Annotated in this window: 101 protein-coding genes, 10 tRNA genes and 2 riboswitches; of the genes, 31 read left to right on the top strand and 80 right to left on the bottom strand. The window is 39.7% G+C overall.

Going from position 1 to position 115,343, the window contains the following annotated elements:
• Window positions 1-44: 44 nt before the first annotated feature.
• The 3 genes from madL to ACQKN3_RS12350 all read left to right on the top strand — a co-directional run bounded on the left by madL (window position 45) and on the right by ACQKN3_RS12350 (window position 2,411).
• The gene (gene madL, locus ACQKN3_RS12360; protein WP_427711829.1) at window positions 45-452 is read left to right on the top strand and encodes a malonate transporter subunit MadL; all 408 of its coding nucleotides are present in this window, start codon (window positions 45-47) and stop codon (window positions 450-452) included.
• Between the two features lies 1 nt (window position 453).
• Window positions 454-1,215 (top strand): malonate transporter subunit MadM, encoded by a 762-nt coding sequence (gene madM / locus ACQKN3_RS12355; RefSeq protein WP_251690545.1) that lies wholly within the window; start codon window positions 454-456, stop codon window positions 1,213-1,215.
• A gap of 257 nt (window positions 1,216-1,472) precedes the next feature.
• Window positions 1,473-2,411, top strand: coding sequence for a carbohydrate kinase family protein (locus ACQKN3_RS12350; protein WP_427711827.1), 939 nt, complete (start codon window positions 1,473-1,475; stop codon window positions 2,409-2,411).
• A gap of 52 nt (window positions 2,412-2,463) precedes the next feature.
• Here the strand turns inward: ACQKN3_RS12350 and ACQKN3_RS12345 are convergent, their stop codons facing one another.
• From ACQKN3_RS12345 to ACQKN3_RS12265, 17 genes are all read right to left on the bottom strand, one after another.
• Window positions 2,464-3,837, bottom strand: coding sequence for a sensor histidine kinase (locus tag ACQKN3_RS12345; RefSeq protein WP_251690543.1), 1,374 nt, complete (start codon window positions 3,835-3,837; stop codon window positions 2,464-2,466).
• Complete coding sequence (locus ACQKN3_RS12340) at window positions 3,834-4,502, bottom strand: response regulator transcription factor (protein WP_251690542.1); 669 nt, start codon at window positions 4,500-4,502, stop codon at window positions 3,834-3,836. The genes ACQKN3_RS12345 and ACQKN3_RS12340 overlap by 4 nt, the downstream gene beginning before the upstream one ends.
• A gap of 104 nt (window positions 4,503-4,606) precedes the next feature.
• Complete coding sequence (locus ACQKN3_RS12335; RefSeq protein WP_251690541.1) at window positions 4,607-6,709, bottom strand: MMPL family transporter; 2,103 nt, start codon at window positions 6,707-6,709, stop codon at window positions 4,607-4,609.
• 145 nt (window positions 6,710-6,854) lie between these two features.
• Window positions 6,855-8,333 carry a class I adenylate-forming enzyme family protein gene (locus ACQKN3_RS12330; RefSeq protein WP_427711824.1) on the bottom strand — a complete coding sequence of 493 codons (1,479 nt, stop codon included), beginning with the start codon at window positions 8,331-8,333 and terminating at the stop codon, window positions 6,855-6,857.
• 15 nt (window positions 8,334-8,348) lie between these two features.
• Entirely contained in the window at window positions 8,349-9,080 is a 732-nt protein-coding gene (gene fabG / locus ACQKN3_RS12325; RefSeq protein WP_427711822.1) for a 3-oxoacyl-ACP reductase FabG, read from the bottom strand.
• A 16-nt stretch (window positions 9,081-9,096) separates the two neighbouring features.
• Window positions 9,097-9,996, bottom strand: a complete 900-nt coding sequence (locus ACQKN3_RS12320) for an alpha/beta fold hydrolase (protein ID WP_427711820.1) — start codon at window positions 9,994-9,996, stop codon at window positions 9,097-9,099.
• 1 nt (window position 9,997) lies between these two features.
• Complete coding sequence (locus tag ACQKN3_RS12315) at window positions 9,998-11,002, bottom strand: 3-oxoacyl-ACP synthase (protein WP_427711818.1); 1,005 nt, start codon at window positions 11,000-11,002, stop codon at window positions 9,998-10,000.
• Window positions 10,999-12,024 (bottom strand): branched-chain amino acid ABC transporter permease, encoded by a 1,026-nt coding sequence (locus ACQKN3_RS12310; protein ID WP_427711816.1) that lies wholly within the window; start codon window positions 12,022-12,024, stop codon window positions 10,999-11,001. Before ACQKN3_RS12310 ends, ACQKN3_RS12315 begins: the two co-directional genes overlap by 4 nt.
• A 4-nt stretch (window positions 12,025-12,028) precedes the next feature.
• Complete coding sequence (locus ACQKN3_RS12305) at window positions 12,029-12,892, bottom strand: branched-chain amino acid ABC transporter permease (RefSeq protein ID WP_191701282.1); 864 nt, start codon at window positions 12,890-12,892, stop codon at window positions 12,029-12,031.
• Between the two features lie 13 nt (window positions 12,893-12,905).
• A complete protein-coding gene (locus tag ACQKN3_RS12300; protein ID WP_427711814.1) occupies window positions 12,906-13,613 on the bottom strand; it encodes an ABC transporter ATP-binding protein in 708 nt (235 codons plus the stop codon).
• Window positions 13,606-14,364, bottom strand: a complete 759-nt coding sequence (locus ACQKN3_RS12295; protein ID WP_251690534.1) for an ABC transporter ATP-binding protein — start codon at window positions 14,362-14,364, stop codon at window positions 13,606-13,608. Before ACQKN3_RS12295 ends, ACQKN3_RS12300 begins: the two co-directional genes overlap by 8 nt.
• Before the next feature lie 94 nt (window positions 14,365-14,458).
• Window positions 14,459-15,712, bottom strand: a complete 1,254-nt coding sequence (locus tag ACQKN3_RS12290; protein ID WP_251690533.1) for a substrate-binding domain-containing protein — start codon at window positions 15,710-15,712, stop codon at window positions 14,459-14,461.
• A 352-nt stretch (window positions 15,713-16,064) separates the two neighbouring features.
• Window positions 16,065-19,196, bottom strand: a complete 3,132-nt coding sequence (locus ACQKN3_RS12285; RefSeq protein ID WP_427711811.1) for a BTAD domain-containing putative transcriptional regulator — start codon at window positions 19,194-19,196, stop codon at window positions 16,065-16,067.
• Between the two features lie 165 nt (window positions 19,197-19,361).
• Window positions 19,362-19,544 carry an amino acid transporter gene (locus tag ACQKN3_RS12280; RefSeq protein WP_427711809.1) on the bottom strand — a complete coding sequence of 61 codons (183 nt, stop codon included), beginning with the start codon at window positions 19,542-19,544 and terminating at the stop codon, window positions 19,362-19,364.
• A gap of 464 nt (window positions 19,545-20,008) precedes the next feature.
• A complete protein-coding gene (locus ACQKN3_RS12275; protein WP_427711807.1) occupies window positions 20,009-20,686 on the bottom strand; it encodes a GNAT family N-acetyltransferase in 678 nt (225 codons plus the stop codon).
• Window positions 20,687-21,796, bottom strand: coding sequence for a mandelate racemase/muconate lactonizing enzyme family protein (locus ACQKN3_RS12270; protein WP_427711805.1), 1,110 nt, complete (start codon window positions 21,794-21,796; stop codon window positions 20,687-20,689).
• A 20-nt stretch (window positions 21,797-21,816) separates the two neighbouring features.
• Window positions 21,817-22,428: a flavin reductase family protein gene (locus tag ACQKN3_RS12265; RefSeq protein WP_427711803.1), complete on the bottom strand. Its 612-nt coding sequence runs from the start codon at window positions 22,426-22,428 to the stop codon at window positions 21,817-21,819.
• 808 nt (window positions 22,429-23,236) lie between these two features.
• Here ACQKN3_RS12265 and ACQKN3_RS12260 point away from each other — a divergent pair.
• The 9 genes from ACQKN3_RS12260 (at window position 23,237) to ACQKN3_RS12220 (ending at window position 32,467) form a co-directional block, all read left to right on the top strand.
• A complete protein-coding gene (locus tag ACQKN3_RS12260; RefSeq protein ID WP_251690527.1) occupies window positions 23,237-24,511 on the top strand; it encodes an L-lactate MFS transporter in 1,275 nt (424 codons plus the stop codon).
• A 149-nt stretch (window positions 24,512-24,660) separates the two neighbouring features.
• Window positions 24,661-25,845: a YbfB/YjiJ family MFS transporter gene (locus tag ACQKN3_RS12255; RefSeq protein ID WP_427711801.1), complete on the top strand. Its 1,185-nt coding sequence runs from the start codon at window positions 24,661-24,663 to the stop codon at window positions 25,843-25,845.
• A gap of 119 nt (window positions 25,846-25,964) precedes the next feature.
• Window positions 25,965-26,798: a MerR family transcriptional regulator gene (locus ACQKN3_RS12250; RefSeq protein ID WP_251690525.1), complete on the top strand. Its 834-nt coding sequence runs from the start codon at window positions 25,965-25,967 to the stop codon at window positions 26,796-26,798.
• A gap of 112 nt (window positions 26,799-26,910) precedes the next feature.
• Window positions 26,911-28,074, top strand: a complete 1,164-nt coding sequence (gene norA, locus ACQKN3_RS12245) for a multidrug efflux MFS transporter NorA (protein ID WP_251690524.1) — start codon at window positions 26,911-26,913, stop codon at window positions 28,072-28,074.
• Window positions 28,075-28,140: 66 nt separating this feature from the next.
• The gene (locus tag ACQKN3_RS12240) at window positions 28,141-29,343 is read left to right on the top strand and encodes an ornithine--oxo-acid transaminase (protein WP_427711798.1); all 1,203 of its coding nucleotides are present in this window, start codon (window positions 28,141-28,143) and stop codon (window positions 29,341-29,343) included.
• A gap of 71 nt (window positions 29,344-29,414) precedes the next feature.
• Window positions 29,415-29,975 carry an SLOG family protein gene (locus ACQKN3_RS12235; protein ID WP_427711796.1) on the top strand — a complete coding sequence of 187 codons (561 nt, stop codon included), beginning with the start codon at window positions 29,415-29,417 and terminating at the stop codon, window positions 29,973-29,975.
• 106 nt (window positions 29,976-30,081) lie between these two features.
• Window positions 30,082-30,393, top strand: coding sequence for a hypothetical protein (locus ACQKN3_RS12230; RefSeq protein ID WP_079523896.1), 312 nt, complete (start codon window positions 30,082-30,084; stop codon window positions 30,391-30,393).
• 371 nt (window positions 30,394-30,764) lie between these two features.
• Complete coding sequence (gene fumC / locus ACQKN3_RS12225; protein ID WP_427711793.1) at window positions 30,765-32,156, top strand: class II fumarate hydratase; 1,392 nt, start codon at window positions 30,765-30,767, stop codon at window positions 32,154-32,156.
• A gap of 86 nt (window positions 32,157-32,242) precedes the next feature.
• On the top strand, window positions 32,243-32,467 hold the full coding sequence (locus ACQKN3_RS12220; protein ID WP_251690519.1) for a hypothetical protein: 225 nt from the start codon (window positions 32,243-32,245) through the stop codon (window positions 32,465-32,467).
• A gap of 54 nt (window positions 32,468-32,521) precedes the next feature.
• On the opposite strand, the gene ACQKN3_RS12215 is transcribed toward ACQKN3_RS12220, so the two are convergent.
• The 9 genes from ACQKN3_RS12215 to ACQKN3_RS12175 form a co-directional block, all read right to left on the bottom strand.
• Window positions 32,522-33,274, bottom strand: coding sequence for a prepilin peptidase (locus ACQKN3_RS12215; protein WP_427711791.1), 753 nt, complete (start codon window positions 33,272-33,274; stop codon window positions 32,522-32,524).
• 314 nt (window positions 33,275-33,588) lie between these two features.
• Window positions 33,589-34,299: a potassium transporter gene (locus tag ACQKN3_RS12210; protein WP_427711789.1), complete on the bottom strand. Its 711-nt coding sequence runs from the start codon at window positions 34,297-34,299 to the stop codon at window positions 33,589-33,591.
• Window positions 34,299-34,889, bottom strand: coding sequence for a PilN domain-containing protein (locus ACQKN3_RS12205; protein WP_427711787.1), 591 nt, complete (start codon window positions 34,887-34,889; stop codon window positions 34,299-34,301). Before ACQKN3_RS12205 ends, ACQKN3_RS12210 begins: the two co-directional genes overlap by 1 nt.
• Window positions 34,886-35,863 (bottom strand): type IV pilus biogenesis protein PilM, encoded by a 978-nt coding sequence (gene pilM, locus ACQKN3_RS12200; RefSeq protein ID WP_427711785.1) that lies wholly within the window; start codon window positions 35,861-35,863, stop codon window positions 34,886-34,888. Before pilM ends, ACQKN3_RS12205 begins: the two co-directional genes overlap by 4 nt.
• 123 nt (window positions 35,864-35,986) lie before the next feature.
• Complete coding sequence (locus tag ACQKN3_RS12195; protein ID WP_427711783.1) at window positions 35,987-36,439, bottom strand: prepilin-type N-terminal cleavage/methylation domain-containing protein; 453 nt, start codon at window positions 36,437-36,439, stop codon at window positions 35,987-35,989.
• A gap of 95 nt (window positions 36,440-36,534) precedes the next feature.
• Window positions 36,535-37,743: a type II secretion system F family protein gene (locus ACQKN3_RS12190; RefSeq protein WP_427711781.1), complete on the bottom strand. Its 1,209-nt coding sequence runs from the start codon at window positions 37,741-37,743 to the stop codon at window positions 36,535-36,537.
• The gene (locus ACQKN3_RS12185) at window positions 37,740-38,783 is read right to left on the bottom strand and encodes a type IV pilus twitching motility protein PilT (protein WP_427711779.1); all 1,044 of its coding nucleotides are present in this window, start codon (window positions 38,781-38,783) and stop codon (window positions 37,740-37,742) included. The genes ACQKN3_RS12190 and ACQKN3_RS12185 overlap by 4 nt, the downstream gene beginning before the upstream one ends.
• A 12-nt stretch (window positions 38,784-38,795) precedes the next feature.
• Window positions 38,796-40,460, bottom strand: a complete 1,665-nt coding sequence (locus tag ACQKN3_RS12180) for a GspE/PulE family protein (RefSeq protein ID WP_427711777.1) — start codon at window positions 40,458-40,460, stop codon at window positions 38,796-38,798.
• Window positions 40,461-40,474: 14 nt separating this feature from the next.
• Window positions 40,475-41,824: a VanW family protein gene (locus ACQKN3_RS12175; RefSeq protein ID WP_427711775.1), complete on the bottom strand. Its 1,350-nt coding sequence runs from the start codon at window positions 41,822-41,824 to the stop codon at window positions 40,475-40,477.
• 404 nt (window positions 41,825-42,228) lie between these two features.
• Between ACQKN3_RS12175 and ACQKN3_RS12170 the strand changes: the two genes are divergently transcribed.
• The 7 genes from ACQKN3_RS12170 to ACQKN3_RS12140 all read left to right on the top strand — a co-directional run bounded on the left by ACQKN3_RS12170 (window position 42,229) and on the right by ACQKN3_RS12140 (window position 48,896).
• On the top strand, window positions 42,229-42,702 hold the full coding sequence (locus tag ACQKN3_RS12170; protein WP_427711773.1) for a type IV pilus modification PilV family protein: 474 nt from the start codon (window positions 42,229-42,231) through the stop codon (window positions 42,700-42,702).
• Window positions 42,699-43,178, top strand: a complete 480-nt coding sequence (locus ACQKN3_RS12165; protein WP_427711771.1) for a hypothetical protein — start codon at window positions 42,699-42,701, stop codon at window positions 43,176-43,178. The genes ACQKN3_RS12170 and ACQKN3_RS12165 overlap by 4 nt, the downstream gene beginning before the upstream one ends.
• Window position 43,179: 1 nt before the next feature.
• Window positions 43,180-44,544, top strand: a complete 1,365-nt coding sequence (locus ACQKN3_RS12160) for a hypothetical protein (protein ID WP_427711769.1) — start codon at window positions 43,180-43,182, stop codon at window positions 44,542-44,544.
• A 388-nt stretch (window positions 44,545-44,932) separates the two neighbouring features.
• The gene (locus ACQKN3_RS12155; RefSeq protein WP_427711767.1) at window positions 44,933-45,370 is read left to right on the top strand and encodes a type IV pilus modification PilV family protein; all 438 of its coding nucleotides are present in this window, start codon (window positions 44,933-44,935) and stop codon (window positions 45,368-45,370) included.
• Entirely contained in the window at window positions 45,367-45,792 is a 426-nt protein-coding gene (locus ACQKN3_RS12150; RefSeq protein ID WP_427711765.1) for a PilW family protein, read from the top strand. The genes ACQKN3_RS12155 and ACQKN3_RS12150 overlap by 4 nt, the downstream gene beginning before the upstream one ends.
• A gap of 15 nt (window positions 45,793-45,807) precedes the next feature.
• Window positions 45,808-47,259, top strand: a complete 1,452-nt coding sequence (locus ACQKN3_RS12145) for a type IV pilus modification PilV family protein (RefSeq protein ID WP_427711763.1) — start codon at window positions 45,808-45,810, stop codon at window positions 47,257-47,259.
• Between the two features lie 392 nt (window positions 47,260-47,651).
• Window positions 47,652-48,896 carry an O-antigen ligase family protein gene (locus ACQKN3_RS12140; RefSeq protein ID WP_427711762.1) on the top strand — a complete coding sequence of 415 codons (1,245 nt, stop codon included), beginning with the start codon at window positions 47,652-47,654 and terminating at the stop codon, window positions 48,894-48,896.
• A gap of 128 nt (window positions 48,897-49,024) precedes the next feature.
• On the opposite strand, the gene ACQKN3_RS12135 is transcribed toward ACQKN3_RS12140, so the two are convergent.
• From ACQKN3_RS12135 to ACQKN3_RS12120, 4 genes are all read right to left on the bottom strand, one after another.
• Window positions 49,025-50,314 carry a nucleobase:cation symporter-2 family protein gene (locus ACQKN3_RS12135; protein WP_251690507.1) on the bottom strand — a complete coding sequence of 430 codons (1,290 nt, stop codon included), beginning with the start codon at window positions 50,312-50,314 and terminating at the stop codon, window positions 49,025-49,027.
• A 90-nt stretch (window positions 50,315-50,404) separates the two neighbouring features.
• The gene (locus ACQKN3_RS12130; protein ID WP_427711759.1) at window positions 50,405-50,977 is read right to left on the bottom strand and encodes a xanthine phosphoribosyltransferase; all 573 of its coding nucleotides are present in this window, start codon (window positions 50,975-50,977) and stop codon (window positions 50,405-50,407) included.
• Window positions 50,978-51,124: 147 nt separating this feature from the next.
• A riboswitch (purine riboswitch) is annotated at window positions 51,125-51,226 on the bottom strand.
• A gap of 125 nt (window positions 51,227-51,351) precedes the next feature.
• On the bottom strand, window positions 51,352-52,047 hold the full coding sequence (locus tag ACQKN3_RS12125) for an RNA 2'-phosphotransferase (protein ID WP_427711757.1): 696 nt from the start codon (window positions 52,045-52,047) through the stop codon (window positions 51,352-51,354).
• A 215-nt stretch (window positions 52,048-52,262) separates the two neighbouring features.
• On the bottom strand, window positions 52,263-53,717 hold the full coding sequence (locus ACQKN3_RS12120) for an amino acid permease (RefSeq protein ID WP_427711755.1): 1,455 nt from the start codon (window positions 53,715-53,717) through the stop codon (window positions 52,263-52,265).
• 92 nt (window positions 53,718-53,809) lie between these two features.
• A riboswitch (Lysine riboswitch) is annotated at window positions 53,810-53,990 on the bottom strand.
• Between the two features lie 142 nt (window positions 53,991-54,132).
• Here ACQKN3_RS12120 and ACQKN3_RS12115 point away from each other — a divergent pair.
• Together ACQKN3_RS12115 and ACQKN3_RS12110 are read left to right on the top strand one after the other, a co-directional pair.
• On the top strand, window positions 54,133-55,332 hold the full coding sequence (locus ACQKN3_RS12115) for a CynX/NimT family MFS transporter (protein ID WP_427711753.1): 1,200 nt from the start codon (window positions 54,133-54,135) through the stop codon (window positions 55,330-55,332).
• A gap of 61 nt (window positions 55,333-55,393) precedes the next feature.
• Window positions 55,394-55,948 carry a restriction endonuclease gene (locus tag ACQKN3_RS12110; RefSeq protein ID WP_427711751.1) on the top strand — a complete coding sequence of 185 codons (555 nt, stop codon included), beginning with the start codon at window positions 55,394-55,396 and terminating at the stop codon, window positions 55,946-55,948.
• A gap of 92 nt (window positions 55,949-56,040) precedes the next feature.
• On the opposite strand, the gene ACQKN3_RS12105 is transcribed toward ACQKN3_RS12110, so the two are convergent.
• The 14 genes from ACQKN3_RS12105 to ACQKN3_RS12040 all read right to left on the bottom strand — a co-directional run bounded on the left by ACQKN3_RS12105 (window position 56,041) and on the right by ACQKN3_RS12040 (window position 70,840).
• A complete protein-coding gene (locus ACQKN3_RS12105; RefSeq protein WP_427711749.1) occupies window positions 56,041-57,132 on the bottom strand; it encodes a nitric oxide synthase oxygenase in 1,092 nt (363 codons plus the stop codon).
• 120 nt (window positions 57,133-57,252) lie between these two features.
• Window positions 57,253-58,230 (bottom strand): quinone oxidoreductase family protein, encoded by a 978-nt coding sequence (locus ACQKN3_RS12100; RefSeq protein ID WP_427711747.1) that lies wholly within the window; start codon window positions 58,228-58,230, stop codon window positions 57,253-57,255.
• 89 nt (window positions 58,231-58,319) lie between these two features.
• A complete protein-coding gene (locus ACQKN3_RS12095) occupies window positions 58,320-59,846 on the bottom strand; it encodes a tripartite tricarboxylate transporter permease (RefSeq protein WP_427711745.1) in 1,527 nt (508 codons plus the stop codon).
• 19 nt (window positions 59,847-59,865) lie between these two features.
• Entirely contained in the window at window positions 59,866-60,330 is a 465-nt protein-coding gene (locus tag ACQKN3_RS12090; RefSeq protein WP_350478225.1) for a tripartite tricarboxylate transporter TctB family protein, read from the bottom strand.
• 58 nt (window positions 60,331-60,388) lie between these two features.
• The gene (locus ACQKN3_RS12085; RefSeq protein ID WP_427711743.1) at window positions 60,389-61,408 is read right to left on the bottom strand and encodes a tripartite tricarboxylate transporter substrate binding protein; all 1,020 of its coding nucleotides are present in this window, start codon (window positions 61,406-61,408) and stop codon (window positions 60,389-60,391) included.
• A 175-nt stretch (window positions 61,409-61,583) separates the two neighbouring features.
• Window positions 61,584-62,273 carry a response regulator gene (locus ACQKN3_RS12080; RefSeq protein ID WP_427711741.1) on the bottom strand — a complete coding sequence of 230 codons (690 nt, stop codon included), beginning with the start codon at window positions 62,271-62,273 and terminating at the stop codon, window positions 61,584-61,586.
• 5 nt (window positions 62,274-62,278) lie between these two features.
• Window positions 62,279-63,862: an ATP-binding protein gene (locus tag ACQKN3_RS12075; protein ID WP_427711739.1), complete on the bottom strand. Its 1,584-nt coding sequence runs from the start codon at window positions 63,860-63,862 to the stop codon at window positions 62,279-62,281.
• 436 nt (window positions 63,863-64,298) lie between these two features.
• Window positions 64,299-64,571 carry a hypothetical protein gene (locus tag ACQKN3_RS12070; protein WP_427711737.1) on the bottom strand — a complete coding sequence of 91 codons (273 nt, stop codon included), beginning with the start codon at window positions 64,569-64,571 and terminating at the stop codon, window positions 64,299-64,301.
• Window positions 64,572-64,903: 332 nt separating this feature from the next.
• On the bottom strand, window positions 64,904-65,230 hold the full coding sequence (locus ACQKN3_RS12065) for a spore coat protein (protein ID WP_427711735.1): 327 nt from the start codon (window positions 65,228-65,230) through the stop codon (window positions 64,904-64,906).
• A gap of 13 nt (window positions 65,231-65,243) precedes the next feature.
• Window positions 65,244-65,450, bottom strand: a complete 207-nt coding sequence (locus ACQKN3_RS12060) for a spore coat protein (RefSeq protein ID WP_427711733.1) — start codon at window positions 65,448-65,450, stop codon at window positions 65,244-65,246.
• Between the two features lie 128 nt (window positions 65,451-65,578).
• Window positions 65,579-66,547, bottom strand: a complete 969-nt coding sequence (locus tag ACQKN3_RS12055) for an agmatinase family protein (RefSeq protein ID WP_427711731.1) — start codon at window positions 66,545-66,547, stop codon at window positions 65,579-65,581.
• Window positions 66,544-67,773 carry an imidazolonepropionase gene (gene hutI, locus ACQKN3_RS12050; RefSeq protein WP_427712018.1) on the bottom strand — a complete coding sequence of 410 codons (1,230 nt, stop codon included), beginning with the start codon at window positions 67,771-67,773 and terminating at the stop codon, window positions 66,544-66,546. The genes ACQKN3_RS12055 and hutI overlap by 4 nt, the downstream gene beginning before the upstream one ends.
• Before the next feature lie 45 nt (window positions 67,774-67,818).
• The gene (hutU, locus tag ACQKN3_RS12045; protein ID WP_427711729.1) at window positions 67,819-69,480 is read right to left on the bottom strand and encodes a urocanate hydratase; all 1,662 of its coding nucleotides are present in this window, start codon (window positions 69,478-69,480) and stop codon (window positions 67,819-67,821) included.
• Between the two features lie 25 nt (window positions 69,481-69,505).
• Window positions 69,506-70,840, bottom strand: coding sequence for a YjiH family protein (locus ACQKN3_RS12040; protein ID WP_427711727.1), 1,335 nt, complete (start codon window positions 70,838-70,840; stop codon window positions 69,506-69,508).
• 156 nt (window positions 70,841-70,996) lie between these two features.
• Here ACQKN3_RS12040 and ACQKN3_RS12035 point away from each other — a divergent pair, with 156 nt between their 5' ends.
• On the top strand, window positions 70,997-72,466 hold the full coding sequence (locus tag ACQKN3_RS12035) for a helix-turn-helix domain-containing protein (RefSeq protein ID WP_427711725.1): 1,470 nt from the start codon (window positions 70,997-70,999) through the stop codon (window positions 72,464-72,466).
• A 51-nt stretch (window positions 72,467-72,517) separates the two neighbouring features.
• Here ACQKN3_RS12035 and ACQKN3_RS12030 read toward each other — a convergent pair whose 3' ends face one another.
• The 20 genes from ACQKN3_RS12030 to ACQKN3_RS11935 all read right to left on the bottom strand — a co-directional run bounded on the left by ACQKN3_RS12030 (window position 72,518) and on the right by ACQKN3_RS11935 (window position 92,315).
• Window positions 72,518-73,363, bottom strand: coding sequence for an aspartate/glutamate racemase family protein (locus ACQKN3_RS12030; protein ID WP_427711723.1), 846 nt, complete (start codon window positions 73,361-73,363; stop codon window positions 72,518-72,520).
• Window positions 73,360-74,739: an FAD-dependent oxidoreductase gene (locus ACQKN3_RS12025; protein ID WP_427711721.1), complete on the bottom strand. Its 1,380-nt coding sequence runs from the start codon at window positions 74,737-74,739 to the stop codon at window positions 73,360-73,362. Before ACQKN3_RS12025 ends, ACQKN3_RS12030 begins: the two co-directional genes overlap by 4 nt.
• Before the next feature lie 5 nt (window positions 74,740-74,744).
• Complete coding sequence (locus tag ACQKN3_RS12020) at window positions 74,745-75,191, bottom strand: GlcG/HbpS family heme-binding protein (RefSeq protein ID WP_251690492.1); 447 nt, start codon at window positions 75,189-75,191, stop codon at window positions 74,745-74,747.
• Window positions 75,192-75,212: 21 nt separating this feature from the next.
• On the bottom strand, window positions 75,213-75,947 hold the full coding sequence (locus ACQKN3_RS12015; protein WP_427711719.1) for an SDR family NAD(P)-dependent oxidoreductase: 735 nt from the start codon (window positions 75,945-75,947) through the stop codon (window positions 75,213-75,215).
• A gap of 9 nt (window positions 75,948-75,956) precedes the next feature.
• Window positions 75,957-77,375 carry an FAD-dependent oxidoreductase gene (locus ACQKN3_RS12010; protein ID WP_427711717.1) on the bottom strand — a complete coding sequence of 473 codons (1,419 nt, stop codon included), beginning with the start codon at window positions 77,373-77,375 and terminating at the stop codon, window positions 75,957-75,959.
• A gap of 22 nt (window positions 77,376-77,397) precedes the next feature.
• Window positions 77,398-78,261: an isocitrate lyase/PEP mutase family protein gene (locus ACQKN3_RS12005; RefSeq protein ID WP_251690489.1), complete on the bottom strand. Its 864-nt coding sequence runs from the start codon at window positions 78,259-78,261 to the stop codon at window positions 77,398-77,400.
• A gap of 14 nt (window positions 78,262-78,275) precedes the next feature.
• Window positions 78,276-79,061, bottom strand: coding sequence for an FAD synthetase family protein (locus tag ACQKN3_RS12000; RefSeq protein ID WP_427711715.1), 786 nt, complete (start codon window positions 79,059-79,061; stop codon window positions 78,276-78,278).
• A gap of 52 nt (window positions 79,062-79,113) precedes the next feature.
• Window positions 79,114-80,064, bottom strand: a complete 951-nt coding sequence (locus tag ACQKN3_RS11995; protein WP_427711713.1) for a VOC family protein — start codon at window positions 80,062-80,064, stop codon at window positions 79,114-79,116.
• Window positions 80,065-80,203: 139 nt separating this feature from the next.
• Window positions 80,204-81,157: an SMP-30/gluconolactonase/LRE family protein gene (locus ACQKN3_RS11990; RefSeq protein ID WP_427711711.1), complete on the bottom strand. Its 954-nt coding sequence runs from the start codon at window positions 81,155-81,157 to the stop codon at window positions 80,204-80,206.
• 135 nt (window positions 81,158-81,292) lie between these two features.
• On the bottom strand, window positions 81,293-82,288 hold the full coding sequence (gene dmpG / locus ACQKN3_RS11985; RefSeq protein ID WP_427711709.1) for a 4-hydroxy-2-oxovalerate aldolase: 996 nt from the start codon (window positions 82,286-82,288) through the stop codon (window positions 81,293-81,295).
• On the bottom strand, window positions 82,285-83,172 hold the full coding sequence (locus ACQKN3_RS11980) for an acetaldehyde dehydrogenase (acetylating) (protein ID WP_427711707.1): 888 nt from the start codon (window positions 83,170-83,172) through the stop codon (window positions 82,285-82,287). Before ACQKN3_RS11980 ends, dmpG begins: the two co-directional genes overlap by 4 nt.
• 17 nt (window positions 83,173-83,189) lie before the next feature.
• A complete protein-coding gene (locus ACQKN3_RS11975; protein WP_251690480.1) occupies window positions 83,190-83,960 on the bottom strand; it encodes a 2-keto-4-pentenoate hydratase in 771 nt (256 codons plus the stop codon).
• Between the two features lie 14 nt (window positions 83,961-83,974).
• Window positions 83,975-84,451 carry a flavin reductase family protein gene (locus tag ACQKN3_RS11970; protein WP_179946262.1) on the bottom strand — a complete coding sequence of 159 codons (477 nt, stop codon included), beginning with the start codon at window positions 84,449-84,451 and terminating at the stop codon, window positions 83,975-83,977.
• Window positions 84,452-84,521: 70 nt separating this feature from the next.
• Window positions 84,522-85,475 (bottom strand): VOC family protein, encoded by a 954-nt coding sequence (locus tag ACQKN3_RS11965; RefSeq protein ID WP_251690479.1) that lies wholly within the window; start codon window positions 85,473-85,475, stop codon window positions 84,522-84,524.
• A gap of 27 nt (window positions 85,476-85,502) precedes the next feature.
• Window positions 85,503-86,711: an acyl-CoA dehydrogenase family protein gene (locus ACQKN3_RS11960; protein ID WP_251690478.1), complete on the bottom strand. Its 1,209-nt coding sequence runs from the start codon at window positions 86,709-86,711 to the stop codon at window positions 85,503-85,505.
• Window positions 86,712-86,731: 20 nt separating this feature from the next.
• Window positions 86,732-87,589, bottom strand: a complete 858-nt coding sequence (locus ACQKN3_RS11955) for an alpha/beta fold hydrolase (RefSeq protein ID WP_427711704.1) — start codon at window positions 87,587-87,589, stop codon at window positions 86,732-86,734.
• Window positions 87,590-87,602: 13 nt separating this feature from the next.
• Window positions 87,603-89,087 carry an FAD-dependent tricarballylate dehydrogenase TcuA gene (gene tcuA / locus ACQKN3_RS11950; RefSeq protein ID WP_427711702.1) on the bottom strand — a complete coding sequence of 495 codons (1,485 nt, stop codon included), beginning with the start codon at window positions 89,085-89,087 and terminating at the stop codon, window positions 87,603-87,605.
• A 68-nt stretch (window positions 89,088-89,155) separates the two neighbouring features.
• On the bottom strand, window positions 89,156-90,010 hold the full coding sequence (locus ACQKN3_RS11945; protein ID WP_427711700.1) for an alpha/beta fold hydrolase: 855 nt from the start codon (window positions 90,008-90,010) through the stop codon (window positions 89,156-89,158).
• 11 nt (window positions 90,011-90,021) lie between these two features.
• Window positions 90,022-91,014 carry a VOC family protein gene (locus ACQKN3_RS11940; protein ID WP_427711698.1) on the bottom strand — a complete coding sequence of 331 codons (993 nt, stop codon included), beginning with the start codon at window positions 91,012-91,014 and terminating at the stop codon, window positions 90,022-90,024.
• Between the two features lie 101 nt (window positions 91,015-91,115).
• On the bottom strand, window positions 91,116-92,315 hold the full coding sequence (locus tag ACQKN3_RS11935; protein ID WP_427711696.1) for an acyl-CoA dehydrogenase family protein: 1,200 nt from the start codon (window positions 92,313-92,315) through the stop codon (window positions 91,116-91,118).
• A 450-nt stretch (window positions 92,316-92,765) separates the two neighbouring features.
• On the opposite strand from ACQKN3_RS11935, the gene ACQKN3_RS11930 reads away from it, so the two are divergent.
• The 3 genes from ACQKN3_RS11930 (at window position 92,766) to ACQKN3_RS11920 (ending at window position 97,204) form a co-directional block, all read left to right on the top strand.
• Window positions 92,766-94,592: a V4R domain-containing protein gene (locus ACQKN3_RS11930; RefSeq protein WP_427711694.1), complete on the top strand. Its 1,827-nt coding sequence runs from the start codon at window positions 92,766-92,768 to the stop codon at window positions 94,590-94,592.
• A 275-nt stretch (window positions 94,593-94,867) separates the two neighbouring features.
• Window positions 94,868-96,076, top strand: coding sequence for an MFS transporter (locus ACQKN3_RS11925; protein ID WP_251690471.1), 1,209 nt, complete (start codon window positions 94,868-94,870; stop codon window positions 96,074-96,076).
• 165 nt (window positions 96,077-96,241) lie between these two features.
• Complete coding sequence (locus tag ACQKN3_RS11920) at window positions 96,242-97,204, top strand: fumarylacetoacetate hydrolase family protein (RefSeq protein WP_427711691.1); 963 nt, start codon at window positions 96,242-96,244, stop codon at window positions 97,202-97,204.
• A 63-nt stretch (window positions 97,205-97,267) separates the two neighbouring features.
• Here ACQKN3_RS11920 and ACQKN3_RS11915 read toward each other — a convergent pair whose 3' ends face one another.
• Complete coding sequence (locus ACQKN3_RS11915; protein WP_427711689.1) at window positions 97,268-99,115, bottom strand: SLC13 family permease; 1,848 nt, start codon at window positions 99,113-99,115, stop codon at window positions 97,268-97,270.
• Window positions 99,116-99,431: 316 nt separating this feature from the next.
• Between ACQKN3_RS11915 and ACQKN3_RS11910 the strand changes: the two genes are divergently transcribed.
• The gene (locus ACQKN3_RS11910) at window positions 99,432-100,922 is read left to right on the top strand and encodes a catalase (protein WP_251690468.1); all 1,491 of its coding nucleotides are present in this window, start codon (window positions 99,432-99,434) and stop codon (window positions 100,920-100,922) included.
• A 407-nt stretch (window positions 100,923-101,329) separates the two neighbouring features.
• Here the strand turns inward: ACQKN3_RS11910 and ACQKN3_RS11905 are convergent, their stop codons facing one another.
• A complete protein-coding gene (locus tag ACQKN3_RS11905; RefSeq protein ID WP_427711687.1) occupies window positions 101,330-102,259 on the bottom strand; it encodes an AEC family transporter in 930 nt (309 codons plus the stop codon).
• A 159-nt stretch (window positions 102,260-102,418) separates the two neighbouring features.
• Complete coding sequence (locus ACQKN3_RS11900) at window positions 102,419-104,371, bottom strand: S-layer homology domain-containing protein (protein WP_427711685.1); 1,953 nt, start codon at window positions 104,369-104,371, stop codon at window positions 102,419-102,421.
• A 139-nt stretch (window positions 104,372-104,510) separates the two neighbouring features.
• Here ACQKN3_RS11900 and ACQKN3_RS11895 point away from each other — a divergent pair, with 139 nt between their 5' ends.
• Both ACQKN3_RS11895 and ACQKN3_RS11890 read left to right on the top strand, forming a co-directional pair.
• Window positions 104,511-105,572 (top strand): S-layer homology domain-containing protein, encoded by a 1,062-nt coding sequence (locus ACQKN3_RS11895; protein WP_427711683.1) that lies wholly within the window; start codon window positions 104,511-104,513, stop codon window positions 105,570-105,572.
• A gap of 140 nt (window positions 105,573-105,712) precedes the next feature.
• Window positions 105,713-107,866: a leucine-rich repeat protein gene (locus tag ACQKN3_RS11890; protein ID WP_427711681.1), complete on the top strand. Its 2,154-nt coding sequence runs from the start codon at window positions 105,713-105,715 to the stop codon at window positions 107,864-107,866.
• A gap of 42 nt (window positions 107,867-107,908) precedes the next feature.
• Here ACQKN3_RS11890 and ACQKN3_RS11885 read toward each other — a convergent pair whose 3' ends face one another.
• Both ACQKN3_RS11885 and ACQKN3_RS11880 read right to left on the bottom strand, forming a co-directional pair.
• Window positions 107,909-108,904 (bottom strand): MBL fold metallo-hydrolase, encoded by a 996-nt coding sequence (locus tag ACQKN3_RS11885; protein ID WP_427711679.1) that lies wholly within the window; start codon window positions 108,902-108,904, stop codon window positions 107,909-107,911.
• Between the two features lie 127 nt (window positions 108,905-109,031).
• Window positions 109,032-109,541 (bottom strand): DinB family protein, encoded by a 510-nt coding sequence (locus ACQKN3_RS11880; protein ID WP_427711677.1) that lies wholly within the window; start codon window positions 109,539-109,541, stop codon window positions 109,032-109,034.
• Window positions 109,542-109,593: 52 nt separating this feature from the next.
• Between ACQKN3_RS11880 and ACQKN3_RS11875 the strand changes: the two genes are divergently transcribed.
• Entirely contained in the window at window positions 109,594-110,355 is a 762-nt protein-coding gene (locus ACQKN3_RS11875; RefSeq protein WP_014824986.1) for an IclR family transcriptional regulator, read from the top strand.
• Between the two features lie 29 nt (window positions 110,356-110,384).
• Here the strand turns inward: ACQKN3_RS11875 and ACQKN3_RS11870 are convergent, their stop codons facing one another.
• Window positions 110,385-111,599: an FAD-dependent monooxygenase gene (locus ACQKN3_RS11870; RefSeq protein ID WP_251690461.1), complete on the bottom strand. Its 1,215-nt coding sequence runs from the start codon at window positions 111,597-111,599 to the stop codon at window positions 110,385-110,387.
• Window positions 111,600-111,838: 239 nt separating this feature from the next.
• Between ACQKN3_RS11870 and ACQKN3_RS11865 the strand changes: the two genes are divergently transcribed.
• Entirely contained in the window at window positions 111,839-112,789 is a 951-nt protein-coding gene (locus ACQKN3_RS11865; protein ID WP_427711674.1) for a fumarylacetoacetate hydrolase family protein, read from the top strand.
• Window positions 112,790-112,851: 62 nt separating this feature from the next.
• Window positions 112,852-113,976, top strand: coding sequence for a cupin domain-containing protein (locus tag ACQKN3_RS11860; RefSeq protein ID WP_008407936.1), 1,125 nt, complete (start codon window positions 112,852-112,854; stop codon window positions 113,974-113,976).
• A gap of 443 nt (window positions 113,977-114,419) precedes the next feature.
• Here the strand turns inward: ACQKN3_RS11860 and ACQKN3_RS11855 are convergent.
• The 10 genes from ACQKN3_RS11855 to ACQKN3_RS11810 all read right to left on the bottom strand — a co-directional run bounded on the left by ACQKN3_RS11855 (window position 114,420) and on the right by ACQKN3_RS11810 (window position 115,341).
• Window positions 114,420-114,491: transfer RNA gene (locus ACQKN3_RS11855), tRNA-Glu, on the bottom strand.
• Window positions 114,492-114,496: 5 nt separating this feature from the next.
• Window positions 114,497-114,572, bottom strand: a tRNA-Asn gene (locus tag ACQKN3_RS11850).
• 9 nt (window positions 114,573-114,581) lie between these two features.
• Window positions 114,582-114,658 (bottom strand) — tRNA-Ile (locus ACQKN3_RS11845).
• Window positions 114,659-114,664: 6 nt separating this feature from the next.
• Window positions 114,665-114,740: transfer RNA gene (locus tag ACQKN3_RS11840), tRNA-Phe, on the bottom strand.
• Window positions 114,741-114,750: 10 nt separating this feature from the next.
• Window positions 114,751-114,826, bottom strand: a tRNA-Asp gene (locus ACQKN3_RS11835).
• 26 nt (window positions 114,827-114,852) lie between these two features.
• Window positions 114,853-114,945, bottom strand: a tRNA-Ser gene (locus ACQKN3_RS11830).
• A gap of 19 nt (window positions 114,946-114,964) precedes the next feature.
• Window positions 114,965-115,040, bottom strand: a tRNA-Ala gene (locus ACQKN3_RS11825).
• 8 nt (window positions 115,041-115,048) lie between these two features.
• A tRNA-Pro gene (locus ACQKN3_RS11820) sits at window positions 115,049-115,125 on the bottom strand.
• Window positions 115,126-115,148: 23 nt separating this feature from the next.
• A tRNA-Arg gene (locus tag ACQKN3_RS11815) sits at window positions 115,149-115,225 on the bottom strand.
• A gap of 27 nt (window positions 115,226-115,252) precedes the next feature.
• Window positions 115,253-115,341 (bottom strand) — tRNA-Leu (locus ACQKN3_RS11810).
• Window positions 115,342-115,343: the final 2 nt, after the last annotated feature.

Genomic DNA, 115,343 nt, shown 5'->3' with positions numbered 1-115,343 from the left:
TCAGAATACAGTCGACTGTTCTAAACAATCAAAGGGGTGTAGTTATGGTTATATATGGTGTTGCCATTTTAGCTGGATGTTTCTTATTCGGGATGTTCTGTGGTGAATTAATCGGAACTTTAATGGGGATTGATTCAAATGTGGGTGGCGTAGGTATTGCGATGTTACTATTAATCGTAGTCGTTGATAAATTACAGAAGAATGGGAAAATCAGTCTGCCTGCTCAAAGTGGCTTAGCTTTCTGGAATGCAATGTATATCCCGATCGTTATCGCAATGGCAGCGAGTCAAAATGTATTAGGTGCATTAACTGGAGGTCCTCTAGCGATCATTGCAGGAATTGCAGTTGTTCTTATTAGTTGGTTAGTTGTTCCATTGTTAAGTGGGAAAAAGGCGAAAGAATCTGCCATTGAGTTCAATAAAAATCACCCAGCAACAGGGGAGGTAAACTAATATGTGGGAAGCTCTAAAAACTGCACTAGAATCTAATGGTTTAATTACCGGATTCGTTATTGTCGGAATTACTATGTATGTCGCTTACTTGATTTCAAATAAATTAACGAAGGGGCTTATTCATGGCTCGGCTATTGCGATTGTTCTCGGATTAGTATTAGCTTACTTCGGAGGAGTTTATAGTGACGGTACAAAAGGTTTAGCTGATATTTCAATTTTTGCTGGAATCGGTCTTTTAGGTGGCAGTATGCTTCGTGACTTCGCTATTGTAGCTACATCATTCGGAGCAAACTTTGACGAAATTAAAAAAGCAGGTATACGCGGGATTTCATCACTGTTTATCGGTGTAGGATTATCGTTTGTAGTTGGTATTATTTTTGCACTTATTTTTGGTTATACAGATGCTGTAAGTCTTGCTACAATCGGTGCAGGAACAGTTACTTATATTGTTGGTCCAGTAACGGGAGCTGCATTAGGTGCAAGTTCAGAAGTTATTGCAATCAGTATTGCAGCAGGGTTAGTAAAATCGGTATTAGTAATGGTAGGTACACCGTTTATTGCACGATTCATTGGTTTAAACAATCCATTAACAGCAATGGTTTACGGTGGTTTAATGGGTACTACTTCCGGTGTTACGGGAGGATTAGCTGCAACGGATGTACGATTGGTCCCGTATGGCGCCGTTACAGCTACTTTCTACACAGGATTAGGCTGCTTACTTTGCCCTACCCTGTTATTCATCTTAACAGATATGATTTGGTAAGTTAATCATTCATTCTCGATATATAAGGTGCAATTTCATATTTTCAAAAAGGTGTCACATTTTCCTCTATAACATTCCCCCAGAATTTTATAAGATAAATCCACCTTCTGAAAGTTGAAATTACAATTAGTAGATAAAGCGTGAGTAATGTACTCACGTTTTTTATTGTACTTTTTATTAACTCATAGGGTAAATATTTTTAATTCTAGTAATTTTATGCCAATATTTAGTGAAACACATATATTTGGAGGACGGCTATGAAAAAAATTCTTTGCATTGGCGAATTGCTCATCGATTTTTTTACAACTCATACGGAAGTATCCATTATAGAAGCGAAAATGTTTGAAAAACAGGCAGGCGGTGCTCCGGCAAATGTAGCAGCAACTATTGCGATGCTTGGAGGACAGGCTCATTTTTGCGGAAAAGTGGGCGAAGATGCATTTGGTCACTTTTTAAAACAAACGTTGGAGCAAGCAGGTGTTCATACAGATCACTTGATAATGGATCCGTCTGCACCCACTACTTTGGCCTTTGTTTCAAGACAGAAAGATGGTGAGCGGGATTTTATCTTTAATCGTGGTGCCGACAAGTTGCTCAGTGTTGAAGATTTGGATCTGCAACAACTCATGACAATGAATTTGATTCATTTCGGCTCTGCTACTGCCCTTTTAAGCGAACCTTTCAGTAAAACTTACGAACAGTTAATGCAAACTTTGCACCTGCAAAACCATTTTATTTCATTTGATCCAAACTACCGGGCAGACTTATGGAAGGGTGATTCTGATTTATTCATTCATAAATGCGAACCTTTCGTTGAAGCAGCAAATTTCATTAAGATGAGTGATGAGGAACTGTTACTATTCGCAAGGACAGAAAACTTCGAACAGGCAATCGAATGGCTTACAAAGTTTAATGAAAAGACAATCGCCATTACACAAGGCGCTTCCGGTACAATGCTTATTCAAAACGGGCAAATTACAACCGTTCCTGCATTTCCCGTAAACTCCATCGATACAACCGGTGCAGGTGATGCTTTTGTCGGTGCCGTTTTGTATCAGTTAAGTAAATTTAAAGACACAAATCTCTCGTTTAATGAATGGGTAACCGTTATCGAATTTGCCAACCGTGCTGCATCAAAAGTATGCGAAAAAGTCGGTGCAATTGAAGCCCTATCTGCATTAAAAGAACTTCAATAATAAAACGAGCGCGTTAAAAGTTTCATTCCACTTTTAACGCGCCCTTCTTCTATTAATGCACATTTAAAACAACAGTCACTTTAGTTCCCTTTCCAAGCTCACTATCAATAGTAAACTGGCCCGCATGCCGGTTAACGATTTCTGTTACAATCGCCAAACCTAACCCGCTGCTTTGACTCGAGCGTGAAGGGTCAACCCGGTAAAATCGTTCTTTCACCTTTTCAAGTGATTGTTCAGGAATACCGATCCCGTTATCTTTTATCGTTACAAAAATCTGATTGTCTTTTTTACTGCATGTTACTATAATTTTCCCTTTATCCTCACTGTAGCGAATGGCATTTGACAGCAAATTATCCCAAACTTGCTCCATTAACTGTTCATCAGCAAAAACTTCAACCTGTTCCAGCTCGTATACAAGCTCCATCTGCTTATCGTCCAGTTTCCATCGCTTTGAAAACAGCCGTTCTTTCAACTGTTTATCTAACGAATAAGTCTTTTTTTCAACCGGTAAATTCTTCTGGTCAAGCGAGCTTAGTAAAAGCAGTTGCTTTGTCAATGCCGAAAGACGCTTCGTTTCCAGCTCAATAATCTCCAAATATTGCACACGTTCTTCTTCCGTATTGTCAGCGTCCTTAAGTACATTTGCGTAGCCTTGAATGTTGAGCAACGGCGATTGAAAGTCGTGCGATACATTATTGATGAAGTCTTTCTTAATCTGATCATTTTCTGCAAGGCGATTGGCCATCTTTTGAAACTGTGTTGCAAGCTGACCTAGCTCATCATTACGGTCAATCGTTAATTGGATATCATAATTTTCAAGAGCGATTTGCTTTGTCGCCTGCTGCAATTGTTTTAATGGCCTTACAAGCTGACGGGCAAGCAAAATCATCGTCAATAATATAACTAAAGCAGTAATAATAATGAAACTAACGATCAACAAATGCATTTCAGAAAACAGTGTGGCATTTTCCTGACGAATAAAAAATGCATAGCTTTCATCATTAAGTTGAAACGACACACCGATTGTATTTCGAATATCATTCGCGAAATGATTCATAAAGTAGGAAGATCCGTTATAATCCCGAATGCCGTGATACACTTCATCCGTACCGACGATGCCTACCATCTCAGGCGTGAGCTTTGTTTTTTTAAACTCACTTCCATATGAAATTAAATTACCATCAGGATAAATAACCCCTATTTGGTAGCCAAGCTTTGCAATGGACTCAAAGTAGGCATCTGCACTTTCTTTAGGCATTGATTTTAAAATTTGCTGTACTTCCTGGGCTACCCCATAATTTTTGGCATCTGTATCAGGTCGTATTTGCGATTTATATATTTGTCCGATTAACAACATCGACATCGTAATACTTATAATAATTACAGCCAATGTCACGATAATATATTGCCTGTATAATGTTTTCATTTTAATTCCTCTATTTTATAGCCGATTCCGCGTACGGTTTGAATTTTCACCTGTGCATTCACTTCTTCCAACCTGCTGCGCAGACGCTTAATATGTGTTGTCAGTGTAAAATCATCCCCGTCATAATCATAACCCCATACTTGTTCCATTAGCTGGTCTCGTGTAAATACGACTTCCGGTCTGGAACATAAAATGCCTAATAGCTCAAACTCTTTTAAAGGCAATAATGATACTTGCTCTCCTACTTTTACTTCATACGTTTGCCGGTCAATGAGCATATTGGCAATCTTTATTTGACTTCGTTCAACCTTTTGAAAGCGCCGTAAAATCGCGCGCACTCTAAACAACAATTCTTTCGGTTCGAATGGCTTCACCATATAGTCATCCGCCCCTGCCAAAAATCCTCTTTCCTTATCATCGAGTGTCGTTTTGGCAGTTAGCATCAATACAGGTACACCGATTTCAGCGAGATTTTTCGTCAAGCTTATGCCATCCATTTTCGGCATCATTACATCGACAATCGCCAAATCGACCGGCTCTTGCTGCAATATATTTAACGCTTCCATGCCATCACTCGCAAACAGCGCTTCGAACCCCTCTTTTTTCAAATGGATGCCGATTAGTTTCCGTATAAATGCATCATCATCTACAACTAATATCCGCATTGAATCACCGCCTTTAATAATTGAAGTTCTATTTCATGTATATTTACTCTCATTCTATCCATAAAAAGAGACATCGAATTACTCGATGTCTCTTCATCTAACCATTACTTCTTGTCTTTTTCAAATGTTAATATCAACATCGGTAATAACATACCACGTACTAGGAATGTATCAATAAGAATACCTACTGCAACGATAAAGCCGAATACGAATAGATCGGCAATCGGCATTGTCATTAATGCCGCGAAAGTTGCTGCGAGTATTATACCTGCTGACGAAATAACGCCGCCTGTATTACGGATAGCAATTTCCAGCGCCTGTTTCACTGTTGTACGTTTGCGCTCTTCAAGGAATCGGGACACTAAAATAATATTGTAGTCGATACCCAGCGCAACCAGGAATATAAATGCATAGACAGGTACACGTGTACTGATTGCATCGTAGCCAAATAATACATCAACTAAGAATAACCCTAATCCCAATGCCGATAAATACGACACTAAAATTGTTGCCATCATGTAAATCGGCATTTTCCAAGACTTCGTAAGGACAAATAATAGTACTAGAATTAAAATTGTTTCTAAAACTACAATCTTAATAATATCATCGTTGTTTACATTACGTTCATCCAGCAGTTTAGCTGTTGTTCCCGCAAAGTGCAGCTCCCCGTCAATTCCGGCTGCTGCTAAATATTCCGCGCTGTTTTTACGCATTTCTTCAAGCTTATCGATCGCTTCCGGATCATATGGATTTAAATCAAAAGCCATTGATAATTTCAGTTTTGTTTCGTCTTCCGAAACGGCTGATGAACGAACAGACGCAATCTCATCTTCGGCTAATAAAGCTTCCGTTAAATCTTGCTTTTGCTGTTCAGTTAATGTTTGTTTACTTTCTACTAATAATGAAGTCGGTGCAAGTTCCCCTTTATCAAAGCGCGACTCGACGATTTCATAGCCGACACGTGACGGCAATTCTTCAGGGAAAGATTTTACCGTATCAAATTCATAATCTAAATTGAACACATTCAATGAAGTAATAATCATGAAAATCAGGACTAATCCGCCTGATAAATAAGGTTTGTTTACAACAAACTTGGCAATTGCTCCCCAAATTCCATGCTTTACTTCCTTTGTTTCACCGAATTTCGGTACTTTTGGCCAGAATGCTTTACGGCCAAATAAGGCAAATAACGCTGGAACTAATGTAATTGAACCTAGCATAATAACAAATACTGCTGTACCAAAGATTGGTGCGAAGTTTTGGTAGTCACGGAAGTCTGCGAAGAATAGCACAAGCATTGCCGCCAATACTGTTCCGCCCGCAAAGAATACCGGCTCGCCAGTTGCACGCATCGCATATTTCATTGCTTCATATTTGTTTTCGTAATGGTTCAATTCTTCGCGGTAACGCGAGAACACGAATAATGAGTAATCGATTACTGCAGCAAATAATAAGATACTCATAATCGATGTTGTAGAGTTATTAATTTCTAAACCAGCTGCCCCCATTAAAGCAACTGACTGATTTACTACTTGATAAACAATAACCGTTGCCAGTAATGGAATAATCGCTAAAAGCGGAGAACGGTAAATAATGATTAATAATACTAAAATAATCCCGATTGTCGCGAATAATAACTGTAAGTCTGCTTGTTCAAACAGTTTTACTGTATCGCCGGCAATCCCTGCTGGACCAGTAATATAGAACTGTGTATCTCCTGTTTTTTCAGCTGCTTCATTTCCGATTTCAGATGCAAAATCATTAATTTCCGCATATTCCGAATTTCCAAGACCTTGCTCCAGCGTCATTGGCACGATCATAGTCGTTTTATCTTCCGACGTGAATCCTGCTAAAGCTTGTGGCGGCAAGTTCGCAATGTCAACTATTTGGTCAACACCTTCAATATTTTCCGCAATTATTGCGTTTAAAATTTCTTTTACGCTGTCGACATTAATTTCCCCGTTTTCATTATGGAAAACCAATATACCTGGTGTTCCTTCATCATTCGGGAAGTATTCGCTTAATTTATTTTCAGCGATAATTGATTGTGCATCATCCGGAAGTGATTGGAAGTTTGTCACTTTATATTCACTTAGCATCGGACCGGCGCTTAAGCCAATCATCAATACTAGCCAGACAATGAGGGTAATCCAGGCACCGCGCTTTGTTGATACCCAATCTGTAATTGGATTTAAAAACTTATTCATCGATATCCTCCTTTTTAACACTTCTGCATTATAAAGGAGCTATATGAACTTCATATAAACTTTCCGGTAAATCAATTCAATACAAAAGACCAAAATGTCCAATTTCCAACATTTTGGTCTTTTAACTATCGGGTGCATACACTTTCTATTCCGTTATTAATACACAATTCATTAGCTGCTTTTTATCAATTTTACCAACGACGGTTTTCGGAAGTTCCTGCAGAAAGTAGATTTGCTTCGGTACTTTGTAATTGGCGAGATGTTCTTTACAGTACTTTAAAAGCTTCGATTGAATTTGTTCGGAGGGATGTTCAGAAATTACAAACGCTACAACACATTCGCCCCATTTTTCATTTGGAATACCTATAACCGAAACTTCCTGCACGGCTTCATGGGCGATTAAACATTGTTCGACTTCTTGCGGATATACATTTTCTCCGCCCGTTATAATCATTTCCTTTTTCCGTCCGACAATATAATAATCGCCGTCTTCATCAAACTTCGCTAAGTCACCTGTCTTTAACCAGCCATCCTCAAATGTCTCGGTTGTGGCCTCTTCATTTTTCCAGTAGTGCGTAAAAACATGGCTGCCTTTTAAGCAAAGTTCGCCAACTTCCCCCTCTGCACATCGCTGACCTTCTTTATTGATAACTTTTACTTCGTTGAACAGCATACTTTTTCCGATTGCACCCTTTTTGTTCATCGCTATTTCTGCATCGATATAAAAGTTATTCGGACCTGCTTCAGTTAACCCGTACCCTTCTTTAAAAAACAGCCCTCTTTTTTTAAAACATTCATATATAGGTTTCGGACAAGGTGCGCCTCCCGATAAAAATACCTTCACTGTCGGGAAACTGGACTGTTTAAAATACTCCGTTTCAATAATCGACTGATACATTGTCGGTACAAACAATGAAACTGTCGTGTTAAATTCATTAATGGCCCGAACTGCTCTTTCCGGATCAAATTTTTGGCCGATTACTACTGTTCCGCCTGCCATTAAAATCGGCAATGCAAGTGCATTAATTCCTCCTGTATGAAAAAGGGGCATATAATTCAGCGTGCAGTCCTTTTCGTTTAACCCCCAGCTAATGACAGTATTCATCGCATTCGTAGTGACAGCTTCGTATGACAGGACAACACCTTTTGGTTTACCGGTCGTTCCCCCGGTGTAAATAATCATCCATGGAAGCTGAGGTTCATCACGCCACTTATATGTAGTAGGCTCAACTAATTCAGAGCTACCGCATGTTAAAAGTTTGGCTGGCGAAAGCTGCATTGCGCGTTCACAATGCGTATCATCCGTAATTAATAAAGCGGGTGTGCAATCGGATAAAACCACCTGTAATTCGGATATAGATAATTTTGTATTCAACGGAACATAGATCAATTCGTTTAAGCGACAAGCAATTAAAATGGCAAAGCTTTCAATTGAACTTTCCATCAACGTTACAACACGATCTCCCCGCTGCAACTGCTGTTTGGAAAAAGTGCTGCTCCATCCATACGCATGCTGCATCAGCTCTTTATATGTCCACGTCTCACCTGTTTCTATTTGAATTAAAGCCGTTTTATCCGGTGTTTGGCCCGCTCGTTTCGCAATCCAAAAGTCCAGCTGTTGCATTAGCCATCCCACCTTCTACATCATAATGCCGCCATCAACTTGCAGAACATGACCTGTAATATAACTTGCTTCATCCGATGCAAGAAATAAATAAGCATTTGCGATATCTTCCGGTTTCCCTAATCGCTGCAAACTTGTAATGCCCTCCATTTGCTGGAGCACTTTTTCCGGCATTTTTTCGACCATTGGCGTTGCGGTAAATCCAGGAGCAACAGCATTTACATTGATCCCTTTACGTCCGAGTTCCTTTGCCCAAGTTTTTGTCATCCCAATAATGGCCGCTTTTGTTGCGGCATAGTTTGTTTGACCAAAATTACCGTATACACCACTTACCGATGAAGTACTGATAATTTTCCCTGACCCTTGTGCGATCATATGAGGAGCTACTGCTTGTGTGCAGTAGTAAACACCATTTAAGTTAATTTGAATGACCTTTTCAAAATCCTCCTCACTCATTTTTACAAGCGTTGCGTCACGGGTAATCCCAGCATTATTTATTAAAATATCGATTTTGCCGAAACGATCAACAACTTGTTCAACCATTTCCTTTACGTCAGCCAGTTTCGATACATCAACTGCAAAGAAAGCGACATTCTCCCCCAGCTCTGCTTCAATTTTTTCGCCTTGTTGTTTGTCATAGTCTACGATGGCTACTCTTGCACCTTCTTCTAAAAAACGCTTTACCGCTGCAAGGCCAATACCGCCCGCACCACCTGTAATAATTGCTACTTTATTTTCTAAACGCATATAGCCCCGACCCCTTTTAAGATAAGATAAATTCCTCGATTGCTTCTTTCGTTTCATCCAAACAATCGACTAGCGGTGAGTGTCCGCAGTTTGCCAGTTTCATAATTTGTGCACGGCCTTCAAAATCCTCGATAATTTCGGTTGTCATCGCCCCATTCACTACAAAATCACGGTCACCGTATAAAACAAATGTCGGAATGTGAATATCCTTCACTTGATTCGTTCCCTTTGCGACTTCATTATCAACTGCACTTATATTAAATGTATTTAATGCATGGTACACATCCGCCAAATTCTGCTGTGTCAGCATGTCATCCACATATTGTTCATAGCGTGCTTCGTCCGGCTGCTTCTGCGTATAAATAGCACTGTTCCATACAAACTTCAGCCCTTCACGGTTTTTCGTGTCATACATTTGCTGCATTGGGATTGTTTTGACAGGGTCCTGCTCAATTTGCTCGATTGTCGCCAAGCGCTTTGTAAGATCCGGCGTACCTTCCGCATTTGAACTATAAAATGGATAACCTCGTGTTGAACCGGAAGCAAATAAAACGAGCTTTTTACTGTAGCCCGGGTAATCTGCACAAAACTGCATCGCCACATTACCGCCTGTCGACCAGCCAATAATCGTAAAATCCTTTAACTCAAGCGCATCAACGAAAAGCTTAATATCACCGCTGAAGTCTTTGATCGATGTAATTCGTTTATTGTACGTGGATTTGCCAAAGCCGCGCATATCTACCGCATAAATTGTGAATCGCTCATCCATTGATTCCATCAGTAAATCCCAATGCTTCGAACTTGTCATATTGCCATGAACTAATAGAACAAGTTCATCGCCGCCTTCTCGCTTCCGATATGATAAAGTTTCACCATTTAATAATTCCACTTTTGCTAAAACGTCCAGCTTATTCATATTAAGCCCCCCACTTTACTGTAATAGCACCCCATGCGTATCCTATGCCTGCACTCACTAATGAAACAATTTGCCCTTCCTGCAGTTTCCCTTCCTTACGCGCGAGGCAAAGAGATAAAATCTGATCGATTTGCCCGATATGTCCGTAATGCGATAAATAAATAGAACGCTCTTCTGAGAGACCGAGCTCTTTTAATACGTAGTCATGTGCAGACTTTTTCATATGGAGCATCGCAACATAATGTAAATTATTATCGCTATATCCACTTTTCTGCAGCGATTGGCGAATTACCTTTAAAAAATTGCTTAATGATTTCTGCTCCAAACGAAGCTTCATGCCTTCAGGATCAAGAACATCCAATATATAGCGACCTTCCTGAATATGGTCAACCGTTAGCGGTTCCTTTGTGCCCCCTACTGGAACAACGACATCTTCCGAAAATGAGCCGTCTGTAATAAGCGATGCCTCCAGTACTTCATGTCCGCCCGCATTTTTCTGCAAAATCATCGCACCTGCACCTGCACCTAAATTGAACATAAAACGGGTCCGCTCATTTTCATAATCGATAAAATCATGGTTGCGGTACCCGCCAGCCAAAAGCACGGTCTTGACGGAATCATCCGCCAGCATTAAGCTTTTTGCTACTTTCATCGCCATAATTGCCGTACCGCATCGAAGCTGGACATCAAATGCCCAAGCGTTCACCGCACCGATTTCTTCCTGAATTTTTATCGCAGCCGTCCATAACGGGTACTCTTTATGCTCTTCCCCGATATAAATTACGACATCAATATCTTTTGCATCCACTTGCGCTTCGGAAATGGCTTCCTTCGCCGCTTTCACACTCATTTCAACCGGATGGTCATTTGGACCGGCAACCACTTTTTCAACAATGCCCATTTTCGTCTCAACTACAGCCGTTGGAATATTTGCTTTTTCCGCAATTTGGGCACCGGTCATTCTTCCTTCAGGTAAATACATTCCTAATCCCGTTATTCCGATCATCGCTGTATCTCCTTTTCACGAAGCTTTACAGATGCCTTTGTTTTTTGGCCCTTTTTCATCTTCCACTCATGGTAACGCATCGAAATTGTACCTACGATGCCTCGCGGGAAGAATATTACAGCTAAAATGTACAGAATACCGAAGAAGATAATCCATCGTTCAAAAATAGGATAGTCTCTTGCAAGACCCGATAAATAATGCTGGGCAAACTCAATGACACCTGCCCCGATGATCGGCCCGATTAACGTTCCAACTCCTCCGATAATCGTCATCATCAATGCATCGAGTGTAATGTCCATTGTCAGAACGCTCGTATTGACAAAGCGCAACGATATCGCGTAAAGCGAACCTGCCAAACTTGCAACAGCACCCGCAATAACAGAAGCGATGATTTTATAACCTAGCGTTTTAAACCCGAGCGATCGTGTACGTTGCTCGTTTTCACGAATTGCAACAAGGACTTTCCCGAATGGTGATGCAACAATTCGTTTCAGTAAAATGAAAATCACAACTAGGCAAATGAGCACTAAAAAGTAAAAGTACAGTCGTTCACGGAACAGTTCCGGTGCTCGGAAAGTAAACCCGTCATTCCCTTTCGTAACGGTACGCCATTTTTCCGCCAACACTAAGAACAATCCTGAAATCGCTAATGTAAACATGGCATAAAAGTGACTTTTCAACCGGAGCGTCAATGCGCCGCTTATTACACTAATAATGGCGGATAGCACAATACCGACTACAATCGAAGCAGCAAAAATACCGATGGACGGACCATAATCGCTCAGCATAATCGCTGTCGTATACGCACCAATTCCAAAAAACATCGCGTGACCGAATGAGATAATACCCGTGTAACCTAGTAAAATATCGTAACTCATCGCAAGTATTGCAAAAATACAAAACTGCGTTAATAAAATTGTCATCGTTCGAGAATCCAGTACAAACGGTAATACGGCCATGATTCCAACTACGACTGCATATACTAAATTTGTTTTCGATAAAATTAATGGCTGTTTTAACATAGAATCACCCCTTCGCAACTGTGAATAAGCCTTGTGGACGGAAAATCAGGACACTTGCCATTAAAATCATATTGACCGCAACGGATAGAAACGGCACATAATACGCCATAAAGCTTCCGGCAAGCCCTACTAAAATCGCTGCCATCAATGAACCTTGGAAACTTCCCATTCCACCGATGACTACAACGATAAATCCTAAAATCGCATATTCCATTCCCATTTCCGCATACACAACCCCTGAATACGGAGCCATCAGCATTCCGCCCAACGCCGCCAATGCTGCACCGCACATAAAGACAAGTAAAAATACGCGCTTAATGTTGATACCTAATGCCTGTGTCATTTCCCGGTTCATAACACCAGCCCGAACAACCAATCCGATTTTCGTCCGGTTTAAAATGAAATACAGAACACCAAATAAAGCAAAACCTACAACGATAATAAAAATCCGGTATTTAATAATCGTTAAATCGCCAATTTGCCAGCTGCCTGCCAAGTAAGAAGGAACTTTAACAGGTACACCGTTTGGACCGAAAACGACTTTAATCATTTCCTGAAGCACGAGCATGAACCCGAGCGTAATTAAAATTTGCTGTACGTGATTTCCGTAAACCGGCTTAATAATAAGCTTTTCCGTAATAAATCCAAGAACTAGACCTGTGAGAATCGCTACAACAATTCCGACTATAAAACTGTTGCTCCATAAATAGGTGAATACCCCTGTATAGGCACCCCATACGAACAGTCCGCCATGCGCAAAGTTCAGCACATCCATTAACCCGAATATAAGCGTCAATCCGGCTGCCAGTAAGAAAATAAGCATTCCTGTCGCTAGTCCATTTATCGTTAAACTGATTATTAGTTCCATCCGTTTCCCCTCCTTATCCGATCCCTAAATATTTACGCTTAAGCTGTTCGTCTTCGATTAAGCCTTGCATTTCTCCTGATTGCACAGTCCGCCCGTCATCAATCAATGTAAATGTATCGCCGATTTTACTCGCCATCATAAAGTTCTGTTCGACAAGTACAATCGATGTATGCTTTTTCATTTCATTAATAGCTTCCATTACTTTCTCGATAACAATTGGCGCAAGACCTTTGGATGGTTCATCGATTAAAAGCAGCTTGCTGTCATTGACAAAAGCCCTTGCCATCGCAAGCATTTGCTTTTGACCACCCGATAAATTGCCGCCTTGCTTTTTCCAGAACTTTTTCAAATCCGGGAATAACTCTAAAATGTACGCCTGCTTTTGCATCGTTACGTCCGTTTCTTTTCGGATCGCCACTTTCATGTTTTCCTCTACTGTCAGCTGTCCGAAAATGCCTTGATCTTCCGGCACATAGCCAATACCACTATTCGCAATATCATAAGGCGTCATTTTTGTAATATCTTTCCCGTCGAAATGAATTGCCCCTTTCGATGCCGGTGTTAAACCCATGATCGTTCGAAGTGTCGTCGTTTTTCCTGCGCCATTCCGCCCAAGTAAAACCGATACTTCTCCCGCTTTTGCTTCAAAGTTGATGCCTTGCAAAATATGATATTGTGAAATAAATGTCTCCACACGCTCCAGCGTTAAAATATTATTCATATGCAAGGCCTCCTAAATACGCTTGTTGTACCGTTTCATTGTTCATAATTTCCTCAGGTGACCCGTCAGCTAACAACGCACCGTTGAACAGCACCATAATCGAATCGGACAAGTCGATAATCATATCCATTTTGTGCTCGATCAATAAAATCGTTTTATCGCCGCGCTCCTTAATCGAACGAATCACATCCAATATTGCAGGTACTTCTTCCAATGACATGCCGGCAGTCGGCTCATCCAATAGTAAAATTTCAGTATCAAGTGCCAGTAACATTCCGATTTCCAGTTTTCTTTTTTCACCGTGTGAAAGCTGATTCGCCACTTGATGCATTTTGTCGGTTAATAACACTTGTTCCAAAATCTCAACCGCTTCATTCGTAATCTCTTTATATTTCAAAAAATGATTGAGCATATGGAATCGCACTTTGCGTTTCGACTGCACAGCAAGGCGTACATTTTCCAGCACCGTTAAATTTGGGAACACATTTGTAATTTGAAATGACCTTCCAATTCCTAATCGCGTCCGGTCCACCGATGACTTTTTTCGAAGCGATTGACCTTTAAAAAATACATCCCCTTCAGTCGGCTCCAGCTCGCCGCTAATTAAATTGAAGAATGTTGTTTTTCCCGCACCGTTTGGCCCAATAATGGATTTAAAATGCTTTGCTGTCATTTCAAAATTAATGCTGTCCACCGCTTTATGCTCGCCGAATTTAATCGATAAGTTGTTCGTTTTTAAAATCGGTTCCATCATCTCACCCTCTCGTTTTTCATTTACATGGTGATCCTTATAACAAAAGGCTGTCTTGAAAGTTCAACACTTTTTAGACAGCCTCACTTATTTACTAGTTTAAAATAGGAGGTTCCGTTTCTTCTGGAAGTAATTCGCGCAGTAATACTGGTACCGGATAATCAAATTCCGCTACTTTTTCAAGACGGATTGCGTACATTGTCTGTAATGCCTGGTGGTCTTCTTCACGGAAAGTCATCGTTCCTTTAGGTGTTTCAAATGACATACCTTCCATTAATGGTATTAACGTATTTCCGTCCGCATCTCCACCTGATTGTTTCAGTGCTTCTACAATTGCAACTGCCGCTGTAAATCCGCCTGGTGTAAATAGATCTGGCACTTCACCATTGAATCGTGCCTTATGTTCCTCTACTAACCAATCATTCACTTCATTATTCGGTAGTGTATGGTGGTAAACAGAGAATCCTTCCATGCCTACTAATGGCTCCATAAATTGAAGTGCAATAATGTCCGGTGCACCAGTTGAAATTTTAATCCCTTTTTCTTGCAGTTTTAAATCCGCAATCTGGTTCCAAGGAGAGTTTGCCCCTGCCCATACTACGAATAAGAAGTCCGGTTTCGCATCAATAATTTTTTGCAAGTTTGATGTAAAGTCTGTTGCAGCAGGGTCTGCATATTCTTCTAGGACAAGTTCAGCACCTAATCCTTCAGCTGCTGCCTTAAATGCAGATACACCATCCCAACCGAATGAATAATCCGGTGCGAACGTTGCAATTTTTACACCTTCTCCAGCAATTGCCGCTGCTGCTGCGTATGCATCCTGTGAAGAGTTACGCGCCGTTCTGAAAATGTAAGGGTTAAACTCTGAACCTGTAATACTGTCCGCTACTGCTGGTTCTACAATCATAATTTTCTCGTATTCTTCTGCTAGTGGAAGTACTGCCAATGTGTCACCTGAACTTGATGAACCAACTAAAAAGTCAACCGCGTCATCCTCTAAAAGCTTCGTTGCCTTTTGAACGGCTACTTCGGGTTTCGTTTCTGTATCTTCCCAAACGATTTCGATTTTACGGCCTTCCACTTCCATCGTGCCGTCCGTCGCATATTCAAGACCTAATTCGAATCCGTTTTTCGTTTGCTTACCGTATGATTCAAGAGCTCCCGTTAACGATGCAAGTACACCGACTTTTATCGGAGTAGTTGATGCAGCTGTTTCCGTTGTTCCGCTCTCACCTTGCTCAGCTGAATTTGTAGTTGATGAATCATCGCTGTCTGTTGAATCACTGTTACATGCAACCAATAAGAAAATCGATAATACCGCAAAAATTAACCATAAACGCTTTTTCATTCAATGTCCCTCCTAGCAAAATTTTCAGCATAGCTATCTGCTTAACCGTAATGTAACATCGCGAAGTTACAAATGAGTTACATTGGATGAGTGGGACTATCGAGGAGCGCGAATTGCTAAAGATTTGTTCTAATAAAAATTAATTCGTTCTAATATAATTGCGATTTCTAATATTTCTTGCGGTTGTTCTAATAGCACATCTAGATGTTCGAATATCAGTTCTCAATCTTTCAATATCCCACCGACTTTTTCTAATAACCCGCTCCATTTTTCTAATAAACAGCGTTGATCCTCCTGGACCCAAATAAAAAAGCTATGTTGAATGGCATCTTCAACATAGCTCTCAATTTATTTACATTTTCAACACAAGCTCATACAGTCGTTCGGTCGGTTCCATTGGTGTGATTTTATATTGGTCGTCCAGTACATCTACACAGCGCTCATAATATTTGATTGCTTCCCGGCGGTTCCCTAAATAGTAATGGGCAAGCATGAGCAACCGGTAGCCCTCTTCATGACCGTCATCAAGAGCAATAATTCGGTCTGCCCACCGAATCACTTTTTCAAACTGCTGCAGGCGAACGTAATTTTGGGCGACACGCTCTAAAATGAGCAGTATTTGTTCATTATATTGTGCCTGAATAGGTTCCAGCCATTCCCGTTCCATGTCAGAACAGAACGGGCCATCCACAAGCCGCATCGCCAGCTTCAACCATTCATTTGAAAGCTTGGCGGTCTTTTCTTCCAATCCGCGATGCACATAATACATAAAGTGGGCAACGTCACTATGAATCCAGCGTTCTTCCAATTTATATAAATGCTGATGGCGTTTAATAAAATTGCTTTCCTCACGTGCTGATCTTGTCGGCTCCAACGTTTTTAACATCGCATTAAAAACAACTTTAAAATCACGTTGCATCGCTTCTTCATCCTGCTGCCAGATCGCATCGCAAATTTGCTGGCGTGATACAAACTGCTCGCGGTGAATATATAAATACAAAAACAGTTCCTTCGCCTTCAAACGCTTCCACTCTTTATCCTGAATCATTTCATTCTCACGGAAAATTTGTACAGGACCAAATAATGTCAATGATAGCTCCGTACTTGGCGCTGCATTTAAATTTAACTGACTAAATACGAGCGTCTCCTGCTGCAGCTCTTTTGCGAGTTGGATAAATACGATTAAATAGCGCGGTCCGAAAAGGGTTTTCTTCTCCATGAAAAACGGATAGTCATTCACACATAAATCCCAAAAGCGACGATGATATGTTAATGCATGTTCTTGATCATTTAATTTGGCAAAACAATACGCCAGCCAAAAGAAACATATCATCTGACCGTACGTATCTTCACTGCGTTCATAATAGGATAATGCCTGTTTTGCCGTATCAATCGCTTCTTCAAAAAGGCTGTTTTCTGCCAACACTTTCGTCAATGCCGTCAACAGCAGTGCCGACATCCAGAAATCCTGCACTTTATTTGTTTCCCTCAGTCCGATTTGTGCATGGCGTTTCGCCTCAAACACATTATCGCGGTGGTACAAAATAAGTCCCATGTAACACTCGGCAGTAATACGTTTTACATGAATGAGATTGAGGAGCTCAAGCGTCTCATCAAAACAGCCTTTCGCACGTTCAAAATCTTTCATCTCCATATTTAACAGCGCCAGTCCTTTACGCAACTTTGTCAGCGCAAGTGTATATGGCATATCAACGAGCGCTTCTTTTCCGCCTTCTATTATTCGGCTATAGGCTTGCGTATTTTCACCCATTAATACATCGATCAAAACGAGCAGTAAATCGGTCGTTCGGTGTGCTTCTTCCCACTGGAATGGCTTTGACACACGCGCATTCAGCAACTCTTTCGCTTTATTCAGCTGACCGTGGCGCAAATAAAGACGCGCATCGATATTATTAATACTTAGCTGCAGGTTTTGCGACTGGCTCCAGCGCAGCGCCTCCCCCGCTTTCCCTAAATTAATCAGATTTTCGGTATACAAACTATTAATAAGATGGCGTTCTGTATCATTCACATCTACTTCGTTCAATAAGCTGATAGCCTGCTGCAGATGATGTTCCGCAAAAACCGGCTGAAGAGTATCCAAATAAATATTGGCCAGCCCAAACTGCGAGCGCATTAAAAACAACCGGTCCTGCTGCAGCTGCGCTTTTATAAAGCATTCATTGTACGCATTTTTTGCCCGTTCATATTGCGCACGGTAACGCTGGCATTCCCCTTCATAATAAAGAAGCTGATAAGGTTTTTCTTCAATCGCAAAATCTTTCAGCCGTTCCAGTAAAAATTCAAACTGCCCTGCTTCAATAAACTGTGGTGCAAATTGCATCAGTAACTCGATATAGTACCGGTTATTTTTCAGCTGGGTTGCATGGGTAACAGCTAATACACCTAAATTATGATTGGCATAATACCGGGCTGCCTGTTTATGGAATTCTTCATGCATATCCGGATAGTATTCGCTAAGCCTTTGCTGCAAAAACTGTTGGAACAGTGCATGGAACCGGTATTTTGTTCCTCCTGCCAATGGTGTTATAAACGCAAGATCATCCAACTTCGGCTTCACTTGCTGGATCCATTCCACCCCGTACAATTCCGTAATGACATCAAGGGAAATCACTTGATGAATGCCAAGCTTTAAAAGCTGAAGCTGCAGTTGTTCGTCCAGCCTATCGAATACTTCCGCGGAAAGGTAGGCAAAAAAATTCCCGACCGAACCTTCCGCGATATCGATGAGCTGTTCCTGACTATATTTCGCTTTATAGCCAAGCAGCATGATCGCCATCGCCCAGCCTTCAGTCATTTGCATAATAAATTCGCTTTGTTCGTCCGTTATTTGCCGGTCAAAAAAAGCTTCAAATAAATATTGAACATCTTCTTCCGCAAAAGTAAATTCCGGCTCTAAACACTCGATCAGCTGATTATTCATACGAAGCGTCAACAAACAGCTCCATTCCGGCATTTTCCTCGTCGCGACAATGATATGGAGGTTGGCAGGTAAAAATTGAAGCAGCTGATTCATAATGTAATTGATCGGAAATACGTGCGACACATGGTGATAATCGTCCAGTACAATTAAAAAAGGATCTTTTATATAGTGCAGCTCATTGGCGATTTGTTTTGAAAGCTGCAGTAACTCTTCCATATTATGAAACTTTAACGTCTCATCCCAACCTTTTAATTTTTCGCCGAACGATGGGAAATGCTGCTGAATACTATAGATAAAATGACGTAAAAACGGAAATATTGAGTCATCATCCGGCGTAATCTGATACCAGGAGGATTTTGTTTTTTGATCGTTTAAAAATTGACTAATAAGCGATGTTTTCCCGTAACCTGCGCTACTATGTAAAATGGTACACTTTGCATGCGGCCAATCCGAAAGCTTTTTCATTAACTTTGCTCTTCTTAAATAGTTATTGACTGGTGTCGGAGGTATAAGTTTCGAGACAAAAATATGTTGCTCCATGCTTCCCACCCCATCTGTAATTAATTACAAACATATTATCATAAAGCAGAAAATTATTCTTTAAAATACAGAATTTATATAAAACGCGACTAATATATAGTATATTAATCTTTCATGTTGAATATTATAACTATTTAAGTAAAAGAAAAAATCCTCTATGTTACACTAGAGAATTTTGTCCAACAGCATTAATAGGATTATTAAAGTAGTAGCGATTGCCATGAAACCGAAGAAAAAATAGCCAATTAATCGAATCGGCTTGGGCATTTGCTTCATCTTATAGGAAGTTGGGGTACCGACATGCTTTTGATAGTGCTCATCGGCATCGTTGAACGGTTTTTTCTCCATCAAATCACCCTCTCTTTTTTAATATGTACTATTCTTCAGTACAGAAAGTTTCAAAGAATGTTAGAAATTTAAAACTTCGTTGCTCAGCCAATTATGTATGAAAACCTGTATGAAAACTAATTATATAAATAGTCATTTTATAGAAATGAAAGCGAAACCAATGCCTATAAATATAGATTTCATGGTGTTCTTTGCCACTTTTCTAAGTTGATGTACTTTAAAAAAGTACTTTACTTAATTTTCTGAATATTTTATAATTATAAAAAGGAGTTGATACACATGCCAAACTATACTTACATTGCATCTGACGAAAATGACGTATCTTACCTATACGAAGATAACAGTGATTGTTACGATCTGGATTGCTTTGACGACAATGATATTTAAAGGAGTATTCATACGACATGGACGGAATTAAATCGATAAAGGATGTGGCGAATAACTGATTATCGCCACATCCTTTATTATTTTACATATTGAATAAACCAGTCTGCCCCATCCGCTCTCATCGATATACCGATGAAGCCTGATTTTAGAAGTTGCTGCTGTGCCTCCGTATTATCCATTGAGACAAATTGCTCTTCAGTCCACTCATACGCCTTATAAGGAAGTGATTTCTTAAATACATAGCGCAGTTTCCCGCCATACTTCAGTTTCAATGCTGCAATATGCATATGTTGCGAAAACTTGTCCTTTAAACTTGCGATATTGCCCGGCATGACCGTCGCACAAACGGTATTAAATTTCGATTCATCCACTTGCTGCATAATGATGTCTGCCATCGTACGCTGCAAACGATAACCACGATAACCCGGATGAACATTGGAAATTTCCTGATACAGTACTTTCCGCAATTCATCCTCTGTTTTCAAGCCAATATCATAGCCTAAATGTTCTTCATCAATCATTGGTTCCAGCAATGCTCGAAAGGCGATTAATTTACCTTCAATGAAGACCCCGATCATCAGTCCGTTCCCGCTTAAAATAAAGCTCAGCTCTTCATTATCGAGCGGCTGTAATATAGCTTTGTCCGGCAGTGCATCGACTACTTCCTGCTGCAAAGTGATTAATTCCGAAATATGTGTTTCATCCAATAAATACACTTCATATCGTTCATTTCCTAAAAATCCTGACGCAATCATTTACTGCACCACACTATGGTCACGTGTTAATTCTGCCAGAACCGCTTCGTCCACATCGACACCTAAACCTGCACGTTCATTCAACTGAATATACGGGACATTATATTGAAGGTTTCCGATATCTTTTGAGAATTTTAACGGTCCTGTTAATTCCACACTCGTAAATACTTTGTTCGAAAAGGCAACATGGAAACCTGCCGCCGAACCGACCGAAGACTCGACCATTGAACCGATTTGACATTCAATCCCTGCCATTTCCGCCATATGTGCTAGCTTCATTGCAGGATACATTCCCCCGCATTTCATCAATTTAATATTTACCTTGTCCGCTGCACGCTTTGCAATAATTTCGCGCATTTCACGCACACCGCGTAAACCTTCATCAATCATGACAGGAATCGATGTTTTCGATTTAATTTCAACCATGCCATCAATATCATCCGCACGTACCGGTTGTTCCAGCCAGTCGATATTCAATTGTTCCAGCTCGCGAACTGCTTGCATCGTTGTTGAACTGTTTACCCAGCCTTGGTTGACATCAACACGAATCGCAATTTCATTCCCGACACGTTCACGTACTGCTTTAATGCGGGCAACATCACTCGCTACATCGCGTCCGACTTTCATTTTGAATGAGTTGTATCCCATTTCTACACGTTCTGCAGCTTCATTTGCCATCTTTTCAGGTGTTCCGATGCTTAACACATGTGTAATCGGGAACTTCTCATAATAACGCCCGCCTGTTAACTGATAGGCAGGTACTCCAAGTTTTTTCCCTGCCAGATCAAAGCATGCGATATCAATTGCCGCTTTGGCAGCTGGCGCACTATAGATGAGCGCGTCCATTTTGGCATGGATCTTTTCAAAATTCATCGGGTTTTCCCCGATCATCGCCGGTGCCAATGTATGTTTCAATACAGCATAAGTGCCTTCCAATGTTTCACCTGTCACATGTTCATCCGGAACTGCCTCACCCCAGCCGACTAAACCGCATTGTGATGTCATCTTTACAATAATGGACGGCATGTTCGGATATGTTCCGTAGCTTACGATAAACGGTTCAATTAATGGTAATTCAATATTAAATAATTCAATTGTTTTGATTTGCATTCTTCGTTGTTCTCCTTTTATTAAAGCGGGCGTTTAATTGTGAATTGCTCACCGATTTTTGCATAGTCATTTCCAGCAAGACGACTGATTGCGCCAAGTCCTACCGGATCAATTCGGCCTTCTTCATACAGAGTTTCTTCTATATGATAGTACACGACTTTTCCGATGATCAGGTCGCAGCCTGCAGTTTCATCATCGCCGCCAAGTTCCAGTGCTTTTTCAAGGACACATTCCAGTCGGACTTTCGCTTCCTTTACACCCGGAACATCGATTTTTTCACTCTTTACTAATGACAGACCTGCAACTGCTATCTCACTTTCATCCGGTGGTAAGTTTGCAGCTGTTTTATTTACTTGTTCTACATTTTCAGTATCAACAATATGGACAACAAATTGCTCTTTTGCACGAATATTTCTTGCAGTATCTTTTGGCTCCCCTTTTTTCCGTTGGATACTTACCGAAATCATCGGAGGATTTGAAGAAACGATATTGAAAAAACTAAATGGCGCTGCGTTCACAACCCCATCTTCAGATATCGATGTAACAAAGGCAATTGGTCTTGGAATGATGGAACCTATCAGAAATTTATAATTTTCACGTTCTGATATTTGTTTTGGATCAATTTTCTTCATAAAAACTAGCCTCTTTTCTTATCACTAATTTGACTTTAGAGAACTGATTGCAACACGTCAAATAGTTTTTCTGCATTTTAATTTAGGACAAATACTTTTATACATATTTAATTCGTTCCATATTTTGTGTGATTTAAAGGCTGTTTTAATAGGCTTTTTCAAGGTTATTGAAACAAAATCCCTCTACCTCCTCCTAGATATTTTTCTTTTTCAATCAAAATTCTTCAGCGAAACTTCAAATATTTCCTATTCAACTAACTGTTATAAACAGTTTCGCCATTCTATAAGGAAAGTATAAAAACAGGTCTATTTAGATTAAAAACTTTAGCAAAAACGTTGATTTATCAGTGCATAAAGCTATTTATGAGGTTTTTTATGTGTATTAGTAACTGTTATATTATGAGTTCAAAAGTATTTTCCAATAATCCGTTTCGAACATTTAAGAGAAATTACTTGCACAACTAAGTATTTTTAGTTATTTAAATAGAATTTATTACAGTTTACAATATTATCCTACCCTCAACATATTGCTATATTAAACTAATACTTCACCACCGGCAAAACCTTGATTTATCAACGTTAAAGCGCTTTTTTACCATCAAAAAATAATTGCCTTAAGTACAATTTTATTACCCAAAAGAGAAATATATGTTTTTTCGAGATAATATATTTTGTGAAATTCTACTTGCACAACATAATAAGTTAATGTTAAGTTAATGTACATGGACGTTCATACTTTAGACATAACTACTTCAAGTAGAGAAATGTCGTATAACTGATATTTATTTTCGTGTGAGGGGGAAATTTTTTGAAAAAGAATCGTTGGTTAATTGCTGCATCAGCAATCGCTATTCACCTTTCAATCGGTGGAGCTTATGCATATAGCGTGTATAAAAATCCAATTGCTGAAGAGCTTGGGTGGGATGCATCGCAAATTACAATCGCGTTTACAATTATGATGGGGTTAGCAGGTTTTGCTGCCGCACTATTTGGTAGTACAGTAGAGAAATTAGGACCGAGAAAAGCAGCGATGGTTGCCGCAGTACTCTTTGGTTTAGGTCAAGGTGGCGCAGGGATCGCAATCGCTATGGATTCGGTTGTTTTATATTGGTTAACTTACGGACTGTTAAGTGGACTTGGGATGGGTATTGGTTATATCGCTCCAGTATCTACACTTGTTAAATGGTTCCCTAATCGTCGAGGTCTGGCGACAGGTATGGCAGTATTAGGATTCGGGTCTGGTGCATTAATTACCGCACCGGTAGCTGTAAACTTAATGGAGTCTTTCGGTATTTCAAACACTTACTTTATTTTAGGTATTAGCTATTTTGTATTAATGATGATTGGTGCACTTTATATCGCTCCGCCTAAACCGGGCGAAGTAGAAGAAGCAATTGCATCAGGAAAAGCAAAAACAACTGAAATTGCACAAATGTCTGCACGTGAAGCTGTACGTACAAAGCAGTTCTGGATGCTTTGGGCAATGCATTTAATTAATGTTACATCTGGTTTAATGTTAATTTCTGTTGCTTCCCCAATGGCGCAGGAAATTGCAGGTTTATCTGTAGCTGCAGCTGCAGCAATGGTTGGATTAATGGGCTTATTTAATGGTGGCGGTCGCTTACTTTGGGCAGCTGGATCAGATTATATCGGGCGTTCTAACGTATTCGTTATTTTCTTCACGATTCAATTAATTGCCTTTATTACACTACCATTCACTACAAACGCCATTCTATTACAATTGTTCATATTCTTAGTAGTTAGTTGTTATGGCGGTGGTTTCTCGAATTTACCAGCGTTTGCAAGTGATTTATTCGGTACGAAACAACTTGGTGTTATTCACGGATATTTATTAACAACTTGGTCACTTGGTGGTATTTTCGGTCCACTAATCGCATCAACTGTTTATGAAGCTGCAAATAGCTATGTACCATTGTTTTACTTATTCAGTTTCTTAATTGCAATTTCATTAGGAATTTCTTTATTAATGCGCTCGAATGTCAACAAAATGAAAAAACAACGCGCAAAAGAAGAAGCAAGTACAAAACACAAAGGGAAACAGGGAGAACCTGTTCATTCATAAGGGGATTATATAGAGATGAAACGAAGGTATCCAACTTTCGCTTCATCTCTTTTCTTTCTTCTCTTAGTTTTACGGGTATTTTCTCTATTACTCTTGAATTTAAGAGTGTTACAATTACTGTAAGGGTTGTTTTTCCAGGGGGGATGTTCATGAACCGTCAACATTTCAGTGTTATTTTAGGGGGCATTTTATTTTTAGCTGTTGCAATGGGGATTAGCCGATTTGCTTTCACACCGATTTTACCGTTCATGCGTGTAGATGAAAACTTATCGTTTGCACAAGGCGGTTGGCTCGCATCAAGCAATTATATCGGATATTTCATCGGAGCTTTAGGTGCCGGCTTTGTTTACAAGTCAAAAAAGAACTTCCTATTAATTAATGTATTTCTGAATGTGTTCTCAATCATTTTAATGGGATTGGTTGAATCTTATTTAATTTGGATAGTGTTACGTTTTATCGCCGGCTTAACGAGTGGCTTCATATTTGTTCTTACATCAAGCATCGTGATGGATTATTTAGCAGCAAATTTATTAACCCGCTGGAGCGGCTATTTGTTTAGCGGAGTCGGATTGGGTATCGCGTTATCAGGACTTTTCGTACCATTTTTTGAAGCGAGCTTTAATTGGCAAGGATCCTGGCTTGGTCTTGGCGCATTATCTGTCCTATTTTTAGCAACGACAATCTTTTTATGGCGACAATTAAGCGTTGCGAATCATATAAAGGAACCAAAGTCTGCGGACAACAATATTTGGCGCGGGTTTATGCCATGGCTGATTATTGCATACGGCTTGGAAGGACTAGGTTATATTATTACAGGTACTTTTTTAGTCGACATTATTTATAATATTGAATCATTGCGTGCCTATGCCGGATATAGTTGGGTACTTGCTGGGCTGGCTGCTATTCCGTCAGCACCGATCTGGATGAAGTGCATGTCCCGTTTTTCACCTGTTTCGATGATGACTACCGCCTATTCCTTGCAGATTATCGGCATTCTGCTTCCTGTTTTATCACAATCGGCATGGAGCGTACTATTGTCGGCGATGTCATTTGGTTTTACGTTTGTCGGACTCGTAACGATGTCGACTGCCTATTCCAGACAACTGTTTCCAAAGCAAAGCAACTATGTCGTATCAATACTGACTACGTTCTATGCTATTGGACAAATTATCGGACCGGTCATTGCATCTCGTCTGGAAACTCATTTCCGTACGTTTAAAGCCCCCCTGCTGTTTGCAGGAGGTACCGTTACACTCGCGCTTGTACTGTTACTCGTCGGGTATTTCTACAGCAGGAAAAGCCCTGTTCATCTAGCTGCGGATATAAAATATTGAACCTCAATCACATCTCATGAAATTATGGAGATGTGATTTTTTCGGTTTTCCAAAATAATTTACCCCTATCCCCCATTAATGTTAAGATACCGATAACATTGTACTTCGGAGGACATCCTATGGAAGAAAAACATTATTCAATCGGTGAAGTTTCCAAACTGACGAATATCTCTATTCAAACATTACGCTACTACGATCAGATCGGCTTATTCAAACCTTCCTATGTCGATCCTAAAACAAATTACCGCTACTACAAAGACTCACAATTTTATCATTTGGATATTATTAAATCATTGAAATATATCGGTGTCTCATTGGAGGAAATTAAAGCGGCGCAACAGTTTACCCCTGCCGAACTTCTCTCCTTTTTGCAACAGCAGGAAAGTGTCATTGAACAGCAAATGAACCGTATGTACGAAATTCAGCAGTCCTTATATAAAACGAAAAGGCAGATGGAAGAACAGCTGGCGATCGATGTAATGGATACAGTCTATTTCAAAAATGAAGAATCCGTCCGTATTTTATCGATTAAAACAAATGAACTGACGCCGTACTATATTCCAAATACGTACTACAGTTCCTTAATTAAAACATTGGAAGTTGAAAACAGCTTGCTGAGCAATCGTTATGGATGTATTTTTCCTTACGAGCAATACGACAGTCTGGATGAGCTGCATTACAGCCATGTTTTCACACCGCTGATTACAGATAGGTATATTACCCATTTAACAACAGATATGGACGTGAAAACGATACCTGCAGGACGCTACGTATGCATTGCGTTTATTTTTGAAAGGGACACTTATTTAACCCAATACCAAAAACTTTATCATTATATAAAAGAGCAGCATATACAGGTTGTTCCGGTTGTCTATGAAATCTTCATGCCTCTTAACTATTCTCCAAACGAAGAAGATCAATTCATCGTGGAATTAAAGATTAAGCTGCTTTAACTAATTTTTACAATTATTTAAAACAGTTCTATTGACTCTATAGCTACTGTAGGGTTTATGTTAGAAAGTGCGGATTAACGATTTTTTTACAACTTAATAAGGAGCAATAACAATGAAAGACTATAAAATAACATTAGGGTTACTATTATTAAACCTGTTCATCGCCTTTCTAGGAATCGGTTTGGTTATCCCGGTACTCCCTACTCTAATGAATGAACTGCAATTAAGCGGCCAAGTTATCGGCTATTTAACAGCAGCATTCGCAATTGCACAACTGATTGTTTCACCTCTCGCTGGTAAAGCGGTTGATAAATATGGACGTAAAATTATGATCGTCCTCGGATTATTTATTTTCGGTATTTCGGAATTTCTATTCGGTTTAGGAAAAACGATAGAAGTTCTTTTCATTTCCCGTGTTTTAGGCGGAATCAGTGCAGCGTTTATTATGCCTGCTGTTACGGCTTTTATTGCGGACATTACAACAATGGAAACACGATCAAAAGCACTTGGCTACATGAGCGCGGCAATTAGTACAGGTTTCATTATCGGACCGGGCATCGGCGGATTTTTAGCCGATTTCGGTACACGTGTGCCTTTCTATTTTGCAGGGGCGCTCGGTACAACGGCAGCAATTTTATCGATTATTTTACTGCGTGAACCGGAACGCAATACGGAACATGCGGAAAATGCACCGGCACAAACATCCGGATTTAAACGCATTTTAGAACCGATGTACTTGATTGCATTTATTTTAATTTTTGTCGCATCATTCGGACTCGCGGCATTCGAATCGTTCTTCAGTCTGTTTGTCGATCATAAATTCGGGTTTACCCCTGTGGATATCGCAATCATTATTACAGGCGGCGCGATTTTCGGAGCAGTTGCGCAAGTAGTACTGTTTGACCGGCTTGCACAAAAATGGGGAGAAATTAAACTCATTCGCTACAGCTTAATTTTATCGGGGGTTCTTGTATTTTTAATGACTGTTGTCAGCTCATATTTTGCTATTTTACTTGTAACATGTATCGTCTTTATCGGCTTCGACTTATTCCGTCCTGCCGTTACGAGCTATTTATCAAAAATTGCCGGCAATGAGCAAGGTTTCGTCGGAGGAATGAATTCGATGTTTACAAGTTTGGCGAATATATTCGGGCCGATTTTAGGCGGGATGTTATTCGATATTGATGTTAACTACCCATATTACTTTGCAACGGTTGTCATCTTCTTCGGTATTCTGTTAACATTAATTTGGAAGAAACCTGCATCGTATATGTAATTTTTTCTGTCTTTCGCAATAGATTTATCTGTTTTACAAGTAAATTTGCTTAAGGAGGATTTCATCATGACAACAAAATCAAAATCAGAACAACTTATTTCAACTACGGAAAAATTCGGGGCGCACAACTATCACCCACTTCCGATCGTAATCGAAAAAGCAGAAGGTTCTTGGGTGACAGACCCTGAAGGCAACCGTTATTTAGATATGCTTTCGGCGTATTCTGCCTTAAACCAAGGTCATCGCCACCCGAAAATTATTCAGGCGTTAAAAGATCAGGCAGATGCAGTGACACTTACGTCACGTGCATTCCATAGTGCGACATTAGGCGTTTGGTATGAAAAAGTTAGTAAGCTAACAGGAAAAAATATGGTACTGCCGATGAATACAGGTGCTGAAGCTGTTGAAACGGCGATTAAAACAGCCCGTCGCTGGGGATATGAAGTAAAAGGCATCGAAGCAAACAAAGCGCAGATTATCGGCTGTAACGGCAATTTCCATGGCCGTACAATGGGTGCTGTGTCTTTATCCTCGGAAGCAGAGTATAAGCGCGGTTTCGGCCCGATGCTGGAAGGTTTCACATTAGTTCCTTACGGTGATATTGATGCACTGAAGGAAGCTATTACACCGAATACAGCGGCATTTATCGTCGAGCCGATTCAGGGAGAGGCAGGCATTATCATCCCGACTGAAGGCTTCTTAAAAGCAGCATATAACTTATGTAAAGAAAATAATGTTCTGTTTATTGCAGATGAAATCCAAACAGGTTTATCACGAACAGGAAAACTGTTTGCCTGCGAATGGGAAGATATTAGACCGGACGTCTACATTTTAGGTAAGGCGCTTGGCGGCGGTGTTTATCCGATTTCAGCAGTTGTCGCGAATGACGATATTCTCGGTGTGTTCAATCCAGGTTCACACGGCTCAACTTTCGGCGGTAACCCGCTGGCATGTGCCGTATCGATAGCAGCGATTGATGTATTAATAGATGAAAAGCTGACAGAGCGTTCATTGGAGCTTGGCAATTACTTTAAAGCACAACTTCAGGAAATTAAGAACCCGGTCATTAAAGAAGTGCGCGGGCGCGGTCTTTTCATAGGCGTTGAGCTTCACGAATCTGCTCGCCCCTACTGCGAAAAACTGGCAGAACGCAAATTGCTTTGCAAAGAAACACACGACACAGTAATCCGCTTCGCCCCACCGCTCATCATTTCAAAAGAAGACTTAGATTGGGCAATTGAGCAAATTAAAGCTGTTTTTAGTGAATAGGTAGTATATTTAGAGGGCGCTGTGTTATGCATAGTGCCCTTATTTTATTGATGGTTAAGCAAAGGAGACTTATGATGAAATCACTTTATATTACGGGCTACCGTCCACATGAATTAGGAATATTCAATGACAAGCATCCTGGTGTCCCGGTTATTAAAAAGGCGCTGGAAAACCAGCTGCGCATCCTAATAGAAGACGGACTCGAATGGATAGTAATCAGCGGCCAGCAAGGTGTTGAAACATGGGCGGCACAAGTTATACTGGAACTTAAAAATGACTATCCAGAACTCAAATATTCCATTATCACCCCCTTCTTGGAACAGGAAAAAAATTGGAATGAGCATAAACAAGAGACCTATATGCATATAGTAAGTAAGGCAGATTTTGTGACAAGCGTGACGAAGCGCCCTTACGAAGCACCATGGCAGTTTATCGAAAAGGACAAGTTCATTATCGATAACACGGATGCGACATTGCTCGTCTACGATGAAGAAAATGAAGGGTCTCCAAAATATGTGCTTAGCCTCATCCAGAAGTATATGGAGCAGCATGATCAATATGAGCTGTTGATGATCAATGCTTATGATTTACAAGTGGTGGCTGAGGAAATGCAGCAAGGAGATGATTGGTAAAAATTATGTAAATGTCTAAATTCAGTAAATATTCTGATTACAGCCGTTCGTTTTGGGGTATAATATATTAAACAAATTATATTTTACTATTTAAGGAGGCCACATTATGAACCAATTGACGATGATTAATGAAACGACACCAATAAATATCGCACACCATACTTACAAACGCGAGTGCCGATATACGAGAGGCATCAACATTCCCCTTGCAGATATCGAGAGAATTTTATACGGGCTGAGCGATGATGCACTTCATTATTTTGAGTTCCATAATATCGCGAAAGAAATTAAACAAGGAACATTATTAAATGGCTATGCGGGGCTTGCTAATATTATTTCAGACTATTATAAGAACGAAAAAAATATAGAAATCCCTGAACTGACAAACGGTCGCGATTTTTATGTAAAAATAGTTTAACAAAATTAAGGGGATGACTTCCTAAGTGAATACCAAAAACAACAACGTCTAAAGTATCCTATTCGGTTCGGTGCTTTCGGCGTTGTTTTACATATTGGGAGATTCAGCAAATCGAATTTTCTAAAAATTTGTTTAATAAAAGTATTGACTTCCTAATTGATAAAGATTATCATTATCATTATAAGGTTAGTAAAACCTTTTCGATACTGTTCCCCCCAGTTCAGATTCGAAACTCATTAATTACTTTTCTCATATTTCGAAAAGATTAATTGGATTGATCTTTTCTCCTGGAAGAATGGCAAATCCCCTCACACGATTTGCCATTTTTTCATGGAAAATTGGGTATACATATATTAAAGGAGATGATTTAGTTGGAATTCCGTATTGAAAAAGACACTTTAGGTGAAATTCGTGTACCAGCAGACAAAATTTGGGGTGCACAAACACAGCGAAGCAAAGAAAACTTCCAAATTGGCACAGAAAGAATGCCGATTGAAATTATCCGTGCCATGACTATTTTGAAAAAAGCAGCGGCGATTGCCAATAATAAATTAGGCAAGTTATCCGATGCGAAGAAAAATGCGATTGTAGAAGCAGCCGATGAAATTCTTGCAGGCAAATGGGATGAACACTTCCCTCTTGTCGTCTGGCAAACAGGCAGTGGTACACAGACAAATATGAATGTGAACGAGACAATTGCCCACTTAGCGAATGAAAAGCTGACGGCAGCGGGATCGGATGAAAAGGTTCATCCTAACGATGACGTCAACAAGTCACAAAGCTCAAATGACACATTCCCTACTGCACTACATATTGCTGCAGTCGAAATCGTAGAGAACTACCTAATGCCGCGCTTAAAGCTGTTACAGGCGACATTAAAAGAAAAAGCGATAGCGTTTAACGATATTATTAAAATCGGTCGTACCCATTTACAGGACGCAACACCGCTTACACTTGGTCAGGAAATTGGCGGCTGGCACCATATGCTGTTAAAATGTGAAAAAATGATTATGGTGAACACGCAGTTCATGAAAGAGCTTGCGATTGGCGGTACTGCTGTTGGTACAGGTATTAACGCCCATCCGGAATTCGGTGCCCGCACAGCTGCAGAAATCAGCAAACTAACAGGCATTGAATTTACATCTGCGGAAAATAAATTCCATGCTTTGACAAGCCATGATGAAGTCGTGACAGCGCACGGTGCATTAAAGGCATTGGCAGCAGATTTAATGAAAATCGCCAATGATGTACGCTGGCTGGCAAGTGGTCCGCGCTCTGGTATCGGTGAAATTACGATTCCTGAAAACGAACCAGGTTCATCAATCATGCCAGGGAAAGTCAACCCGACACAAAGTGAAGCAATGACAATGGTCGTGACTCAAGTTGTCGGCAATGACGCAACAATCGCCTTTGCAGCTTCACAAGGTAATTTCGAGTTGAACGTATTCAAGCCAGTAATCATCTATAACTTCCTGCAATCAGCACGCCTGTTGGCCGATTCTATGAAATCATTCAATGACAATTGTGCAGTAGGTATCGAGCCGAATATGGAAGTACTGGACGCTAACCTGAAAAATTCATTAATGCTTGTTACTGCGTTAAACCCGTATATCGGTTATGAAAATGCGGCGAAAATCGCGAAAACGGCGCATAAAGAAGGCACAACATTAAAAGAAGCTGCTATTGCATCAGGTCTTTTAACTGATGAGGAATTTGACCGTTATGTTGATCCAAAAACGATGATTTATCCAAATGCTGAATAATTTTTAACGATCCTACACAACCTTCCAACAAGTTTAGTCAATTACTTTCAGCCGGTAATAAACTATTGTTGAGGAGGTTGTTTTTATTGAAAAAAATTCAATTTGTAAAGGATGGTTATGAAATCGTCATAAATATTCGCAGAAATATACAGAACGAAACGACTCAATATGTTGAAGCAGACGCCTATTATAATGATTTTGGCAACTACCGCATATTAGTTTTAGGAGATACTGTAGAAAAAGTAGTGGAACTTGCAACACATGAGCTTCTGACTAATCACCCATTTGAGAAAGTTATAATAGATTATTAAGACATATTTAAAGGGATGCCCAGAAAATGAATTCAGGGCACCCCTTTTTTTACGTTATAGAAGGTTTAAATACATATCGATGAGCTGGTCACCGTAAAAGTAAACAATGATTGCAGCAATAGCAATTGATGGTCCGAACGGTACAGGGGTTTTGCGCCCTTTCCCTCGGATTTTCAGAATGACGATACCGACAATCATCCCGATCACCGATGCCAAAAATAAGGTTAATAACGTGTTGAACGTTCCCAACACTAATCCAATCAGTAAAAACAGCTTAATGTCCCCGCCACCCATTCCGCCTTTTGAAATAATGGCGATTAACAGTAAAATTGAGAATCCAATTGCGGCGCCGATTATACTATCCCACCACGGATCAAGCGGCGAAAGAATTCTACCAATGATTAGAAACGGCAGGAAAAACAATAGAATTTTGTCCGGAATAAGCATGTACGCGATATCCGAAACATTTATAATGACCAATAGTGAAATAAACAGTAAAGCTACTGCCAATTCCCATGTGATGCCGAGCTGCCATGTAGCAAACGCAAATAAAAGTCCTGTTACCAGTTCCGTAAATGCGTAAATCGGCGACACTTTCACACCACAAGTCCGGCATTTCCCTCGTAGAAATAGGTACGAGAAAACAGGCACGAGTTCAATAGCGCTTAAACGTCGATTGCAATGGACACAGTGAGATGGCGGTGTCACAATCGACTCTTTTTTCGGTACCCGTAATCCGACTACATTATAAAATGAGCCAAATACCAATCCAAAAATCCCCGCAAATATTGTATACATAATCTCCATTTTAGATGCTCCTTACTTGTACCTGCTATATATCAAGTGGTTGATTTCCATTCCGGGTCTGACGCATTCTAGTGTCAACTCAGCTCCCCATGAGAAACTTAATCCTCAGTTCGCGGTAGATTATCCTCACTTGATACAGATTAATCCTCAATAACGGTATCTTAATCCTCAATTGCCGCCACTTAATCCTCAATCGTGAGTCTATAATCCTCAAATGCATTTTTAATCCTCACTTTCAAAGGGGACACCATGCACAACTTAGAACAAAGACAGTGACTTTTAATTTCTACACAATTATATATTCGAATAAATACCTACTCGTAGTAGAAAGTTGTGACTTGAATGTCGGCTGTTACGATTTCCGATGCTTCTTCTGTAAATTTGTCTTCTTCACCTGGAAGCGCGAAATCAATTATATCGATTCGCATCACGCGTTCTTTCTTTTCAATTTCTTCAACGAACTGCAGCAAGTTTACGTCATTTGGTGCAGCCACATTGATGTTAAATGTAACTAACTTCAGTGAAGGCGGTAATGTTTCTACAGCGATTGTGGAAACGGGCAATTCTTCTGAAGCCTCCGTATCCTCCGTTTGATCAATAGCACTCTGTGTTAAATCAGATACAGCCCCTTCTTCTGTTTCCGGTGTAGAAAGCGGGTCTTGTAGTCCCGAACTAGAAACAAGTGCATCATAGTTATTAAAATCGATGCTTTGAATGCGTGAATCTGTTACATACTGCATTTCCTCAATCGATAAAATCAGCTCATCAATTTCCCGGTTATCCGGCACTTTTTTGCGTAGTGCAAATTCATTTTCATTCGTTTGTGATTGCTGTGACTGATTTGTTGCAAGTGTTTCCTCTATTGCTGCGATTTCTGTATGAAGACTATTAATCTCAGAACGAATCATCTGTTCCTCGTCCTGCTTCGGTTTAACAACGTAATAATACATAGCAAACAGCAAAGCCATCGCTAATGCAATTACAATGAGAAGTGTCCCATTTTTACTACTTGAGATGGAATTCATTACTCTTCACCTCCAGCAGCTACGTGCAATTGATTGATTACGAGAAAAATTTCTACGCTATATCGCGGAACTTCCGTGAATTGCTGTGTATCAATAATTTCCTCACCAGTTGGATTAAGTTCAAAGTTTTGGATTGTTCCCACTTGAACATCATTAAAATACGGACTTTTTTCCAGCTGGCTTACATATGTTGAAATAGCATTCAATGTTTCGAAATCTACCGCTACTTGTACGCCTGTCTCAGAAAATGCATAAGAACGCAAGTATGTATCCGTCGGCAATAAATTTCTTGTCTCAATTATAATCGGAGAGACCGGATATGAAACACGTTCAACAAAAGCGACCGATTCTTCCAATGAACCTTGACTTCCTGTTTGCGATGAAGTGACTTCGGCGTTTAATGTGTCCCTTGTCAGCAATAATGAATCACGTTCAGGTATAGCGCTCGCAATTTCGCTTCTCGCACCAAAAAAAGTGATTGCCAGCAAGCCTATTGTTAATATCGATAAAATCCCAACTAAAATAAAGGCTAACTTAAAACTCGTCGCGCCCTTTTCAATTTTGGGCAGAAGGTTAATATCCGGAATCATTCGTTAACCTCCTTTAAAGCAAGTCCCAGCAAAGTCGCATGCTTTGCTTTGCAGTTTGGAAAATGCTCGTTGATTACTTTATCATTGACAATGCTTACCGGTGTCGGCAGATTTTCATTCAACAGTGCCTCAATTGACTGCAGTAACGGATGATCTCCCATAACGACTATTTCATCAACTTCTCTTTCACCTTTATGGAGAGAGAATTTAAAGAAGTTCATCATACGGTCGATTTCCAGCACCTGATCAGTAGTTGCTGCACGGAAATCATCCAAATCAGCTGTATAGTTAAATTCTACTTCATCATTTTCGACAATATTTTGCTGCCAGTTATCCGCGTCAGTGTCAATCGTTTGGAATCGCAGAAACTCTACTTCTCCGTTTGAATAGATGCAAATCGACAATTCATTGATTGACCAATCTGTTATCATATATGTACGGTTCGTATCGATAAACTGGATATGTTCAAGCAATCTTAAATTACATAAAGCTCGTATATCGGCTACTTGCGGATTCAAATGGTTGTCCAACAGCAAACCGATCATCTTTCCGACTTCATCAGGCGGTGCGGCAAAAAGTACAGCCTTCCCGTCCCCTTCAATCGGGTCGTGTACATCAATAAGGGGCTCCTGAAACGGCAAATGAATCGACTGACCAACTTCCATTTGCACATATTCTTTCAGGTTTTTACCGCTTATATCAGCAGGATGCTCGAATGTTTTTAATAAAATCGATGTACCTGGCACAAGGAAGCGCACATTTTGCTTTCTTCCTCCCCAGTTTTGGACATTTGATTTTATGAGTTCATACATCGCCATCTCATCAAGAATAACCCCTTCCTGAACCGCAGTTTTCGGTAAAGGCATTTCGTATATAACGGGCTGATCCACTGTTGCACCTTTTAATACGAGTGCACGCATTACATAATCACTGATTACGATGGATACATGCGATTTTCTTTTCATATTGAACATAGAGGGACCCTCCCCTTTAACCTTTAATGTAATGCCTATTTTGAGAAGCGCCATTCTGATGGCGCAATCATCACTCAATGGAACACCCAAACGCAATTGGGTTGGGTGTTCTTTGGGGGATGATTATGATGTTGGTGTTGGTGTTGTTGTTGTTACACCATTTTGCATAACATCGTTTAAGTATTTTTCAGAAACTCCCGAGGTTACTTTAAATTTTTCACCTTTAAAACCTTGAGTTCCAGCAAAGGTGAATTCAATTGTAGGTCCAGTTGTAGAGTTCGTTGCATTTAAACTTGATACTGATGTTAAAGTAAACTTATCTGATTTAAAAGCAATATCAGTAGCTAAGCATGTACCTTGATCACCACAACTACCATCAACATAGGCAATTTTTGCTGTAGAAATTGCATTTGATAACTCGGCTAATATTGCTTTATCACGCTGATTATTAATAATATTTCCAATTGCCGGAATAGCAATAGCCGCAACAATAGCTAAGATTACAATTACTGCTAAAAGTTCAACTAAAGATAAACCTTTTTCATTTTTAATACGTTTTTTTAATGTGTTAAACATATTAAATCCTCCTCTTATTTTAATATTAATTTGTTTTGCACTGACGCTTTGTATCGCTTCGATGCCTCCTTGCAAAACGTCTTTTAATTTTCTGTTTACATTTGTTCATAAAGACTAAACATCGGCAAGAAAATTGCCGCTACGATAATACCTACTGCCCCCGCCAATAAAACAATCATTAATGGCTCAATCAAAGATTTTAAAGTATCGACGTTTCTATCAACTTCTTCTTCATAAAAGTCTGCAATCTTTTCAAGCATATAATCAAGCGAACCTGTAGACTCACCAATTCTTGTCATACTCGTTACCATAGGCGGGAAAATCCAGCTTTTTTCTAACGGCTCTGTCAGCGAACTTCCTCGTTCCAAACTTGCTCGTGCGTCCATTACGACTTTTCCTACAACCGGGTTTCCTGATACTTTTTGCGAAATCATCAATGCCTGCAAAATCGGCACTGCACTGCTAAACAAAGATGATAAATTACGCGTCAATCTCGCAATCGCTGTTTTTTGTAAAAGCGGACCAAATATCGGCATCTTCAACATAAAATAATGGACGGTGTAATTGAACTGTTCATTATTCCTGTAAAGATATTGAAATACCACAACACCAATAGCCAGGGCTCCAATCGGGAACCACCAGTATTGCCTCAGCCAATCTCCTAAAGCTACGGTCCAAACCGTTAAAGTCGGGAGTTCCGCATCCATCGATTCGAATGATTCAACAAATGTCGGAACAATGAAAATCAGCATGAAAAACACGACAACTACAATCATTACTAAAAGCATTGCCGGGTATGTCAGCGTCGACTGTACCTTTTTGATTAAGCGGAAAGACTTTTCGTACGAATTTGCCAGACGTTCCAGCGTATCGTCGATATTCCCCGTTGCTTCTCCCGAACGCATCATATTGACGAACAGTTCGGGAAATGCTTTCGGATGTTTCCTGACTGCATCCGAAAATGGAATACCTGAACGAATATCTTCTCCCACCGCTTCTAGTGCTTTTTTCAGTGGCTTGCTTGTCGCCTGCTTTGCTAAAATGTCAGTCGCTTCTACGAGTGAAACACCTGCCCGAATCAATGTCGCAAACTGACGGCAGTAAATAACAAAGTCCTGTGTTTTTACTTTTTTGCTGCCAAGGCTGACTTCCATATGCAATAAACTTTTTGATTCTTCGATTTCTCGAGGATTGATGCCCTTTTCGCGCAGCTTTAAAATGGCGGCTGCTTTATTCGCTGCATCAATCGTCCCTTTTTGTGTTGCCCCCATCTTTGTGCGGCCTACATATTTAAATACGGTCAAATATACTCACCTGCGTTCAGATAAGGACGTACTTCCTCCAACGAAACTTTTCCTGAAGAAACAAGAACTTGTATAGATGTCTCTAATGTATGCATCCCTAACGCCCGATTTGTCTGCATCACACTCGGGAGTTGGTGAATTTTTTCATTTCGTATCAAATTTGTTACAGCAGGCACGCTTACTAAAACTTCAGTCGCGGCAACCCGGCCCAATTTATCTTTTCGAATGAATAATCGCTGTGAGACAATTCCTTGCAGTACATTTGCCAATTGAATTCGAATTTGACCTTGCTGATGCGGTGGGAACACATCGATAATGCGGTCAATTGTTGTCGGTGCACTGGATGTATGAAGTGTAGCAAATACTAGATGACCTGTTTCCGCTGCTGTAATTGCTGTTGAAATGGTCTCTAAATCTCGCATTTCCCCAACTAGAATAATATCCGGATCTTGACGAAGTGATGCTCGTAAGCCATTCGCAAATGAACCAGTATCGATACCTACTTCGCGCTGATTTACCACCGATTTTTTATGTGTATGCAAATATTCGATCGGATCTTCAAGCGTAATAATATGTTTTGATTTATTTTCATTAATATAATCGATCATTGCTGCCAGCGTAGTAGATTTCCCCGATCCGGTTGGACCTGTTACTAAAATAAGCCCCTGTGGTTTTTCAGCTAAATCGTAAAGAACTTTCGGCAAATTCAATGATTCGATTGTCGGAATTTCACTGGCTATCAAACGCGCTGCAATTGCACTTGCATTACGCTGATGGTACGCATTTACACGAAAACGGCATAAACCTTCCAATGAATAGTTAAAATCGGTTTCACCTTTATCCTCGAATTCCTCCAGTTTATAATCCGGTAAAATATCCTGTACCATGCGGGTTACCATATCTTCCGTAACAATTTCATTCCCATATTGCTTCAGCTGACCATTTACTCGGTAAACGGGAGGGATGCCGGTAGTGACATGCAAATCGGATGCATTTTCATCATACGCACGCTGCAGTAAATCCTGTATGTTTAATGTCATGTCCATTCCTCCCTAGTCAATTGTCGCCACACGCAGCACTTCTTCTGTCGTCGTGACACCAGCCAACACTTTCAGTAATCCGTCCTGCAGTAATGTGTTATGCCCGGCATTTTGCATATAGTCGCCAATTTCATAGCCGCTTGCCCCATTTAAAATGAGATCTTTCAATCCACGGTCAACAGGCAGCAACTCGTGGATAGCAAGTCGCCCACGGTAGCCGGTGTTTCCACATGCTGCACAGCCGCGACCTTTCCGAATCTTATTCACTTCTAATCCATTATTTGCAAAAATTTGTTTTTCCCTAATCGTAGGCTCTATCTCCATCGTACAATCCCGACAAATTTGACGTACAAGACGTTGTGCCATAATACCGACAAGCGATGAAGAAATGAGAAACGGTTCAATTCCCATGTCCTGCAGCCTTGAAATCGATTCAATCGCACTGTTTGTATGTAGTGTACTTAATACGAGATGCCCTGTTAACGATGCACGTATCGAAATTTGTGCCGTTTCCAGATCGCGGATTTCCCCGATCATTATAATGTCGGGATCTTGACGTAAAATTGAACGTAATCCCGCTGCGAACGTTAACCCGACCTCTTCTTTGACTTGAATCTGGTTTACACCATTTAACTGGTATTCGACCGGATCCTCGACTGTAATAATATTGACACCTTCATTATTTGAATTGGAAAGTGCTGCATATAACGTGGAAGATTTCCCTGAACCTGTTGGACCTGTAATTAGCACAATGCCATTCGGTTTCTCGATCATCTTCCTGAAAATTGCTTCGTTATTTTCTGTAAACCCTAGATGTGATATGTCTGTTGCAGCATTACTTATATCCAATATACGCATAACAATTTTCTCGCCGTAGACAGTCGGTAATGTAGAAAGACGAATGTCGACACTTTTGAATTCGATATTAACTTTAAACCGGCCATCTTGTGGAATACGGTTTTCTGTAATATTTAGTCCACCCATAATTTTCACACGGGCCGTCATCATATTTTGCATATGCTTTGGCAGAGAACGTTCTGTACGAAGCACTCCGTCGACACGATAACGAATTCTGTATTCTGTTTCATGCGGATCGAAGTGAATATCGGATGCACGCTGGGCAACCCCATTGTTAATTATCTGGTTTACAAGTCGTACAATAGCAGAATCTTCATCGGTAATTTCCTGTTGAACTTCCGGTGTATTTACTTCAATCTCTGTTAATGCTGCATCCATCGAAGCCTGCAGGTCATAGTATTTTGTAATCGTTCGGTACAGGTCGTCCTTCGTAGCAATACTCGTTTCAATTTGACAGCCTGTAGCCATACGGACTTCTTCTATCGCAAAATAATCCATCGGGTCAGCCATCGCAATAAGCAGCTTATTTTTATCCCGACGCACTGGCATGATATTCGCACGTTTCGCCAGTTCTCTCGGTACAAGCTGCAGCAGCTCCGGTGCTATGACATGATTGCTCAGTGTCATATGCGGAATACCTAGCTGGAACTCCAGTACTTCAATCAGCTGCTGTTCCGTCAGTATGTTTTCTTTAATAAAAAAATCCCCGAGTTTTTCGTCGCGGCTTTTATTTGCCAGTGCGTAAGTAAGCTGTGCCTCGGTAATAACGCCCGACTCCAAAAGCAAGTCCCCTAAGCGTTTTCTCAATTTCGCCTTCATATCTATGTCCTCCTTTATTTTGGAGTAATTAAATTTCCACCTTTATCGTAATAGCTACCTGGAGAGAGATTTTCTTCTTGATCATCGCCGTTTGCAGAATTGTTCGATGCATTAGAGCCGTTATTTTGGGAACCACTAACTGGTGTAGTTAATCCATTTCCGTTAGTCGTATCAGCATCCGGGAATCCGTCTCCATCTAAATCGACTTGATAATTTTCGGATGGTGTCTTCACTTCTGGTTGTTTGGGTGATTTCATAATTATCCGGTCAACAGGCGGGTAATAATCATGGCTCACAAGCTTCTGTTCATCAAAAGCTGTACGATAAACCGACACGCGTAAACCTTTCGCACCTTCCTGTACTTGTTCCGTCTGTCCAATTGCCAGGTGTGAAGAGTAACGTGTAATTGTACGGGGCTGAATCTCCTCATCCTTCGAAACAGTTACATCTACTTCCGTTTCTTTTGCCGATGTATATACCTCGGTCTTCAAGTTTCCTTCTTCCATAATCAGCTTCAAAACGACTGGATTGGATAAAGTATTTGCGAATTTGAGATCCTCACTTGCAAGTAGATCCACCTTTGCTTCCAAACCAGCTTTTAAATAGGAGGGGATTTCATTTTGCGAATGCCGTTCCAGTATTTCCGCATTAATATTCAGTGCTGCATTATATACATTTGATGCAACAAAATTAATAGCCTCACGGTTCGCCAAGTTCATCGTATCCCCAAGCTTTTCAATCATCGAAAAAGCCATCTGCGGTTCTATTACCGTTTCATGAAGAGAAAGAACCAGTTCATTAATACCCATTGCCCCTTCCGGCATCGGTTCGACTGACAATGAAATTCGTTCTGTTTCCAGTATCGATACATCTATTACAACTGCTTCAACAGGATCAGTTTTTAAATACGCTGCATTCAGTTGTATATTGTTATAAGTCAAATCTGTATCCCAAGATGAAACATTACTAATCTCGTTTTTCACAACCTCACTAGGAAAAACAATTAGTGGGAGATGCACTGTCGGCGTCTCTTTCCAGAAGGCAAACCATGACTTATGTACCTGATTTTCATAGTTTTCTACCGTACTCTCAATATCAAACTGGAATGTGGATGAGCTCACTTCAACGGAAGTCCCTCCGCCAGTGACAGTCAGATTTTGGGTATACCATTCGTTAACGGCATTAGTCAGCAATTCCTTTAACTCCTCACCTTTCAAATCACTGGTCTCTAACCCGCCGATTGTCGAACCAACTGCATTATTATCAGCGGAAGCTGCTGTACTTACTATAAAGTTCGGTATCCAGATTGATAAAAGGACTACTAGCAAAGCTATTGGGATTATTGACCTAAAGATAATTTTCATTTACTCACCCCGTCTAATCACTTAATTCATCTTGTATAATAAGGACTTTATAACTAAAAACTTATTTCCTAATATGATATATGGAGAAAAAATCTAAACTATTCACTTATTATATATATTATGGAAAATATTATAATATTTTATCTCAAAAAATTCATCTTATATGCTAATTTTTATTCCTTTTACCAAATGTTCACTTATGTTACTATTATAATACACGATGAATTACTTTATGACTATGTATTTTTAGTTAAATTTTAAATTTAATTTTTTATTGTTCCATTTTACCTATCCAACTTGAATTAAAGAATTTAAATTTTGTTATTTTTTCATAATGGATAATTTGATTACATTTTTAAAGCTATCAGTTATGTGCTTAAAATCATAATAAAAGGGGGATTATTGTGAGATTATTAAATGAAGAGCGTGGACTATCATTAGTTGAAGTTGTAGCTTCGATTGTATTATTTACAATTATTCTATTATCATTTTTCACTATTTTCATCCAATCCAAAAAGACAAATATCTTATCAGAATCAGTAGTAGAAGCAACATATTTCGCTCAGCAAGATATGGAAGGAATTTATGGGATCGTATCTAGCAACAGCGCGTTATGGTTGAAAAATACTTCGCCTAAACCTTTGAAACTGAAAAATAAAGAGTTTCTTTATGATTCTACAGATTTCTCTTGTATGAACGAGTGTAAGAAATATGTAAACAAAGACAATACAAAATATTGGATAAAACTAACAAATATTACAGATGAAAATGCAATTAATAATGACACACTAGTGCAAGTCGTTGTAAATGTACCAAAGGAAAATAGCCCTACTTCTATAATAATGGAATCGATTTTTCGTTGGGGGAATAAGCCATGAGGTATTTATTAAATAATAAGCGGGGGATGACTTTAGTAGATATTGTAATCTCAACAGTAATCACATTTATTATAGCAATTATAGTTTTCAGTATTATTCAATCTAGTCTAAAACAAAAAACACAACAAACACAAGAGATGAAAGATTTATTTGACATTACATATGCTCTAAAAGTTGTTACAAAGGATATTCGACGTTCAACATCAGCCCAAGCTTCCATATCAGAACTAAAATTAACATTCCCTGATATTTCAAATGACAATAGTGTAATTTTTTTATTAGAAGATAATAAGTTAAAAAAGAAAGCGATTCGTGTAGTTAATGGAGTAGAAATAAAAACTCAAGAAATAATTACAGATGGCCTAGGTTGTGTAATGTTTACAGGCAATGATGTAATATCAATTACGTTATCTAACACAGAGGATTGTTCAGATGGGAAAAGTACTGAAATTCATTTAAGGAGGGGGGGTATCTAATATGAGGTATATACGCCAAGAATATGGTTATTCAATGCTTCTTGTTATATTTACTGTTGTGTTTATTTCTGTTATTTGTTTAAGTTTACTTACAATTAATACCAACTCATTGAAAACATCAAAAAATGAGGAAGTTGATCAAACTGTTTATTACGTTGCAGAAGCAGGTATTAATTACTATCAAAGTATATTAGAAAATGATGTTGAGATTGCTAATACAACAGCAAAGAATTACATATTAAATTTGTATAATCAACACTTAAGTAATCCAACAGTTACTCCTGTATCTATTGATTTTGATACTGAATTTAGAAATAAATTTGTTTTAGAATTAAATAAATTATTTTTTCAGACCTTTGAACAAGTTGACGAAAATATTAATTTAAAAGGCGTTCAAATTTATTTTGATAAATTTGAAATGAATAAAAATTTAAAGCCATTTTCATATTTAACTATAGATTACGATAATAACCTTACGTATAAAATTACGTCTGTTGGTAATATCTCAGAAAAGAAACGAACTCTAACTCGGGATTTTTCTATTACCCTTGATCCTATCGGAGGTGGAAAACCTATACCTATTTATTTACCTGGAGAAAACAACGGAAAAGACGGTAGCAGTAACAAAATTTCATTACCATTTTATATGGCTGATGATAGTAACTTTAAATTGCAGGGAAATTTAACTGTAACTTCTTTTAATGAAGCCGGCGAGAAGGAAACTAAAAAATTAACGGGTAAGATTCACGAACAAATTAACTACACCGTAACTTCATTTAGCACTGAAAGTAGCAACCCTATTATTGTTGAAATGCACAAAAAATACAATTATCATAAAAAGCAATGTGAAATTACATCCAATTATTCAAGTATTGATACCGGAAAAACTTACTCAATAGATAAACCCACAACATTATATATTGACTCACTAAAGATAAATAAGGGAGAAATTAAATTTAAACAGGTTTCATCAATTCAATACCCTGTCGAGATAATTATTTGTAATGGAATACAAGTTGCTAAGCAGTCAGGATTAACAATTTCTGAAGTTGATAACTCAGGTAAATTTTTAAACTCATCAAGTTTAGACATATTTGTGATAGGTAAATCTAATAATAAAATAAATAATTTGAATATATTTGGTAACGTTTTATATGCACCTGAAAGTAATATTGATTTAAGCGGGAAAACTACTTTTGGTGCAACAATATTTGCTAATTCAATCGAAAAAACTGGTAACGGGAAAATTGATACTACATTTACCTCTATTCCACCAATTAAAAATAATCCATTATATACTATAGAGGCACCCACCAACCCTAATCCTAACACTCTCTTAAAGTCAGAAGATATGTTTGAAATTTAGATTAAACAAAGAGATGGTCCCTGTATTTTACAGTACCATCTTTTTATATTTCATTGTTTACTGTAAATGTTGTAACTTCTTCCTCTATTCAAATAAAATATTTCACATTTTTTCCTGAATACTGTTCTTTTCTTTAAAAAGGAATATATTATTAATAAATAATATATAATCACAATTAACTAGAGCAAAATAATTAGATGAAGTTATAGAAAACTCATTTAGTCTGACAGAGGGCTTAGTTGTAGCAAATTCGAAAAGCTAGCTAAACAAGTGACAGATTATGATTATCTGGCATCTGCAACAGAGATCGGTTTGTATATTAAAAAAGTCTCGTTACAAGCCAAAATGGCGTGAGCCATTTAAATAACAATATGAGGGGGTACCCAAAATGAAATGGCTAAAGGAGGAACGCGGGTTTTCATTGCTGGAAGTTGTCGCAGCTCTAGTTATACTCACAATTATTACCCTATCCTTTTACTATATATTTATACAAAATACAAAAGTAAACTCTAATAATAATAAGCATTACACCGCAAGTGCCGTAGCAAGAGAACTATCTGCCCAAATTACAGCTAATTGTTCTGCTGTAAAACTGGAGGAAACCGTAAGTGACTTATGCAAATATGATTCGACTTTGACGAAAACAGCTTTTTTAAATGAATTCCCCTACCAGCTCATCATTCAAGAAATATCTAGTCCGATTGTAGAAACGGAGTATTATAGACTTCGGAAAGTAACGATAAAAGTATGGGATAAAAAAGATGATATGATAAAAGATCACCCTAAATCTATTACTTACACTTCACAGCGAGAGGTGATCAAATGAAATTGCAGTCTAACTCAAAAGGTCTAACCCTTGTTGAAACCTTGGCTATTCTAGTTATTAGCTCGATTGTTATGTTAGTTATCTTTAATATCGTTTTATCAGGCATAAATAATTCAAAACAAATTCAAGAGCGGGCGAAATTACAAAATGAAGCGAACTACTTACTTACTGTATTACGTGAGTTTCATGAACGAGGAGAAACCTATACCATTTCATTTAATAATGGAGAAATGTTAATTGAGAGTGCAGAATCTCCAAATAAAGCTGTGTTCAATACTTATAAATATGAAGTAAACGGAGCTATTGAAATGCTTACAGTCAACCCTAAAGGTACAGAAAAATCTTTTACACTCGAACTTAAATTAACGAGTAAGAAGTATCAGATCGAACACACCACCAAGACAATTCTTCAAATATTATAAAGGGAGGACGTATTAATGAAAACAAATGAAAAAGGTTTCTCGTTAGTAATTGCATTATTTGTAATTGTAATATTTACTACAATTGGTCTCTCCCTAATAACTTTAAACTTTACGAATACAAAACAGATCAACCTTACTAAAGAACAGCAAGTGGCAACAGATTTAGCCGAAATAGGTATTATCTATTACGAAACTCTTTATACAGAGCACAGCTTTAATGTTTTAAACGATGCGATCAAAAATACAATAAAACATATAGAAACTTTAAATAAATCCAAAAACCCGGATGCTCAAATACCTATTAACGTAAATACTATAATTACTCATTTAATATTAGATAGAAGTAATTTTATCGATAAAAATATAAAAATTAATGTGAATATCCTTGATACACCGAATGATAATTTTAAAATTACTTATCAAAATTTACTAACTAATTCGCCTAACGAAATTAAAGTTACATTTATAAGTAAAGGCTTTACAGGTAATGGTAAAACAGCCGAACTTACGGGACATATAACGTTATCCATTCAGCAATATATCGATGATTATTTAAAGGGAAACCCTACTTCTTCGGCAGTGAAATTAAAAGAAATACCTAAAATCGAGGCAATAGAAAAACTGAAAAATATTAATAACCAGTGTAATTCCAATAATTTAAACTCCTTAAACAATTGTAAAATTACCCAAAATGTCAATACCGATAACCAATCTACCTACAATGGAGTTGTTGGGGTAATAGAAGGTACACTCGAAATTAATAACAATAATACAGTAAAAGATTCAATCGTGTACGTTAAAAATAATATGACATTCAATCAATCTTTTGATCTGACAAATTCAACATTTTATTCAGAAGGAACCGGGGATTTTGGAAATGCTGGATTAAACAATACTACCTTATACATTAAAAATGGGGGGAATTTCGGAAACGTGGATTCGGGGATAGTGGACTCAAAAGTATATAGTGATGGAGAATTTACCTTTGGAAATATAAATAGCAATCATGTCATTAAAAACTCAGAATTTATAATTAACGGGAAATTTAAAATGGGAAATTTCAATACGTTAGTTCAGAAAAGCCAGTTTTATGTAAATGGCAATGTTGAACTTCAACACTTTAATACCGCTGGATTTAAAGATTCATTAATAATAAGTAATGGAAATTTTGTAATGGATACTTTAAACTCAATAATTGAAAATAGTAAAATCATAGTTACTGGTAATTTTAAAAGTGGTAATTTCAACCAGCACATTGATGACACATCTGTTATTTGTGCAGGATCATTTTCAGGCGGGATTATTCAATATAAAAATAATAACCTGACTAAAAAAATATATGATTCCACTTCAAATCCTGAATTATTTAAAGAAGGTGGAATTTGCAGTCTATCTGATACAGTAAGTGAAGAAAACACGCCAGATCCTACATCTTTGTTAAATCACTTAGATGTACTATATAACTAATATAAAAAGTCCCCCAGAAAAGCCAATCTTAGCTTTCTGTGGGATTATTTTGATTCAAATTATTTTCAATATTTCCTTCACTACTCCATCACATTTATCGAATCAACACACTTCGTCCCAACCATGTTAAACAACACATTCAGGAAAATGGGCCATACTGGTACAGAAAGAATGAAAGAATCCCATTCACTGTTAAAATCTAGCTACATGATGGTGGTTTTTGAAAACCTGAATGGTAATGTTAGATGACTAATTCTTTTAATTCAGTGCAAAGCAATAACACAGCTTAAAAAATGTATTATTTTACAAAAATACAGTATAATAGGTATAGTTTTATATCACCCTAACAATATCCATTATCCAAGCTACTAACTGCTTTATGGGAGACTTACATGATTATATTACTCAGTATGGCGATTCTTTTTCCTCTATTTTATACACCTTGGTTTGGTGACTATTACAATTACCCAAAATCACTTCTGCTAACTGCATTATCTCTTGCAGCTCTTATCCATATATTACTGAAGTTCCGTTCAATAGAATTACATAGATTAAAAAAACTACCTGGTAAATTTTTACTCGCTGGGTTCATATTATTTATAATCATTTCAACTCTCTTCTCACCTTATGAAGACGACGTTTTTTTTGGTACATTTACTAGGCATACAGGTTTCTACTTTTATATATCTACCTTTATACTATTTTTGTATAGCTATTTAATATTAACCCATAATAAAATAATGATTTTATTAAAAGCTTTTGTATTTACATCTATCCCTATTTCCATTTACGGCATTTTGCTATCCTATGGAGTTTGGCCACAATTTTATGAAAATCAAGTTTTCTTTTACGGCTATAGAAGTTCTTCAACCATTGGTAATCCAAATTTTTTAGGAACGTATCTTTATCTTATGTTTGTATTGGGTTGTTATCTCTATTTTAAATATCGTCGGTGGTTTTATTTATTTTCGATTTTTATCGTATATGCATGTATATTAACTTCTCAAACGCGCTCTGCATGGCTTTCTAGCTTGATCATTTTTATTTGCATCATCATTGTTAACTGGAAAAATGGAGGTTATTGGAGAAGTCTATCTAATTGGTCATTGTATATGGGCTTATTTACCGTTTCATTAATTATATTTTTTACAAATCCTCAGTTTAGCGAAAGACTCTATACATCAACCATAGAAGCACTGCAGGAGGATCAAAAAGATCCAGGACAATTCGGCTCTTCAAGAGGGATTATTTGGGAAAACAGTATCAAAACTTTTCAAAATAGCTCTATTAAGGAACTGTTATTCGGGACAGGTCCAGATACTTTTTATAAGCGGGTTTATTTTAGCCCAGAGGAAAAAGAGACTTATTTTAACACGACAGAAATTGAAGTTGATAAAGCACATAATATCTTTTTAGAGACCCTATTAACGCTAGGCATTCCCGCTTTTCTATGCTTATATTTATTGTACTCTCGTTTCATATCATTTAATAACAATTCAATTTCCACCTACCTGTCACTATTGTTAATAGGATATTTGATTCAAGGTTTTTTCAATATAGACGTAGTGTCAGTTTATCCCATTTTCATCATTCTTTTAAGCATATTAGCTTACTGCAAATCATATGCAATCGAGTAATGGTAGCATCTATGCACTGGGCCTACCTACATTCAAAATCCAAATCAAAATTAAAAATCCCACGGAGAAGCAGACTACCTAGCTTTTTCCGTGGGACCATTTTTATTCAAATTATTGCCTAGCTCTAACTACTCCATCACATGCATCGGATCAACACGCTTCGTCCCGACCATATTAAACAACACATTCAAGAAAATCGCTGTTACTGACCCTGCAACAATCCCGTTCGATGTTAAAATCGACATCCATGACGGAAGGTTTTCAAAAATCCCCGGTACTGTAGCTACGCCAATTCCTAAACCAACGCCTAGTGCTGCGACCATTGCGTTTTCCATTGATTTTGCGATTTCTGGTGCCAGCATTCTAACACCTTGTGTAATAACCATACCGAACATTGCCAACATCGCGGCACCAAGGACTGGTGTTGGAATGATTGTTGTTAATGCTGCCAGCTTTGGCAGGAATCCAAGTGCTACCAGCATACCGCCAGTAATAAAGATGACTTTGCGGTCGCGTACGCCTGACATTTGGATCAGTCCTACGTTTTGTGAGAATGTTGTGTACGGGAAGGCATTGAAAATACCACCGATAATCGATGCTAGTCCTTCTGCACGGTACCCTTTAGATAAATCTTTTGAAGTTAAATCTTTTTTTGTAATATCACTTAATGCATAGTAAACACCTGTTGATTCAACTAGTGATACCATCGCCACCAATGTCATCGTTAAAATAGCAGAAGCATTGAATGTTGGTGTTGCCAAGTAGAATGGTTGCATAATGTGCAGCCAAGATGCTTCAACAACCGGGGCAAAATCAACTTTGCCCATGAAAATACCGATTACTGTTCCTGACACCATACCAAGTAAAATTGCAATCGCACGAACGAAGCCAACTGTGAAGCGGTAAATTACTAAAATAATTAATAATGTAATAAACGCTAATGCCACATTTGAACCTGATGCAAAGTCTGCTGCCCCTTGCCCGCCAGCCATATTGTTAATAGCTACCGGAATTAAGCTGATTCCTATAATCGTAACGACCGAACCTGTTACAACAGGCGGGAAGAATTTAATCAATTTCCCGAAAAGGCCTCCGATTAATACAATGATAATACCTGAAGCAATTATCGCGCCGTAAACATCACCTAAGCCGCCGCCAGAACCGATTGCAATAATCGGGCTTACCGCTGTAAATGTACAGCCTAATACAACAGGTAACCCAATGCCGATTACTTTCCCCTTCCATACTTGGAACAGTGTTGCTACCCCACACATGAAAATATCGATCGCTACTAAATACGTCATTTGCGCTGAACTGAATCCTAATGCCCCACCGATAATTAACGGTACTAAAATGGCTCCTGCATACATTGCCAACAAATGCTGAATTCCAAGCATTGTTGCTTTCGTGTTATTCATAAAAAGTTTTCCTCCAATATATGTGTACTCTTGCTGAGTCAATTTACATCGTTTGAACTTTATTACCTTTTAGAAATATGTGCTGCTTAATTAATCGTAAAATTCTACTTTGCCGTTCGCCAATGACTTAATATTTGCCAATGATTCGATGCGCAGTCCTTGCTCGCGTAAAATTTTTCCGCCCTCTTGGAAGCCTTTTTCAATTACAATACCGGCACCGACAATTGTTGCACCTGCCTGGTTCGCAATATCGATTAAGCCTTTCAAAGCTTCGCCATTTGCTAAAAAGTCATCAATGATTACGACATTATCATCCGCCGTAATAAACTGATTCGATACTGAAATTTCGTTCGTTTCGTTTTTCGTGAATGAATGTACTTTTGATGTGTACAGGTTGTCCGTTAATGTAAGTGATTTGCGTTTACGAGCAAAGACAACAGGTGCACCTAGTGTTAACCCTAAAAAAGTTGAAGGTGCAATACCGGATGATTCGATCGTCAATACTTTTGTAATGATTTGGTCCGAGTAACGTCTCGCAAATTCGTCGCCGATTTCTTTCATTAACAATGGGTCAATCTGATGATTTAAAAACGAATCTACCTTTAATACTGTATCTGAAAGCACTTGGCCCTCTTTTTCTATTTTTTCCTTTAAAAGCTTCATGATAAAAGCTCCTTCCCATTTGAATGTAAACAAAAACAAAAAACTCGAAAGGCAAGCTCCCTACAATGAGTGGAGCAAGACTTCCGAGTAAGTTCAAAAGTAATAACAAATGTTTTGTGCAATCTATAATAATTGGACAAATACATTCATTAAGCATGCTTCACTCATAGTCGGTTTATTTACGGTAAACCGGTAGAAACTTGCAAGCCTTATCCTTGCTATTATATGAGTGGCGAATATTTAATTTAACAATATGAATGTTCCAATTATAATCATGGAAATGATAGTTTGCAATAACATTTAAATAATAAAATTATTCTTATTTTTCGGAAATTTGGTTAAAAAGTAAATTATATGCGGGATAATGTTCGGTTTTAGGCATTATTTTCTAATGTTTTAGAAAAATTCTCTTTAAATTGTTCGAACTTCGAACCGTCCGCGCCGAAGTAGCTCATGCTGCGGGTAACAAAAATTGACACTTTTTTGCCATCTTCATAAACCATCTCCGCGAATGGGCCGGTCTGTTCCAGTAATTGGACCTTTGTCACATCTTCATTAAAAATAGCTAACCGATCAGCATACCGCGCTTTAAATTGCTCATATGCGGCAGTCCCTTGCAAAATAATAATTTCCGGCTGAAACTCCTCTACCACTTCTTTAAAAATAAGATTCCCCCGCTCAAAATTAGCTGGATTCTCTTTTTTCGCTACCTTCGCTTCATCGGCTGATTCCAGCTGATATGTATTCAGCGACGTATAAATCAGGGATTCCTGGTGCTGGTTTTCCAGCCAGTTTTCAAACTGTAACGAGCCTTTAAATTCCCGGGGTGCCCCTTTAATTTCACTTAAATAAAGGTCGTGGAAAAGCTCTCTATTCACTAATGACTCTGCAAAAGTCTGCTCGCTTCTGTCTTCCACTTTAAATAACGGTACCGCATGCGAACTTACTAGGAAAATACGTGATTTGTACGGGTTCCCCTTTGTAAGAAACGGTCGATACAACACATCTTTTCTATCTTCCCCTTTTAACCACGGATACACTTTTTTATAGAAACCTTTTGAAATAGGCATGTTTTCACTTCCTTATTCTTCAGTGTTACATAATTTATTTCCAGCATAATAAAATACGGGAATTTTGTTTATTTTATAATAACATTCTTGTATTCATCGTACTCGAAAAATGTTTAATCCTCAATAGCTCTCATTTAATCCTCACTTGAGAATAAATAATCCTTAATATAAAAAAACGCAATGAAAGCGTACAAGCTCACATTGCGTTTCAGAAATTATTTATTTGTTAAATCGCAGTCCTTTAAAGGAACGATTTTCGTTTTGTGTTTAAATTTGTAGCCAAACCATAAAGCGGCAAACAGTGGTAAGCCGATATATGAAACGACAACACCATACCAGTCAATTGTTCCACCCATGAAAGCCATATAGTTTTGACCTAACACGACAATCATACATAGGGCAAAGGCGAATAGCGGACCGAATGGGAAGAATCTGGATACATACGGTAAATCGCTCAATGAATTACCTTGTGCGACATAGGCACGACGGAATCGGTAATGAGAGATTGCTATGCCTAGCCAAGCGATGAAGCCGGACATACCGGAAGCATTTAATAACCAAATGTATACTACACCGTCTCCGAAAAACGATGCAAGGAATGCTAATGAACCGACTGCCAATGTTGCTAACAGTGCATACATCGGAATACCGCGCGATGTTACTTTCATGAATAGTTTCGGTGCTTTTCCGTCCACCGCTAACTGATAAAGCATACGACTTGCTGCATACAACCCTGAGTTCCCTGCAGATAACATCGCCGTTAAAATGATTGCGTTCATAACAGATGCCGCAAATGCCACACCTAAGTTTTCAAATACTAATGTAAATGGACTTGTCGCAATATCTTCTGATAAGAGGCGTGAATCCGTATACGGAATAAGCAACCCGATTGCACCGATTGCGAAAATGTAAAACAGTAAAATACGCCAGAATACTGAACGTACAGCTTTTGGAATATTTTTGGCCGGGTCATCTGTTTCCCCTGCCGTTACCCCAAGCATTTCCGTACCTTGGAATGAGAAACCGGCAGCAAGGAAAATACCGAACAATGCCAGGAAACCGCCATTAAATGGGGCGTCGTCTTTAACGAAGTTTGTAAAGCCGACCGGATCGTTCCCGCCTAAAATACCGAAAATCATTAAGAAGCTGACAATGATGAAGACAATTACTGTCGCAACCTTAATCATCGCAAACCAGTATTCCGCTTCACCGAAAGCTTTTACAGAAGCTAAGTTAAATGATAAAACAACTACGATAAATAATATTGTCCATATAATTGAAGAACTGTCCGGGAACCAGTATTTCATAATTAACGAAACAGCTGCAATTTCTGCTGCAATTGTAATTGCCCAGTTGTACCAATAGTTCCAGCCAAGCGCAAAGCCTAATGCCGGATCGACAAATTTTGTTGCATACGTACTAAACGAACCGGATGTTGGCATATAGGCAGCCATTTCTCCTAATGATGTCATTAGGAAATACACCATAACGCCGATCAGTGCATATGCGAGCAATGCCCCGCCAGGACCTGCCTGTGCAATCGCACCACCCGATGCTAAGAATAAACCTGTTCCGATTGTTCCGCCAAGCGAAATCATCGTTACATGGCGACTTTTCAAACTCTTTTTCAACCCGTTATTACCGAGCTGATCTATTTTAATCTCACTCATGAATATAAAACTCCCTTTTTGTTTTGCTTGTGAAATGTAAAAGAAAAACCACCACAAGTTTTTGTGATGGTTATATTTACACCTCATCAAACTTGAAAGATAGCTCAACACAGGCTCACACATGTGACAGTTCTGTTCCTTATCGAAAACAGCCCCAGCATCATTTTCAAGAAGAAAAATAACACTTCGGCAACCATTCCTTTCATAAAGCTTCACCGATTCTTCCTAATCTCAGCTATACTAGTCTTAATGATTGCGACCTCTACCTCATACATCTACATGAGGTAATGTTTTATTTAATTGATTAAAAGTCTAACATAACATTTTTTTGATAGCAATGGCTTCATCTTTATTCTGTTTTTTAAGAGTATTCACACTACTTAAATATATATTACTAGTCAAAAGGAGAATTAATATGGACACCGAACAATTAAATCAAAATAGCAAAAAAATACTATCCAACCGAACACTCATCTATTTTATGGTTGCCGTATTTTTATTTGCGACAACATTACGTACACCGATTACATTAATCGGTCCAATTATTTCATTTATTCGTGACGACCTTGGGATTTCGAACTTTCTTGCAGGCTTCTTAACGACTATCCCTTTAATTGCCTTTGCGGTCGTTTCACCATTTGCACCGCGTATTGCCCGTAGGTTTGGGATGGAATGGACATTATTTTATTCCGTCATCTTGCTATGTGTAGGGATTTTACTTCGTTCCCTTGGGCTAACGTCTTTACTCGTTTTAGGAACAATATTAATCGGCGTCGCAATTGCATTTGGTAATGTCCTTATCCCTAGTTTTTTCAAATGGAAATTCCCATTACATATTGGCTTATTAACAGGGATTTATTCCGTATCGATGAACATTTCTTCCGGACTTGCTGCGGGCTTCAGTTATCCTATTGCTGCAAGCGCAGGCTGGCAAATTGCAGCAGGTATTACGATTATTTTAGGTATTCTTACATTGCTGATTTGGCTGCCGATTTTGCGCCAGGAAAAAGTGGAATTACATATGCCCTCTTCGCAAACAAAGAAAACGCATATGTGGAAATCACCGCTTGCCTGGGCAGTCGCTGGAGCAATGGGCTTTCAATCGTTTATATTTTACTGTTCGTCTGCGTGGATACCGGAGATTTTCATTAGCCAAGGCCTGGATGCTGCGGCTGCCGGGTGGATGGTATCCGTAATGCAGTTTGCGCAAATTCCGATGACATTTATTATTCCGATTATTGCCGGTAAAATCGCTTCACAACGTCCAATCGTCGTTTTCTTTACGATATGTTACTTAGTCGGTTTTACTGGTGTGTTGATGGAATGGACTAGCCTTGCCGTCGTATGGATGATTTTACTAGGCTTTGCAGGCGGGGCTTCGTTTGGTTTAGTGCTGATGCTGTTTTCATTGCGTACGAAGACAGCCTATGATGCAGCTGAACTTTCCGGCTTTGCACAGTCAATCGGTTATTTCGTTGCCGCAATCGGACCGGTTCTGTTTGGTTATGTTCATGATTTAACTGACAGCTGGTCAATTCCGATTGTACTGTTTATTTTAATTTCTGTTCTGTTATTTTTCGCTTCCTTTATGAGCGCAAACAACCGTACGATATAACCAAACGTATGTACCCTTTTATGATATAATAGCGTTAGTAAATAAAAGGAGTACAGGACTATTGCGTAAAAAGAGAAGACGAAATAAAAAACGCCTGCCGGTCATCCCGCTATTTTTCATCGCATCAGCTGGTGCAGCTGGCTTTTATGTAACGCGAACAGCTGAAGGCATCGGTATTGGAATTGTCGCTTATTTCGTACTATATATCGCGTTTAAAATTTGGCTAAGATCGCTGAAGACGAGGAAGTTACGAAAGTCCGGCATTCGCGAAGTCGATAAAATGACCGGTGAAGATTTTGAGAGATTTTTAGGCGAGTTATTTAAACGCCGCGGATTTAAAGTGAGCTTTACCGCAACGAGCGGTGACTACGGTGCCGACCTTATTTTAAAGGACGGAAAAGATATTATTGCGGTCCAGGCAAAACGCTATTCCGGTACGGTCGGTGTAAAAGCGGTTCAGGAAATTATCGGTGCAGTGAAGATGTATGAGGCAACTGAAGCATGGGTTGTTACAAACAGTCATTTTACACGCCAGGCCGAAAAACTTGCCGACATCAATGACGTTTATTTAATCGATCGAGATGAATTGATTCAAATTATGTTAAATAAAAGGTAAAAATAGGTGTGCAGGGGCTATGGCTTCCTGCACACCTATTTTTAGTTGGACTATTGCTGATAAAGTGAAACTTCAATCAGTGGATGGGTTCTTCATCCCCACTGATTGTTAGTTGACCAATCGGGCTTACTACCCGTTAATGCGGGATAAAAATAGTTTGGTTTTTTAATCGTGTTGGCAATCGGTTCATGATACAGGTCGGTCGTTGCAGGAGATAATGGCGGGACAAGCCATACCCAGTTCCCTGTTACTTCCCGGCCGCTTGCATGTTCCTGCTTTTGAAACAGCTGAAACTGCTGGGCAGCGGTATGATGATCAACAATACTTACACCCGCTTTTTTATACGAATGAAGCACTGCAACATTCAGCTCAACGAGTGCACGGTCCTTCCAAAGCGACGCATTCATTGCAGTATCCAATCCCATTGCTTCCGCCACTTTCGGCAGGAAATTATAGCGGTACGTATCCGCCAAATTGCGCGCCCCGATTTCCGTCCCCATATACCACCCGTTAAACGGCGCTGCCTGAAAATCAACGCCCGCAATATTAAAACGCATACTCGAAATAATCGGTACTGCATACCATTTCATATTTAACTTTGAAAAATCATAATCCGGATGGGTAATCGCCACTTCCAGCACATGCTTTTCAGGAATTTCAAAAAACATTGGCTCCCGGTTATCTACTTGAATGACAAGCGGTAAAACATCATAGTTTGAACGTGTACCTTGCCAACCAAGATTTTCACATATTTTCGTAAACTCAATCGAGTCCGAATCTCCAACAATCCCATCATCTGTCTCATAGCCTGCATAGCGAATGAGCTGGTGGTTCAACACCCGTACACGTTTCGGGTCAAACAGTGTAATGGCCGGTCTGATTTTTCCGTTGTTTGTCGCAAAATCGATATGGTGTAGAAGCGCTTCATAAATTTCGACCTCATTTAATAAATGACACTGATCAAACACATTTAAGCTATTCCAAAACAGGCGTCCGATACATTTATTGCTGTTGCGCCATGCAACCCGTGCACCGTGCGTAAGCTCATCTGTCGTTAAGGTGAAATCAGGAAGATGCGCCTCTTTCATCCGTTCTTTCAGCCACTCTTCTGACTGCTTTGTTTCTTTTTTATATAAAGTTAGGAATTCTATTCGTTCATGCAATACTGTAGTCGTTGTTGCCATTGTTTCATCCCCTTCTAACCCCATTTTGGCGCCTTCGATAGGGAATCTCAACAATACAACAACCGGTTAAAACATGTATTTTTCATATATGACTAAAATTGTTCATAATGTTTGTATCTTTTAATTTTCATCTTTTATAAGGCAAATTAAAATCTTACCTTGATGCTTTCTACTTTCGATTAGGCGATGCGCCTCCTGAACTTCCTCTAAATCATAGACTCGCGCAATTGGAACGCTTAATTGTCCACCTTCGAACAATGGAATAATCCGCTCAACAACAGGAGCGAGGCGAGCAGGAGCTTCCTTACGAGTTGTACCTAAGCTGAAACCTTTTATGTTTCGGCAGCTGTTGTGCACATCGCTTGTTGATATTACACCAGCTTTTCCACTACTGTTTCCAAACTGCACTAATGTGCCAAAATTAGCTAAGCATTCAAGACTTGCCTTTGTAACATCACCAGCGACCGAATCAAAAATCACTTGTGCGCCTTTACCATTAGTATGTTGTTTAACGCCCTCTACAAAGCTGTCGTAAGTAAACACATCATCAGCACCTATACTCAGAACATAATCTTTCTTACTTAAATCACCGACAGTTCCAATGATTTTTGACACACCATATTGTTTTGCCAACTTCACAAGCATTGTCCCCACCCCACCAGCAGCGCTATGTACGACAATTGTATCTTCCTTTTGTACATCTCCAATTTGTTTAAGTAATATCTCAGATAATATTGTCACGGTTGGAAGTGCTGAGGCTTGTAATGGATCGATTGTTTCGGGAATTTTAAAGGTTAATGATTCCTTCGCGGCTACTACTTGCTGATAAGAGCCCCCATTAGGGAATGCGAAAACATAATCTCCCTTCTGAAATGCAGAACTTTTACTTTCGATGACGTGCCCTACAATATCTAAGCCTAATGTAATCGGAAATGTACTCTGACCTTTACTCCCCATGCGCGTTTTAATATCTGCATAATTCACGCTCGTATATAGCCCCTGTATTAATACTTCTCCCTGTTGAATGGCAGGTATTTCTACATCCTCCAAAATTAAAACATCTGCCGTTCCTGCTTTGTATTGACGCACACTTTTCATTTCACGCACTCCCCTTTATTTATTTCAAATAAAATAGCCGCCCGGATTCGGACGGCAACTCTTCGTTAAACAACACTTGGTAGCTTAACTCATCCTTCTTCATTAATAATTACATTTTTTCCACGTAATTTCATAAGAATCGGAATCAGTATCCATAAAACTGCAATAATTAAAAAGACTAATGATAGTGGTTTTGCTACGAAAATACTGTATTCTCCATTGGAAATTGTTAATGCGCGACGCATGTTGTTCTCAATCATCGGACCTAACACAAGCGCTAAAACTAATGGAGCCACAGGGAAATCATTTTTCGCAAAGAAATAACCTGCAATCCCGCATCCTAATAACAGGAATAAATCAAACGTCGTATATTGAACTGCATATACACCAAAAAATGAAATGGCAATAATGATAGGCAGTAAAAATCTTTTCGGTGTTTGTATGATTTTAGCAAAAACCCGAACTAGCGGCATGTTTAATACAAGCAGCATTAAATTTCCTAGGAACATACTCGCGATCAAGCCCCATGCTACATCCGGATGTTCCTCAAATAGTAATGGGCCTGGCTGAATATTGTACATAATGAACGCACCCATTAAAATAGCTGTCGTTCCTGATCCCGGGATTCCTAATGTCAAAAGAGGAATCATCGCTCCTCCCGACGCCGCATTATTTGCAGATTCCGGAGAAGCAACCCCGGCAATATTTCCTTTACCAAATGATTCTGGATTTTTACTAATCTTCTTTTCTGTAATATACGCAAAGAAGGAAGCAAGTGTCGCTCCAGCACCTGGCAGTACCCCTAAAAAGAAACCAAGGAATGACCCGCGGGCTATTGGTGCCGCACTGTCCTTTAAATCCTTTTTGGTGGGTAAAATACGGTTGATCTTCGCGATTGGCTCATCGTTGCCATCTTTTTCGAAGATCGTTTTAAATACCTCACCTAATGCAAATAAACCTACAGCAACTGTTAAGAATTCAATTCCGCTAAATAAAACTGGCTGGTCATATGTAAATCGGGCAATTCCTGAAACCGCATCTATTCCAATTGTTCCTAATAATAGACCAAGAACCGTCATAATTAATGCCTTCGTAATCGATTTACCCGCTAAACCACTTACCGCCGCCAACCCTAAGAGCATTAGTGAGAAATATTCAGCTGGACCAAAATTTATTGCTACTTTAGATAATGGTCGGGCTAATAGAACCAACCCGATTAACGCGATAATACCTGCGATAAACGAACCGATTGCCGCAATGGATAAGGCGGCTCCAGCTCTTCCCTGCCGTGCCATTTGATACCCGTCCAGCGTCGTAACAACTGAAGAAGATTCGCCTGGTGTATTTAATAAAATAGATGTTGTAGATCCACCATACATTGCACCATAGTAAACTCCCGCCAGCAAGATGATTGAACTAGTTGCAGCCATTTCTAATGGTAAACCAGATGTTAATGTAGCAGTAACAGGAATTAATAATGCGACTCCGCTCATAGGACCAATTCCCGGTAATACGCCTACTGCCGTTCCAATAATTACACCTAATAATGCGAATAAAATATTATGCCACTGAAAAGCAATAGCAAACCCGTCTAATAAGTACTGGACCGTTGACATATCAGCTCCTCCTTTCTATTTAGAGTGGGAATTTAGGCAATGATCCGCCTAATACGTTGACGAAGCCGAAGTAAATGATTGCTGAAAACGCGGCTGCCACTATAATCGAGCTAACCCATTTTCCTCGTTCAAGTGTCTGGAATGAGATTAATAAAAATGCAAAGGTCGTAATTAAATAACCTAGTTTTTCAAGTAAAAATGCATAAGCAACGGCTGAAATGAAAATAATTAGAAATCGCTTATAATTAGAAGAATTCTCTCCTTCTTTATCCTCAGCAATTTTATACATCGCCTGGTGACGAATCGTTTCAATAAACAACAAAATACTTAATAAAATTAAAGCGATTCCTAATCCAAACGGAAATGTACTCGGGCCAATTTGAGAGCCGTACGCACTTGTAGAAATTTTTTGGGACTCGACGATAATAAGTATTCCTAGCATTAAAAATACAACACTAGCAACACGGTCAAATTTTAAATTCATCGTTGTACACCTCCTACAAAGCAGTTGTGGGCAATTACATGCCCACATCAAGGTTAAATTATTTTTGCATACCTAAAGCTGTTAAAATTTCAGTAATCGTACCTTCTTGTTCTTCAAGGAATTTCGTGAAATCATCACCTACACGGAAGTCTTGTGCCCAGCCGTTACGCTCTAGTTCTGCTTTCCATTCCTCCTTATCATTTAACTCTGTTAACTTTTCAACCCAATAATCTTTAGCTGTTTCCGACATATCTTTCGGTCCGAAAATACCGCGCCAAATAGTAAACTCTGCCTCAATCCCTAAGTCATATAATGTCGGGATCTCTTCCAAACCTTCAAGCGCTAATTTTTCTGGTGATGTAACTGCCAATACCCGAACGTCTCCACTCTTTACATAAGGTGTTACTGTTGAAATATCTGTTCCGATCGCATCGGCGTTGTTCCCTAATAATGCCGCCATCGCTTCCCCGCCACCATCATAAGAAACATATTTTACTGCTTTAGGATCAATGCCGTACTCGTATGCAGGTAAAATTGTAACTAAATGATCCATTGAACCAGGAGCTGAACCGCCAGCCATTGTAAGCGCTGTTGGATCTGCTTTAACAGCATCCAATAATTCAGTCAACGATTCGTAAGGTGAGTCAGCACGGACAACAATTGCACCAAAATCCTTCGTTAGCTGTGCTAAAGGTGTCGTATCTTTATAACCATAAGGACTATTACCTTCTGCCTTTAAGTTATTAATTAAAATCGGTGGTGATTTTACCATTAACATATAATCGTTTTTTGCTTCTTTCGTTGCGTACGTTGCCATGAATACGGCACCGCCACCACCTGGTTTGTTTTCTACTGTTATCGGTTTTTCGATTAATTTAGTTTCGTTCATAACTTTTGCAATTGAACGAGATGTTAAATCCCATCCCCCGCCAGCCCCGGATGGTGCCACGATTGTTAAGTTACTTGTTGGATAATCTTTGTCGCCTGATGATGTCCCCTCACTATCATTACAAGCTGCTAATGTAAGTGTTAACGCCGCTGCTGAAAATAAAGTTAATAGCTTTTTTTTCATAGTCATAAAATAGTCCCCCTTCTGTTTCACGCGTTATGTAAGCGTTATCTTTATTAAAAAGGATATTGTGTCTTTTTTATATATAACGAAACTATTGTCTTTTATTTTCATAGTGTCTATATTGTTCATATTGTTCACGACATAAAAAAGAGCATGTCTTTTATGACATACTCTTGTTCTTTTATTTCTTTATAAAGTATCTGCGCTCTGGTCTGCCTACGTAACCATAAATGTGCTCTACAAAAATTACTTTTTCATCCATTAGATGCTCCAAATAACGCCTTGCTGTTGTTCTGCTTATCCCTATTTCATTGCCAAGCTTTTCAGCAGTAATTCCTTCGTCACAATTTTGAATATAGGTCACCACTTTTTCTTTTGTAACAGAATCAATGCCTTTAGGGTTGTTTCCCTTTTCCAGCTCACCCGCATATGTAAGGTTATTCCACAGCTTTTTTATATCTTCGGCCTGCAACCGGTCGGTGGAGTTTAAAATTGTCTTTTTCTCTTTATATTTGAGAAGGCATTCAGTGAAACGCTGTAGTGTTAAAGGCTTTAATAAAAAGTCTATCACACCACTCGCATATGCTTTCTTTACAATTTCAACCTCCGCTGCTGCCGTGATTAAAATAATATCGGTATCCAAATTTTTTTGCCTAATATAATCGATTAGTTCTGTCCCCAAGTTATCAGCAAAGTAAATATCCAGCAAAATCAGATCCGGCTTTATCGTATCCAGCCAAATTTTTGCTTCTTCAATTGTATGGGACATTCCTATTGTTTTAAAACCGTCAATTTGCTCAAGGAACTTTTCATGTATTTGAGCAATACGGATATCGTCTTCAACGATTAATACTTCAATTGTATTCCCCATACGACTCACCCCTCTTTTGGAATTGAAAAAATGAATAGTGCCCCACCCAATTCTCCACTCTCGATTGCAATCGAACCATTTAATTTTCTCAAGTTTTCATCGACGATATACAGGCCATAACCTCGATGTTCTTCGCCTTTTGTAGAATGCTTTTTTTCGAATATACTGTGGATTACTTGTTCATCGATACCATTCCCTGAATCTTCAATTTCACAAATGACCTCTTTTTCGTCTTCGTAAATATAAATGCGTACGATTCGTTCTTCTTCATCTAAATGCTCTACCGCTTCAAAGGCATTTGTAACTAAATTTCCTAGGACTGAAATGAGTAAATGCTTTTCAAGATGTTGGCCTAGTTTCCCACAAAAACTATCTTCGTCTAGTAATAATGTAATTTTTAACTCTTTTGCTCTATTATAGAATCCTATGATTAAACCACAAATAAACGTATCTTGTATTTTTTCGTTTAAAAATGAAATTAATGCGTGATTTCCAAGTCTCTCAGAATGAATTAAGTAGAGGGCTTCATCATATTCTTTCAGTTGAATCAACCCTGAAATCGTATATAAAAAGTTATTGTATTCATGTGTCTGTGCCCGTAACGACTCGATATATTGTTTTACTTGTGACAGCTCATTGGCAACTAAATCAATTTCTTCAAACGGTCTAAAACTGGACACAGCACCGGTTACTTCTCCATTATTAACAATCGGAACACGGTTTACTAATGTTTTAACACCATTAATGGTCATCATTCGGTCTAATTGTTCATGACCGGATTCCATTACTTTAATTAAATGTGTATTCGGAATTACTTTACTAATATTTTCGCCTATTTCAGAATCCCCGCTCCTTAAAATCGCCTTCGCAGAATGATTAATCAATGTAATGGTACCTTCTCGATCAACCATAATAATTCCTTCTCGAATCGATTCCAATATCGCATTTCGCTCAGACAATATTTTAACGATTTCCTGAGGTTCGTAATCCAATAATTGTGCTTTTGTTTTATTGGAAAAATAAGTGGAAAGAATAATAGATAAAACAATCGTAATGAAAAATATTATGATTAAATACTTGGAATAAATGATATTTGCTGAAAAGATATCGGCAAATAAAAAGCCAACTGAAACGACACCAATGATTTCCCCATTTTCATCTTTTACAGGTGCCTTGCCGCGTAATGCTTTACCTAATGTACCTTCCGCATTTGATATGTAAGCTTCTCCATTGATAAGTGCTTTAGCATTATCGTCACCAACCATTTTTTGACCGATTCGTTCTTTTACTGGGTGGGCATACCGGATTTCCTTTTCATCACCAATGACCACATATTCGGCATTAACACTTTGCTGAATTTGCAGTGCAATTTTTTGAATTTCCGCTGATGTTCGGGGTTGCTTCAGTCCCTCTATAATAGCTGGGTGTTCTGCTGCGACCTGCGCTGCACCAATTGCACGCTCACCTATTTCTTTTTCTACAACTTCCCCAATAATAAAATAGGTGGAAACTAAACTTACTACTAAAATCATTGCGGCCAGAATGGTATTATACTTAAAAAAACGAAAATTCAATGAGCTTCTTTCCATATGCTTTTACCCCTATTTTGGCAGTTATTACTTTAGATGATTATAGCATAAGAATATTCCCTTAATTCTAACAATTGCGAAAATCCCCTGTAATACTTACCAGTGGCTACATTGTCCTTTATTAGAAATAGTCTATTTATAGAATAAGCTTAATTTGCGACCTATCTCTTCCATTTATCACTCGCCTTGAAATTATAAACAGGAGTCAGGTGCTTTTGGATTGTCACCATTTCTCCGATTTGCTCCATAATTTCCTGCATCGGCTTATAGGCGATTGGTGCTTCGTCGAGAGTTTCTTCACCCTTTCAGCATGGTAGTCGGCATAATCCGCACTTTTGTACCTTCCATAAACGACTGATTGACGAGTTCATCAATTTGCTGAATCGCCACTTCCTGTGGTGTGTTCGTATAGATTTTAGCGTATGTATATTTTCCGCTAATTTCGATTAATGCTGTTCACGCCTTGCTTTTTTATACTGAGTACAACGAATATAAGAAGTGCCACCCCAATGTAGCTGCCAAGCAGAAATATCGGGGAACCTTGGTTAACAAATCCGAATGCCGTTTTAGATTGCAGCACAACCGTATCCGGTGCGAATTGTGGTTTATAGAAGAATGTTTGAACTAAACCGATTAACAGCTGCATTGCGAAATATAGAATATGTAAGAGCAGTGCCCCTATGAATGCGAACAGGATTTTACGTTTCATGCCAAACCTCCCTTTGCGAAAGTAATTGGTACTATTTACGAGTGGGGGCGAGGAGAAGTTTCATAAATTTTTCCTGTACGGCAGTTGGCTTTTTATTAGAAGAAATAGGAGTATATTAGAAAACTCATAGAATATATTTGAAACTTTCTGCTCTATATTTGAAGATTGGGGATCGATATTAGAAAATCCACGTGCTTTATTAGAAAACGACCGGTTTATTAGAAGCTTGAGTGCGGATATTAGAAAATATCTGGAACTTATTAGAAAACCAAATCTCCTTATAAAAAAAGGGCCGTTCGAAAGCGGTTAAACTTTTCAAACAGCCCATTTACTTATTTTTTCGCCACATTCAATGCGATTTCTGCTTTTTCAATATCATGCTCCATCTGCTCTTGTAAATCATAGGCATGATACATTTCATTCTTAATCATATACTGTGCAATTTTGTCGTGTGTATCAATCGCGTTATCCAGTTCGCGGCGTAAAATTCTTTTGACAGCCGGTGTTGCTGTTTCGGTAATAGCTACCGCCAAGTTTCGAACTGCTGCTTTCGATGTGATAAGCAGGTCAGTAGCAATCGCCATATCGTCAATCATTGATACATCCAAATCCAGGTCCAGTTGCTGTTCAGTTGTTTCTTCTGATTTTTTCGTTGCCATTGTCTCTGCCTCCTTAGTTGCTTGCATCTTTCAGTAATTTTTTCAGATCTTTAATCGCTTGTACGGAAAGCTCCAGATCCTCATCAAGGATCTCCTTAAGCTTCTTGTCTTGAACAAGAGGTGAGAACAACTTCCCTTTTGTAACACATGTCGTTTTAAAAATTAATACTTCATGGACTTCCAATTGTTCATGTAACGCTAGTTCCTTTTTAGCAGCCATTTGACAACCTCCTGTAGTTATTAATCTCTTTCCTCCTTTACCCCCAGATTTAATTCTTAATCCGCTTTTGTTATGTTTTACTCCATAAAAAAAAACCGAATTCCTTAAAAAGAAATTCGGTCAGCTTTTCATTTCAAATGAACAAATCTCGATACCATCATCGTTAAAAATGCGTACACTCCGGCTTTTACCGTCTGTAATTCACGTGTATCACGATGCGGGTCGACACAGACGAAATCCATGCCTTTTACAATTTCGTATTTCCCTACTTCATACAGCAAATCGAACAGCTCATCTGTCCGCATGCCACCTGGTGTAGAAGCAGGAACTCCCGGTGCGTATGCAATATCAAGTACGTCCATATCTACTGTCACATAAACAAGATCTACTTTCTTGGAAAGCTCCTTCATGACATTCGCAATTACGGCCTCCGCGCCACGGCTACGGAAATCCTTTAATGTAATGCGGTTTACACCATAATGATTCGCAGTACGTATTAGACTCGGGGCATTGTAAAAACCGTGCAGCCCGATGTTATACACATCTTCACCCTTCACTACACCAGCATCAAGCAGCTGGCGGATTGGTGTACCGTTTGTCGGGCCATCCGATTCCGTTGTCCGTAAATCCAGATGGGTATCGAACTGTAAAATACCGATTCGTTGCCCAGAAGAATTGGCAAATGCTCTCACAACCGGCGCAGTAATCGAATGATCCCCGCCAATTTGTACATAGAAGCTTTCAGGACAATCTTTCAATACATCCGTCATCGCCTGTTCGATATTGTCATGACATTGCAAAATATTCGTTCCGTGCATTTTCACATCGCCGACATCAGCAACCCGAAATTCCCGCACATCTACATCTTCATCAATTGAATACGTAGTAAACAGATTCCAGCTTTTTCGGAAAAAATCCGGATATTCCGAAGCTGCTGAAGCACTAATTGACGAACGTGACAGTGGTACTCCTGTAATGACCACATCAAAGGAATCTGAAAGCTCCCCATAACTTGGCACAATCCAGTCTTTTACCTTCAAATCTTCAGATTCCACCCGATTCCAAGAAGTTGCCGGACCTACTAGGAACTTGCTCACAGTAAGCTGCCACCTTTCACAACGACGTTTCCTGCTTTAATTACAGTATCTGTATGATTCATCCCGTAAAAATATTGAAGCTGCTTATAATTCGGAACGTCTAGAATCAGTACATCTGCCTGTTTTCCTTTTTCGAGCGTACCGACTTGATCTGCACGTTTTATCGCATGGGCAGCATTGATCGTTGTTGCACAAAGTACTTCTTCCATCGTCATTCCCATGTTCATGCACGCCAAGTTTTGAATGAACGGCAAGCTGATCGTTGGCGACGAACCCGGATTAAAGTCCGTTGAAATGGCTACAGGTACGCCACTATCGACCATTAGGCGACCTCTTGCATATGGTGCACGTAAAAAGAAGGCAGTTCCCGGCAAGAGCACAGCAATCGTACCGGCCTTCGCCATTGCAGCAATCCCTTCATCTGAAGCAACGAGTAAATGCTCTGCGGAAATAGCCCCGACTTCTGCAGCGAGTTCGGCTCCTTCATATGGCTCGATTTCATCTGCATGAATTTTCGGTGTCAGCCCGTATGCTTTCCCCGCTTCCAAAATCAAACGGGATTGCGCTGGTGTGAACACTCCTTTTTCACAAAAGACATCATTGAACTCCGCAAGCCCCAGCTCCGCCACTTTAGGTATCATCTGCTCTATAATAATTTTTACGAATTCATCTTCATTGCCCTTAAATTCTTTCGGAACAGCATGTGCACCCATAAAAGTCGAGACAATATCAACAACATGCTCTTCCTGCAGTTTCTTCACAACATAAAGCTGTTTGATTTCGTTTTCAAGATCAAGGCCATAGCCTGATTTTGCTTCAACCGTCGTAACGCCGTGACGCAAAAACTCGTTTAAGTGCTGAACGGTTTTGCTGTATAAATCATCAAAACTCGCTTCACGTGTTTTTGTCGTCGTATAGTGAATCCCGCCACCAGCATTCATAATATCCATGTAGGACCTTCCGGCAAGGCGCATATTCAGCTCATGTTCACGCGTTCCCCCATGCACTAAATGTGTATGGCAGTCCACAAGGCCCGGCATGACAATCTTCCCTCGTGCATCAATAACCTCGGCATCGCTTACTAGATGCGGATATTCCTGTTTTATTTCATCAAGAGGCGCAATCATTGCAATGCGGTCTCCTTCAATTAATACGCTTACCTCTTTTTTCAGGCCGAGCTCGCTCATCTGCTCACGACGGCGAGGTAATTTCACATCACTTTCCATTGTTAATACTTCATTTGCATTATTTATTAAAATAGCCAAAGTTCATCATCCTTTTAGCATCGGCATATTGATACCTTTTTCTTTTGCTGTGCGAACTGCAATGTCATAGCCTGCATCTGCATGGCGTACAACCCCCATACCCGGGTCTGAAATAAGCACGCGATTGATCTTTTCTGCTGCGAGCTTTGTGCCGTCAGCTACTAGTACTTGACCGGCATGTTGGGAATAACCCATTCCTACACCGCCACCATGATGAATGCTCACCCAGCTTGCCCCACCTGCAGTATTGACGAGCGCATTCAATAACGGCCAGTCTGATACAGCATCCGATCCGTCCTTCATCCCCTCTGTTTCACGGTTTGGTGAAGCGACTGATCCGGAGTCCAAATGGTCACGGCCAAATACAATCGGCGCTTTCAGTTCACCATTTGCAACCATCTCGTTTACGCGCAGTGCAAAGCGGTGGCGGTCACCATACCCCAGCCAGCAAATACGGGCAGGTAAGCCTTGCCATTTCACCATTTTCTGTGCCATATCAATCCAGTTTACTAATGCTGTGTCTTCAGCAAACATTTCTTTTGCCAAAGCGTCCGTTTTGTAAATATCCTCAGGGTCGCCTGACAGTGCTGCCCAGCGGAATGGTCCTTTTCCTTCACAGAACAACGGACGGATATAGGCAGGTACAAAACCAGGGAAATCAAAAGCATTTTCCACACCCATTTCCTTTGCATAGGCACGGATATTGTTTCCGTAGTCAAATGTTTCCGCACCTGCCTGCTGGAATTCAAGCATTGTTCGTACATGCTCTGCCATCGTTTCCTTCGCACGGCGTTCGTATGTTTTCACATCCGTTTTGCGCAGTTGAAGTGCTTCTTCCAACGTCATCCCGTTTGGAATATAGCCGTTAACCGGGTCGTGGGCAGATGTCTGGTCTGTAACAAAATCCGGAATCATGCCACGATTCAACAGCTCACGGTTAATGTCCGCACAGTTTCCTACTAAACCAATTGACGCAGGTTCTTTAGCGGCTGTTAACTTATTTACAAGCTCTATCGCCTCATCTACTGTTTCGACAAGGTAATCACAGTAGCCTTCATTTATTTTGCGTTCGATTCGTGCACGGTCCACTTCAACAACTAAAATGACCGCTCCCGCCATTTTTCCGGCTAATGGCTGGGCACCACTCATGCCGCCCATACCACCAGTTAGTATCCACTTACCACGAAGGTCGGCTGTTCCAAACTTCTTTTTCCCTGCTTCCACAAAACTTAAATATGTTCCTTGGAGAATTCCCTGTGCCCCAATATAGATCCATGAGCCCGCCGTCATTTGCCCGTACATCATTAAATTGCGTTCTTCCAGTTCATAGAAATGGTCCCAGTTCGCCCAGCCAGGCACTAGATTCGAGTTGGCGATCAGTACGCGAGGTGCATTTTCATGTGTTCTAAATACTGCAACCGGTTTTCCGGATTGCACAATCATCGTTTCGTCATTTTCCAGTTCTTTTAATGTCGCAATGAGTTTTTCGTAACTTTCCCAATCACGTGCCGCTTTTCCGATACCGCCATATACAACCAGTTCATCCGGATTTTCCGCTACTTCCGGATCCAGATTATTCATCAGCATGCGCATTGCCGCTTCCTGTGTCCACCCTTTACATGAAAGCTCAGAACCACGTGGTGCACGGATGTTTGTTTTATATACCATAAAAAATCTCTCCTTTAATTTGAAGTTAGAACAAGATAAACGCTATTGGTGTAACGAAAATGAGTGTTAAAACAACTCGCTCAAACCAGATAATGATCATTTGGCGAATTGATAACGGGATGTCTGTCGATAAAATAACCGGAATGACAGCTGAGAAGAATAAAATAGCTGAAATCGAAACGACGGCTACGATAAACTTCGTTACAAGAACTGCCTCTGTTACAATCATTGCCGGTAAAAACATTTCTGCAATCGATAATGACAATGCTTTAGCTGTCAGCATCGGATCAGGAATTTGCAGTAAATAAGTAAATGGGGCAAAAATGTATGCCAACCAGTCAAACAGCGGTGTATAAATTGCCAATACCATTCCTAATAGTCCAATAGATAAAATGGAAGGTATGACCCCCATCGCCATAATAAATCCGTCTTTTAAATGAATATATAAATTTCTAGGCAAAGACGGGTTTGATTTTGTGGCTTCTACCGCTTCTGTCCAAGCAATGTTTAAACGGTCCTTTTTTACAATCTTTTCAGGCTGTGGAGTTGAACCTTCATAATAATCATCCTTAATTTTGTTTAATGGATAAATTCGGGCTGTAATTGCTGTAACGACGAATGTCACAACTAATGTCACCCAGAAAAATAAGTTCCAGTATTCCATTAAATCCAGTGTTTTCGCAACGACTACCATAAAAGTAGCTGACACTGTAGAGAAGCCTGTCGCAATAATGGCTGATTCTCTCGCTGTATATTTTCCTTCTTTATAAACACGGTTCGTCAATATTAAGCCGACCGAATAGCTGCCAACAAATGAAGCTACCGCATCGACTGCTGAACGGCCCGGTGTTTTGAAAATAGGCTTCATTACCGGCTGCATGAGCACCCCTATAAATTCAAGTAAGCCATAGCAAACAAGCAATGCTAAGAAAACTGATCCAATCGGAATGACGAGTCCTACTGGCTTAATAAGTTTTTCTAATAAAAATGGACCGATATCCGGATTAAACAACCATGCAGGACCAAATCCAAAAATAAGCATTACCCCTGCAACAAGTCCCCCCAATTTAAAAATTGATAACACTATGTTTACTTTTGAGGTTTTCCACTTTTTCGTGACAAATGGATAAAATGCTCCAAGTACTAAAAGAATCAACACATACCCGTTTACTAACGTTGGTGCGAATGTCGTGAATGCACTTACGATATGGTCGATTAAAATCGATGTTTTTCCATTCCATTCAAATGTGATAAAAAAACTAATAATCCCGATTAAACTGCAAAACACCATTTTAATGAAAATGCTCACTTCAAACTGTCCAACTTTCGGCAGTTCGTGTTCCTCCTGGTACTTTGTCATCCCACCACTCCTTTGTATTCTTATTTTAGTTTTCTTTCAATTCCGAATAAATAGAATAAAAACATCAATTATAGTAATATTTGAATAAAGTAAAATTAATTTGAATGAATTGTAGAATTTATATATGAAATAGTAATTTTCAAAGGTGGTGTTCGATTGAAAATCTTAATTGTTGAGCGGGATTTTGAAGAAATTGCAGGAATTGAGTGGTATTTAAAAAATTATTTTATGCGGGAAATTGAAGTCATTGGCGTAATAGATGGCAGTAAATTAATTGAAGCTTTTGAAGAAACACGACCGGAAGTACTTCTTATTGAAATGGAACTTGTTTCTCCTTCTATAGAGCAGTTTATACAAAAACAGGCGATTCCCGTTATCGGTATTACAGCAGAACCTATTTTTCAGCAGGCAATGAAAGCAATTCGCTTAAAGGCAATCGATCTTTTTATGAAGCCCGTACCATTAGAGCAATTAAAGTCTGCTCTACTTAAAATCCCTTCGACTAAGCCGGCAGCAAATTCAAGCAGTACGATTCCAGTAGAAACGCAACTATATTCGGATTTGTATTTAAATAAACCTGGAAATTTCCCATTAGATGGAAAGTCCTTCTTTTTAATTGAGTGTGCAGATTACGAGCATAATTTTATGCTGTATGAGTGGCTCATTGAACTGCCTATTTTTCAGAATCTTATTGCCCTGCCGCTGCAAAACCGGGTGATTTGTATTGTTGAAATCGATGTTTTTACCAATCTATTCAGGCAGCTTCGAATCATGAGCCAGGAATGGGAGAAATTCAGTGGGGAATCGCTGAATATCGCTGTTTATGATGGTAAGGAGACAACACTGCTGACAATGTATCAAGCATGTAAAAAAACATTGGCGCAGCGCTTTTATAAAGGGTATTCCCATATTTTTAAAAGTTCGCAAACACTTCATGTGACGAGGCTAGATCCGCTATTAACTCCTGAGGAACAGCAGCTCTGGATTACAAGTCTTGAAAATGGTGATTTAAAAGCAATTAAAACTTTTTTATATACGCTGACAAAAGGTTCTACCTATTACCACCAGGATGATGTGCGCATTCATTTGACGAGTATTTTAGCGCAAATCCGCCGATTTATGATGAAATATCATCTGCAGCAGCAAGCGAAAATGGAACAGCAATACCGCGCACTGTTCCATTTTATTTTAGAGCATCCGATTTTATATGCGATTTTACAAGAGTTTATTTTATTTACACAGCGGTTGATCGATGCGAGAAAAAATTTGCAGCTACAGCAAATTGCCGATTATACGGAGTTGGCTGTTGAAATAATTGAACGTGACTATAATAAAGCTGAGCTGACATTACAGCATACGGCGAATAAATTAAATATAAGCACCAATTATTTGAGCAATGTATTTTCAAAGAAACGCGGCATTCCGTTCCGGAAATATTTGCAGCAGTATCGTGTACAGCAAGCCGAAAAGTTATTAATAGAAACGAGTTTGGGCATCGGGACAATCGCGGAAATGGTCGGATTCACGGACGGCAATTACTTCACTAAGGTATTTAGGGAATACTATCAGTTAACCCCTTACCGCTACCGATTGCAGGTGAGGAAAACAGCCGGAAATTCTGTTTAGGAAAATTAAAAATACCTGGGCACATTTTAAAATGGCCTAGGTATTTGTATTTTATACAGACGCCGTAGCGCGAACGGATAGCCCGAAATCCATATCGGCTGCTGTTTGTTTCAAGTTATAATAACCTCTTAACTTTTCCACAATCTCTGTTGGTGGTTTTTCGTTGTAATAACCGACACGTGTCATCGTCATTCCGCTTACCTTCTGCAGATCGACAAGTGATTCACACATTTTAATTCCTGTGCCAAATGAATCGATAATCGGTACATTGCCAACATGGTGAATATGGTGGGTTGCCAGGAAGATATTCATTGGCCCTTCTCCCGGAATAATGATATCGGCACCTTGCGCTATTGCTATTTCAGCAGCTGCAATAAATTTATCGATGATTGGCTGAGGGTTTTTATAGCCCTCCATAATATCGTAAAAACCGATATCCGCCTGTACGATCGGTCCAAGCTTTTGCGCCAGCCCGTATTGCTGAGCATTGAAACGCAGCTGATCGGCTAACGGCGCCAGGAAATTAACGATTCCAATTTTGGATCCAAGCATTGACGCCATATGCATTGAAGCTTGCCCATACCCGATGACCGGGATATCAACAAGTGCACGGGCCTCAATTAAGCCGACGTCCGGAATTGTTCCAATAAACACCGCATCATAACCCGCTTTTTCCGCGATTAATGCATTGCGGATGAACTGCTCCTTATGCAAGCTTTGCAAATAGTTATAAGTAATATAGTGACCGGGGTAATTTTCAGGGTACGTATCATTCGTCATGCCGTGAAGGACGACATCTACATCTGGACGCGCAATTTTTAAAATATGCTGAATGACCGCATCGCGATATTCCGGAATATCTTCAATTGATGTTAAGCTTTGGTGCCAAATTTTCATTTAAGTACCTCCTGCTTGTTTGCTTGTATTGCTGTTCTTGCAGCTATGCGACCAAATATTGCAGCTTTTCCTAACGAGCTTCCCGTCATATAACCTGCTCCGTGGAAACCTCCAACCATTTCGCCTGCAGCAAATAAACCTTTGATTGGCTCTCCGAATGGATCGAGTACATGCGTCTGTTCATCGACTTGAACACCTGCATACGTAGCAAGCATCGCTGTTGCTGTTTCCATTACATAAAACGGAGCTGTTTCGATTGCCGATGGTGTACCGAATTTATGTGTGAGCGATGTGCGGCCAAATGCTGTATCCTGCCCTTTTTTCACATCCGTATTATAAGAAGAAATCGTTTGCTTTAATGCTTCTACTGGTAGATCTACTTTCTCTGCTAACTGATTAATTGTGTCAAAGCTTTCAATTAAACCTTCTCTGTAAAGTAAGTCAAAATCATAAAGTGCATCATTTGCGACACTTTTGTCCATGACCGTCTGATCCCATACTTGATAGCTCCGGCAATTCGGTTGTTGTAATGCTGCATCACCAAGCAGCTTATATGAAATCGATTCATTCACGAAACGCTTTCCTAGTTCATTAACAATGATGCCGCCTTTATAAAACGTATGGGCCTGCCGCTTTTTAGCATTTGTCGATGTTGGATGAAAGCCGTATGTGCCCTTCAAATAAGTAAAGTCTTCCAGCCATGCACCTGCCGAAGCAGCTAGTTTAATCCCGTCACCTTTATTACCGGCACCACCGAGACGTACAGTGTTCGCTAACTGCGGAGCAAACTGTGCCAGCAGCTCTTCACTTTGAGAAAAGCCGCCCGCTGTTAACAGGACACCGTAATCCGTAGTAAGTTCGACCTGCTCACCGTTCTCTTCGTATACAACACCAAAAACTTGCCCACTGTCTTTTAGTAAACGTACAACGGGTGCATTCGTTTTTATCACTACGCCGTTTGCTTCAGCATTTGCACGTAATTGGCCAATCGCCTGGCTAGGAATGATTGTATGTCCGCGCGGGTTGGAATGTCCGCTTACAGCTTGGCATGTCTGGAATTGGACTCCCTGTTCGACAAGCCAGTTGTATGTAGCAAGCTGATGTTTACCGTACGCCTCAATGAGTATACGTTTGTTTTTATAATGACCTACAGCGAGAAAATCCTCCATTAAGCTTTCTGTTGTATCTTCAATTCCGAGCTTCTTCTGAAAATCCGTCTCGGCAAATGCCATAAAACAGCCGCTTAATAAAGAACTGCCGCCAATTTCAGCTTGTTTTTCCAGGACAATGACCTTTGCGCCAGCAGCAGAAGCCTCCACTGCCGCGCAAAGTCCCGCCATACCCGCACCAACGATTATAAGATGGTCACGGCCCATGCGTACTACGCCTCCTTAACTGTTTCGGCCAACAGTTCAAGAGCGGCTTCACAAACTTGCATATCATGTGTATAGTGACCGCCGCTTACACCGATTCCTCCGATGCATTCACCATCTAATTGAATTGGATAACCTCCTCCGAAAATAACGAGGCGATTCGTATGAACAAGACCTTCCATTAGTGGCGGATCATCTTTTAAACGGTCGTACCATTCATGTGTAGCACGATTATACGCTGCCGCTGAAAATGCTTTATTTTGTGAGATTTCCAGAGCCAATACCGGTGCGCCGTCCATAGCTGAAAATGCTTTTAAATTCCCGGCTTTATCAACGATTGAAATCGCGAACTTCATGCCTAGCTCTTTCCCTTTTTCCTCTGCCTTTTCTAACATCTTCTTTGCTAAATCTAAAGTAACTGTGTTTTGTCGGAATGAATATGTTAATTCTGTCATTTTAATATCCCCTTTTCATTGTTATTTAGCTAAACCTACTGGTGCACCAAATCCGAAAGCTTCTACTGAAGTGGCAGTAATCGCTCTGCTTTTTGGGAGTACAAGGTCGACGATGACATTGGCAATATCAATGGCATCCAACCAGCCGTCTTTATTCAAGTTCGCTCCAAGTTCATTGGTCATTTGTGTATCAACCGGCCCCGGGCAAACAGCGTTCACGCGTATCCCGTATGGTTTTAATTCTTCACCCAATGCTTTTGAAAACCCGATTACCGCATGTTTGGAAGAAATATAGGCACTGCGGTTTGGGCCGCCTTTTGTTCCCCAGATGGAAGAAATATTTATGATCGCTCCTGTACGTCTTTCAATCATCGACGGAACCGTTTCAAAGCAGAAGTAGTACGGTCCATGGACATTTATGTCGTGCATTTTAATCCATTCATCGGGAGTTGTTTCCGTAAATGGCTTCAATGCCATCGCCCCTGCATTATTGATCAATATATCGATCGGTCCAAGCTCCTTCGAGACAACAGCCACAGCTTCCTGGACTTGTGCATAATCAGAAACATCACATTTAATTCCGATTGAAGGGACATTATATTTTGTTTCTATCCGCTGCTGCACTTCTGCACACTCTTGTTCATTACGCGCGCAAACAGCAACTTTCGCACCTTTTGAAGCTAATAATAAGGCTGATTCTTTGCCGATGCCCCGGCCTCCGCCTGTCACAAGCGCTACTTTACCTAGTAATTCCATATGAGCCTCCTATTGATAAGACTTTTCCTTTTCCGCAATATAACGCACCGCATCATGCCCTGCACGGCGACCGAATACTAAACAGCGCAGCACCGATGTACCGCCCGGATATTTGCCGTAATACACACCTGAAGTTTCGCCTACAGCATAAAGGCCCGGAATCGCTACTTCATCACCTGTTACGACACGTCCATTTAAATCTGTCGCTAATCCGCCATTTGTAAATACGTTGCAGCAAATAATCGGATACGCTATAAACGGACCTTCGTTAATTGGGATGGACCAGTTCGATTTATTTAATTCCAAATCAGTTGTTGCAAGGCCATCGACCCGGTTATAAATAAATTCACCTGTTGGACATGCTGCATTGAATTCATCGATTGTGTGCTTTAAATTTTCGGCATTAACGCCGATTTGATTTGCGATATCTTCAATCGTTTCTCCGACGATTGCCGGGATATCGGTTTGCAGCGCCTCTTCATAATTCGGGATGTTGTACATCTTTTGGTCGGTAATCATGTAGGCGATGTGGTCTTCGCATTGGTAAAAGATTTTACGTGCCACTTCCTCATACTGCTCATCAATAGTCGTAACCCCTTCATCCGTAAAGCGTTTTCCCTGCTTATTCACGAGAATGGCATACGGGAACAACATAACGCCCGCTTCTTCGCGTTTACTGCGCGGGTCAACTGTTTCGGCATGGAAAGCATCAAACTGCCCTTTTCCGGCAGCCCCGATTTTTAGTGCCATACGAATTGCCTCGCCTTTGTTAAACAGGCCACCTTCAGATACAGGGGGAATTTTATGTGCATCCCTGCCGATATACTGTGCCATCATTTCCTTATTTCCTTGGAAACCGCCCGCACCTAAAATGACCGCATTTGTTTTCAGAACGATTGATGATCCGTCAGCCATACGTACTTTAATGCCATTGACCGCTCCTTCATCATCAAGCGTTAAATCCCATGCTGTAGTTTCATAAATGATTTCTACCCCTAATGCACGTGCGCGTAAAGTGAGTGCATCAATAATCGCGCGTCCTCCGCCAATTGGTAACAGGCGGGGTCTTGATGCTGTCAAAAACATCGTCGGCAAATAGTCAAATTCAACACCTTTCGACTCCACCCAACGTAATGTTTCTCCTGCTTCATCACGTAATGTTTCGGCATAGGCACGATCCATGAATGAATCTGAAAATGAGACCATATCCTCAACAAGACCATCTGCCGGCTTATCGATATTTTCCATACGCATATAAGCAGCCGTCCAGCGTGTATTTCCACCGCGCTGTTCAAAAGGTGCACGCTCTAAAATGGCAATCGTTAAATTTTCATTTTCTTCCTTCGCTCGTTCAGCTGCAGCTAATGCAGACGCTGTTCCTGCTGCACCACAACCAACAATGACTAAATCATAGTCCACTCCGCTCATATCCACACCATCTTTCCGAATATTAAGAATATTGTTTTTCCAGTTGTTGAATTTCTTTTAACTTAAATAATTCCTGGCGCTGTTCCCATGTACAAATGACATCATGAATGTTTTCCTGGCTTTCATCACGCATTAAAATCTGCATGGCATCCGTAGCACCTTTGATCGCACCGCGTAAAGCCGAATTTGCACATAGCATAATCTGGAAGCCTAAATTTTGCGCTTCTTGACGCGATACTAAAGGCGTTTTACCACCTTCCACAAGGTTGATAATATGCGGGATTCCTGGTACCTCTTTTGTAATACGCGACAATTGCTCATAATTAGTTGGCGCTTCCACAAAAATTGCATGTGCACCTGCCTCTTTATAAGCATTTGCTCGTTCAATCGCCTCATCGAAACCAAGGACACCTAATGCATCTGTACGGGCAATGATCGCTAACTGATCATCGGTACGTGCATCAAGAGCAGCTTTAATTTTTCCGACCATTTCATCTTGTGAAATCACTTCTTTACCGTTGAAATGACCGCATTTTTTCGGCATTACTTGGTCTTCAATTTGCAAAGCAGCCGCACCCGCTTTTTCCAGTACCTTTACCGTTCGCTGCATATTGATGGCATTACCAAAACCTGTATCGGCATCAACAACAATCGGGATCGTTGTCACTTCACTCATCCAGGAAACGACCTGGGCAATTTCCGTTAAAGTCGTCAGTCCGACATCCGCCCAGCCAAGCTGTGCATTTGAAATACCGGCACCTGTCGCATAAATGGCCTTAAATCCCGTTTCTTCAATAATGCGGGCAGTCATTGCATCAAAGGCGCCCGGCAATATAAATGTGTCTTTACCTGCTAATAACTGTTGAAACATCTCTGTTTTTTTCAAGTTTAACCAGCCTCTCAACTAATTTCTTGGTATTTTTGGGTTGCGCGTTGATGGAAATAAATCGAACAATCTTCAATATTTAAATCATGGTAGAAAATAATATCCTTGGTATTTTTCACATAAACTTTTTGCGAGATTGCCCTCTTGCCGGCTAAAATCGTGACATAGTATTCTCCGCATTGAGGAAGTGTATAGTAGTCGTGCAACCCGTATTTCATCGAGTATTGAACGCTATACGGCTTTCCTAATAACGCCGTTACTTCCTCGACATAGCCCCGTTTCAGCTTTTCACGAATACATGTCGAGCTCACCTTTTTACCTGAAATGGCAAAACGCTTCACAACATCAACTTTAATTTTCCAGTCGCTGTCTGACTGGATTGTAGCAATCGTACCGGCTCCTTTAGCTCCGTACGTATAGTCAAATCCCGCTACAGCATACTGCACTTGTAGCCCCACTAAATATTGCTGGACAAATTGCTTCGGCTGAAGAGCAGCAAACGATTTCGTAAAATCCACAATATAGAACAAATCGACACCTAATGACTGAAAGCGTTCGGCCTTTTTCTCCATAGGCATTAAATAGTCTACTTCTTCATTTGAAAAGACCGTTTTCGGATGGGGGAAAAAACTCATCACAGCCAATTTCAAGCCTTTTTTCTGGGCTTTTTTTCTCGCTGCTAAAATCACTTGCTGATGACCTTTATGCACACCATCAAAAAATCCTAATGCCATTACTGCCGGTTCGCTATTTTGCTGGACAATCGGTAGATTTTTTTCGTTTACGATAATTGTTTTCATGCTTCTTCACAACCTTTCTAAAATGTCGTAATTTAGTGGTTTACTTAGGTTCCTACCTTGCTTCAATCGTAATATTATTTAATTCCTTATCCTGCACACTGTCGCCCCAATATGTATTACTTAAGGCACGTTCTTCCAATGTCCACTCAACCGGTTCCCAATCCGGTTCGAAAATTAAGTAACCGCCCGAGAATAATTCCACACGGCAACCACTTCCAGGATCCATAACATATAAATAGATGGCCTGAGATACACCGTGTTTACCTGGCCCGATAAATGGCAGATTGTTTTCTTTTAAAATATCTGCAGCACGTATAATATCCTGTGTATCATCCAGCCAGTATGAGATATGGTGGAGACGGGCCGGTGTTGGAAGCGTTTCCTTTTTTATCATCGCCACATCATGTACAAGGGGTGTCACACTCATCCACCCTGCCAAAATGCCGTCATCGCCACGTAAATATTCACGCATATTGAAGCCGAGCACTTCTGTTAAAAATGCATAGGATTCATCTACATCTGTCGTCGTATGAATATTTACATGATCAAATCGCCGTGGTGAAATACCTTTGTTCCAAGATTTATATACTTGGTTTTTCAGAATCGAAGCATTATCCGATCCAGCTTTTGATTTTTCAACGTCATAATAGAGTTCAAATGTATGACCGCTAGGTAATTGAAAACGGATCGAATCACCAATGCCTGGTGTTGTGCCTTTTGGATATTCCTGAACGTCTATTCCTTGCTCGTCTAAAAGTTCTTTGAAGCCTTGAACACATTCAGCTGTTTTTGTACGCCAGCCGATATGTTTGACGTGAGCACTTTCACCGGCTTCAATGCTCAATGTATGGTGCTGAAAATCACTGTAGGCACGCAAATAGTGAACACCATCAATTTTTGTTGTTTCTTCCAATCCAATAACCTCTTTAAAGAAAACTAATGACTTTTCCAAATCTGTTGACACTAAGGCAACATGTCCTAATTTAGCGATTTCTGGTGCCACTGCAATTCCCCCTCAAAATGATGGATATGAGTAACCTGTTTAAGGTTGTTATTGTTTTCAATGTTACAAAATGTACTTTTTGATATCTAGGAAACTTTTATTCAGAAAAATCTAACTTTTAGTAAAAAATTACTGAATTTCAAGAATCACTACCGCTGTTCGCCAGCATAAACTCATACGGTAATACACCTGTCGTTTTTATCGGAAACTGCAGTAAATAGCCTGCTAGCGGTTCCTCTTTAACTCGCGCTTCCGGCAATGCTTCATAGGCTGTTGTCACATATAAGTGATTCAAATTTTTTCCGCCGATTGTGCAGGAAGTGACATGGGAAACAGGAATGATGAATTCTTCTTTAATCTGCTGTTCCTGTGGACTAATACATACAACACGGGTTTGTTCCTTACTCGTTTTTGCCATAAGACCGCTTTTAAATAAAGTTACATATAAATTGCCTTCACTATCGATCGTCATGCCCGCAGGATACCCTTCGTCCATTTTGAAAGTATAAACAATCTTTTCAAATAGCAGCTGTCCATTTTCTGATAATTCATATTGAAAGATTGCATGTTTCGACGAATCGATATGATAAAATTTATTTGTTTTGCGATCCCACTCCAAACCATTTGATATCGCTACTTTTGATAAATGTGTCTGAATTTTGCCTTCTGCATCAATGGACATTAACTTTGCATTTTCGAATGGATAATTGGAGAATGCAGTTTGCGGTGTTTCTTTAAATTTCTTAAAAAAACCATCTGTAGAGCCTACCCATAGTCGTCCATCCGGTCCACATTTAGAGTCATTTAAAAAATGTATTTCAGACAGATCGGGCGGCAAAACAAACGGTTTTTTCAGACCTAATTTAAAATTGATAAAATAGAGGCCGTCTTTATAAACTCCAATAAACTGACCATCTGTAGTTGGGATAATTGATTGAATCCATCCCATTGCATCATACACATCTTCTTTTTCCGTTTCCGGATTGAATGTGATGATTTTTTTATTCGCAATATCAAGCCAAATCACACCGTATGCCTGATGCCAGATTGGACCGTCTGCAAATTTTGCGCGGTATTTCCCACAAATCTTCATGCGCTCACCTTCTCTATCTATAGTAAGTATTTAAAAATATTAGATGAATAAAAAGCTACCTCATATATATTAAGGTAGCATTCAAAAATTATCGGTTTGTTTCATATATAAATGTATTGTGAACACAGCTTCTTATTATTTCCGCAAACTCTGTGCCACTTCGTAAATTAAATCTTCCTGTCCGCCGACTGTTTTACGGCGTCCCAGCTCAACTAAAATATCTCGCTCATCAACACCGAATTGTTTGGAAGCTTTTTCTGTATGGAGTAAGAAGCTAGAATACACCCCTGCATAACCCATAATTAAGCTCGAACCTGAAATTTCCTGAGGACGCGGTAAAATAGGTGCGACGATGTCATTTGCGACATCGATAATATTGTACAGATCAACACCTGTTTGAATGCCCATCCGTTGTAATACCGCAACTAATACTTCGGTTTGCGTATTGCCGCTGCCTGCCCCTAATGCACGTAATGAGCCGTCAATATAAGTAGCGCCCGCTTCAATTGCCGCTAAAGAGTTCGCCATCGCCAGTGACATATTATTATGTGCATGGAATCCGATTTCACAGGTGATATTTTCTTTTAATGCCCGAATGCGTTCCGTCACTTGATCTGGTAAAAGGTAACCTGCAGAATCTGTCACATACACGATTTCTGCACCGTAGCTTTCAAATAATTTAGCCTGCTCGACAATGACGCTTGTCGGAGCCATATGTGCCATCATCAAAAATCCGGCAGTTTTCAGTCCCAATTCACGGCTATAGGCGATATGCTGTGCTGAAATATCAGCTTCTGTCACATGTGTTGCAACACGTGCCATTTTTGCGCCTGCATTCACGGCATTTTTTAAATCAACCTTAATTCCGATGCCGGGAATAAGTAAGACAGCTACTTTTGAATCGGTACATTCAGCGGCTGCGGCTTCGATTAACTTCAGCTCGTCCACAGCAGACAGACCGTACTGCAAGCTCGATCCGCCTAAGCCATCACCATGTGCAACTTCAAAATACTCAACACCCGCCTGATTTAATCCTCTCGCAATGTCACGTACTTGTTGCTCGGAATATTGATGCTTCATGGAGTGACTGCCGTCTCGTAACGATACGTCTAAAATATGAATGTCCCTCATCGCACAACCGCTCCTTGCGCTATTAGATTTTTGGCTAATTCATTTGCTACACGTGCAGCAGCTGCCGTCATTATGTCCAAATTTCCTGAATAAGGCGGGAAGAAATCGCCAATCCCTTCCACTTCTAATAAAACTGATACTTTATTACCTTCAAAAATCGGTTCACCACATAGACGGTAACCCGGGACGTATGTTTTTACTTCCTCAATCATCTCTTTAATAGAAGCGCGAATTCCATCTTCTTTCCCTGTCTCCGCTACGAGCGCATGCACTGTATCACGCATCATAATAGGCGGTTCTGCCGGGTTTAAAATGATAATTGCTTTCCCTTTTTTCGCACCGCCGACTACTTCAATTGCATTTGCCGTTGTCCGTGTAAATTCATCAATATTCGCACGTGTACCTGGGCCCGCACTTTTACTTGCAACCGTTGCAACGATTTCTGCATAGTCAACAGGTACAACACGTGAGATTGCTGCCACAATCGGAATCGTCGCCTGTCCACCGCAAGTTACCATGTTGACATTGTCTTTTTCAAAATGCTCACTTAAATTCACCGGCGGGACAGTGAACGGCCCGATTGCTGCCGGTGTTAAATCAATCATCTTTTTACCTGCAGCTTTAATAACCTCGTAATTCTCTCTGTGAGCATAGGCACTCGTCGCATCAAAAACGATATCTACTTGATCTAACTGTGATTTAAACCCTTCAATACCATTTTCGATTGCAATATAGCCACGGTCACGTGCACGTGCCAAACCTTCCGACTGCGGATCAATACCTACCATGACCGCCATCTCCAGTGCATCACAACGCTCAATTTTATACATTAAATCCGTCCCGATATTCCCTGAACCGATGATACCTACTTTTAACTTCGTCAATTTGCTCACCTCAATCCTCAATCTGTAAACTGTACTTTCAACTGTCCATAATTACCGAAATCAATTTCAAACTCGTCATTTGCATCGAAAAATACTGCCGCTGTAATCGCACCCGCTAAAATGAATTGACCCGCTTTCAGTGAAATATCATATTCACTCAACATATTGGCAAGCCAGGCAATCGCTTTCGCCGGGTTCCCCATTACCGCATTGCTTACACCTTGATCGATCACTTCACCATTTTTCTTCACGACAATCGGAATGTTCGCGAGTTCTTCAAAAGATGGTAAATCAGATGGTGTACCAATAATTGCGCCGGCAGATGAACCGTTATCTGCAACCGTATCCTCAAATTTAAATTTCCAGTCCATAATGCGACTATCGATAATTTCAATTGCCGGTGCAATCGCTTTTGTTGCCTGTAATACTTGTTCGACTGTCACATTCGGGCCCTTTAAATCTTCTTTTAATAAAAAAGCAATTTCGAATTCTACTTTCGGTTGAATAAACTGCGATTTCGAAATTGTACTGTTATTTTCATAAACCATCGTGCTTAAAATGTGCCCGAAATCAGGCGTGTCTACATTGAACATCTTTTGCATGACTTCGCTCGTCAATCCAACCTTCATGCCTACCAGTTCAGCTTCCTTCAATTTCTCTTTAATTTGTAACAGCTGAATATGATAAGCGTCGTCAACTGAAATATCAGTTGACGACGTAAAAGGTTCAATTGGCTGTTTCGAACGTTCAGCAGTTAATAATGCATTAGCAGCTTGTTGAATATCCAATTTGAATCCTCCTGTTATACAGTAATTGTTTCTAATGAACGGTATTTGCCCGCATAGAATAGTAACGGCTCTTTCGAATCATCCAGCTTAATATCCCGTACTTTACCGATGAACAATGTATGATCGCCTTCAACGTACTCCGATACAACATCACAGCTGATCTGTGCAATGGCACCTTGTAAAACCGGTACACCTGCTAAACGCTCGAAAGTTACCTCTACTACTTCATCTTTCTTTTGACCGGCAAAAACCATTGAATAATCTTGTTGATCTTCAGCTAAAATATTGACACCGAAGATGCCGCTCTCTTTAATTTTTGGCAGGCAGCGCGCTTTTTCACCGATTGAAATCACAACTAGCTTCGGCTCTAAAGAAACAGACATGAATGCATTCGCTGTCATCCCATGCTCTTGTTTATCGTGCTCTGTTGTAATGACGGTAACACCTGTCGCAAACTTACCCATCGCATTTCTAAATAAACGATCATCCATCATAATGAAGCCTCCTCTTTGCAGATTATATTTTCACTTCGTAAACTATCCGCTCTACCGCGAAACATTTTTACGCTTTAATTGTCGGGTTATTTTCAGGGTTATTGTCCATTTGATCGCCCCAATAAGTGAAACCTAAGCTCATCTCATCTAGTGTCCAACGAATTGGCTCCCAATCCGGCTCGAAAATTAAGTAACCGTTTGTGAAGATTTCCAGACGTACGCCACTGCCAGGGTCAATTGCATAAATGTACATTGCCTGTGAAATACCGTGTTTTCCTGGACCTTTAAACTCAATACCGTTTTCCTTTAAAATATCCGCTGCGCGCAATAAATCCTGTGCATTATCCAACCAGTATGAAATATGGTGTACTTCATGTGTAGAAGCTGAATGCGGATCAAAGCTGAATGCGATGTCGTGTACGAGTGGTGTTACACTTAACCATGCACCTAAATAGCTGCCGTCCGGTGCTTCCACATATTCACGTAAGTTAAAGCCTAAATGTTGTATCATAAAATCTGAAAATTCATTTGCAGGGATAGAGCTTAATAGATTCACATGGTCAATACGGCGCGGCGATACACCTCTATTCCATGATTTATGCGTCTGATTTTTTAATACAGAGCGTGTTTCCGGTGCAGCCAATGTTTTTTCCATATCAAAATAAATTTCGAATGTATGTTTACTAGGCAGCTGGAAGCGGAATGCTTTTCCTTGACCTTTTTCCGTGCCTTCCTCTACCCAGTTGATTTCGATTCCTTCTTTTTGCAGGTTTTCCGCAAAAGCATCTACATCTTCCGGACGCTTTGTACGCCATGCAATATGATCAAGGCGAGACTCTTCACCAGCGCGAAGTGTTAATGTATGGTGCTCGAAGTCACCCCATGCACGTAAATAGTGAACACCGTCTGCTTCTTCTGTTTCTTCAAGTCCAATTACTTCTTTAAAAAACCAAAGTGATTTTTCTAAATCTGTACTTACTAAACCAAAGTGGCCAAGTTTTGAAATTTCCGGATTTGTCATAGTGCATTCCCCTTTTTGATTATTTATCTATGCGAAATATGTGTTTGGCTCTAGATCCACCATTAAACGTCCATGTGTTTCAAGCAAGCTTGACGGTGTAATGAATGCATGTAAATGCATCGTAATAAAGTCACGGTAAAATGCCTGGAATACGTTATTATTGTAAGCAAATACCGAACCTGCTCCTGCCAGCATCAAATCATAGGCTTCCTTACATAATTGGTTGGCATAGCCGTACTGTGCCTTAATACGAATACTCACTTTTTGCGTAAATTCTTTGCCGCTCGTTGAATATTCGTCTAAAATTTCAATCGCATTTTCGAATAATGACCTTGCGCACTCCAATTTCATATCGATTTCTGCTATCTGTAAATGTGTTAGTGGTGCATCCGACATTTTGTTGTAGAATGTATTGCCGATTCCGGCTTTATTCACTCGTTCCATATGGACATCGAATCCGCCAAGAGCAGTACCTAATACCGGCGCTGCAATCGATAATGTCAGTGACGGTACGAATGGTGTGCGGTATAACGGATTGTCCTTTAATTCATCGATCATATAATGACGCTGCTGTGCTAAGCGGTCTAATGAAATGCGGTGATCCGGGACAAACACTTCCTTAATGACAATACTGTTACTGCCTGACCCTTTTAATCCGACTACATCCCAGTCATCCAAAACTGTTACATCTTCACGAGGCACGATTAAAATCGCCATTTCAATTCCACCATTGCCATCGTCAACCGGTGCGCCACAGTAGAACCAGTCAGCGTACGGAGCACCCGATACGAACGGCCACTGTGCGTCTTTAATGAAGTAACCCCCGTCAACTTTTTCAATATCGATACGGATCGGTTTAAAGTTCCCTGCTAAAATCACATCATTATCACGGTTTGGCCCAAAAATTTCTGCTAGCGCTTTTTCGCCATATACATAGGAAATCATGTAATCGCGAATATTGCTTAACGCTGTGAACCATCCGGCAGACGGATTTCCGCGGCTGATTTCAGTTACGACATCAAAGTAATTTTGCATGCTTGTTTCATGTCCACCGAAGATTTTTGGTCGTAAAACCTTCAATAATCCTTTTTCACGCATTTCCTGAATGATTTCATCTGGAATTTGGCTGTTTTTATCGATTTCCAATGTTGCTTCACGTAATTTTGGAATGAGCTGGCGAGCGTTCTCAACAAGCATTTCGCTTACAGATAATGTACTTACTACTGTTTCTCCCATGATATAGCCCCCTATTATGTTTAAGAATGTACTTCTTTTTTATCCTTTGTGAAAAAGTGCTTTGTCGCGTGTAAAAATTCTTCACGCTGTTCGATCATTGCCCAGTGACCACATCTTTTTAAGATGTGCAAATCTGCATTTGGTAAATGTTCCAGCGCATAAAGGCTGCTTTGTACTGGCACGAAACGATCGTGGTAACCATGGATTAATAAAAATTCATTTTGCATACGCTCCAGTGCCGTTTGCGGAATTTGGAATTCTATCATTGTTGAACGTGTAAAGTTTTCACGGTATGAACGTTGGATCTCCGGACGTTGGAATGCTTCCCAACGTGCCTCTACTACTTGTTCCACAAAGTCCTGCATACGATCCAGGTCATAGACGAACCAGCTCAGTAAGTTGCGCAAGTTTTCTTTTGTCGGGTCTAAATGGAAGTTTGCCAGTTTTGACAGTTCCGGTGTTGGCTGTGACAACGAGACACCTGCACCCATCAGAACAATTTTATTGAAGCGCTCTGGAGCAGCCATGTTCAAATATGTTGCTACAACGCCGCCTAAAGAGTTCCCGATCAGATTTGCTTTTTCAATGTTCAACGCATCCATTAAATCGAGTACTTGCTTAACGCGTACCGACATCCATTGCACACCGTTTTCCGGATATACTTCCGGATGGTCCGTGTTGCCGAAACCGAATAGATCAAGGGCAACTACATGGAAATCTTCCGCATATTCATCGATGACAAATTGCCAGTTCGCTTTACCATTTGCTCCAGGGCCAGATCCGTGGATTAAAATAACCGCATCTTTATTTCCGATGCCGCCCTCCATAATAAATGTTTCGTAATCGCCTGTTTTTACTTTGCGCTCTATAATTGTCATAAAATTTCCTCCCTTAAATCGTAATTTTTCTTCGGCTATATTTTGCGGCCTGTTCACCTGCAATGCGGCCAAATACCGCACCGGAAGTTAAACCCGCACCACCCGGATAATTGTCGTAATACAAACCACCGACAATTTCACCCGCTGCATACAAACCATCTATTGTTGTGAAATCATTATGAATGACTTCCGCTTTTTTCGAGATTTTCAAACCACCGTAAGTAAATGTAATTCCGCACCCGATGGCATACGCTTCAAAAGGACCTTCTTCAATCGGGTTTGCCCAATTGGATTTCGGAACGTCCAACCCAATTGTTGCTTTGCCGTCCAATATATTCGGGTTGAATGCCGCATCACGGTTGACTGCTGCATTAAATGCATGAACTTCCTGCAGGAAATGATCTTTATTGATGCCGTCCATCTTTTCGGCTAATTGCTCCAACGTAGGGGCGGACACTTTCGAAACGTGACGCCCTTCATATTCTTCTCGCAGGAAAGGTTTTGTTTTTGCATCGAAAATTTGCCATGCACACTGCCCTGGCTGCTTTAATATTTCACGTCCCAGCTTGGCATACGTATAATTCCGGAAATCGGAGCCTTCATCTATAAAGCGCTTGCCTACATTATTCACGAGGATGCCGAACGGATAGCTTAGTTTCTGGAAGCCTTCCTTATAGTCCGGCAAATAACGGTCGCCTCCAACTGCGTGTGCACCAGACCAGTTTCCTGTAGTACGGGCCCCGAGCTGCATTGCCATGCGTAAGCCGTCTCCCACGTTATATTTACAGCCGCGCGTATGAACCGTATCCCAACCAGGTCCTAAATATTTTGTTCGCATTTCCACATTTGCATGGAAGCCGCCGCTTGCCAGCACGACCGCCTGACAGTCAATTTGGCGTTCCTCACCGGTATGACGGACGATAATCCCATTTACTTTGCGCTGCTCCGTGACGAGATCAACAGCCGCCGTATTGTAATGGATTGTAATACCTAAACGATTGGCTTCATTATGTAACGCATCAACTAAGCCTTTTCCGCCGCCGACTGCTTCGATGACCATGTTGCCCCAAAATTTGAATTTTCCGTCTATTTTATATGCCTGCCGACCATAGATCGGGATGAATTTAATATTGTGATTGAGTAACCATTGCATCGTTTCAAAGCTCTTGTCGGTCATGACCGATGTTAAATCGTAATCTGTACGAAAATTCGACATTGTGCATACGTCATCAAAAAACTGTTCGCTTGGATAGCTGCCGAAATCCGTCATCGCAAATTCCTCATCCGTCATATCCGGCAGCAATTGCCTAACCACTTCACCATCTTTAAAAGCAAAGCGAATTGATCCGTGCGTGTATGTCGTATTGCCACCCTTTTCTTCTTCAGAGGAAATTTCCAGTACCGTTACTTTTGCGCCATGTTCTGCTGCCGAAATGGCCGCGCATAACGCGGCATTTCCGGCACCTACTATGACGATATCTGCTTGTTCATTTAACATTTTTAAATCACTTCCACTTCATTTTGTAAGCGCTTTATTATCATTCAGCGGAAAACACTCAGAAAGACTTAAATTTTACGGTTGAAGAATTGTTGAATTAAATAATTGAACGACTCTTTCTTCTCGATTTGTGTCCAGTGACCGCATTGAGGGAATACATGCAATTGTGCATTCGGAATATGTTCTGCTAAATAATAGCTTGATTCGATTGAGCATACTTTATCGTTTTGACCATGAATTAATAAAATCTCATGGTTAATGCGGTTCAATGCTACGACTGGAATCGGTACAGCTGCCGTTGAGAAAATCGAGTTATTTGAGCGCTTCACTTCTTCACGCATCGCATTGGCATAGCGTGCATCTGTTAAACCGTCAATAACTGGCTGCATCGCGTCTTTATCGTAAACGAACCAGCCCATAATTTGCTGTAGGCGTTTTTTAGAAGGATTGTCATAGAATGATTTTGCGCGAGCCAATTCTAAGCTAAGCTTCGTATTAGGTGTGCCGCCTGGACCCATTAATACAACGCGGTCAAAACGTTCAGGATATTCAAGCAACAGTTCCAGCGCAATGGAACAGCCTAACGAGTTCCCTACTACATGGGCTTTTTCGATTTCATAGTAATCTAGCAGCTCAATTAATTGCTCTACCCAGCAATCCATCCATAATTGACGGTTTTTTAGCGGTTCATCCGGATGATCACTATCCGCAAAGCCGTATAGATCAGGTGCTAAACAGTGAAAATCATTTCCACAGTCATTTAATGCATAACTCCAGTTGGCGATTGATGTTACTCCAGGACCTGAACCGTGTAAAAATAGAATCGTTTCATTTGTCTTTGAACCTGCTTCATGGACAAACGATGTATATTTACCTGTTTTCACTTGACCTGATTTGATTGTCACTTCATTTGCTACTGTCATTTTTCATCCTCCTATACTTCTAATGCTGGAATTGCTTTCTTTTCTTTAATACCTGTTGCATCAATTGTTGGGACAATTAGCGGATTGCCTGTAATGCTGTCCCCCCAGTATGTGTTTCCGAATGCACGTTCTTCGGGACGCCATACAATTGTTTCCCAGTCCGGCTCGAAAATTAAGTAGCCGCCTGTAAACAGTTCCACTCTGCAACCGCTTCCAGGATCGATTACATATAAGTAAATTGCCTGTGAAATGCTATGTTTACCAGGTCCAATAATTTGCAGCCCGTGCTCTTTGCAAATATCCGCTGCACGCAGCAAATCACCTGAGTTGTCTTGCCAGTAAGAAATGTGGTGGAATCGCGCTGTTGTTTCAAGTTTTTCATGAGATACTAAAGCGACATCATGTACCAATGGTGTTACACTCATCCAACCGGCTAAAATATCCCCTTCTTCTGTTTCAACGCATTCATTGATCCGGAAACCAAGTTCTTCCGTGAAGAATTTATAAGTGATACTTGAATCCGCATCCGTATGAATATTAACGTGGTCAAGACGTCGAGGAGAAGCGCCCTTGTTGTATGATTTATACGTTTGGTTTTTCAGGACAGAGCGACGGCTTTCTTCCACAACCGGTTTTTCAATATCATAGTAAAGTTCTAATCGATGTCCAGATGGTGCTGTAAAACGGATTGCTTCACCGATTCCCGGTGTTGTCCAAGCAGCGATATGCTCAATTTCATATCCTTTTCCGCCTAATTGATCCGCAAATAAAGCAACATCCTCTTTGCGCTTTGTACGGAAACCGATATGGGTTACTTGACCTGCTTCACCTGGCGCAATGGACAGTGTATGGTGTTGGAAGTCTCCCCACGCCCGTAAATAATACGTATCTCCAATCTGTTCTGTTAGCTCAAGGCCGATAACATCTTGGAAAAAATGCAATGATGCTTCCACATTCGAAGACTGTAATGCGACATACCCTAATTTTGCTATTGCTTGTTTCATTCACTTAGCCCCCTTACTTAAAAGTAACTGTACTTTAATTCACAACTCTCAAACTACAAGAAAACTTTTTTGTTTTTTCTGAAAAATCCGTAAATATTTACTTAATAACGAATTTGATTTGGCTGTAAACCTGCTAATTGTCTGCCATAGTTTTCTCTTGTAATAACCGGTGACAATGAACGGTGGGAGTTTAATGTTAAGAAATCACGAAGGAGACGCTGCATCGGGCTCGCATCATACACAAAGCCGGATCCGCTCGCTCTTAAAATTGCCTGAACTGCGTCATTCAGCATTTCATTTGCGTAGCCAATATCCGCCAAAGCTTTCAGGCGTAAATCTTTTGGCATAATCTCCCCCTTTGCTGCCCACTCATCAATCGATTTTGCTAAATTCATAAAGTAAAGTTCAGCAGTTTCTACTTTTAACTCAGCTGTTGCTAATAACTGATGTGTGCTCGCCGCATCTTTGATCATTTTCACACCCATATGCTGGGCAGTACGGTATGGTAATGATTGTTTGAAATTATCGAGCATCTCTTTCACAACACCAAGACCCGGTAAGCCCAATGATAAAATTAAACATGGGAACAGTGCAGAGTTATATAATGGAATATCGCGTAAATGCGGTGATTGGAAATCTCCGTCTAAAATTTTCACAAATGATGTAACTCGGTGTTCCGGTACGAAAACATTTTTCATTTTCACCGCATTACTGCCCGTTCCTCGAAGACCTAACGTATGCCAGTCGTCTTCAATTTCCAGTACATCAAATGGTACTGTCATTAACAGTTGCTCTAAAATGTTATCGTTCTCATCTTTTGTATACATACCGAAGTAACCCCATGTCGCATGCAGTGAACCTGAACAGAACATCCAGTGACCTTCCTCAACAAGGTAACCGCCTTCTACTTTCCGTACAGTACAAGATCTTGGTTCATATACACCTGCAAATAATACATCCTCCGGGTTGTCAGAGAAAATTTCCAAGTGGGCTTTTTCACTGAATGATTCCGCCACCATAATATCGCGAATTGCACAAAGAGAAGCAATCCATCCAGTTGAAGCACATGCTTTCGATAGTTCAATAATGACCTGGCTGTAAGTTTCGACATTTGCCTGTAAACCACCGTATCGTTCGGGACGTAAAATATACATTAAGCCAGAATCTTTCAATTCCTGCATTGTGGCTTCTGGTATTCTTCTAATTTCCTCTGTTTCCTTTACACGTTTACGAACATTCGCTGCAATCTCCTGCATTTTATTCATTACTTCAATTTGTCTTTCTGTAAGCGCTGTCGTCATCATTTCAACTCCTTTTATTTGTTAAATCCAATATTACGGTTTTAAATTTCGAATAATATGGTGAATATCTATGGAATTTACAATCAAATATAAGTAAAAATTAACGAATCTTAATCGTACAGCAAACGTCCAATCATATAAAAATACGGTTTTTATAGATTGTTCGAACCTTTTTGTTTCATCTATACGGCAATCATTTTTCCGATTTAATTAAACGCTTTTTCTATGTAGAGCAGCTTTTCGGATAATAATTTTAATACGTTATATTTGAAAAAATCGTAGTGACAGAACCCGAATTAAAGTTTCTATAAAAAAATAATAACAAGTTGAAAATAGTAATTTTTTTACTAATATTTAACAAAAATTAAAAATTATCTTCTCATTTCAATGTAAAGTGTGGTATGTTTCATTTAAAAATAGTTAATATTCCGAATATTCAGGAGGTTGAAAATGACTGGCTCATCTTATGTAGATAAAGCGTTGTACACTACTACTAATACATTTGGAATTTTAAGGAAGGAATTAATCGAAAGCTTAGGCCTTGAATACGCAAAATTTTTCTTACAGCGTTACGGCTGGAATATTGGTATTACTCACGCAAAAGAAGTCGATTATTTACCACTTACATTAACCGAAAAATTAAACAGTGCTGTTGGGTATCATCTTGCCTCCGGACAAATTACAGATCTCCTTTCGGAAAGAGTTTTACAGTTACACTCTGATGATACGGTGAAGTATATGTACGCTAAAGGAATTTGGGTTAATTCTTATGAAGTTGAGGAGCACCTGAAACATTTCGGGCAAAGCGATTCTTGTATTTGTCATACATTGGCCGGTTATTCAAGCGGCTTTACCTCTTATTTGACGAAAAAGGAAGTATATATTGTGGAAATGACTTGTCGTGCCAAAGGAGACGAGCATTGTGCATTTGAAATGCGCATGCTGGAGCATTGGGATCCTGAAACTCAATCCGACTTAAAGAAAATTAGTCAGACGCGTATGATCGATGACTTGAACAAAACATATATGGAGCTTTTCGAAGAGAAAAAACATACAGAAAAGGTATCGACTTTCCATAACAACTTAACATTGGGTATTTCACAGGGAATGCATATCGACCAGATTTTGGAAACTATCTACAATACGTTGAATATACCTGCTATCGTACAGGATTTAAGCTTTAATACACACCACTCGATCGGTATGACTCAGGAGCAGCTGGATTTTATTAAAGACGACTTTATTAAGCAAATGCCCCAAACGAAGTCCGGAAAAATCTTAATCCAGCCAATCGACCCTATGCAGCCAAGTCAGGTAGATTGTCCGAAACATACCCGGTTAATCAGTCCGATTATCGTACAGAAGCAAATTATCGGTTATATATCATTCATATATTTTTCGCAGGATATGAATTTTAAAGAAGAAATGCATTATTTACAACGCTCGGCCGTTTCCATCTCCCTTTGTTATTTAAATGAAAAATCGAGTCTGGAAGCGACTGAAAATATTAAAGCTTACTTTTTTGAACAGTTGCTGCAGCAGCAGTATACATCAAAGAAAAGTATGATCAGCCGCAGTTACCTCCTACAAATTGATTTAAATGAAGATTTTTATATCGGAAGTCTTGGCATCACTAAAAAAGGAATACCCGTTCATGAAGCATCCACTGTTTCAAAAATTATTCAGTCAGTCATTGTCTATTTGGAAATGCATCAAACATCGATTTTCATTACAGAATTCCAGGATGAAATTGTATTTTTGTTCCCTAAAAAGGATGATACCGATGATATTTTCCAAAATATATTAAAGCATTTGCAGCGCAAATTCAGAAATTATGATTTCCGTATTGGACTAAGCCGCGTCATTAATGATATTGATTACATTGTGGAAGCACATCGTCAGGCAATTTCTTCTTTAAATATTAATAAGCGGGACATGATCGTATATTTCGAGAATACGAATATACTTGGTTCGTTAATTAATCACCAAAACAGCGATATTATAGTGAAATTGGCTCATCGTGAGCTGGAACCTATTCTGTCATTAAAACCAAATAAAAGAGACGAATTTTTGAAGACTTTATACACATTTTTAAATCATAACGGAAACCTTAATCTGACAATGGTTGACTTGAATTTATCGATGAGCGGGCTTGTTTACCGAATTCAAAAAATTGAAGAATTGCTCGATCGGAACCTGCGCAGCTCTAAAAACCTCTTTGAATTAATCCTTTTAATCGAATCATTAATAGTTTTAGGTGAAATTGAAATAGAATAACTGAATTTCGAGTACAGAACAACGGTATTTCCGTAGTTTTGTACTTTTTTTTATTTGTGGTTACTTTCGATTATTAAAAACGCATTCAGACAAAGAACTCCGTAACGTTATTTAACAATTTTTGTTTAATTAAAAAATACTTTTCCGCAAATTATTATCGTTACCGTGAAAGGGCTTACATGGTAATATTTGAATATTCAATCGATTGAGGGGGTATTTTGCACAACATGCTAAGTCTTTAAGATTCAAACAAAATAAAAATTAGGGGGTATTTAATGTTTCCAACATCCAAAAGAGGTTTTTTAAAGTTTTTAATTGTCCTGATCGCTTTCCAAGACGTAGCTGCTGGTGTAGCGGGATCAATTATGGCAGACCTTATTGTAGCCTTCCCGGAGTTTAGCCCTACTACTGTTATGTTAATTGCGACAATGCCAGGTTTGCTTCAAATTTTCCCTTCCCTTTTCTATGGTAAGCTAGCAAATAAATTTTCTAAACGTGCATTATTAATGACCGGTTTAATTTTATTCTTAATCGGTGGTATCATGCCATTCTTCTTAAGCAATCTGTTCGCAATTATTGTTTTCCGCGGTATATTAGGCCTTGGTGTTGGTATAACTTTACCTTTATCCATTGATATCATTACTGGTTTCTTTGATGGTCGTGAACGTGATTTCCTGATTGGATTCGGTACATCGACAATCGCATGTGTTGGGGCAATTTTCTTCCAAGTAGTTGGCGGTATGCTGGCAGACGCTTACGGTTGGAACTATGGATTCCTAGTATACTTATTCCCTATTTGGATTTTAGCCATTACTTTCCTGTTCTTACCGGAGCCGAAAAAACAAGATGTACCCAATGCTTCAATTAAAGATGTTCTTTTTAAAGCGCCAAAAACAGTATATGGCTTTACAATTGGGCAAATTATTTTCTCTGCCTTCATTTATGGCTATGTAACAAATATCTCAATTATTATTCAGACTGAAGGTTTAGGAAATGCGACGGAAGCCGGTCTGGCGATTTCACTCTTTACAACAGGTACATTAATAACAGGCTTCATCTTCGGTAAACTGCGTTCGGTGATACCAAACCTGATCGTACCATTTGGTGTACTGTTAACAGCTACCGGGATTTTATGGTGTTCTGCAGTAGGCAGTTTACCGATGATCTTTGTAGCAAGTGTACTCGGCGGCATGGGTTTAGGAATCGTACTTCCTGGCGTATTAGCACGAGTATCGGAGCTATCAAACATGGCAAAAGGGATTTCTTATGTCGGAATCGCTGCTGCAGGTCAGGGCTTGGGCGGTATTGTAAGCCCTTATATGTTTGCCACTCTCCTAGGTGTATTTGGCTTGGAAGGCGGACGCTCTACTTTACTAGTATCTTCTATTGGTCTATTTGTTTTAGCAATTGTCTGGGCAGTTATTATAACAAGAAAATCACCACTATCCATTAATGATAGTGAAGGCCAGACAGAAGTTGCTTAACATTAAAAAGCTGTTTGCTATGGATATCCCCATAGTTGAACAGTTTTTTTATTATTCATTAATTTTTATTGATTTCTTCTTTATAAATCCATTAATTTACAACTAACTATTTTTTATTCTTTCATCTAAAATTACGTTAGCTTTACTATTTTAGGAGGGGTTGTAATGGGAATTAAATTAGTACGTTTTCAAAAAGGTGATTTGATTCAATGGGGTGTGTTAGAAGATGAACTATATGTAATCAACGGTTCTTACCGAACATTACGGGATATTTTAACAACGGGTATGGAGGATGTTGTTACTGCAAAACAGTCTGGTAATATTGTGAACCAAGCTGACATTACCATTCTTTCGCCTGTAACAGACGATGCAAACATTTACTGCCAAGGTACTAACTACAGCGCACACCGTGTTGAAGCCGGTTTTTCACAGCAGAAGCCGCCCTATAACCTATTATTTACTAAGGCTCCAAGTACGTTAACTTCTGCAACAGCAAATATCGTATGCCCTGCACATGTTCGCTTACTCGACTATGAAATTGAGCTAGGCATTATTTTGAAGCAGGACGTGACGGAAGCGGTTGAAGTGACGGAGCATAATTTAAAAGATTATATTGCAGGATTGGTTATTACGAATGACGTTTCAGCACGGGATGTCCAAATCGTTGAACAGCAATGGTTTAAAGGAAAAAGCTATCGCGGCTTCTGCCCTACTGGACCGTATCTTTACTTATTGGAAGACGGCGAAATTGATTATTTGGAAAAGTTGGAGCTCCATTTATCCGTAAACGGCGAGACACGGCAGCAGGTGAAAACAGATCAGCTATTGTTTAAACCGACTGAAACTTTAACCGAAATGTCGAGCATCTTTGATTTGAAAACCGGTGACCTTATTTTAACTGGTACTCCTGCTGGTGTAGGTCTACGTCTGAATGCTGATATTTTAAGCATTATTTATGATAACTCCATCTCATATGAAGAAAAAGTAGAGGCATTCTATAATTCACAAAAAGATAACGGCTATTTACAGCCTGGCGATGTGATGCGCCTGGAAATTAAAAGTGAAGATGGTGTCATTGATTTAGGCGTACAGGAAAATAAAATTGTACAGGCTGTTACAATAAAATAAAGAGGTATTTGAATGACATGCCTATTCAGATACCCCTTATAAAAATTCTACCTTCTGTACCGGTTAAAACGGGAACAGCAACGGTACTGCAATCATCATGACAATAAACATAATGACTTGTAACGGAACACCGACTTTAACGAAATCCATAAATTTATAGCCGCCCGCTGTTAAGACAAGGGAGTTTGTCGGAGATGCAATCGGTGTTGCAAACGCCATACTAGCAGCAGTTGCTACCCCAATCATGAATGTATACGGGTTCGCATCCATAGCAAGTGCTGCAGTGATGGCAATCGGCGAAAACAGTACCGCCGTTGCCGTATTGCTAACAAATTGCCCGAAAACAACGGTTAATAAATAAATTCCCATCAATACACCATATGGACCGAAATCACCGAGTACATTGATAATGCCTTCAGCGAGAATCGTCATCCCGCCTGTTTTCTCAAGCGCTGTCGCCATCGGAAGCATTGCCGCTACAAGTACAATACTTTCGAAGTTCATTTTACTGTAGGCATCATCCATATTGCGCAGACAGCCTGTAATAATCATAAGAACCGCCCCGATTAATACAGCAATGACAGCATCAAATACTTCAAACACCATAAGCCCGATCATCAGCAGCAAGATAATACCGGCAATCGGTGCCTTTCCGTTTGCTGCAATAGCTCCTGCTAATTCGCGCGGCTGCCCTACTACGACCACATCCTGTGTTTCGCGGGACAACAGCTCAATTTCATCCCATGTTCCCTGCACTAAAATCGCATCACCGAAACGCAGCTTCTGATCGGCCATGTTCTTCAATAAATATTCGCCTTTACGGTTGATTCCTAAAATGTTTAAGTTGTATTTTTCACGGAAACCGATTTTACTAACCGTTTCCTTAATAAGACGTGATTGAGGTGTTAATAACACTTCCGCTACACCGATTTTCTTCGTAACGAGCTCTTTCGCATGATCTTCAAATGGCTGAACAGTTAATGCAAAATCATGGGCAAACTGTGCTACATCATCGGCCAAACCTTGTACATACAGCTCGTCTCCAACATGAATAATACTTGTCGGTCCCGCCAGCTCCTGGTACGTCATCGGCCTTAAATTAAGCCCTTCCTGCACAGCACCGTGTTTTATTTTCATAATATAAATATGATAGGTTGCCGGAAGTTTCAAATCAGCGAGCTTTTGTTCCGAGATTGTTGAATGCTCATTAACGACAACACGAAACAGCTTATCATGCAGATCATATTCCTTGGCAATTTTCTTTGGAGAGAGCTTATATCCCGCATTTGACTGAGATCGGTTTTCCTCATTAGGTAACAGCACATTACGTACTAATACTAAATAAATAATAACGGTAATCGTCGCGATAATTCCGATTGGAGTTATCGTGAAAAATCCAAGTTTTTCGAAGCCATGATCAATGAGTGTTTGTGAAGCGATCAAGTTTGTCGGCGATGCAATTAATGTCATCAGCCCCGACATGCTCGCAATGTAGGATAGCGGCATTAAAAACTTGGACGGACTGACTTTAATGCTGATTGCAATCGAAACTACAATCGGCAGCATTAACGCGACCGTACCCGTATTGCTCATAAACGCCCCGACAATTGCGACGATGACCAGCAGCAAAATAAAGAGACGGAGCTCATTATCTCCCGACCATTTCAATAGTAGATTTCCTGCCATACCAGCAAGTCCTGTTCTTAAAATACCTGCCCCGACAACAAATAGCCCTGCTATCATAATGACTACAGAATTCGAAAATCCTGCCAGCGCTTCAGCAGGTGTTAAAATATTTAATATAACAAATGATAATAATGCCATTACTGCGACAAGATCTGCCCGCAATCGATTCGTCGTAAATAAGATAATCGTAACTGCCAAAATGATAAAAGTTAATATAAGTTGCATAACCATGTCCTTTCGTATGGTAGTCGCTTTTATTATATAGGAAATAATAGGAGAACTCCCCACCTTTGTTGATTAATAAATAAAAAGCTATTATTAACTAAAATGCGGAGTAATATTTACCTTTTATTGCTAATAAAAGGTATAATTTACTAGAAAACTATGTTATCCGAATCTTCTTTAATATCCATTATTAATAACTAATTCTTTAATATAAAGATTCCTTAAAAAGAATTATTATAATCTAGTAGAAATTATGATTTAGATTTGTTATATTATTTATGAAGAGTTTTTCAAAAAGATTTAGGAGGAAATATACATGACAAACGAACGTTTAACAACAATTACTGGTGCTCCAGTAGTATCGAACGATGATTCGCAAACAGCTGGTCGCCGTGGCCCGATCTTATTACAAGACGTATTCCTAATTGAGAAATTAGCGAATTTTAACCGTGAAGTAATTCCTGAGCGTCGTATGCACGCAAAAGGTTCAGGTGCATTCGGTACATTTACTGTAACTCATGACATCACAAAATATTCAAAAGCAAAAATCTTCTCTGAAGTTGGTAAGAAAACAGAAATGTTCGCACGTTTCTCAACTGTAGCAGGTGAGCGCGGTGCGGCTGATGCTGAGCGTGACATTCGCGGTTTCGCATTAAAATTCTACACTGAAGAGGGTAACTGGGATATGGTTGGTAACAACACACCTGTATTCTTCTTCCGTGATCCATTACACTTCCCGGATTTAAACCACGTTGTTAAGCGTGATCCAAAAACAAACATGCACAACGGTAACTCAAACTGGGATTTCTGGACTTCATTACCTGAAGCATTACATCAAGTAACAATCGTAATGTCTGACCGTGGTATTCCAAACGGCTACCGCAAAATGCACGGATTCGGTTCTCACACTTACTCAATGATCAACGAAGCTGGCGAACGCGTTTACGTGAAATTCCACTTCCGTTCTCAACAAGGTATCGAAAACTTAACAGGTGCAGAAGCTGCTGAAATTATCGGTAAAGACCGTGAATCTTCACAACGTGACCTATTCGAGTCAATCGAAAAAGGCGATTTCCCGAAATGGAAAATGTACATTCAAGTGATGACTGAAGAGCAAGCTCGCAACTCTAAAGACAACCCATTCGATTTAACAAAAGTTTGGTACAAGTCTGAGTACCCACTAATTGAAGTTGGGGAATTCGAATTAAACCGTAACCCGGAAAACTACTTCGCTGATGTTGAGCAAGCTGCATTCGCTCCATCAAATGTTGTACCTGGTATTTCATTCTCACCAGACCGTATGTTGCAAGCTCGTTTATTCGCTTACCAAGATGCAACTCGTTACCGTTTAGGCGTTAACCACCACCAAATTCCTGTAAACACACCAAAATGCCCATTCATGGTATATCACCGTGATGGACAAGGCCGTGCTGACGGAAACCGTGGTGCAGCTATTACTTACTATCCAAATAGCTACGGTGCCCTACAAGGTCAAACACAATATAAAGATCCTGCATTAGCTCTTGATGGTCCAGCTGACATCTACGACTTCCGTGAAGATGACAACAACTACTTCGAGCAACCAGGTAAATTATTCCGTCTTCAAACACCGGAACAGCAACAACGTTTATTTGAAACAACTGCTGCTGAAATGAACGGTGTTGAAGAATTCATCAAACGTCGTCACATTTTACACTGCTACTTAGCTGATCCAGCATATGGTGAAGGTGTAGCGAAGGCAATGGGTCTTTCATTAGATGGTATGGACCTTTCAAACCCATACGCTAATACAGTAAGTATGTACTAAGATTTACTCTATGAATTTAGCTTCTTGCTCAAATTGTTAAATTCAATAGCTTTTCAATAATTTAGTTTTACTAGATTACGAAAGCGTTATTGATATCCAACTATAATCGCTTACAACCGCAAGTATCTGAGGGGATGCTTGCGGTTTTTATATGGAAAAAGGGCTGCCACATAACCCAAAAACCCATTTTTCTCTATGAGAAAAATGGGTTTTTTAGCTGTGCGTAAAATTGATTTCCATTCCGGGACGCTTTCCGCGGGCACGGCCTGAGCCTGTAGTCTCAGGCGTCGGTGCTCCTGTCGCTTCGCTTTCGTCGCAAAATAAATTTTGCTGTTCCCGCTGGAGTCGCCCTTCATTCCAATCAATTTTTAAAAGTAACCGTTTCTTACAAATAGTTTTAACGCTATCTATGCAAATAATATTGTCGATAAATAAATAACAAACGTCACTGTTAAACAGCTGATAATCGTAGAAAACAGTACTGTCTGGGCTGCTGTTGCCGATTCAATATCATACTCAAGTGCCAAGCTCGAACTGTTTCTCGATGTCGGGAATGCACTTGCGATAAATAGCGACTGTGCCACTACCCCGTCTAAGCCCAATGCAAAAATAATAAGAAGTGCTGTTGCCGGGCCGACTATTAACCGTGTAAAGCAGCTGACAAAAATGGTTTTATTGAACATCGAACGCATTTCGATTGTAGAAAGCTGTGCCCCTAATGTAATAAGTGCAACCGCTACAAATCCGTCTGCAATATGTTCAAGTGGAATACTAAACGTTTCCGGAATCGGGACATGAAAGTAATTTAATGCCGCGCCAATAATAAGCGCATGGACAATCGGCATTTTCAAAAAGTCCCGGACAATTGCAATTCCTGATTTTGTTGATGAAATTAAATTATACAAGCCATATGTATACGTCGTCATATTCTGAAAAATAACAAGAATGACTTGTATCGCTACCCCAATTGGCTGGGTCGCGAAAATCATTTGGGCAACCGGAATCCCATAGTTGCCGGAGTTTATAAGTACAACACTGTTTTTAAAAACAGCCGATTCCTTTTTATCAAGTTTTAACAGTTTTGCGAGCAGCTGACTTAACAGCATTTGCGCACCGATAAATAAAATAATAAAAATTGTAATTTGTCCGAGCACACTCATTTCAATGGATGTTTCATAAATATTGATAAACACCGCTGCCGGCATGAAACAGTATGTAATGAGATGGGATAATGCTTTAAGGTTAAACTGAAATTTGCGCTGTAATATGGCACCTATAATAAGCAAAATTAAAATCGGTGCAACAATTTTAAAGAAAATCATCGATAAATAGACCATGCGAAAACTCCTTTTGTGCATGTGTGCTGTAGTTGTTAATTATAGCGTATTTGCAAAGGAATTGTCAGAAGATCTGACAGTTTTTCCGTTTTCAGCTTAGCGATTTTTTTCTTAAAAAAACCTATGATTTCCGGATAGAAAATCATAGGTTTGAGAATTTTATAAGTAATCGATTGCTATTAATGCATTGTAAAATAGTTCAGCAAACTCGCCGCGTGATAATGTTTTCTCAGGATTAAACGGACCTGCCCCATCAACAACCCCAAACAGCTCTAAAATCGCAATGCTTTGACGTGCTTCCAATGTCAGGTTTGTTACATCCGGATAGCTGAAGTTTAACTCATTATACGCCTTTGCCAAATCCTGATTTAAATAGCGGTACATGTTAGCAATAATGGTGGCTGCTTCTTGCTTTGTTAGCGAGACATTAGGTGCGAAACGGCTCGATGTGGCCCCGCTCATGATACCTGCTTCCAATAAACCTTGAACTAGTTTTAACTGCTGGGTATTTGCTATATCCAAATATTTTGATTTAGTGTTACTTGATACATCAAGTGCAGATGCAATCATCACTGCTGCATCGATTTTGCTTACTTGTTTATAGCTTTGAACTAGTCGGCTTTTCGTATTAAATAATATGCCACGCTTTGTCAGCTCTCGAATCGCACGTCCTTGATCATTGTTCGGAATATCCGTGTAAATAACTTGGCTGTTCGATGCTTTAAAAGTACCACCTGTCACTGTGCGGATAATGAATTTTGAGCCATCCACTTTAAATGATGCCGGTGATGTACCGGTTGATAGAACACGTTGAATAACTTGCGAAGTATTCGCTTTTAATTTAGCTACCGGAACATGAACTTCTACTGTACTTTCAAATGTTTTTGCACGGTTTCCATCAGTAAATTGGATGTGCAGCTGATTATTCGAAACATTTACAGAAACGCCAACAGTAGCTGCAGAAGACTGAATTTCAGATGTAGGAATAACGATTTCAATATCTCCGGCTTTTAAACGCATATTCCGGTCTGCGATGTTTTTTACTTGAGAAGCGGTAATCTGTGTTGTATATTGCCCATTTTGGTATGTCATTGTTTCATATTGAGACCAGTTTGCCGTTTTTGGAATCGTTGTTGCCACTGTACTTGCGGAATCGTCCGGAATGTAAAGCGGGTCGTATGCCGGCTTATCAATGACTACTCCGCCTGGCTTTATTTCATGAATATAATCAGGGTAATACGTATAAACAAGTTCAATATAATGCGGATCTCTCCACATAGTTTCAAGGCGGACAAGCTTTTCCAACGCTGTTACATGTCTCTTCGCTTCCGCCGATAATTTGTTGTAAAGGGAACGAGCTCTCGCAATTTCCTGTGTCGTCGAGCTGCGGCTAATATCGTTCATGTATACATCAAATGCATTGGCATCAAGCTTTGCCTGCTTCACAACCGTATTTTGATAAATAATATAATTCTCGCCATCAATTAAAATATTGAGGTTTGTTACAAACGACTTCGCAAAATCACTCAATGAATTGTACGCCAGCCGAATACTCTTGATCTGAGCTTCGGTATATTTTGTTTTATCGATACGTTTAATGCGATCCATCACGACTTTTGCTTCTTTTTCAGCTTGGCCCTTTTGCACAGCTAAAAGGCTTTCAAAGTATTCCAGGTTTGTAACTACTCGCTCATCCACTAGCTTTTTTGCCTCGCTATTTAATGCATCGTAAGCTTTTCGGGCTGCACTAATCTCAGCAGGCGTTGGCTCATCGTTGAATGTTTGAATCATTTCAGTAACTTTTTCGGCGGCGATACGATTGGCGATTTGCGCTTCCTTCTTCTTCAAGTCTTCCAAAAGTACTTCCACTTTGCCGAAGTTATTAATTTGTTGGCGTAATTCCAGCGAAAGATTGTTATAAGCTTCCTGAACTTTTTCTAGTTCCAGTCTAGTCGAGTTTGTATTCAATCCATCTATCACTTTATTAATATCTACAGGTGTTGCCAGAGAATCGCCCAACATTTCGGTTTGCTCCGCCTCTACTTCCCCCATCATGCCAACACTTACTGGGACTGCAACTAAAGCAGCTAGCATTAACTTCGATTTATTCATATGTATCACTACCTATCTCATTTTATATACCGTATTTATTATATCGGCTCTTATCCCATATTTTAGAATATAAAGTAAGTGGAATTCAGAGAAAGTCATGTTAAAGTAAAATTAATCCAATTATAAAGGAGGCTTTTTTATGAAACGCTTCTACTTAGCATTTATTTCTATTATTTTAGGGCTATCTTTTTTTACTTTTCCGGCTAACTCATTGGCAGCAAAGCAAGTGTTTAAAGATGTTCCATCAGACCATTATGCGTATGATGCGATTAAATGGGCATATGATTTCAATATTATAAACGGCTATGCTAACGGTACATTCCGTCCAAACCAACCGGTCACAGAACAACAATTTGCTCAAATTTTAGTTAGCTATTTTGATTTGGAACCTGTCTCGGAAGAACTGGATAAGTTCACAAAGAAAGAGATTCCATCCGATGCAAACTATAATACGCTTGCCGCCTATCAAGTACCTTTAAACGGCTATTTCCATAACAGTATTCGAGGTGCAGCTGTAAAACGGGGAACTGTTGCACAGGCGATTGCCTATATAGCGGATGGACAAACGACTTTAAATAAAGCAATCCGTTTTTTACTCGATCATCATATTTCTAACGGACAAAATGCAAAGTATGAGCAAACTAATTTACAGCGCTTTTTCGGTACAACAAATAATTTAACGCGTGCACAGCTTGTTCTATTTTTTTATAACATGCAAAATAAAAACTACTTTTATCGTTCTGACATAGCAGAAGAAAGCTTTGCTAGTAATAGCCCTCTTTATCAGCGTGCTACCTCAGCCCGCAATATGTTAGATCGCTCATTACGCGCAGGTGCAAACTGGTCCCCTGCTGCCGACAAGAAGCCAAATAAAACTTGGGACGGCGAGTATACGTATTTTCATACTTACGGGAAAGGCGACTTGGATTCAAAGGGGCGTGTATTAACAATCTCTAATAGTACGAAAACCGGTTTCCAATTGACCTATTATACGTATGACGGCTGGGCATCCGGCACTATTGAAGGAACAGCGACATTCACAACCGATACAAAAGCGCGGTTATCCAAAACAGCGGATGGTGACCGTTGTGTTATTGAATTCGAACGGCTTACTAATAAGACAATTAAAACAACCGAGTTTTATTGTGAAGCCGGCCGTGATCAAGGAACGACATATAGTGGAACGCTCACTTTAGAGTAGCAAAAAGGTTCTTGTCTAATAAGGTGGCAGGAACCTTTTTAAGTTTTAATTTACCTCTAAAAGATATTTATTTATTTTGAAACTTATTTCCAAATAATCCGTCTGTACGTTAATTCCAAAATAAAGAAAGGATTTAACCTATGAAAAAAATCATTATTACCTGTGCGTTAATGCTCGTTTCTATTATCGGATTTTGCAGTTCTGCAACTGCTGCACCATATGAGACATACAAAAATTTTCATTATGTAATTTTTACAGCTGAAAATGGAAAACAAGAGGTACGAATTATTGGCTCTTCTGCACCAAAAAATTTAACTATTCCCGAAACAATCGCCGGCTTTCCTGTAACGGAAATTGCGGATAATGCTTTTGCGATTGATACAGAATGGTTTAATTATGATGCGCCTGATTATGAAGAGAGAATCGTCCATACCGTTAGTTTTCCCAAAACGTTGAAACGAATCGGTGATGGAGCATTTACAAATAACTCCCTTCAAAACGTTACATTACCAGCCGGACTTGAAGAAATCGGGACAGAAGCCTTTATGGGGAATTCCATTTCATTCCTTACTGTTCCGGATTCCGTCACATCAATTGGTGCATCAATCGTCGGCACTCTATACAGCGATCGTAATGTAGAGGTGATTTTACCTGCTCATTTACAAAGTAATCAAGACTACCAATATGAAAATTTATATTATGCCTTTACCGAACATAACGGAAAACAGGAAATTAAAATTACCGGCTTTGATGAAAACGCAGGGGCTGAGTCATTCAATATTCCGGCTGCCATCAACGGCATTCCCGTTAAAGAAATCGCACCATTTGCCTTTACAACTAAACACTCCATCGTTTCAGCTACTGACAAAGCATTGAATAAAAAGCCATTTAGTGTAACACTACCAAATACAATTCGTGTTATCGGACCCTATGCATTTGCATCCGTTAATTACGATAAAAATATGCCGCTTCAACTTCCTGCTAGTGTGGAAGTAATCGGCAACAATGCGTTCAGCTTCAGTGAAAACATATTTGGAGGGAAAACTCTTGTCTTACCGAACAACTTGAAAACAATTGGTAAGGAAGCATTCAGCAATAATAAAATTGCCGGCGTCTCGATCCCAGACTCTGTTACGCACCTTGGCAAAAAAGCCTTTTACGCAAACCGCTTGTCACAAGTAAAAGTCGGCAAAGGGATTAAAACCATTCCAGACTTCGCTTTTGCGAACAATGGCATCACAAGTTTAACTTTACCGAATACATTAAAGACAATTGGCCACAGTGCATTCCAGTACAATAAGCTGCCGCGCCTATCATTACCGAACAGCGTAACAAATATAGGACAGTATGCATTTGACTTTAATAGTTTGACTGCATTAACGTTGTCAGATGGATTAAAAACTATTTCGGCCAATGCATTTGCGAACAATAAACTAACAGATGTAACAATTCCAAAATCTGTCGTGGCCATTGAAAGATTCGCTTTTCATACAAATAAACTTAAATCTGTGAAATTCCCGGCAACATTAAAGCTAATTGGTGACCAAGCTTTTGAAACAAACGAATTAACATCGCTAACACTCCCGGAAAATGTGCAAAGTATTAAGTACGGAGCCTTTAGCGATAATAAATTAACTAAAATCACCATTCCGTCAAAACTAACTGTGATTGAAAGCTTTGTATTTGCGGATAATAATTTAACTAAAGTGACGATTCCTAAAAACATTAAAGTTGTCGAACAATATGCATTCATAGAAAATGCTTTAACATCTGTTTCATTAAAATACGGGTTAACATCAATTGGCCAGCATGCCTTTGATATGAACAGGTTAACTTCCCTCGTCATACCGGACAGTGTAACAGCGATGGGACCGTATGTATTTGCTAATAACAAATTAAAATCAGTCCAAATTTCTAAAAATATAAAAGTATTGAAAGAAGCTGCGTTTGCGAACAATGCGCTAAGCTCGGTTTCGATTCCTTCTAAAGTAACGACAATCAGCAATGGTGCGTTTTTCAATAATAAGCTAACAAAGCTGACAGTGCCTGCAAATGTCCAGTCATTAGAGTTCAGTTCAGTGCTTATGAACCCGCTGAAAACCATTACATTACAAGGTAAGAAAACAACGATTATTAAATCCGCCGACATTAATAAAGCATCTGCTAAATATGAATTTGGTATCAATACAAAACTGCTGAACAATCTTTATACAACGAGTAAGTATACAAAAGCTTTCGCAAAATGGAATCAACCTCAAACGACTCCGACGACACTTTATGTGAGATGGAAATAATACGCTATAACAAAAACAGCTGCCTCTCCCGGGCAGCTGTTTTCATTGATCAATCAAACTTGTAACTGAAAAACACCAATCCCCGCCCCGCAACTCACGCACAATTAAACCGCGCTGTTCTGCCAGGAGCGTTAATCCGATAATTTCAGAAATTACAAATGTAAAATACTTCGCAAAACGGGCACCATAGATTGCTTCTCCTAATTGTTTCACCGTATGATGTCCTTCACTAATTTTGGATACAACCTTTTGCAGCTTGTATTCTATTTTACTTAAGCTTTTATCCATCACTTCATTCAAGTTTTCATAAACCTCTTTATGCCCGGCAAATACGGTGCTCACATTGTATGCTTTCATTTTCTCAATCGAGTCTATATATTGGTTAATCGGATTCGTTACGTTTCCTAATTGGTCATGATCGATTAAAGCACTTGTCATGCCATTAGCCAACAAAAAGTCCCCCGCAAATAGCCAGCCCGTCTCCTCATCAAATAAACTGATTGAATCCGGGGAATGCCCAGGAGTGGCCACTACACGTAACCCTCCGATTTCTTGCCCGTCTTCCAGTTTCATAATCGATGGATAGATCATCAACTGTTCTTTATTTTGAAGGTTATTCTCCATTTTTGCCATTCGTTCACGTCCAAATTCTGGTACCCCGTATTGCTCATACAAATCATAGTAAAAGCTAAGCTTCTGCTGTAAATAATCATGCTCACACTTCAAACGAGGAATGGCAATTTCACTGGCATAGACAGGAATCGGGTAATCATTCGTTATTTGATTTACTACCCCGATATGATCATTATGAAAATGAGTTAAAATAATACCGGTAAATTGATTAATTTCTATATTATATTCTTTCAATTTCCTATAAAAAAACTGCTCAAATTCCTCATTTTTAATGCCCGCATCGATTAATGTATAATCTTCTCCATTTTGGTAGACATAACAGTTAATACTCCCCAATCCACTATAGTCAGAAGGGAAAATAATCGGATAGACTGCTTTATTCCCTGTTTTTATTATTGCATCCACTTTTCCACCTGCTTCCACTGTTTTATACGCAGAAAGGGCATGCCCCGAAATTCATTCCAGACAGCCCCTCTATTGTATCTTTATAATACCTTACTATACGCACATCAAACAGTGGATACTTCCATTATTACTCTACCTTTTGCGGCTGTACCAATTCTAAATGGCGCTGCATTTGCCCTACGTGACTTTCAGTATGCAAAATAATTAGATGGTTGATTAAAAATGATAACGGCTTGCCATCAAAATTCGGGTTGTAGCTAGGTGCAGTTTTTTCTAAATCTTCCTGTTGCACTTTTGCAAAGCTTTTGTTCACTAGAGGAATGAGCGCATTTAGCCTTTCAATCGCATCTTCCTTTGAAACAGTCGCTACATAATTTTCATCTACCGCTGCCAAACGACGGACATGTTCATGGTTGCGCCCCCATTTTGCACCTGGTACGACTAATAGTGCTTCTAAATCGGCTACCCAAAACTCGATTGCTTCAATAATATGTGTAGCGATTTGCATCACCGACCATTTTTCTTCGGATGGCTTTTTATACAGAACATCCGCCTCTGTTATACTTATTAAATCAACCATATTCTCGATGCTTTTCTCGAAACTTTCAAACTTCTTTTCCATAACATTAGTTTTCATGATATAATCTCCTTATTTTGAATGACTTTTTAAGAAAGGTGAATAGAATACTATGTCAAGCAGTACTACAATCGGATCATTAGCATTAGGTATTCAAATTATCGATGTCGTTGCGCAAAGCGACCACCCACTACGTTTTTCCGATATTCAGGAACAAACAGGCATTTCTAAAAGTAATCTCTATAAATATTTAAATACACTTATCCAGTTAGATTTGCTTTATCGTGATCAAAAGACCGGTAGCTATTCACTCGGCTATAAATTTTTGGAATACGGGAATGCTGCCATGCAAAACGACGATTTTATCGAACGCCTTACACCCTATTTTAAAGAACTTAGCAATCTCACAAATATGACGACTTTGCTATCGCTTTGGGTAAATGATTCCCCGGTTATCACAAATATTTGGAATACGAATTTTGGCTTAAGTATCGGTGCGCAAGTCGGTACGAAACTGCCGATTAATTCATCTACAGGAAAAATTTTTGCGGCCTATGCTAATTCCTTGGAAATTACGAACTGGATTGAAGCTCAGCAAAATGAACTTGCCAATTTTGATGTTGCGGCTTTTCAACGCGAGCTGAAAGGAATTCGCAAAAACGGGTTTTCGTTTGCACATGAGCCTCTTGTCCGTCATGTTTCCTCTATCGGTTTACCAATACTCAATTACAAAAATGAGCTTGTCGGTGCCATCACAGTTGTTGGCTTTGAAGAGGACGTTCCTACAGATACTTCATCTGAAATGATGCAGCAAATTATTGATATGAGTAAAGAAATGTCAACTGTATATGGCTTTAAAGAGAAAGGGAACTAATCCCCTTTCTCTTTTTAATTTTCCCTTATTCAGCTCTTAACTTCACTTTTGCGTGTGTTGAAGTAATTATATAAAAAGTCTGCTACATCATAGTTTGTTTCCTTGTGACTGCCGAATAAATGATCACGTAATAACACAAGCGCACGGTCAAGGTCGTCAGCTGTATTTGCGTGAATAATTTCACCCCAGCGACGCGCTGAATTTTGTACCATTGCTGTGCGCGGCTGGCGCTCTTTCTGGTAGCGTAGAAATGCTTCATTGTATGTTGCTTCATTTTCCAGAGCTTCGCCTAATACATATGCATCTTCAAGTGCCTGAGCACCGCCTTGTGCTAAATATTGAAGCATTGGATGAGCCGCGTCTCCCAATAGTGTTACATTTTCATCTGTCCAGTTTTCAATTGGAAGACGGTGGAACATCGGCCAGCGGAATTGAGTCGAAATATATTTTAACGCACGCTCTACATCCGGATGTGCACCTTCAAAGCGTTGTTGCATTTCTTCCGGTGTACCCCAATCGCCTTCCGGTTTATAGTCATATGTTTTGAACACAACGACTTGATTATATAACTCGCCGCGACGAACAGGATATTGTACTAAATGTAAGTTCGGTCCAATCCACATAATAACATCATCCATTGCAATATCACCTTCAGCAGTAATCTCTTCAATCGGTAATGTCCCACGGTATGCCACATACTCTGAACAGATCATTTCATCTTGAGAAAATAGCTTACGTACATTTGATTTAATACCATCTGCCCCGATTGCTGCTTCTGCTGTATAGGACTCACCACGTTGGTTTGTAATCGTTACTTGACCTGGCGTTTGTGATACTGTTTGGATTTGCTCATCGTTTTTAAATGAAATACGGTTATTTTTCAAACATGCTTCATATAAAACACGGTGTAGATCCGAGCGGTGCAATACAACGTACGGCTGCTTGAAACGCTCCTGGAAACCGTCAGTCAAATCAAGTACAGCTAATTCCTTTGCCGTATAAATATCTTTTAGCACTAAGCGCTTCGGCACGACCGCTACATTCAATATTTCTTCTTTAACACCTAATTGGTCCAATACATGCAGTGCGTTAGGTGCTAATTGGATACCTGCTCCTATTTCTCCGAATGCAGGTGCTTGTTCTAATACTGCTACCGTTTTATCTGTGCGTTGTACTATTGAAAGCGCTGTCGCTAAACCGCCAATTCCCCCACCAACTACAATTACATCACTAATATTTGTCATATCATTACCTCCGATTCTATAAATAGAGAACTTTGTTTACTTATAATGAAAATGTAACGTAAAAGAGAAACATTTGTCAATAATATTTCTAAATTTACTGATAATTAATTGATTTTAATAGGTCCTAAATCACTTATTTAAAAGATTTTTCTGAAAAATATTGACTTTACTACCTAAAGTACTTTATATTTTCTTTAAATAGAGAACTTTGTATTCTATTTCGATAAAGGGGGATAACTATGAAATTAGTCAACTATACAGTGAACGGTATTACACGTGCTGGAGCGATTGTGAAGGAACAAGTAATCGATTTAAACCATGCTTTTGAAGCAAAACTTCAAGCAGAAGGTGAATACCGCTATAAGGAGATTGCCCATGCTTATGTGCCGGCAACTACAGATGGTATTTATGAAGGCGGGAAAAAATCTATTGAATTGGCGCAACAAGCTGTCGACTTCATTTTAGAGAATCCAAATGCTTCTATTACAAAAGCGGTTTTTGATCGTAACGAAGTACATGTTGGAGCACCAGTATTAAATCCAGGAAAGATCATTTGTGTAGGTCACAATTACCGTGAGCATATTCTGGAAATGGGCCGTGAGTTACCAACACATCCAGTTATTTTCGCTAAATTTGCAAATACACTATTAGGGCCTGATGATGATATTCCATTCTATCCGATTTCTGAACAGCTTGATTATGAAGCAGAGTTTACATTTGTTATTGGTAAACAAGCCCGTAATGTTTCAGAAGAAGACGCCCTGGATTACGTAGCCGGCTATACAATTACGAACGATGTGACTTATCGTGATATCCAACGTCGTACATTACAATGGCTGCAAGGTAAAACAGTAGACGGTTCTGCACCGATGGGACCTTATTTATTAACAGCTGATGAATTACCGGATCCATCAGGGTTATCTGTTGTATTGACAGTGAATGGCGAAGTACGCCAGCAAACGAACACAGCTAACTTAGTATTTTCTGTACAAAAGCTAGTTGCTTTCCTTTCTAACTTAATGACATTAGAGCCGGGTGATGTAATTTTAACAGGTACTCCAGGTGGTGTTGGGGTTGCAATGAATCCTCCGACTTTCTTGAAAGACGGCGATGTTGTCCGTATTGAAATTGATAAAGTTGGCGCATTGGAAAATAAAGTGGCTGCTGCAAACGTTCCTGTAGGTGTATAACATTTCAGGACGGTAAACGGTTTTCTTTTTGCAAACAATTACTATTAAAGGAGTGAAGATGTATGGCAGGAGTATCAGAAGAAGTAAAAGAGTTTATGAAAAGTGACACGGTAAAGGATTTTACGAAAGACATTGAACAATATCATTTAGGTCCACTTTGGGAAGCCATTCCGGAAATTATGAATCATACACCAAAGCCACAAGCACAAGCTTACCTTTGGAGTGATGAACTAATTAAAAAGAAAATGGGCGAAGCAGCACAAATCTTTACACCAGATCGTGGTGGAGAACGTCGTGCAATCTATTTCCAAAATCCAGGATTAACATATCGTCAGCCATGGGGTTGGGCATCTACTACACAAACGATTTACGTAGCGGTACAAATGCTGTTACCGGGTGAAAAAGCCCCATCTCACCGTCACTCTCAATCAGCATTGCGCTTTATTTCTGAAGGACAAGGCGCCTACACAATCGTACAAGGCGAACGTATTTTCATGGAGGAAGGCGACTTTTTAATTACACCTAAAGGTTTATGGCACGGGCATGAACACGTTGGCGATGAGCCGATGTTATGGACAGACGCGCTGGATATCCCGACTTTATACGGAATCGGCGGTACTTTCTTCGATCCTTATGAAGGCGGTTTACAAGAGCCGAATATTCCGGATAACTTCACGGAAAAGCGTTATCGTGGAGGAATGGTACGCCCTGTCGGAGATGACAAGTATACAGTAGCACCACTTGCCAACTATAAATGGGATCGTACGGTTGAAGGAATTAAAGGCTTAATGTCATTTGATCCGGACCCGCATCATGGTTTTGCTGTTGAATATATTAATCCTTCTACAGGTAAAGCAGCCAACCCGACATTAGGTACACGTATGCAGCACTTACCAGCTGGCATGCATACAAAGGCTTTACGCCACACGCACTCTACTGTTTATCAGGTGCATAGAGGTGAAGGCTATACAGTAATTAACGGTACACGCTTTGACTGGAAGAAAGGCGATTACTTTGTTGTTCCAAACTGGGCTTGGTATGAGCACTATGCTTCCAAAGATTCCTACTTATTCTCTGTAAACGATATTCCGATTATGGATCGTTTTGAACTAGAGATTGAGCAAGCATATGAATCAAATAATGGTCATCAGGAAGTGACCGGCGAATTTAAAGCAGCATTCCGTTAATATAGAATATCTAACAATGCTATCCTTTTTATTGAACATTACAAATTAGTGTAACAATTGAACTTTGAACATGTTTTCAACTATCCCTTTTTATAAAGATTTATTAAACATGGTATCCTAAAACAAAAAAGCATCCTACAATAATCAATCGTCCATGCCGAAAGCGATTGTCTGTAGGATGTTTTTTATTGGCATTTAAATTTGTAGCTGTGATATAATCTGTCATTTGCAGTTGCATCAGTAAATTGTAAGGACTATTAGTTAACGATCATTTTGACAACAGTCCTCCCTTACTTGTTAGTAGGAGCGTACAAATACGTTTGTCTGATGCTTTCTTTAGCTTGGACTTAGAAGAAAATATACTATATAGTAGAAATATAATTTTTACATGAAAACAAAAAACACATTGCAAAATCTGCAATGTGTTTTCTTTCAAGTGTATATGACCCGTACGGGATTCGAACCCGTGTTACCGCCGTGAAAGGGCGGTGTCTTAACCACTTGACCAACGGGCCAATATTGGCTCCGAAGGCAGGACTCGAACCTGCGACCTGCCGGTTAACAGCCGGATGCTCTACCAACTGAGCTACTTCGGAATAAAACTATGGTGGGCCTAAATGGACTCGAACCATCGACCTCACGCTTATCAGGCGTGCGCTCTAACCAGCTGAGCTATAGGCCCATAATATGGTGGGTTTGGACGGAATCGAACCGCCGACACTTAGAGCTTCAATCTAATGCTCTACCAACTGAGCTACAAACCCATAAAAAAAATGGCGGTCCCGACCGGGATCGAACCGGCGATCTCCTGCGTGACAGGCAGGCATGTTAACCGCTACACCACGGGACCAACATCTAAAGTAAAAATATTAAAAATGGAGGAGGTAGAGGGATTCGAACCCCCGCGCGGTGTTACCCGCCTGTCGGTTTTCAAGACCGATCCCTTCAGCCAGACTTGGGTATACCTCCAAAAGGAATAAAATATAAATGGTGGAGCCTAGCGGGATCGAACCGCTGACCTCCTGCGTGCAAGGCAGGCGCTCTCCCAGCTGAGCTAAGGCCCCATTAATAATGGTCGGAATGACAGGATTCGAACCTACGACCCCTTGGTCCCAAACCAAGTGCTCTACCAAGCTGAGCTACATTCCGAATATGTCAGTAAAAATATATTATGGCGCGCCCGGCAGGAGTCGAACCCACAACCTTCTGATCCGTAGTCAGACGCTCTATCCAATTGAGCTACGGGCGCGCATTATTAGAGATAAGATTTATAAAATGGTGCCGAGGGCCGGAATCGAACCGGCACGGTGATCACTCACCGCAGGATTTTAAGTCCTGTGCGTCTGCCAGTTCCGCCACCCCGGCAT

Source organism: Solibacillus sp. NPDC093137, from assembly GCF_050280445.1.
GTDB lineage: Bacteria > Bacillota > Bacilli > Bacillales_A > Planococcaceae > Solibacillus > Solibacillus isronensis_B.
The sequence above is the reverse complement of the archived record's forward strand: the minus strand, read 5'-3'. Positions and strand labels throughout refer to the sequence as shown.

Coding starts and splice junctions, on each gene's coding strand:
- ACQKN3_RS12040 (WP_427711727.1), bottom strand. CDS start 70,840: ATGACAAAGTACCAGGAGGAACACGAACTGCCGAAAGTTGGACAGTTT.
- ACQKN3_RS12195 (WP_427711783.1), bottom strand. CDS start 36,439: ATGTTTAACACATTAAAAAAACGTATTAAAAATGAAAAAGGTTTATCT.
- ACQKN3_RS12240 (WP_427711798.1), top strand. CDS start 28,141: ATGACAACAAAATCAAAATCAGAACAACTTATTTCAACTACGGAAAAA.
- ACQKN3_RS12175 (WP_427711775.1), bottom strand. CDS start 41,824: ATGAAAATTATCTTTAGGTCAATAATCCCAATAGCTTTGCTAGTAGTC.
- ACQKN3_RS11990 (WP_427711711.1), bottom strand. CDS start 81,157: ATGAAGATTTGTGGGAAATACCGCGCAAAATTTGCAGACGGTCCAATC.
- ACQKN3_RS12105 (WP_427711749.1), bottom strand. CDS start 57,132: ATGGCAACAACGACTACAGTATTGCATGAACGAATAGAATTCCTAACT.
- ACQKN3_RS12160 (WP_427711769.1), top strand. CDS start 43,180: ATGAGGTATATACGCCAAGAATATGGTTATTCAATGCTTCTTGTTATA.
- ACQKN3_RS12155 (WP_427711767.1), top strand. CDS start 44,933: ATGAAATGGCTAAAGGAGGAACGCGGGTTTTCATTGCTGGAAGTTGTC.
- ACQKN3_RS12150 (WP_427711765.1), top strand. CDS start 45,367: ATGAAATTGCAGTCTAACTCAAAAGGTCTAACCCTTGTTGAAACCTTG.
- ACQKN3_RS12075 (WP_427711739.1), bottom strand. CDS start 63,862: ATGGAAAGAAGCTCATTGAATTTTCGTTTTTTTAAGTATAATACCATT.
- ACQKN3_RS12205 (WP_427711787.1), bottom strand. CDS start 34,889: ATGATTCCGGATATTAACCTTCTGCCCAAAATTGAAAAGGGCGCGACG.
- ACQKN3_RS12235 (WP_427711796.1), top strand. CDS start 29,415: ATGATGAAATCACTTTATATTACGGGCTACCGTCCACATGAATTAGGA.
- ACQKN3_RS11915 (WP_427711689.1), bottom strand. CDS start 99,115: ATGCAACTTATATTAACTTTTATCATTTTGGCAGTTACGATTATCTTA.
- ACQKN3_RS12135 (WP_251690507.1), bottom strand. CDS start 50,314: ATGAATAACACGAAAGCAACAATGCTTGGAATTCAGCATTTGTTGGCA.
- ACQKN3_RS12180 (WP_427711777.1), bottom strand. CDS start 40,460: ATGAAGGCGAAATTGAGAAAACGCTTAGGGGACTTGCTTTTGGAGTCG.
- ACQKN3_RS12250 (WP_251690525.1), top strand. CDS start 25,965: ATGGAAGAAAAACATTATTCAATCGGTGAAGTTTCCAAACTGACGAAT.
- madM (WP_251690545.1), top strand. CDS start 454: ATGTGGGAAGCTCTAAAAACTGCACTAGAATCTAATGGTTTAATTACC.
- ACQKN3_RS12305 (WP_191701282.1), bottom strand. CDS start 12,892: ATGGAACTAATAATCAGTTTAACGATAAATGGACTAGCGACAGGAATG.
- pilM (WP_427711785.1), bottom strand. CDS start 35,863: ATGTTCAATATGAAAAGAAAATCGCATGTATCCATCGTAATCAGTGAT.
- ACQKN3_RS11900 (WP_427711685.1), bottom strand. CDS start 104,371: ATGAATAAATCGAAGTTAATGCTAGCTGCTTTAGTTGCAGTCCCAGTA.
- ACQKN3_RS12335 (WP_251690541.1), bottom strand. CDS start 6,709: ATGAATAAGTTTTTAAATCCAATTACAGATTGGGTATCAACAAAGCGC.
- ACQKN3_RS11865 (WP_427711674.1), top strand. CDS start 111,839: ATGAAATTAGTCAACTATACAGTGAACGGTATTACACGTGCTGGAGCG.
- ACQKN3_RS11955 (WP_427711704.1), bottom strand. CDS start 87,589: ATGACAATTATAGAGCGCAAAGTAAAAACAGGCGATTACGAAACATTT.
- ACQKN3_RS12080 (WP_427711741.1), bottom strand. CDS start 62,273: ATGGGGAATACAATTGAAGTATTAATCGTTGAAGACGATATCCGTATT.
- ACQKN3_RS12300 (WP_427711814.1), bottom strand. CDS start 13,613: ATGAATAATATTTTAACGCTGGAGCGTGTGGAGACATTTATTTCACAA.
- ACQKN3_RS12145 (WP_427711763.1), top strand. CDS start 45,808: ATGAAAACAAATGAAAAAGGTTTCTCGTTAGTAATTGCATTATTTGTA.
- norA (WP_251690524.1), top strand. CDS start 26,911: ATGAAAGACTATAAAATAACATTAGGGTTACTATTATTAAACCTGTTC.
- ACQKN3_RS11930 (WP_427711694.1), top strand. CDS start 92,766: ATGACTGGCTCATCTTATGTAGATAAAGCGTTGTACACTACTACTAAT.
- ACQKN3_RS12295 (WP_251690534.1), bottom strand. CDS start 14,364: ATGGAACCGATTTTAAAAACGAACAACTTATCGATTAAATTCGGCGAG.
- ACQKN3_RS12165 (WP_427711771.1), top strand. CDS start 42,699: ATGAGGTATTTATTAAATAATAAGCGGGGGATGACTTTAGTAGATATT.
- ACQKN3_RS11875 (WP_014824986.1), top strand. CDS start 109,594: ATGTCAAGCAGTACTACAATCGGATCATTAGCATTAGGTATTCAAATT.
- madL (WP_427711829.1), top strand. CDS start 45: ATGGTTATATATGGTGTTGCCATTTTAGCTGGATGTTTCTTATTCGGG.
- ACQKN3_RS11940 (WP_427711698.1), bottom strand. CDS start 91,014: ATGAAACAAGCAATAGCAAAATTAGGGTATGTCGCATTACAGTCTTCG.
- ACQKN3_RS11895 (WP_427711683.1), top strand. CDS start 104,511: ATGAAACGCTTCTACTTAGCATTTATTTCTATTATTTTAGGGCTATCT.
- ACQKN3_RS12130 (WP_427711759.1), bottom strand. CDS start 50,977: ATGAAGCTTTTAAAGGAAAAAATAGAAAAAGAGGGCCAAGTGCTTTCA.
- fabG (WP_427711822.1), bottom strand. CDS start 9,080: ATGCGTTTAGAAAATAAAGTAGCAATTATTACAGGTGGTGCGGGCGGT.
- ACQKN3_RS12060 (WP_427711733.1), bottom strand. CDS start 65,450: ATGGCTGCTAAAAAGGAACTAGCGTTACATGAACAATTGGAAGTCCAT.
- ACQKN3_RS12275 (WP_427711807.1), bottom strand. CDS start 20,686: ATGATTGCGTCAGGATTTTTAGGAAATGAACGATATGAAGTGTATTTA.
- ACQKN3_RS12070 (WP_427711737.1), bottom strand. CDS start 64,571: ATGAAACGTAAAATCCTGTTCGCATTCATAGGGGCACTGCTCTTACAT.
- ACQKN3_RS11960 (WP_251690478.1), bottom strand. CDS start 86,711: ATGGGAGAAACAGTAGTAAGTACATTATCTGTAAGCGAAATGCTTGTT.
- ACQKN3_RS12215 (WP_427711791.1), bottom strand. CDS start 33,274: ATGGAGATTATGTATACAATATTTGCGGGGATTTTTGGATTGGTATTT.
- dmpG (WP_427711709.1), bottom strand. CDS start 82,288: ATGAGGGACATTCATATTTTAGACGTATCGTTACGAGACGGCAGTCAC.
- ACQKN3_RS12065 (WP_427711735.1), bottom strand. CDS start 65,230: ATGGCAACGAAAAAATCAGAAGAAACAACTGAACAGCAACTGGACCTG.
- ACQKN3_RS11905 (WP_427711687.1), bottom strand. CDS start 102,259: ATGGTCTATTTATCGATGATTTTCTTTAAAATTGTTGCACCGATTTTA.
- ACQKN3_RS12125 (WP_427711757.1), bottom strand. CDS start 52,047: ATGCCTATTTCAAAAGGTTTCTATAAAAAAGTGTATCCGTGGTTAAAA.
- ACQKN3_RS12230 (WP_079523896.1), top strand. CDS start 30,082: ATGAACCAATTGACGATGATTAATGAAACGACACCAATAAATATCGCA.
- ACQKN3_RS12265 (WP_427711803.1), bottom strand. CDS start 22,428: ATGAAGAAAATTGATCCAAAACAAATATCAGAACGTGAAAATTATAAA.
- ACQKN3_RS12025 (WP_427711721.1), bottom strand. CDS start 74,739: ATGGGCCGTGACCATCTTATAATCGTTGGTGCGGGTATGGCGGGACTT.
- ACQKN3_RS12010 (WP_427711717.1), bottom strand. CDS start 77,375: ATGAGCGGAGTGGACTATGATTTAGTCATTGTTGGTTGTGGTGCAGCA.
- ACQKN3_RS12340 (WP_251690542.1), bottom strand. CDS start 4,502: ATGCGGATATTAGTTGTAGATGATGATGCATTTATACGGAAACTAATC.
- ACQKN3_RS11890 (WP_427711681.1), top strand. CDS start 105,713: ATGAAAAAAATCATTATTACCTGTGCGTTAATGCTCGTTTCTATTATC.
- ACQKN3_RS12020 (WP_251690492.1), bottom strand. CDS start 75,191: ATGACAGAATTAACATATTCATTCCGACAAAACACAGTTACTTTAGAT.
- ACQKN3_RS12310 (WP_427711816.1), bottom strand. CDS start 12,024: ATGTTAAAACAGCCATTAATTTTATCGAAAACAAATTTAGTATATGCA.
- ACQKN3_RS12315 (WP_427711818.1), bottom strand. CDS start 11,002: ATGATCGGAATAACGGGATTAGGAATGTATTTACCTGAAGGAAGAATG.
- ACQKN3_RS11935 (WP_427711696.1), bottom strand. CDS start 92,315: ATGACGACAGCGCTTACAGAAAGACAAATTGAAGTAATGAATAAAATG.
- ACQKN3_RS11970 (WP_179946262.1), bottom strand. CDS start 84,451: ATGGATGATCGTTTATTTAGAAATGCGATGGGTAAGTTTGCGACAGGT.
- ACQKN3_RS12185 (WP_427711779.1), bottom strand. CDS start 38,783: ATGACATTAAACATACAGGATTTACTGCAGCGTGCGTATGATGAAAAT.
- hutU (WP_427711729.1), bottom strand. CDS start 69,480: ATGGTATATAAAACAAACATCCGTGCACCACGTGGTTCTGAGCTTTCA.
- ACQKN3_RS11965 (WP_251690479.1), bottom strand. CDS start 85,475: ATGACAAATCCGGAAATTTCAAAACTTGGCCACTTTGGTTTAGTAAGT.
- ACQKN3_RS12320 (WP_427711820.1), bottom strand. CDS start 9,996: ATGAATAAGCTGGACGTTTTAGCAAAAGTGGAATTATTAAATGGTGAA.
- ACQKN3_RS12000 (WP_427711715.1), bottom strand. CDS start 79,061: ATGAAAACAATTATCGTAAACGAAAAAAATCTACCGATTGTCCAGCAA.
- ACQKN3_RS12255 (WP_427711801.1), top strand. CDS start 24,661: ATGAACCGTCAACATTTCAGTGTTATTTTAGGGGGCATTTTATTTTTA.
- ACQKN3_RS12285 (WP_427711811.1), bottom strand. CDS start 19,196: ATGGAGCAACATATTTTTGTCTCGAAACTTATACCTCCGACACCAGTC.
- ACQKN3_RS11860 (WP_008407936.1), top strand. CDS start 112,852: ATGGCAGGAGTATCAGAAGAAGTAAAAGAGTTTATGAAAAGTGACACG.
- ACQKN3_RS11880 (WP_427711677.1), bottom strand. CDS start 109,541: ATGAAAACTAATGTTATGGAAAAGAAGTTTGAAAGTTTCGAGAAAAGC.
- hutI (WP_427712018.1), bottom strand. CDS start 67,773: ATGGAAAGTGATGTGAAATTACCTCGCCGTCGTGAGCAGATGAGCGAG.
- ACQKN3_RS12140 (WP_427711762.1), top strand. CDS start 47,652: ATGATTATATTACTCAGTATGGCGATTCTTTTTCCTCTATTTTATACA.
- ACQKN3_RS12330 (WP_427711824.1), bottom strand. CDS start 8,333: ATGCAACAGCTGGACTTTTGGATTGCGAAACGAGCGGGCCAAACACCG.
- ACQKN3_RS11945 (WP_427711700.1), bottom strand. CDS start 90,010: ATGACAGTAGCAAATGAAGTGACAATCAAATCAGGTCAAGTGAAAACA.
- ACQKN3_RS11910 (WP_251690468.1), top strand. CDS start 99,432: ATGACAAACGAACGTTTAACAACAATTACTGGTGCTCCAGTAGTATCG.
- tcuA (WP_427711702.1), bottom strand. CDS start 89,087: ATGTTAAATGAACAAGCAGATATCGTCATAGTAGGTGCCGGAAATGCC.
- ACQKN3_RS12115 (WP_427711753.1), top strand. CDS start 54,133: ATGGACACCGAACAATTAAATCAAAATAGCAAAAAAATACTATCCAAC.
- ACQKN3_RS12120 (WP_427711755.1), bottom strand. CDS start 53,717: ATGAGTGAGATTAAAATAGATCAGCTCGGTAATAACGGGTTGAAAAAG.
- ACQKN3_RS12290 (WP_251690533.1), bottom strand. CDS start 15,712: ATGAAAAAGCGTTTATGGTTAATTTTTGCGGTATTATCGATTTTCTTA.
- ACQKN3_RS12015 (WP_427711719.1), bottom strand. CDS start 75,947: ATGGAATTACTAGGTAAAGTAGCGCTTGTGACAGGCGGAGGCCGGGGC.
- ACQKN3_RS11925 (WP_251690471.1), top strand. CDS start 94,868: ATGTTTCCAACATCCAAAAGAGGTTTTTTAAAGTTTTTAATTGTCCTG.
- ACQKN3_RS12350 (WP_427711827.1), top strand. CDS start 1,473: ATGAAAAAAATTCTTTGCATTGGCGAATTGCTCATCGATTTTTTTACA.
- ACQKN3_RS12095 (WP_427711745.1), bottom strand. CDS start 59,846: ATGTCAACGGTCCAGTACTTATTAGACGGGTTTGCTATTGCTTTTCAG.
- ACQKN3_RS12270 (WP_427711805.1), bottom strand. CDS start 21,796: ATGCAAATCAAAACAATTGAATTATTTAATATTGAATTACCATTAATT.
- ACQKN3_RS11920 (WP_427711691.1), top strand. CDS start 96,242: ATGGGAATTAAATTAGTACGTTTTCAAAAAGGTGATTTGATTCAATGG.
- ACQKN3_RS12210 (WP_427711789.1), bottom strand. CDS start 34,299: ATGAATTCCATCTCAAGTAGTAAAAATGGGACACTTCTCATTGTAATT.
- ACQKN3_RS12090 (WP_350478225.1), bottom strand. CDS start 60,330: ATGAATTTAAAATTTGACCGTGTTGCTAGTGTTGTATTTTTAATGCTA.
- ACQKN3_RS12100 (WP_427711747.1), bottom strand. CDS start 58,230: ATGAAAAGTGTGCGTCAATACAAAGCAGGAACGGCAGATGTTTTAATT.
- ACQKN3_RS12085 (WP_427711743.1), bottom strand. CDS start 61,408: ATGACTATGAAAAAAAAGCTATTAACTTTATTTTCAGCAGCGGCGTTA.
- ACQKN3_RS12030 (WP_427711723.1), bottom strand. CDS start 73,363: ATGAAAATTTGGCACCAAAGCTTAACATCAATTGAAGATATTCCGGAA.
- ACQKN3_RS12345 (WP_251690543.1), bottom strand. CDS start 3,837: ATGAAAACATTATACAGGCAATATATTATCGTGACATTGGCTGTAATT.
- ACQKN3_RS12280 (WP_427711809.1), bottom strand. CDS start 19,544: ATGGAGAAAAAACCGTTCAACGATGCCGATGAGCACTATCAAAAGCAT.
- ACQKN3_RS11870 (WP_251690461.1), bottom strand. CDS start 111,599: ATGACAAATATTAGTGATGTAATTGTAGTTGGTGGGGGAATTGGCGGT.